This window comes from Paenibacillus sp. FSL F4-0087 (assembly GCF_038020215.1).
Lineage (GTDB): Bacteria > Bacillota > Bacilli > Paenibacillales > Paenibacillaceae > Paenibacillus > Paenibacillus taichungensis.
Genome location: NZ_JBBODJ010000001.1, coordinates 6,055,507 through 6,170,849, shown reverse-complemented (window position 1 = coordinate 6,170,849; position 115,343 = coordinate 6,055,507). Strand labels below are relative to the sequence as shown.

The following is a 115,343-nucleotide window of genomic DNA, read 5'->3' as shown; positions in this document are numbered from 1 at the left end:
AGGCGTTTCCGTCATTATACTGCCGGGTGATGTAGCGGCTTTGGAAGCGGCGGACCTACCTGTTCCGGAGCATGTATATCATGCGACACAGCCTGTTGTACACCCTTCCGAACCTGAACTGCGGAAACTGGCGGAATTCTTGAATCAAGGAAAAAAAATTACGTTGCTGTGTGGTGCAGGCTGCGCCGGTGCGCGTGAACCTCTGATGCAGCTCTGTGATCGCTTAAAATCTCCTATGGTTATTGCTTTGCGAGGCAAGGAATACCTGGAATACGATAACCCGTATTCGGTGGGCCTCACAGGATTAATCGGATATTCCTCCGGTTATCATGCCATGATGGACTGTGATGTGCTCCTGATGTTGGGAACTGATTTTCCGTACCGTCAATTCTTCCCGGAAGATGCGGTTGTACTTCAAGTGGATATTCAGTCTTCACACCTTGGTCGCCGTACAAAGCTCGATTATGGATTGTGCGGAGACATAAAGGCCACCATTGAAACATTATTACCTTATCTCACGGAAGAACATAGCGACAAACATTTGCATAAAAGTGTGGAACGTTACGAGAAAGTTCGCAAAGAATTGGATGAGCTTGCCGTAGGTAAACCCGGAAAAACACCAATTCATCCACAGTATCTAACCAAGGTTATCAGCGATGCTGCAGCAGAAAATGCAATCTTCACCTGCGATGTAGGTACACCTACGGTATGGGCGGCTCGCTATATTGAAATGAGCCGTAATCGCCGATTGTTAGGTTCATTCAGTCATGGCACCATGGCGAATGCTCTTCCACAGGCAATTGGAGCGCAGGTGTCTGATCCGGGAAGACAAGTGATTTCTTTGTCCGGTGATGGCGGCATTGCCATGCTGATGGGTGATCTTCTGACGCTTAAACAGCATAATCTCCCGATTAAAGTTGTCGTGTTTAACAATGGTGCACTCAGTTTTGTTGAACTGGAGATGAAAGCTGCCGGATTGCTTGAATCTGGTACCGAGCTCGTAAATCCCAACTTTGCCATGGTAGCTCAAGCGATGGGCCTGGAGGGGATACGGGTTGAAGATCCGGCTGATCTGGAAGGGGCTGTAGAGCGTGCATTGCAGCATGATGGCCCTGTTCTGATTGATGTTGTGGTGAACCGTCAGGAGCTGTCCCTGCCTCCGAAGATTAATATAAAACAGGCCGAAGGCTTCACCTTATGGATGATGAAGGCGGTGCTGAATGGGCGTGGCGATGAGCTGATTGAGCTGGCCAAAACCAATTTGCTAAGATAAGTAAAAGGTTTTCCTTAGCATTATCGCACCATGTTCAACCGTTCGATCTGACAATGTAAATACATGAAATTAAACTGTACATCTCACCAAAAAGAAGGGGAATGTTACACGCTTTTATTAAAGAGTTCTCCTTCTTGAGATGTGTGGAATGTGATGAATATTATAGTATGTGCTTATATTATATGGTTTGTTTTTAAATTGAAACTCCTTTAAAATAGGTAAAGTCAGGCAGGATTCAAAGCTTTTTACCCTACATATGTTGCATTCCAACGCAATACCGCTTCATATCGAATTAATCGATCCGATGACAGATGACGAACACACATGGAGGAGATCAAAATGAGTCACAAAGGAAAAGTAGCAATTATCACTGGAGCAGGAAGTGGATTAGGCCAAGCGACTGCACTGAAGCTGGCAGAAAAGGGCGCGTCTATAGTGGTCGTTGATCTCGTGGCTGAAACGGGTCAGGAAACTGTAAAACAGATTGAGAAGCTGGGCGGTAAAGCCATTTTTGTACAAACAGATGTAAGTAAGGCGAACGAGGTAGAGAATTATGTTAACAAAACGATCGAGGAATTCGGTCGAATCGACATGTTCTTCAATAATGCCGGGATCGCTGGTCCTGGTATTAAACTAATTGAGCATACTATCGAGCAGTTTGACCAAATCATTGATATTAACCTGAGAAGTGTATTTTACGGATTGAAGTATGTGATTACCGAAATGCTCAAAACAGGCGGTGGTTCCATCGTCAATACAGCATCTACAGCAGGTATTGTGGGTGTTCAAGCAGTTGCACCTTATGCAGCGACGAAGCATGGCGTAGTTGGACTAACACGTACAGCGGCCATTGAGTATGGCAAAGAAAACATTCGCGTGAATGCCATTGCCCCAGGTACGATTGAAACTCCAATGGTGGTTCAGTTCGGGAAGGATAATCCTGAAGTATTCAAAGCAACCCTTGACAGCATTCCATCCGGTCGTCTCGGTAAGCCTGATGAGATTGCCAATCTGGTATCCTTCTTACTGGGAGACGAAGCTCCTTATATTAATGGCGCTGTTTATCCCATTGATGGTGCTGTAACTGCACAATAAGGCACCAATCAGACTGGAATAAGAAAGAGAGGCTACTGTAATATCACAGTGCCTCTCTTTTTGCGTGTTATCATTTTTATTCTTGAGCATAAGCTCCATCATGCAACATTGGATGATTCGGTCTGAGCTGTTGTGGTAATTGCCGGACGGTAGGCAAGAATGATGATGATCATTGCAATTAGTACCCCTACAGCTCCAATCCAGGTGATGGATGACAATGATACTGAGCTGACAGCGATTCCCCCAATACCGGCACCAGCAGCCATGGCCAGTTGCATTACGGAACTGTTCAGACTCAACATAATTCCAGACGATTCTGGAGCCATTGTAACCAGATTATATTGCTGTGTTGGGCCGGAAGACCAAGCGGAGAAGGACCATAGGATCAACACAATGAAGATGGCCATACCTGAATGAGCCGTGATGTTTAGCACCAGCAAACTTATGACATGCAGGGCCATTCCCAGGATGAGTGTTCGCTTTACTCCCATACGATCGGCGCTGTATCCTCCAGATTTGGAACCAATCAGACTTGCGATCCCAAAAGCCAGCAAAGCGGAACTTAACAACGTTTCGCTCATGCCTGCAACAGATACCAAGTAGGGTGAAATGTAGGTATACGCAATAGAATAGCCTCCTAACCAGAAAAAGCTGACAAGTAGCGCAAATCCAATACGAGGTTGTTTGAGGAGCGCTAATTGTTTTTTCAAAGGAACGGGTGCTTCGCCTTCAGATGGCGGGATCGTAGATGCAATAACAATCATGGCAATCACACCCAAAATCGCTATACCTGCAAAAATAAGTTTCCAATCCCAAGCTGCAGCTACCATTCTTCCCAGTGGAACTCCCACGATTAGAGATGCGGTAAACCCCGTAATGACTGTTGCGATAGAGCTGGCCTGTTTGCCTGCGGGCGCTATTTTGGCAGCGACTGTCAGGGCTGTTACAACGACGACTCCAGCTCCCAGCGCCATAAGGACACGTGCAGCGATAAAGAGTCCATATCCAGGTAACAGGTAGGCCAGGACGTTGCCGACGACAAAAAGTCCCAGAAAGTAGAGCAGCAGCTTTCGTCGATCCATGCGGGATGTTAAGGCGATAATGATGGGCGTACCGAGCGCATAAATGAGTGAAAAAATTGTGATCAGCTGTCCCGCAGCAATCAACGATATATTCATGGTGTCCGAGATCCGATCCAGAATGCCCGCAATGACATATTCGGAGGTCCCTACAAGAAAGCTGACCAAGGCCAGGACATAGATTTTCCATGTGTTAGACATGAGTATATAACCTCTTTCTGATTATAATTATTATATTTTTAGAAATATAGAAATAAAGACGAGAGAACAGGATTAAGATAAGACTAATCTACCAATGAGGCAAAGCGAGTACTTAATCTATCAAATGTACCGCGTGCTATAGCAAAAGGGTATTTAAATGACAACCATTAGGCTCAGCGGACTAAGTAGCATTACCAATATAATGATTTTATGTTTCTAGTATTATGGAAATATAAAACAAAAATTTTACTTCTCTAACAGATAAGGAGCGAATCTCTGTAAAGTATCTGTATTCAGACTGTAGTAAATATACGTACCTTTCTTTTGTGAGGTCAACAAACCACAATCGGAAAGTTGCTTCAGGTGATGAGATAAAGTGGAGAGCGCTACAGTTACAAGCCGATTCTCCAAATCAGCTGGACACAGGTTACTTTCACCTGAAAGGATCTGAATGATTTTATATCGCGTTTGTTCACCTAGCGCTTTATGAATTTTGACAGCCTGTTCAGTATCAATCGGATTGGATTGCATCAAAATCGGTCCTTTCGTCTTTATTTCTTATTTCTATAAATATTGAAATAACTTTATCATGTCTTTAGAAAAAAGTAAACTCCCCGCGAAGATCGTTGTTTCCAGTCGAACACGAATCAACTGAAAGCAAAAACCTTTGCAGGGAGTTGAAAAGTCTATCTACATACTAATTACAGGCGTTCAAGAGACTCAACGTAATCTTTGGCATCTTTCAATGACAGGTTTCTGGCTTCACGGGCCTTTTTGATTGCAATTATTTTCTTGCCCTGTTTTGCAAGCTCCTGCAACTCTTTATCAAGTTCAGTGAGGTCAGCCTGTGCCGGTGGAGTTAGAGACACATTCGCTGCAGAATCGTTATAACTGAGAGGGGAATGTATGGTACGTCTTGAACCATTCTCCAGACGTTCAACATCCCTTTTCAATTCATTCAACTGGGTCTGCAAGCTGATGACGCGAACCAATAAGATAAGAATAAGAAACAAAAAAACAACTAGAACAATGGTGTTAATTTCCATGCAGTCAGGTGCCTCGCTTTCCTTGCTTCAAATACATAACTATTTAAGCTGTACCGGGATCTCCTTAACACCTCGAACAATCATGCCGTGTCTCCATTCAAGTTCATTAACATCCGTCTGAAGCTGCATATCGGGAAAGCGGCGAAGCAGTGTATTAATCGCAATCTCGCCTTCAAGTCGCGCGAGAGGGGCTCCCAGACAGAGATGAATGCCTTTGCCAAAAGCCAAATGTGGGCTCTTCTCACGAGTGATGTCAAAAACATCCGCATCTTTAAATTTCTCTTCATCCCGATTGGCTGAATCCAGTGCTACAATGACTAGTTCACCTTCAGCGATGTGATGTCCATGAAATTCTATGTCCTCGGATGCCCAGCGAGATGTGCTGAATTCAACCGGACCGTTATAACGCAGCATCTCTTCAACGGCATTATGGATTAACTCAGGCTGCTTGATCAGCAGGTCGCGTTGTTCCGGATGCTCCAAAAGGGCAAGTACACCATTACCGATCAGATTGACAGTTGTTTCGTGCCCGGCGATGATCAGCAGAGCGACAACACCAAGCAGTTCCTTTTCAGTGAGTTGTTCTCCTGATTCTTCTGCTACAACGAGCTGACTGATCAGATCGTCACCCGGCTGCTCACGTACTTTGGCAAACCAATTATTCAGGTAATCAATGAACTCCTGGGCATGCTTCTCAAACACTTCGGAATGTTCCGCACTTGTCGCATCGATAATGGAATTGGACCATAAACGGAATTTGTCCTGATCCTCAAGAGGTACACCCAGGATCTCGCTGATGACAATGATCGGTAATGGAAATGCAAACTCATCAATCAGATTCATCTTATCCTGGGAATTGAGATTATCCAGGAGATCGTCAGCAATATCTTGAATATGGCTTCTCATGCCCTCAATCAATCTTGGAGTAAAAGCCTTCTGTACGAGTCCACGTAACCGGCGATGATCAGGTGGATCGGAAAAAAGCATGTTATGCACGAATATATTTTGTTGATCGGGTCCATAACGTTTGACTACGTCCTTACTGAAACGGTTGTCTTTCAACACTTCCACTGCATCCTCATAGCGGCTAATAATCCAACCGAAATCACCATGAGGGAACAGGACTCTGTGAATAGGATCATTTTGTCTCAGCTTTTCGTATACGGGGTAAGGGTTCTGTGTAAATTCTTGAGTGAACAACTCAGACTGTGAAGTTTCATTAGTACTCAAATGGTTAATCTCCTCTCATCAAAAGCTCGTATTGTTACGCATCTTATCTAAGGGATCATATGTTAATTTCGGTGGCTTCATACGAAAAGCCTGCACCATCTATATATTCAATATTGGATAGATTGAAACCTTGTTTTTGACTAACAAATATGGTATGGAAAGCCTATTTAATTTTAGATAGAATAGCACATGGAATAAGGAATAAAATCAATAGAAATGAAGTAAAGACACAGACTACTGGGCTGTGCTTTTTTTGTGAGATTGGACTTATGCTGCTTGAACCATATTACGTGGTGTTTAATGAACTATAAGGACGTATGGCCTATAAATTGAAGTTGTCTACAACAACAACGAGGATTCAAATTCGTTTTGAATGCAACCTCCATGATGCAATGATATAAGTAATTCACAATTATGCTACGAACTATGTCCATTGGCTCAGGAAGAATGCCGATAAGAAGGACGTTTCAACCATTTTTGGCGTTTTCTAAGTCCGTTCAAAGGCTGCTGTGATAAGATAAAACTTAATAAGAACATACGATCTGTTTATGCGAGAGGAGAAACCTTGACGATGGAGATGCTTAAGCCACCCGCCGAGACACTATATGAAACAGAATTAAGGGCGTTACGAGAAGAAGATACGGGAAAACGTCCTCCAAACTGGCTGCTGTCCCCGGCCTATGTCAGAGATTTTATTATTGGTAGGAATAAACCTGCAATGTTGAATGGAGAGGAGGTTTCTATTACACGGAAATTTTATGGCAACGATGTTCTCATTGAACGTGCTGTAGTGACACTGGCAGGCAATCGTGGCTTAATGCTGGTGGGGGAACCCGGGACAGCCAAGACCATGCTCAGTGAACTGCTGACCGCCGCCATTTCTGGTACCAGTCTCAACACAATTCAGGGTACGGCAGGTACAACCGAAGACATGATCAAATATTCCTGGAATTATGCCATGCTGCTGGATAAAGGCCCGTCCGAAGCTGCACTTGTACCCTCGCCTTTGTATAACGGAATGAAGAAAGGAATTCTTACCCGTTTTGAGGAGATTACACGTTGCCCCGCTGAAGCACAGGATAGCCTGATCAGTATTCTTAGTGACAAGGTGATGAGTATACCTGAGCTGGATGGTGGTGTGCTGTTTGCCAAACCGGGGTTTAACGTGATCGCTACGGCGAACATTCGTGATAAGGGCGTCAATGAAATGAGTGGTGCGCTGAAGCGCCGTTTCAATTTTGAGACGATCAAACCGATTAGCAGTGTGAAAATGGAAGCCAAAATTATTGAATCCCAGGCGCGAAGCCTATTATTACATAGCGGAATAGACACCGAGATTAATTCGGATGTGGTTGAATTGCTGGCTACGACATTTATGGAGCTTCGCACAGGAATGACGCGGGAAGGTTACAAATTGGATACGCCCCAAGCGTCCATGAGTACGGCTGAAGCCGTATCTGTATATGTACAGAGTGCAATGACTTCCTATTATTACGAAGACAAGGGAATCGCATTGGATCGGCTGGTGCAAAACATGCTAGGGACGATAGCGAAAGAAAGCGACAAGGATCTGTCCATTCTCAAAACTTACTTCTCCAAGGTCGTGAAGGAGCGTTCGAGAGAAGAAGGGATTTGGAAGGATTACTATGAGGAAAAGAAATGGATCGGTTAACAAGAAATGCGGATTTGGATGTTGCACAGTTACAGACGCTGTTTGAGTCGCAAGTGTATAACCTGAACAACGGAACGTTTTATTTTCCTATACGCCATCATAGTCCAGCCTGTTCCTATCATTTGTTGCGATTGATTGAAGAATACAAGCCAGACATTATTCTAATCGAAGGACCTGAGAGCGGCAATCCTTTACTTCAAGTTCTGTCTGATGAGGCGACCGTACCTCCTGTCAGTCTTTACTACACCTATGAGAGTGAAGAGGAGAGAGCGGCCTGTTATTATCCGATGCTTCGTTATTCTCCTGAATATGTAGCGCTGAAAGAAGCAGCTCGGCTGAGCATCCCTGCAACTTTTATCGACCTGGATTATCATCATTTCTCCAAGCCCAACAAGGCAGAACAGCGGGAGATATCCATTCAAGACGAGACATTGCTTGCAGGGTCTGAGTTTATCCACCGTTTATGTCAGAAAACAAACTGTCGAAGTTTCGATGAGTTGTGGGAGAACGTATTTGAAATTGGTGGTCTGGAGAAGTCAACACAGGCATTTGTACAGGATGTATTCACGTACTGCACCTTATCCCGGATGTGTTATTCAGAAGAGCGCTTGCACAGTACAGGTGATTTGGCAAGAGAAGCTCATATGAGAAGTCGTATTAAGCAGGCTGGGCAGGAGCATGAACGTGTGCTTGTCATTACTGGCGGATTTCATTCGTATGGACTGCTGATGCCCGAGAATCATGAGACGGACTCAGAAGAGATGACGATGCAAGAGCTTGTGAAGGCTCAGAATTCGGTGCATCAGCAGATGTATCCCATGGTCTACACGTTTGCCGAAGCGGATCGGCTGAATGGGTATGCAAGCGGCATGCCTTACGTGAATTATTACGAACAGATATGGACTCAGCTGCTTCAGCAAAAGAACTCCGTGTACAATTTGACCGCTTTGGACTTGTTATCACGACTAACTCGCAAGCTGAGGGAAGGGCATGAACATGTATCAACCAGCGACGCTATTGAGGCATACAGCATGGTTCAAGGACTCGCAGGACTGAGAGGAAAAAGGGAAGGTGGAGTCTATGAGCTGATGGATGCAACACTTTCTTCCTTTGTAAAGGGTGAACTTACGTTAGCTTCAGACAAACCAATACAAGAACTGCACAGATTGCTAACCGGGGATGTCATCGGAAAAGTGGCTCCCAACCCATTCAGTATTCCGATCGTTGAGGATTTCAAAGAACGTTGTACAGAATCAAAACTTCAAATTCGTACTACAGGCCAACATAAGAAGATACTTGATTTATATGCCAAACCAGATCATCGTCGGCAAAGTCAATTGTTTCAATGTATGGTCTATCTCGTTCCGGATTTCGCGAAGCGACAATCAGGCCCGGATTGGATTGCACAGCGTGACATGAACCTTGTTCGGGAGACATGGGTATACTCCTATTCCTCCAGAATTGAGGCTCGATTAATCGAGAACTCGCTCTATGGAGGCACAATTCAGGAAGCCGCTACGCGCAAGATGGAAGAGGAAATGCAGGGAATACCGGATCATCACAGCGGTGACCTCGCCAAATCCATGCTGCAGGCTCTGCTCATGGGCCTGCAGGATAGCGCAATGAAGCTGTATGAACAAGTAAAGTCAGCGCTCCGGAAGGATGGGAATTTCTTGTCACTGTGCGGAAGTCTGCATATTTTGAATCGAATTCAGCAGCATCGCAGACTTCTTGGGTTGTCTGAGGAACAGCAGCTCCTCAACCTCGTTTCCGAAGCCTATAACAATGCCGTGGACAAACTGATGCAGCTCTCAAGAACGAATCCGGATGAACATGAAGCGATTGTCCAGGGACTGAAGCTGCTTGCCATGCTGGCAGAATCGTCCGAAGAGCATTTCCGGGATGAACCATTCAGGGCACATCTGGATGAACTTCTGTCAGACAGCCAGCTTCCGGCACAGCTGGAGGGGGTGTGTATTGCCATATCTTCAGGACTTGGCGATAGGCATAGAGAAGAGATCGTGGATCGAGCACGTGCATATATCCGGGGATCGCAGGAACAGACTCGCCAGACTGCACTTTATCTACAGGGTGTGTTCTCTGTAGCACGGGACGCTTTTCTGTATGAAGATCAGCTTTTATCAGAATTGAACTATATGATCGAGAAGCTTGATTATGAAGAGTTTATTCGTATGATCCCTGAACTTCGTTTGGCGTTTACTTACTTCACACCAATGGAGACAGGCCTAATTGCGGATCGGGTTGCGAACTTGCATCAGGTAGAGAACAAAGAGATGTCATGGCCTTCCGTTGACGAACGATTGCTGATCCAGACGAAAACATGGGATGAAGCCCTTCGGAAGGAGTTTGACGCATGGAAGCTGATCTGAATGAGCTCAATACAACCAGGGAAATGGTGAAAGACAATGCAGAGCTGAACCGGGCAGAGACCTTAAACCGTTGGCGCCTTATCCTGGGTGAATCCTCCGAAGAAGGACTGTCCAATGCAGATGACTACTCCCCTGATGATTTTAAATATACCGAAGTCGATGAGATTCTCGGATATCTGTATAATCGCGAATACGGTGAAGAGCAGGGTTATAGAAAAGGGGGAGGAAGGGGCCCCTCGGACCTTACCGTCCCCAAATGGTTGCATAAGGTCAGGGAACTGTTCCCGAAATCAACGGTAGAAATTTTGGAGAAACAGGCGCTTGACCGTTATGGCCTAACGGAATTGTTAACGGACAAAAAGCTGCTGGAATCCCTCGAACCAAATATGAACCTACTCAAGAACATTATGCAATTTAAAGGACGAATGAAAGGCGACGTATTAAAGAGCGCCAAGGAAATCGTACGAGTCGTGGTTGAAGAGCTGCGACGCAAACTCGAATCTCAGACCAAAGCGAGCATTATGGGGAAACGCAGCCGTTATGCATCCAGTTCAGTGCGTTCCTTGCGCAATTTGAATTTCAAGCAGACGATTACCAAGAACTTGAAGAACTATGACAAAAACAATCGAAGATTTGTAATTGATCGTCTATATTTTGATGGGAATATCCAGTCTCACAACAAGTGGGACATCATCATTGGTGTGGATGAGAGCGGAAGCATGTTGGATTCAGTGATATACAGTTCGGTGATGGCAAGCATTTTCTATCGCCTGAATGCACTGCGAACAAAATTGTTCATTTTTGACACACAGGTTGTCGATTTGAGTGACAGGCTGGAAGATCCGGTAGATGTGCTTATGAATGTGCAGCTTGGCGGGGGAACGCATATTACCAAGGCACTCCGTTATGGTGAGACGTTAATCGAAAATCCTGGGAAAACAATATACATTCTCGTTAGCGATTTGGAGGAGGGTTACCCGATCCAGCACATGTATAAGGCATGTAAGGATATTCTGGATACGGGCTGCAAATTGCTTGTGCTGACCGCACTCGATTTTAACGGAGATACCGTGTACAACAAACATGCTGCGCAAACGTTATCCAATATGGGTGCACATGTTGCTGCGATTACACCCAATGAGTTGGCAGATTGGATTGGCGAAATTATTACTTAATTGGTTATATATAAGATCATTTATAAACTCATATTCGAGGAGGAATGTGTAATGTTAACTGCAGATCGCGCAGTAGAAGCTCTGGTGGAGAAGTTTGCAGAGGTGTGTTCCAATGAATATTCGTTGAAAACGGATCGGAGTCCGGAAATCATAGATTATGTGATGGGAACGACGGATAAGTTTCCTGATATGATGGGAGGTTCCAGCCATTATGCGTACCAGACGATAGAAGTACTCATGAAAATTGCCAAAAAAGATGACGGAGACATCTTTTTTCGAGCGGGAGCCATTGTAATTCATATGGAATCCAATTATTCCAGAAGAAATTCGTGGAGAACCGATGGTTTTACGCTCTGCCTTGGAAACGACTCGGAAGCTTATGGACTGAGTGGAAAGAGCAAAACCAATGATCGGATGGGCGAATTGCTGTCCCGTTTGGAGAAAATCAATCGCTATGCTGGAGAGAAGGAAATTCTGGATGAATTAAAGAGCAGACTGAAGGGAAATTTCCATGATGTAATCAATGGAATGATACTCCTTCGACTCTATTCAGATCTCAATAATAGCCCTTCCCATCTTGCCCAGGTGCAACAGTTCACTCAATCTCTGCCTGCATTGTTTCAACATGTGATGACACATGATACAAGTAAGCTGCGGAAAGAATTGCATGCATTGATTGAGCCACTGGTGGTTTGCAATTTTCAAACGAAACATAACAAATCTGCATATGAATTAAATGATGAATTCCTCCGGGAGAAGCATAATCAGGTTATAGCTGAGAACTATTCGAACACTTCTCTTTCCAAAAAGGAGCAACTGTCTTACAGTGAGTTCGACAAGACGATGATCCTTTTGAGCAATGCTTTGTTTTATTTGGTTAACATCAGTGGCGGCAAACAACGTTTCCTTGAAGACAAAAGTGAGACCGGTCTTATTTTGCTCGAAGCCATAAACCAATTACATGAGATCTATCCACTTGAAGTTCGGCGCTATTTGTTAAGTATGGATACAAGAACGAAAAATGCCAACGAATTGCTGTCAGGGCTGGTGCCCTTGGACGAGCCATATCAGCTCATCGAAATGTTGCGTAATGAACTCGAATCGTACACCATACCATGGCAATTTCTGCAATCAACGATTGTGAATGATCCGCAACAAGCAATTCGTGCATACCACATATTAAAACCCCCATTCCTCAAATTGTGTATTCAAAAAGTGCTGGAGGATCATGGAATCGCAGTGCCAGATGTGGATGAAACGGTTGAACAAGCCGTATTCAGCGCTCTTCGACATCCATTAGATGGAGGCAGACAGGGACTTGCGATTGCACGATATTTGAACGGTGAAAGCTCCTTTGAAGAATACTGGGAAGATCCGAATAGTCGAGGACTGTTTAATAACCTGAATCGTGACAAAAGGCGTGTTCATAACTTGATCAGCATTAGTTTCCTGCCTTTGAATTCGGAGGCGATGCGTCGGTTCGTGATTCTAACCACGTATCCCGAGTGGACACTGGATATCGTTTCTGATATGTATCAATCTTACGCGTTTAGCGGTGAGAAGCTGTTGGAACTTTATGGCCAAGATCCAGAGGTAAAACAAGAGAAATTGCTGTCCAGTCTGATTTCTCTCAACGGTATGACCGATTATAAGTACAAATCGATGCCTCAGGATGAATATCGACGGATCATTCAGCAAAATCTGGACTTTGCTCTGGGACAGTACAAGAAACTACCCACGGACACGCGCATCTTAATTTTGGAAATCACCTTTGAACAACGTCAAGAGCTGTCGACTAAACAGGTAGCTGAAGCAATTCGTGCCGGATTGCAGGATTCATCCAAAAAGGCAAATGGCGTGGCATTATCTGAATTCAATCGGATTCCTGACCAGGACTTATACACGACAATATATCGTTCGGAGAAAAAAACGGGTGTGAAAGAAATGGCTCTGAGCGCCATCCGCAGTTTGGATAATAGCAAGGAGATATACCTTGAGCTTCTGAAGGGTGAGAAGTCTGCCGAATGGAAGAACCTGATTCAAATTCTGCTGGATACTGCGGATCAAAGTCCAGAGTATGCTCATGCGGCACTTGCAGATCAGGCAGATGCCAAAAAGCTGACCAGACTAAGTTGGTTTTCTTTGAACGATCTTCCTTCTCTGATACGTTCAGAGGACAATCAACCATTAGATGATCGAATCAAGCAATATATCTTGGTCCAATCAATAGATCATACATCTGCGCCGAACGAAAGACTGAATGAACTCCGTGAGTATGTAAGCGAGGAATCGCTCGCACGGTTTGCTAGCGAGCTGCTGCAGTTGTGGATTCAGGAGAGTGCTTCTGCGAAGGAGAAGTGGGTAATGTACCTCTCGGCACTCTTTGGCGATACTCAGATTGTGAATATATTGGCTCCCCAAATTAAGGAATGGACAGAAAACAGCCGAGGCGCCATTGCGGCTGATGCTGTAAAAGTACTGGCCTATCTTAAGGAACCTTCTGCTCTTATGGCGATTGACAAGATTAAACGCACTGTGAAGAACCGCCAGGTTAAGGGTGCGGCTGAAGAAGCGTTGCAGCTGGCAGCGGAAAATTTGGGACTCACCTCGGAACAACTGGAAGATCGACTCGTCACCACACTTGGTTTTGATAAGAATGGAACGATGCAGCTGAGCTACGGGGAGCGTTCATTCCTGATTAAAGTGAATGGAGATCTGCAGGTCGTTGTTGTAAATGAAGAAACGGGTAAATCTGTGAAGAGTCTACCTGCTCCTGCACAGAAAGATGATGCTGAACTTGCAGCACAATCTAAGGCGCGTTTCACACAATTGAAGAAGGATCTCAAAACAATGGTTAACATCCAGGCGCAACGTCTGGAAGAATCTTTGTCAAAACAACGGCTGTGGTCTGCTGATGAGTGGACAGCATTGTTTGTACAGAATGTAATCATGCAGAAATTTGCTGTAGGTCTGATATGGGGCACATATGAAGATGGTCAGTTGGTCACCACGTTCCGTTATATGGAGGATGGAACGTTTAATACCGTCGATGAGGATGAATACGAGCTGCCTTCGGGATCTCTAGTGGGATTGATTCATCCACTCGAACTTGACCAATCTACGCTCGAAGGATGGAAAACGCAGCTGGAAGATTATGAGATCAAGCAGCCGTTTGAGCAGCTGAATCGTCAAATTCATGTGCCTGAGGATGACGACAAAAATAAGGTTGAATATGACCGCTTGCCGGAGTCGGATTTCTCTCCCACCGCATTCCCCAAAGCACTGGAGAAATACGGATGGATCAAAGGTCCAGCACAGGATGGCGGCTGGTATCATGAATTTTACAAAGAGTATGGAGATCTTATCGCAGAACTGCGCTTCAGTGGTACCAGCATTTCATATTATGAAGGATTGGAAGATATCACGCTGGAATCTCTGCACTTCTTTAAACCTGGCAGTCAGAAACACTACTATTATAGCGATCACAAGTCCATTGCTTTGGGTGAAATTGCAGGTCGTGTGTTCAGTGAGACGATCTATGATATTTTAAGAGCGTCAGGACGTTGATCACGTGAGTGGATTTGAACTGAAATTTCGGATGTTTTCGAAGCTGTGTACGGAGGATTATTTGATTCGAAATGCCAACAAAGGGTTGTACAAACGGTCTCTGAAAGAGTTGGATAATGGCTTGACTGTGCAATACACTTGGAATGAAGCCTCTGTGAGTTGTCAGTTGAGTGATGGTACACATTGTTCGCTTGAAAATACGCTAGATCATTGGGAGTGCTCCTGTCCGGCAGACAACATTTGCAAACATATACTGATTTCGATTTTGTATTATCAGCGGGAACATCAGACAGAGGATACATTAAATCAGGGTGAAGCAGCGTCATCAGCACAGTTGGAACCTGAGTCTGGTCTGGTAACGGAGTCACGCTTCCGCTGGATGGTTGAATCCGATCTTGCTCCTTTGATTAAATCATATAGTTCTTCCTTGATTGAGGAGGTTCTGTTCCGATTAAGATATCCCGAGCAGATTGAAGTATTGGAAGATTCTCTTCTAACGGTGCGTCTGGTGAAACAAGAAATTGAGGTTTCGTTTACAGAGGAAGCTAGTCTGGCTAAGGCCCTGTGCAAAGTAAAACAAACTGCCGGTAATATGGCCAAACTTGAAGCATTATTGCGGTATCGGATGCAACAAGGTTTGGATGATACGGAAGCCATAAGTGGAAGAGTCCATGATACCAAGTTTTCACTTCAAACGGTGCGGGAATGCCGTTACATGCTGGCAGATCTGCTAAAGACGGGACTTGCTCGTCTACCGCAATCGTATATGGCTCAATTGGAGACACTGGCGATTGCGGCCCATAGTGGTCATCTTCCTGACGTTGAGCGGAGTTTACGCGGGATTCAGGGGGAACTGCAATTGTTTTTTAACCGACACGTACGGTTCTCCATGCAATCGATGCTTGATCGGGTAAGCAAGTTGTATCTTGCATTACAGGTGCTTGAACAAGAGAAGGTATCTGCATTCAAACAGAGTCAGCTCATTGGCAGTTTCCGAAGTAAATACTATACGGTTCCAGAGCTGCATCTGTATGGACTGGGTGCTGATGCATGGGAGACACGCTCCGGTTACCGTGGAATCACTTATTATTTCTATTGCTCTGATGATGCGGAAATCTATACGTACAGCGATGTGCGGGCTGTATACTATGAAGATAATCAATTCTCATATACAGAGCATTATGGTTCCTTCACTCCATGGCTGCCCAATCTGACTTTTCGTCAATTTGCCGGTGAAGAGATTCAGTTTCGCTCGGTGAAAGTAAATGAAGAGCATAGACTCTCCTCCGGGGAAGGCGCAAAGCTTACACTGTTGCCACGAACATCAGTGGAAGAGGTGAATCTGGGCAAGTACATGCAAGATATACCCTCCGTACTCGCTGAAGATGCACGCTCATTTGAGTTGTTTTCCGTTCCGAAAGAACGACTGGCGATGATCAAGGTTGCCCGGGTTGTAGAGCATCGCTTCGAGAAGCAATCGCAGGACCTTATTCTAACGATGGAGAGTGACCATGGGGAGACGTTGGATCTGACTCTTCCTTATTCAACGGAATGGGAGACCATGATCAAACGGCTAGAGTCTGGCTATGGAGCAGGAACACTCGAAGACTTCTATGCTTTTGTACGTATAGAGCAACAACGGATATACCCGATCAGCTTCCTGAAGGGTCCAACAGTGATCAGTCTGAAACTGGATACGGGTTATGGAAGGACGGGAAGAGTTGGAAGACTATAATCAGTTGATGCAGAAGATTAGCAGCTGGTCAGAAGAGCTGTTGCTTCGCGGATTATCCCAATTCACACTGAAAGATATGGAAGTATTGGAACAGCTAATCGCGGAGACCTCGAGGTTTCAAATGACTTTCCTTCGTGAAATACTGGAGCTCATGATCGAAGAGGGCCGAAAAACTGCTCTAGGGAGCGGTGATGAGGAGCTTATGTTGCTTCATTATTGCCGCCTCACACAGTATGTACAGCTCAGCATTCAGGAATCATCCTGAACCGATTGACACTTAAAGAATTGCAGAAGCGTGAGCCTCTGCAATTCTTTTTATTTCATTTGAGTAAATTAGGTTTTTGAATCTCCAAAGTTAACGGTTATATTCGCTCAGATGTCATATCCCCGCTTATGATGCATACCCATACCATTAGGCGAATGCTGTCTTAAGGAGGAAACAGGCATGTCCATGAGCGAACCTCTGTTAACGCAAATTGTCAATCAACATATCCCGGCTGACGCGACTGTCGTCACCATTGATAAACCGGTCAAACATCCGGCCATTTATGCTTCAGATTTAACCGGAGACGGAATGCCGGAGATTGCTGCTGTATATGAGCAGGGCGGAGAATTAATGCTGCTTGTCCTGAAATTTTACCAGGGTCACTGGATCAAGATGTCTTTGACGAAAGGCTTGGGTTATGGTGTTACCTTGCTGACAGCGGCATCTGTGACATCCACGGCGCGGAACAATCTCATTGTAGGCTGGCAGATCGGTGCGATCTGGTCGAAGCTTGCTGTATACGAATGGACGGAATCAGGACTGACAGATCAGGCGCCGGAAGATTTGTATTACAGCCATGCGGAAATCATCGATATGCCGGGTCACCACGGCAGAGATGGCAAAGTAGAGATTGCACTCTGGATTCATGATACAGGTGAAGCTTATCGGGTCGAGATCATCCGCTGGCAGAATGGGAAATGGGTTCCCGCAACAGATGTATATCCGTATTACTTTCCTAAAGTTGTGCAGTATTACGAACAATTGACTAAACACTATCCAGACTACACTTTCTATTGGTACTATCTCGCAGATGCCCAGTACAAGGCCGGATTATTTCCTGCCGCGCTCGTCTCGGTCCAAAAAGCGCTAAGTTTTAGTGACCCATACCCTTCACGGGAAGTTCTGCTTGAGCTGGAAAAGAAGATTAGGCAAGCCATAGGCACAGAGGGGCCGCGTGAAACGACGTGGTTATTTCCGATATCAGTCAGAACAACAACTGGAACCCGGTGGGGCTATATGGACGCCCAAGGTCGTATTCGTCTTGAACCGATACTTGACGATGCCCAAGACTTTCAACGAAATGGCCTGGCTGTCGTGGTGAAAGACGGGAAGACTGGTATCATTAATCTTAACGGGCAATTTGTCGTTCAACCTGTATACGATTCCATTAATCCTTTTTCAGAAGGTCGGGCCATTGTCATTGATTCCCAAGGGTTCAAGATGATTGATGAACAAGGTGCAGTATTGACCAAACGGGCATATCCGTTTATTGCCGATGTGAAGGACGGTCGAGCGCTATTTTACCTTTCAGATAGCAGTCAGGCAGGCGGGGAAGTCAGTCGTTACGGTTATTTGGACACCTCTGGAAATGAGGTCATTCGGGCTCAGTTCACTTCAGCGAACGATTTTCAGGATGGCAAGGCCGTTGTGCAGATCAAAGAAAATGAATATGCGTTAATTAACCGAAATGGTCAGCGGCTGGCGACGTATCCGTATGCCTACGTAGGACCTCTAGGTAACGGATTACTTCCTTTTCAGAAAGAGACATCGGGTAAATACGGTTATATCGACGAAAGTGGTCATATTCGAATTCAGCCGAGCTTCACTTCGGCATTTCCGTTCAGTGGTGGATACGCTATTGTGAATACAGCGGAGGATTACAACTACATCTATGGCGTTATTAACACACAGGGCACATTTACCATCCAACCCGCCTATAATGACATTCGAGATCTGGGAGAACATCGGCTAGCCCTGGGGCAAGCGATTGACCCCAAACAGTCTTTCTTAGGTTCGGTCTATGCAATTGCAGATGTCACTGGTAGAAAACTTTCCGATTTTGTATATACGGATGTATCGAATTACAAGGGAGGGCTGGTTTCAGTCACGAATGGAACACAAACGTTCTTTCTGGATCTAAAAGGGCGACCTGCATCGGGATACCCCCGTGTTGAAGGCTCGGGCACACTCGAATTGGTAGCTCCCGATCTAATCAAGGCGTATGTGGACCAGCGCGTATCCTATGTAAACCGGGCCGGGCAGGTCATTTGGCGACAAAATACAATTGTTCCACTTCACCCGCCATATCGTGTACGGGAAGAGAAATATAAGCCAAACCCCGATTATCTCGTGTATTATCCGCAGGTGGAAGGGTTAACCGATCAAGCCGTTCAGCTTGCAGTAAACGCCAAGTTAAAGGCACTATCCCAAGTGAAGCCAATCCCTGCGGATCAGAAGCTGGGTTACACATATACAGGGGATTTTGATATTACGTTCTATCAGCAGCAATTGCTTCAACTCAAGCTCACGGGTTATAACTACCCGGCGGGTGCAGCACATGGCATGCCGACGATGATCTATGCGATTATTAATCTGAGCAGCGGCCAGATGTATGAACTCAAGGATTTGTTTAAACCGAACAGTGATTATGTTAAGGTGCTCAGCAAAATTGTAGGTGATCAGATCAAAAATGATCCACAATACTCGTATGTTTTTCCAGACACGTATGAGGGAATCAGCCCGGATCAGCCTTTTTTTGTCACAGCGGATGCACTGCATCTATATTTCAGCCCTTATGAAATCGCTCCTTATGTCGCGGGATTTCCGACATTTACAATTCCTTTTGCCCAGATCAAGGATATCATTAATACAGAGGGTTCATTCTGGAAAGCTTTTCACGAGCAGACGTAACCAATCCATTTCACCCCGTAACCTAATGCCTACGAATGGTGTTTAGATATGGGAGGGGATTTGGATTGTTGCTGAATGCGGTTCAACGTTTTTTGGTTTTAGGAATTGAGTTTGTTATCGTGATGCTGAGTGCTGTGGTCGCAGTTGAAGTCCTGGAAGGATACAAAGTTACAACGACAGAATACTATGGCCTGCGGAATGTGGGTCACATCTTTTTTCTCCTGATCTTTATCACCTTTAGCCCACACGTATTCGCTTTTTATACTGTAGTTGTAAGTCCGATTTCATGGCTTCTGCGTAAATATGTCCCCTTTATTATCGCCAGGGTGATTGTATATAGTGTCGGTTGCGGGTTACTAGGGTCGTGGGTATTTGATCAGATGTTCAGAGACCATATCGTGGAGACATACCATTTGAACCGAACGACTTCCATCTGGCTATTTGCTCTTGCGGGGATGATCTACGCCATAGTAGAAAATAGAGTTATACAACGGTATAAGATGCGAGCAGAGAACTTGGGAATTTCCAATAAGGGTTGAGAACGAAAAGGGTGAAAGATCCCTCAAAAGGAATACTATTCTGCACCGGAGTATTTTTCACGATATCCATTCATCATTGGTAAGAGGCCATATGTCACATATGGTCTTTTTTTGTTTGCCTTAATTTTTAGATGAAATAAAACAAAATGATGCCATTTATTATCCGTATAGAGGTATTTTTGCTCCGTTTTGAGGTAGTAGCTGATCACTGTGATGTGAGATATTAATTGGGCGTATATAACACTGCGCTATGTTGAGAATGATTATTAATGTCAGGAGGAGCGGGATGAACACCACATCTGAAGTATCCGGTTTAATGGAAGTAACCAAGGAGCGGAAAGGTTTGCTGATTACAGCAAGTATCTTCTCGATTTTATCGAGTCTGCTGCAAATGGTTCCATTTATCGGAGTGTATAAAATCGTCGAAGAACTGTTAATCCATGCCCGAGAGCCATCTGGCCTGGACAGGGATTTGCTGATGTATTGGGGATTCGTCTCTTTTGGAGCGCTAATCGCGGGTCTTATCGCGCTCTATATTGGAGGAATGTGCTCGCATATCGCTGCATTCAACATCCTGTACCAGCTCAGAGTAAAGCTTGCCGATCATGTGGCAAAAGTGCCGATGGGGTATCACACTCGAACTGCGACAGGTGAGCTGAAAAAAATCATTGAAGTTAGCGTTGAGAAAATAGAGAAGTTCATCGCGCATCAGCTTCCCGATCTGGTGAGTGCGATCGTCATTCCACTAGTGCTACTATGCTATTTGTTCTGGCTAGATTACCGTATGGCACTGGTCTTGCTAGTTCCCATGATTATCGGGTTCTGGCTGCAAAGCAGCATCTTCCGAAGTGAACGGGGACGTCAGGCATATCGTGATTTTCAGTATGCGATTGAAGAAATGAACTCAACAGGGGTTGAATACGTAAGAGGAATGCCGGCGGTAAAAGCATTCGGTATTACAGCGGACTCGTTTCTCACCTTTAAACAGGCAGTAACGAGATATCGGGATATCTCGTTGAGAATAACCGATTTATGCAAGACGTCGTATGGCATGTTTTTCATCATCATTATTTCGCTGGTGACCTTTATTGTTCCGATCGGCATTTTACTTTCAAGCGAAAACGCAGGCAATCAGTCTTTCGCGATCACCTTTATTCTATTTCTAATCATTACACCAAGTTTGTCCGCACCACTCTTGAAACTGATGTATCTGGGTAGTGGCATGCGTGAGATCGTGGAAGGTCAGAATCGGATCAAGGCTGTATTTGCTGAGTCGGTTGTACAGGAACCTCTCACTCCGCTAGTGCCCGATACATATGATGTGGCTTTTCGGCAGGTATCCTTTGCGTATGAACAAAAGGATAGCAAAGCGTTCAAACCTGTGCTTCAAGAAGTTGATTTTGTAGCTAAAGCAGGAGAAATGACGGCATTGGTTGGACCTTCGGGTGGCGGAAAATCTACCATTGCCAATCTGCTTCTGCGTTTCTGGGACGTGCAGCAAGGCGAAATTACGATTGGTGGGGTTCCCATTCAGGAAATGGGGACAGAGAAGCTGATGGAGACGGTTTCGTTTGTATTCCAGGAAGTACATCTGTTCTACGATACGATTGAGGAAAATATCCGCATGGGCAATACAGCTGCATCGCGGGATGATGTCATTGCTGCGGCTCGAACAGCTTGTTGTCATGAGTTTATTGAGAAGCTGGATGAGGGATATGACACCAAAATTGGAGAAGGTGGTACGTACCTGTCCGGTGGTGAAGCTCAACGGATTGCCATTGCGAGAGCTTTACTCAAGGATGCTCCAATTCTCGTTTTAGATGAAGCGACAGCATATGCGGATGCAGAGAATGAACATAAGATCCAGCAAGGACTGGCCCAACTCGTTCAAGGTAAAACGGTACTGATTATTGCTCATCGTCTAACAACGATTCGGGCAGCTGAACAGATCCTGGTCATTCGTCAGGGTACCATTGTTGAGCGAGGTACACATGATCAATTACGTGAGGCAGACGGTTTGTATGAGAAGATGTGGCAGGCCCATATTCATGCTGCTTCCTGGAAGCTTGGAGGTGCGAAGCAATGAGGAACTATTTATACAACATATCGGGTGGTAACCCCCGCAGTCTGCTTCCATCCATCATAGCCGCCATTCTGGACGGGATTGCCAAGATCATTCCGGCTGCGCTGCTCGTTGATATTTTCAATACGATATACAAATCCTTCGCTGAACCGGATAAGGGACTGGACATCCAGCGAATGTGGATGGTGTGCTGCATTCTGTTTGCATGGCTGTTGGTGGAGTATGCGGCTTACTCTTCTCTCTATGATAAAACCTATCGGGCAGCATACAGCCTCGCCGCAACGGGACGCTTGAAGCTGGCTGAACATATTCGTCATCTATCATTGGGTTTCTTCGGTAAAAGGGACCCGGGAGATCTGACCAATCTGATTCTGAGTGATTACGGACAGGTAGAGCATACGATCTCTCACAATCTGTCACAGCTCATCAGCGCAATTGTGCTGCCGGTGCTGGCTTTTGTTGGACTGCTGTTTGTAGATTGGCGAATGGCAGTTGCGATGTTCGTCGCTGTTCCACTGGGGGTGGCCTTGTTATGGGTGACAGACTCCATTCAGGCTCGCTTAAGCGAGAATCATGTGAGAGCCAAGAACGAAGCGGCCAGTCGTCTGCAAGAGTACTTAACCGGTATTCGTGAGATCAAAGCCCACAATATGGGCGGAGAACGATTTGAACGACTGCGTCGTTCTTTTGACGAGTTGAAGTCGGCATCCATTCGGTTGGAAGGCATTATGGGTCCGATGATTATGGGCGCGATGCTGCTTGCGCGTTCCGGAATGACGTGGATGATTTTGGCAGGGAGTTATTTGCTTGCTGGCGGGGAATTGACATTGCCGATATTTTTGCTGTTTTTGCTGGTCGGTACGAAAGTGTTTGAACCTCTGACCGTTGCGCTGATGAGTTATGGCGAGATGCGGTACTCCGCATATAGCGCACGGCGCATTATGGAAGTGCAGCAGGAGGCGCCGATGAAAGGAACAGGAAGCGTACAACCTAATCAAGCCATCTCGTTTGACCGCGTAACCTTTGGTTATGATGATGAGCTGCCTGTGCTGAAGAATTTGTCGTTTACCATTCCTCCGCACACCATTACTGCACTTGTAGGGCCATCCGGCAGTGGTAAAAGTACAGTTACCCGTCTCATTGCGCGTTTCTGGGATGTGCAGTCAGGTTCCATTACCATTGGCGGGCAGCCAATTAACCGTATGGACCCGGAGAAACTGTTGGAGGATATCTCTGTTGTCTTCCAGGACGTCTATCTGTTCCAGGATACGATTGGTAACAACATACGTGTAGGGAAGAAAGAGGCTACCCAGGCAGAGATCGAAGAAGCAGCCCGCCGGGCTTGCTGTCATGAGTTTATCGCAAGTCTGCCTCAAGGATATGACACGTTAGTGGGAGAAGGAGGCTCGACGTTATCTGGTGGGGAAAAGCAGCGTATATCGATTGCACGTGCGTTGTTGAAAAATGCATCCATCGTTTTGCTGGACGAAGCTACGGCGTCACTCGACCCGGAAAATGAAGCTGCAGTACAGCAAGCGATTAATGAGCTGGTCACGAACAAAACGGTAATTCTAATCGCCCATCGTTTGAAAACGATCCAAAATGCGGATCAGATCCTTGTCCTGGATCAGGGCCAGCTTGTGGAACAAGGAACGCATGAGCAATTATTGCTAGGCTCGGGGATCTACTCGCGTCTGTGGCAATTACAGCATGATGCCGAGGGATGGCAGGTAAAGGTATAGCGATGAACGCAGTCGTCCAAACCAGATAGATGAATTGACTCAAAAGGAGAATAATTTAAATGTTAAAACGAGTTCATATATGGATTGCATTATGCTCCATGCTGATGCTTGCGGCTTGCGGAACTGAACAGACAAGCAGTCAGGAGGTTAGTTCGTCAGAGGGAACGGCGCAAGCGACAACGAAAGTCATCACCAATCCAAATGGAGAGGAAGTTACAATCCCCCTTAATCCGCAGCGGATTGTGGATCTGTCCGGCTCAACAGAGGAATTACTCATCGTTGGCAAAACGCCTGTCGCTACGACCAGCGCCGATTATGGGCAGCAGGATCAGATCACTCCACCCCTTAAAGACAAGTTGGATGCAAATACCGTGGTTCTGGGGTGGCTGGGCAGCAAATTCAGTATAGAAGCGGTGACTGCGTCGAACCCGGATCTGATCATTCTGGGAAAGGATTTTAATACAGATCAGTATGAAACCTTATCCTTAATTGCACCGACAATTGTTTTACCATACTCGTATTATGATTGGAGAGAACGTCTGACGTTCCTGGCAGATACGTTCGGAGAAGAAATCAAAAAGGATGAGTTCCTGGCTAAATATGATGCAAAGTCGGCTGAGTGGAAGCAAAAACTTGAATCGGCTGTGAACGGTGAATCTTTTGCGGTCATCGAAACCTATCCTAACAATCTGGTGATCTATTCGAATAAAGGTGCGGCAGAGATGTTGTACGGCGAGTGGGGACTAAAACGCACAGAAGGTATTCCTGAGCCCGAAGGCTGGGGAGGCAAACAGATCAGTATAGAGGCGTTGATCTCCGTCAATCCGGACCAGCTGGTGCTGATGGAGAATAGCGAGAACAAGATGGAAGACAGCAAGGTGTGGAATAACATGAATGCCGTCAAGGATGGGAAGATTTATAAAATCTCCAGCGTAGATAACTACAATTATTCTTATACGGCTATGGGACGGATGGAACTCATGGATCGTTTGGGTAACCTGATTTTGGAAGGACAGAAGTAACGCTGAATAGAAATATAACAAAAGATTTAAAAGTTAAAAGGTTCGCCATGAAAAGGCTTCTCAACAAAAGTTGAGGAGCCTTTCTCGATTCCTTGAATAGGATGATTAAGAACTTAATGGAATATTTTTCTGTTATACTACATGGATATGTGTCTACATACATTCAACTAAATCCATATGAAAGGAGGCATTCATTTGAGAGAAGCAGGTTTTTGGGTTAGATTAGGAGCAAACTTGTTAGATGGAATTATCGTTTCAATCCCTTTAGCCATTATTGTAGGTGTACTGACTGGAAATTATGATAATGACGAGCCTTTAGCTAAACTACTGAGTGGATTATATTCCATTTTATTACCTGTATTATGGAGTGGCCGAACGATAGGAAAACGTATTTGCGGAATTCGAATTCGAAAATACGATACACATGAGCCCCCTGGAATTGGAACCATGCTCATGCGAGTTGTTGTTGCAGGACTGGTATATGGAATCACATTTGGCATTGGTTTCATTGCGAGTGTCATCATGGTTGCTGTACGAGAAGACAAACGTGCAATCCATGATTTTATCGCAGGTACCGAAGTTGTTTGGGACTAAAAATGCGAAGGTAATCCCCGGCACAAATATTGTTTATGTTCCAATCCACTCATATTCACCCACGTTACAGACGATGAACCTTGTTCATGGTCTGTTTTTTTGTGCTGCCATAAGTACAGTCACAAACCCGCGCCAACACTGCAAAATCAAGGCATTGCAGATGATTATATAGAGAATTCGTCTATCGTTTTGGCTAAATGATCATTTGGTTCTGACGAAATCAACATGTCATTTCATCTTTTGCGAATATCGCTACAATGCGCTCTCCCTTACTCTGAGGTAGAGCACAGACATTCCCAAAAGGTGGAGGATAAGGTCCATGAGAAGAAAAGTGTTATCTACGAGTTTGATGATCCTGTTATTAGGTACAACGATCCTGGGGTGTTCGTCCGAAGACAGTAAAACGGGCGATGCTGAAAAAGGCACACCAAGCGGATCAACGGAAGCAACAACCTATCCAATTCAAACGGATAAGACGCTTACGTACTGGGGTGAAATTAACGGAAACTTGATCGGGGTCAAAAATTCGCACAGCGAAATTCCATTCTTTCAAAAATGGCAGGAAAAAACCGGCGTGCCACTCAAATTCACGGCACCACCGACAGGTCAGGTCAGAGAATCTTTTAACGTGATGCTAGCATCTGGAGATTTGCCTGACATGCTGGAGTACAATTTTATCGGAGATTTCCCTGGTGGACCGGAAAAAGCCATCAATGATGGTTATATCCTCAAGCTGAACGATCTGATTGACCAGTATGCTCCGAATCTGAAGAAATACCTGCAGGACAATCCGGACATCGACAAGATGGTCAAAACGGACAGTGGCAGCTACTATGTATTCCCGTTCATTCGGGGAGATGAGTACCTGCGTGTCTTCCAGGGACCAATCATTCGTAAGGATTGGCTGGATGAGCTGGGACTGCCTGTTCCGGAAACGATTGATGAGTGGACAACAACTCTGAGAGCTTTTAAAGAGAAGAAAGGCGCAGCCGCTCCGTTCTCCGTTGTAAGTAAGCCACGATTCTTTAACGATTCCGGTAACGGTGCTTTCCTGGGCGCCTTCGGTGTAAACCGTGGATTCTATCAGGAAGACGGACAGGTCAAATTTGGTCCTGCGGAAGAAGGTTTCAAAGAATACTTGACGTTATTCCAGGAATGGTACAAAGAAGGTCTGATTGATAAAAACATCTCAACAGCCGATACCAAATCCGTTGACGGTAACCTCGCTTCGGGTGCTACTGGCGCTAGTGTCGGTAACGCAGGCGGAGGTATCGGCAAATGGCAACCGCTCGTAGAAGCAAATGATCCGGATGCCGTTCTGGTCGCCGCACCATATCCGGTGCTTAAAAAAGGGGATATTCCTAAATTCGGCCAACTTAACCAGGGTTATGCCTCGGAAGGAACGGTTGCCATCACAACAGCAGCCAAGGACCCGGAACTTGCCGTTCGCATGCTGGATTACGGCTACAGTGAGGAAGGGCACATGTTCTTCAACTTCGGTGAAGAAGGTGTCAGCTATAACTTGGAGGGTGATTATCCGAAATTTACGGACTTGCTGCTAAAGAATCCGGATAAACTCGCTCCTGCACAAGCGATTTCACTATATGCCCGCAGCAGCTATAACGGTCCATTCGTTCAAGACAAACGTTATGCCGAGCAGTTCTTTGCATTACAGACTCAGCGTGATGCCATTGATGTATGGAAGAATACACAGGCCGCCAAATATAATCTGCCTTCAATCACACCTACACCTGAAGAGAGCTCCGAATACGCGACCATCATGAATGATATCAACACACTCGTCGATGAGATGACCATCAAGATCATTCTGGGTAACGAACCAGTGGATCAATTTGAGAGCTATGTCGCGAAAATGAAATCGTTACATCTGGATCGAGCGATTGAAATCCAAACAGCAGCACTCGAACGCTACAACAACCGGTAATTGTAAAAGGGGAGGGCTCTAGCCCTCCCGATTGAAAAGAGGTGAAAAGGTACATCATGAGCAATCGTCAATCCTTTAGAAGCCGGTTCGTGCGGGACTTCATGATGAACAAGTATTTGTACATCATGATGATTCCCGTTATTGGATATTATTTAATATTTCATTACGGTCCGATGTACGGCGCAATTATTGCCTTTAAAGATTATTCTCCGATGAAGGGTATTTTGGGGAGTGATTGGGTTGGGCTGAAGCACTTTGAAGAGTTTTTCAACAGTTATTATTTCTTGCGTGTTCTGAAGAACACCCTTCTTATCAGTTTGTACACACTGGTCTTTGAATTCCCCGCACCGATTATTCTGGCGCTGCTAATTAACGAAGTACGCAAGCGCACGTTCAAGCGGGTCGTTCAGACGATAACGTATATGCCTTATTTCATCTCTCTCGTCGTCATATGCGGTATTATTACAGACTTCACGAACGCGGATGGTTTAATCAACCGTCTGATCATAATGCTTGGATATGACGGTCAGGCGATGCTGCAAAAGCCGGAGCTGTTCCGTCCGATCTATGTTCTGTCTGAAATATGGCAGCGGATCGGTTGGGAATCCATTATCTATATTGCTGCGTTAATGAGCATCGACCTGGAGCAGTATGAAGCGGCTAAGATAGACGGAGCGAGCCGTCTCAAGCAAATGTTTCACATTACGCTACCCGGATTGCTGCCTATTATTACGATCATGTTCATTCTCCGGATGGGTAATATGCTGAATGTCGGGTTCGAGAAAATCATTCTCCTTTATAATCCGGTGACCTATGAAACAGCTGACGTAATCTCCTCCTTCGTATATCGAAAGGGATTGTTGGAGTTCGGATGGAGTTACAGCTCGGCAGTTGGTCTATTTAACTCGGTGATCAATCTCGTTCTTCTGATTTCGGCGAACTATATCAGCCGCAGAGTGAGTCAAAACAGCTTATGGTGAGGTGATAACTTTGATTAAGGAAAGCGGTTGGTTTGACCGAATCTTTACGATCTTCAATTATACGTTTCTAATCCTGCTCGTCATCGTCACATTGTATCCACTGCTCTACGTGTTATTTGCGTCCTTAAGTGATTCGGCGCAGCTGTTAGCAAACAAAGGTCTCCTGTGGAAGCCGGTCGGCTTTAGTCTGGAAGCATACAAGAGTGTACTTGCCAATCCAGGTATAGCCACAGGTTTCCGCAATACATTGTTTATTCTTGTGTTCGGCGTTATCGTCAACCTGTTCATGACTGCGCTTGGTGCATATGTGCTATCCCGTAAAAACGTGATGTGGAACAAGGTGTTCATGTTCTTTATCGTGTTCACGATGTTCTTTGGCGGCGGGTTGATTCCACTGTACCTGGTCGTAAAAGGTGTTGGCCTGTTAGATACATTGTGGTCGACCATTCTGCCTTTTGCCATCAGCACGTTTAACCTGATCATCATGCGAACGTCATTTATGGGCATTCCGGACAGCCTGGAAGAGTCGGCCAAGATTGATGGAGCGAATCACTTCACCATTTTGTTCCGTATCATTATTCCGTTGTCCATGCCAGTCATTGCCGTGATGATTCTGTATTACGCGGTCGATAAGTGGAACGGGTGGTTCTATGCATCAGTATTTATCAAAAGCCGAGAACTGTTCCCATTGCAATTGGTGCTGCGTGAGATTCTGATCGCCAATTCTACAGAGAGCATGTCGGCCGGTGCATCGGCTGGGGATCGCTTCCAGATCGGGGAAACCATCAAGTATGCGACGATTATGGTAGCGACGATACCCATCCTGTGCATCTATCCGTTTTTGCAGCGCTTTTTCGTAAAAGGTGTCATGGTTGGTTCATTGAAAGGTTAAATCAGAGTATTGAAGAACGGTAAGGAGGTATGAGGTTACATGAGCGTATTAAATGAAGTGAACAAGGACGTGTGGGATCAGATTAAAAGTAAAGCCGATCAGATGCTTGCAGCCATAGGTGAAAAGTCTCCGCATGTCGCAGGAGCAAATGGCATCTATGACGACATGAGAATCGATTGGTGGACCTCGGGATTCTGGCCGGGCATATTATGGATTGTGTACGATATGACGGGTGATGAGAAATATAAAGAGGCTGCATGGAATTGGGGTGAGCGACTATCGGAACGTTTTCTAGAAAACAACTACTTTGATCACGACGTGGGCTTTCATTTCCTGCCTACGGCTGTCATCAAATACAAGCTCACCGGAGATACCGATGCCGCAAGGCGTGCCTTATTTGCCGCCAACTTTCTGGCTGGCCGCTTCAATACCAAAGGCGGCTTCATCCGGGCTTGGAATGGAGACATGCTGGGCTGGTCGATCATCGATACCATGATGAACCTGTCATTGCTCTTCTGGGCGTCTGAGGAAAGTGGAGATCCTCGTTTCAGCCATATCGCCAAAGCTCATGCGGATATGGTCATGAAGCAATTTGTGCGGGAAGATGGTTCTGTGCATCATATCATTCGATTTGATCCCGAGACAGGTGAACGGGCAGAAGCGATAGGTGGACAGGGAGCGGCGCCGGATTCGGCATGGAGTCGGGGAGCGGCGTGGGCTTTATATGGATTAACGAATACGTATCGTTATACAGAGGACCCGTCATATCTGGATGCTGCACAGCGTGTGGCGAACTTCTTCATTTCCAGCCTGCCCGAGGATAGCGTTCCGCATTGGGATTTCCGTGCTGAGCCCGAAGAAGGGGAGGAGATCCCACGAGACAGCTCCGCTGGTGCCATTGCTGCTTCCGGATTGCTTGAGCTTGCAGATGTTCTTCCTGATCCAGAAGGCAGACTCTATGCCACCGTTGCCAAACGTATCCTGAGTTCCCTGCGGGATCATTATGGAACCTGGGATCTTCCTGAGCACGAAGGTATGCTTCTCGAGGGAACCGGTCATAAACCGGCAGGTCAGAACGTAAACGTCTCGCTCATTTACGGTGACTATTTCTACGTCGAGGCGAGTGCCAAATTAAACGGGTGGAAGCATCGCATTTTCTAAAAAAATACTAAGAATATTTAAAAAACATTCTCAACTTGATACCGAATTGATACCGAATGCCCGATAGACGAAATTAGTCTATTCGGGCTATTTGTGCTTGATTTGACGGGGGAAATCGGTGGTGGCTACCCTTTTTGTCAATCGAATTGAACTTTTTATCTATATCCCAATCGCGCTCTTACCGTTATAATAAATTCCTGATCCAAACATAGATAATCTACGAAGAGTTGGGTGATGAGTTGTTGCTAAACATTCGATATTTGTGGCAAAAACGAGAAAGCATAATTGTAACCTGGCTTGTCTCTTACAGTGCTGTTTTGATTGTGCCGATTCTGATCAGTTTGGTTATTTACATGCAAGCAAATGAGACTTTGAAGAGTGAAATACATCGAGCCAACGATTCTTTATTGAAGCAGATGCGATATACAATCGATACACAAGTTGATCTGATGAAGCGGTTAAACATGGAGATGACGTGGAGCCCAAATCTGCAAACGTTGATGTATTCCAATCAGCCGGCCAAAGAGGCGCCGTATACGGCATACCAACTGGTAAAGGAACTCCGTCTCTATAAAACATCCTACGCATCCATCGATGAATTCTACGTCGTGTGGAAAAAAGATCAATCCATTCTCCGTTCAGGTAATATTCGGGATATGCGAACGGCATTTCATACCATACATAACACAGGTGCAATGTCTTTCGAAGCGTGGCGGGATCAGATTCTGGGTACAGAGACGAATCAATTCGTTATACTACCACATCAGAATGCAGCTCCGGCGGAGTCTTCCATTGCGTACATTACACGTCTGCCTGATGATTTGAATGGTCAGGAGACCGGTACGGTTGTCGTCATGGCGGATACGCGAAGATTCCAGGAAGCAATTGAGAGCATTTCAGGTTTTAGTGATGCCACGCTGCTGATTCTGAACCAGAATAACGAGATTCTGATGAGCAATCATCCGGGGTCAGAGGAATTGAAGCCATTCATGAATGGCAATCAGGTTCAATTGGATAACGCCAAGGTAGGCAAGTCGGAGATGTTCTACATGGATTCTGCGGTATCCGATCTCAAGTACGCATTGATTATTCCCAGCAGCCTATATTGGGAAAAGGCAGTGTATGTCCGCAATTTTACGTATATCAGCATCGTAGTGAGTCTCATTAGCGCGGGTGTACTGACCTGGTTCTTCATGCGCCGGAATTACTCCCCAATCCAACAGCTCGTGGAATCACTAAAAGACAAAAATAGTCAGAACGAACCTGCTGATCGGAACGAACTTCGGTTTATACAGAAGGTCATCATGAACACACGTTCAGAAAAGAATGAGATTGCCCAACAGTTGCAGAAACATCAGCAGGTGCTGCGCTCCAATATGATTAATCGGCTTCTCAAAGGCAAACAGGATACGCTTGTGCCTTATGAAGATGCATTCCGTTCATTCCATATGCCGCTGTATTCAAGTGAATTTGCTGTTATCCTATTTGTTATCGAGAATGAAGAGAATCTCTATGGAAAGCTGCCAGGTATTGATATCAACGAACGAAACAAGCTAATCCATCTCATTATTTCCAATGTGGTTGAAGAACTGGCTTCAGAGCGTCAGCACGTCGGATATGTGGCTGAAGTTGATGATATGATGGTCTGCCTTGTAAATATGAAAGCGGATTCTTCGGATTGGAACCAGGATCTTCATCACATTGCGGCAGAAGCGCAGCGATTCCTGGAACGTTATGATATGGAATTGACGATCTCCATCAGTGGACGCCATACGTCGTGGATTGGTATCGCCGAAGCATACCAGGAAGCTGTAGACGCGATGGAATACAAAATGGTGCTTGGCAAAAAAGGTATCATTACCTATGGCGATGTCCGCAGCGATGCGATGGCGGATGACCCGTTTGGCTACTACTATCCGCTTCAGGTGGAACAGCAGCTTCTTAATTTCATCAAAGCGGGAGATACCGACCAAGCCAGCGCTTATATGAACGAGATTACAGAGCGAAATTTTGATAAACCGATTATGTCGCTCACACTTGCACGTTGCCTGATTTTTAACCTGGTAGGTACAATGATCAAGGCTATCAATGATCTGGGGGACAGGGATAACCATACGCTAACCCAATACCCGCATCGGATTGAGGACATTATTGCTGGGGATACCATTCAGGAGATGCAGGAGGCATTGCAGAACTTGCTTGAGGAGGTATGTTCCTATGCCGCTGACAAACGCGCAACGAATGTATCACAAGAACGTGAGGATTCCCTGCGTCATCTCAGTACCCAAGTCACGCAGTATATTGAGAATAACTATACAGACGTGAATTTGAACGTCAACGCCATTGGTGAACATTTTGAGCTGAAGGGCAGTTACTTGTCCAAACTCTTCAAGAATCAGACTGGTGAGGGTCTGCTGGACTGCATTCATAAGTGCCGAATCCGACAGGCTAAAGAAATGATTGAACATAAACAAGAATCCATTACAGAAATATCCCGAATGGTCGGGTATAACGATGCAGCAACTTTCATCCGGGTATTCAAGAAATACGAAGGCATTACGCCAGGTAAATATAAAGAAATCAGTTGATTGATTTGAAAGGAGACCGGAACATGAACGTAAAGAGGAAGTTGGCATTCATAGCAAAGTTGACAGGATTCATCCTACTGCTTGGCATGCTGACTGCTTGCGATCAGAACGGGACAGATTCGGATGCCAAGCTGGATGAACGTTCCGGCTCATCAGAGTACCAGACCGTCTCAATTGCTTCACCCAATGACGATGGAAAATTAACCTACTGGGCAGAATTGAATGGCAATGCAGCAAGCATTAAGTCCAGCTTCAATGAAGTTCCTTTTTTTCAGGAGTGGCAGCGGAGAACCGGAGTCAACCTTCAATTCATCCGGCCTCCAGCCAATCAGGCCAAAGAAGCGATTAATGTGCTGCTTACGTCCGGAGAACTGCCGGATATGATTGAATACGAGTGGAGCAATTATCCCGGTGGGCCGGAGAAAGCGATCAAAGACGGATATATTCTGAGATTAAACGATGTTATTGATCAATACGCACCTCATCTGAAGCAGTACCTGACGGAGCATCCAGACATTGATATGCAGATTCGCACAGCGAACGGAAGTTATTACGCGTTTCCTTTTATTCAGGGAGATGATAAGCTGCGAACCTATCAAGGGCCGATTATCCGAAAGGACTGGCTGGATGAACTTGGACTTGATGTGCCAACAACGATTGACGAATGGCATACGATGCTTCAGGCATTTAAGGACAAAAAGGGAGCTGACGCCCCGCTTACTTTCCTAGGTGTTCCGAATCCGTTGTTTGGTATAGAAGGCGGCGCTTTTATTGGCGCTTTTGGGATTAAAAAGGGGTTCTACGTGGAAGATGGCCACATTAAGTTTGGGGCACAAGAACCTGAATATAAGGCGTTTCTATCCTTATTTCGTGAATGGTATGCGGAGGGACTCATTGACAAGAATCTAGCTGCCGTTGATTCGGAGACTCAGGATACAAACATGACCACAGGACGCAGCGGCGCGAGTATCTGGAATGCAGGGGCGGGGATTGGTACATGGTTACCCATCTTGCAGGAGACGGATCCCCATGCAAAGCTTGTGCCAGCGCCATATCCTGTCATGAACAAAGGAGATCGCCCGAAATTTGGTCAACTTGCTCCCGCGATCGGTTCCAGTGGAGTCGCCATATCCAGCAACAGTCATCATGTAGAAGAAGCAGCACGGATGTTGGACTACGGGTATGGGCCTGAGGGACATTTACTGTTCAACTTTGGTATTGAAGGTGTTAGTTTTAAGATGAAGGACGGGTATCCGACGTATACCGAGACTATTTTGAAAAACCCTGATAAGTGGTCGCCGGCGCAAGCGCTTGCGATGTACACGAGAGCGAGTTATTTCGGTCCATTTGTACAGGATACGCGATATATGGAACAATATTATATTTTGCCGGAACAGAAAGAGGCGGTGCAGTTATGGTCCAGTACAGATGCTGTTCTGCATCAGGTACCTACTCTGCCCAAAACCGAGAAAGAAAGCACGGAGATGTCAGTCATCATGCAGGAAGTGAACAAAGTAGTGGACGAGATGTCGCTTAAAATCATTTTTGGCATTGAGCCGTTGGATGCATTCGATACGTATGTCGAGCAAATCAAGTCATTACAGATTGATCGTGCGATTGAGATTCAACAACAGGCGTTAGAGCGATATAATCGCGCTGTATCCTCTAAATAAATCCTTATATTGTATAAAATGGGCATTGAAGTGTCGTTTTTGTTGATGTAATTTCGTTCCCTCGTGCTCTACAATCGGTTATGACATGCTGAGTTGGCATGCACATGACTCTTGCTTGAGCAGGATCGGAGGTGACTATAGGGTTTCTTGAAACCGCTCACATACTCTGAAATCCAAAAGGAGGAGAACGAAAGCATGCGTAGAAAGTGGCCTTTTTTATTGTTGGCATTTACGTTGACCGTTGGATTGTCTGTACCCGGAACCCAGGAGGTTCGAGCGTCAGAGGAGCCATCTATTGATCTTGCGGGTGAGAATCTATCTCTGGGTACGGATGGCAGAAGCAGACTCTATCCAAACGATTGGTATCCAGGATTTAAAGATGAACAGGGAAGGTTTCTGCATGACTTTTCGTATGCCGGTTATAAGCGCGGGGAAACAGAGCTACCTAAAACGCCTAAAAACAAACGTATCGACGTTACCAAATCACCTTATTTTGCCGATCCTTCAGGGGGCCGTGACGCAACACAGGCTATTCAAAAGGCAATTGATGCTGCTGTTGCGTTAGGCGGGGGTGTCGTGTATCTTCCCAAGGGTACATATCAGGTTAACCCTCAGGATGGCAAGGATTATTCACTAAACATTCCTGCAAGTCGTGTGGTCCTGAAAGGTGACGGGATGAACAAGACTCATATCTATAATGCACAGCAAAATATGAAAAACAAGGATATTATCCGAATCGGTAACGGAGATTGGAAGAAAACCGGAATTTCTACGAAACTTCGCAAGTCGGTTACTGATCCAACCGTCCTGCTACCCGTTGAGGACACAAGCGGGTTTGCGGTGAATGATTACGTGGTCATTTCATTCGAAACGACGCCGGGTTTCTTACGTGAACTTGGCATGCAAAACAAGTGGTCGTCCCGTCTCGGGAAAGTAGAACCGTTATTCTATCGCCAAATCTTGGGCGTAGATTCAGAGAACAAAACGATTACGCTAGACATTCCAACGCGTTATCCAATGAAGCTCCGCGATGATATTACGATTAGTCAGACCGCAGATCCGATTGTCGAAGTAGGTTTGGAGGATTTCTCGATTGCAAACATTCAAAATGCAAAGTCAGGGCTTGGTGAAGACGACTTCAAAGTCGTTGGGACAGCTGGGTATGAAGCCGATAATGCCAAAGCGGTCAATGTGATTGCAGTGGCGAACAGCTGGATTCGAAATATTAACACCTATAAGCCAGCTGGCAATACAGATTACCATCTGCTATCCAAAGGGATTATTCTGGATCGTACAAAGAACGTCACAGTGGATCATGTAACCATGCAGTACCCGCAGTATCGTGGGGCAAATGGGAACGGTTATTTATATCAATTTATTGGCAATGATAATCTCATTAAGAATAGTAAGGCAATAGGAGCTAGACATAGCTTCACATATGCCAACTTCTCTGCGAACGGGAATGTCCTGCAAGGTTCGTATTCTGAGAAACCTTCATTATTAACTGATTTTCATATGTATTTAAGCATGGCAAACCTGATCGACAACCTGGTAGTTAACGGAGACGGGATCTCTGCCATTACACGTGATTATGGATCATCCGAAACGAATCGTCATGGGGTGGTAACCACTGAAAGTGTGTTCTGGAATACGACAGGTCAGGCGGCACACCCTAGTAAATCCGGTGTTATTGTAGAATCAGAACAATTCGGGAATGGATATGTCATTGGAACCAAAGGAAAGGACACCGGCGTGAACGTCAACATTGTCGGTTCCATTCCGGATGCGAATACGCAGCCATTTGATATGGCGGAAGGCATTGGTGAGGGCGATCGTTTATCCCCGCAAAGTTTATATCAGGATCAGAGCAAGAAACGAATCAAAGATCTTCATCTGGGGCTTCAATCCCTGTTGGTGAATAGCGAAGCTATAGGGGGTATGCAGTTCTTAAGAACGGATTACGTTCATACTTTGCCTTATGGCACAACCGAAACGCCGATCATCTCTGCAAAAGCTTATGCCAAGGATGCAAAGGTTAAAATTAAGCAACCGCAAGGGACTAATGGAACCGGAGAGATCACTGTATCGTATCGGGGTCACAACCAGAACATAAGAGTGAAGTTTAAGGTAGCTGATACACCCGTACTTCCAGAGAATATCTCCATAAGTCCCAATAAAGCAGTACCCGGCTGGAGAGTCGCAGGTAATGCAATCAGCGCAGGCGGAAGCGGAGAATTATCCTCGTTTCTAACATTAGATAATGGAGAGATCGTAAACATTGCAGAATTGAATGTTCCTGTAACGTACACATCAAGTGATGATACGATAGGATATACTGAAGGAACTACATTCCATGCGGTAAAAGCAGGAAAGGTCGACATCGTCGTGAGCTGCGTCTTTAATGGCGTAACGGTCGAGGCACAGGAGAAATTTGAGGTCAAAGAACCTATGGTCGAACCGGAAGGACCGTTCGCCGTTGTAACCAAAGTTACGGCAAGTGCAGATGATGGCAATCTGCCGATCCATACGATTGATCGTGATCCAGACTCCAGATGGTCTGCAGATGGAAAGGGACAATACCTGCAGTTGGAGCTTGAGCAACAGACTCAAGTAGGGCAGGTAAGCATTCAATTCTATAATGGGCATACGCGATCCAATTATTTTGATTTGGAGATATCAACTGATGGTATTAATTACCAAAAAGTATTAAGTAATGTGGCCAGTAAAAAACAGGCTGCCTATGAAACATTTGAATTTGAACCGATTCAGGCCAAATTCATTCGTTATATCGGGCAAGGCAACGAATCCAATACCTGGAACAGCATTATTGAATTTTGGGTACACGAGAATTAAAAATGACGTAGGATAAAATTAAAGAAATTTAGAGAGTCAAATATAATATGCGCTCATTATAAAGCTGGAATGAGTGCATATTATATTTAAGATAACTGAGTTGTGTGATACGACAATTATAATATGTGGGATCACATATTTATCCATACGAAATTAAAAATATCTCGGGGGTTATAAAAAGAAAAAGGCACATTTATCCATGGGATGTAAGTGTAAGTGAGTTGATTATGGAATCATCAGTTAACTGATGATAATTGATTGGGTGCAATGTTAGGTTCGTTTGAATTATAACAACTGTTTCACAAAACTCGTATTTTGTACATATGTCTATTAAGTCGTTTTTACATTCGATGTCGAGCCACCTGATGTCGGATATTCTCAATTTCCTTCCAAATAGGAACACTAATTTCTTTACTTCTCTTCCCTGCGATCTCCATCCAAGCACAAAAGAAATTTTCACAGAACTGTAAGACTAGTTTTTCAAGAATCCAGGAAAGCCCCCTATATCAATACTTCTACGGATTTTCATTTGATAATTGACGACCTGATCAGAGAAATACTCCAAAAGCTCCCTGATTAGAAGTGGCGCTACATCAGAAATCAAGCTTGTTCTTAAACAATTAAAGCCGTAGAAATTCTCCTCCTTTAAAAGAGATTTCCTCCAAAAAACATAAGCATATGCATAGGGACAAATTTCAGGGAATCCAAACGTTTCATTCGGCTTTCTAAGGTCCATCAATTGAGTTATGCAATGTTGATGAGACTTAAGTGAACTCTGAAATAATCGGTCTATAACTTGTTGAACAGCATTAGAAGTGATTTGCAGTAGATCTTTTTGGAAGCGGATTCTTCTGAAATCAAAACTTTTATCTCTTCAGAGGTTCATCCTTAACTAAACGCTTTAAATTGCAATGTTGTGCATGAATAAACCATTTGGAATGCATATTTGATATCTTCATGTTTGCCTGGTTTGATTGAACCCAACGAAGGACAGCCGGATTCATTTGGTCAGGCCCTCTCCATTCGTTCCAGCTGGATATATGAAAAGTAGCAAAGGCATTCCCCCCTTGTTTTGCGCTAATTTCTTTCGATTCATTATTACTACTCCTGCCAACATTGCTCTTACCACTTGAAATAATTCCTCTTAATATTTCTTTCTCTACGGCTCCGATTTCAGCTTGCTTATCGAATTGTAGATGCCTATAGCTGTTGTGCCATACTTGTAATATATCTATTATGTGAGAATCAGAATGTTCTCCGTTCTCAGTCATTACGGTAAAGCCTTCTACTCTACATACATATGGTGCTAAGCGGTTGGCCTTTTCACTTTAAGCTTTTAAGGAACCTCTCTTGCTACCATATAATTAGCAATTTGCCTAATCAGTAATAGCACAATGTTATTGATTCTTTTCGGCAATTCGTGCAAATTGTTGTCATCAACTCGGGACAAGAACTTGTACTGATAAAACAATAAAAGCCGCTAAACTAGCGACTTTCAAAGGGATCATTCTGTTGTCCCCCGTTTTGAGCATTCTACAGAATTCAACGTGTTCATTTCTTATTATACACAATAAATTAAAAAATCTTTTTTCTCCATAGTGTTAATCCGATCCAGATAACAAAAATTAAGGCTATTATAAGCGTAACAATCCAAGAGAGGGGATCCTGATCAGCAATAGGTAAGGTAACATTCATTCCAAAGAAACTAAATACAAGCGTAGGTAGAGTTAAAAAAACTGTAAAAAGCGTAAGAGTTTTCATCGTATTATTCAATTCATTAGATATTAGCGAAGAATATGACCCCGTTATACTATCCAAAATTCTTGTGTATAATTCTGTAGTTTCTATTCCCTGATTAATTTCAATTCTTACATCTTCCAGAAGATCGATATCATCTTCGTATAATTTTATGGAATGGGTACGAAATAGTTTGGTAATAACACCTGAATTCGCTTTTAATGATGTGAGGAAATAAACTAAACTTTTTTCAATATCCATTAAGTCATAAAGTTGCTTATTCGTTAATGAATTACGCAATTGACTCTCTATTTTAAGACGTTGTTTATTGAGCAGTTTTAATTTTTCTATATACTGAGTTGAAATTAATAATAATACCTCTAATGCAAAACGATTCTTCATCGATGTGTTAACGTTTTTTTTAATGATATGTTCTAAAAAATTATTCGATTGATTACAAACCGTAACAATGTAATCCTTTCCTATAATTATGCCAATAGGAATAGTAATATAAGAATCAAATTGATCGTTATTAACATCAATAGTTGGAAAATCATTGATAATTAATGTACAATTCGTATCTTCATCATATTGAATCCGGGCACTTTCTTCTAAGTCCAATGAATCTTCTAAAAACTCCATTGGGATATTATATAGTTGAGATACTTCTTTAAGTTCTGTTTTTGAAGGTGAAGTAATATTAATCCAGCTGTTCTTTTCGAAGTTATCTCTTACTTCCAGAAGTCCATCACGAGAGGATTTATAGGTAATCAGCATTATAAATCACTCCTTTCAATTCTCAATCTAAATTTACGTTAACCTAATGCCACATCGAGGATCATCATCAATACAAAACCAACTATTACATTCATAGTTGCCAAATCCTCATTCCCTTTTTCTTGTGAGCTTGGTATCACTTCTTCAGCTACAACAATTATCATTGCTCCAGCTACAAAGCTCAATGCATAAGGTAATAATGGTTCAATGATTCCAATGGCAACTGCACCAATGACTTCAGCTATAGGTTTGACCATACCTGAAAATTGACTGTAGAAAAAGGTTTTTTCTGCGAGACATCCTTTCACCTCTTAAAGGCAGGTACCTGCTAGAGAAGCTTCGTTTCTGCCATTTGCAAGTGCACCGAAAGTAATCCCGACTGCAAACCCCTCTGTGATATTATGAAGGGTGATAGCGAGGACTAACAATGTACTTCTTTTTCTTTCTTTAGGACGAAACTCTTCCGCTTCTCCATCAATGCTTGTGTTATAGGATTAAAATTCCGAAAAAAATTAATCACAAGCAAGGTATATATTGGGCATATTATATCCAGGTAATAGGCCATTCATTCTCCAAGAGGCACTGGTCGTCGTTCGGAACCCAAAACCTGGTCTGGCGATTCTTTAACAGAAAATTCAGATATCGGGATAGTGCGTGAGCTCTTCACTTACTTCTAAATACCTGCCGATATGAAGCACCTTTTCTATTCTAGTATTTACCATTTCGTCAACTGGAATTTCATTTAAATGAATGAGTTGTTTATGAATATATTTCTTAATGATATCAGCTTGGCCTTCAAAATCTTTATGAGCCCCGCCTCTTGGTTCGGGAATAATCTCATCAATTATTCCGTACTCCATTAGATCGTTTGAAGTGATTTTTAAAGCTTCAGTGACTTCTGAAACCCTCCCAGCATCCTTCAATAATATGGACGCAGCAGCATTTGGAGACGCCACAGCATACACTGCATTTTCCAGCATTAACAATCTATCTCCAACACCTAAGGCTAAAGCACCTCCGCTTCCTCCCTCTCCAATGACAATACATATGATTGGAACCTTTAATTTCGACATTTCCAGAAGATTTATTGCTATTGCACCAGATTGCCCTCTCTCTTCAGCAGCCATCCCAGGATACGCACCAGGCGTATCAATAAACGTAATAATAGGTCGTTTGAATTTCTCAGCTTGTTTCATTAATCTTAAAGCTTTTCGGTATCCTTCCGGATGGGGCATACCAAAATTCCGTTTTAAATTATCTTTCATATCTTTACCTTTTTGATGACCAACTACGGTAACTGTAGTTCCATTAAATCTAGCCAAACCGCCAACAATAGCATCATCATCACCATATAATCGATCACCATGTAATTCAATAAATTTATCAAATATTTGATCAAAATAATCTAAAGCCGCTGGTCTCATTGGATGTCTAGCCATCTGCAACTTTTCATAGGCCGATAAACCAGTGTACATCTCTTCTTCAATCTGGTTATAACGTTCTTCTAACCTTTGAACTTCTTCCGTTAAATCATAATTTATATCTAAAGCAAATGATTTAAGTTCATTAATCTGTCTTTTTAATTCGTTTAATGACCCTTCAAAGGGCAGTTCATATGACATAATTAAACACCTCGTATGATCTTGGCTGTTGGATAAATTAAGGTTTTGTTGTGTCGTTTGAATTTAGATGCAAATCGATGATATCTATTATCATATTTCTTAGATTTTTCCGATTAATAACACCATCGATTTGACCATGATTGAGATAAAATTCAGCGGATTGGAAGTTTGCTGGAAGTTTCTGTTGGATGGTTTGCTCAATTACGATCCGTCCTGCAAACCCAAATGTAGCCCCAGTTTCAGCAAAGATATAATCACCCAGCATCGCAAAACTAGCAGAAACCCCACCAAACGTTTGATCTGTAATAATGGAAATGTATAGTCCACCTGAATCGCTAAACCGACCAATTGCTGCGCTTGTTTTTGCCATTTGCATTAAACTGAAAATGCTTTCCTGCATTCGAGCTCCACCCGAAGTGGAAAAAATAATTAATGGAACATTTAACTCCATGGCTCTATTTATAGCTCTAACAATTTTTTCTCCTACTACAGAACCCATCGTGCCTGTAAAAAAGTCATAACTTAGCAAAGCGATAACCACAGGGAAACTTCCAAGTTCCCCTTCGCCCGTTATAATTGCTTCGTTCAACCCAGAAGATTGTTTTGCTTTAATAAGTTTCTCCTTATACCCCACAAAATTAAGCGGATCATCAGAGGTCAAACCACTATCAAATTCACGTAATGTACCATCATCCAAAAAAAGTGATATTCTTTCTCGGGCAGTTAAACGAAAATGATAGCTGCAAGAGCTGCACACATTTAAATTCTTCTCCAAATCCTTGGTATAAAGAATAGCATTACATTTCGGACACTTTTTCATTAGCCCCTTAGGAATACCACTCTCTATTTCTCTTTTACTCTCTTGACGTTGTGGTACAACAGCATAATTTTTTTTATTAGTTATAAAATTTCTGAATGAAATGATACTCACCTCACTAGTTGGACTTCTTATTTCGTCAGCTTCGTTTCTTATATGTGATGTAGAATTTTATTAGTTTATGTTTTATTAATATGTTCTCTGTACTCGCCATTAATGTGAACTCATGATAACAGACACCCTGTTGTTTATTTTACTTCAAAAGTATAATTTAAGATTAGGTTCTCTTCAATGATCAAAAATGTCCGATGTGTTGCTAATGGAACACCTTTAATAAAGTACTATACCTGCAATAAACGTACATTTTCATTCCATAATTGAATAACGGTTTTTTTATGTGACCCCATTAATCAAATTTTACAAATCAATAAAGTCGATTCCTTTACACACTAGGAATCGACTTTTTATTAGCTTTTAAAGGGTCTTTAACGGCTGTAGGAAGGTAAATCTATAGCACTTTTACTTACGACCAAGTGCAATACCATAGGTGTTTCGTTTAATCCCAGTGAGTCCGGTCAGCGGAATTCACCGAAGGGACTTAGGGTTTTAACTACTCTTTCGAAGGAATCACCGGTACCAAAAGGAAAGAATCGTACTTCCCACCGACATGGATAGAATGAGCTCCTTGGTTCACTGTATCGGTGTGCCCATAACCTCTTGAACCTGTGGGATTGTCATCGATAATGATGTCGCTGCCTTTGATAACCAGCACCACACTCTCTCCACTTTTGAGGAAGACACTTGAAGGCAATATTTCAATTTCTACCGGCACGATTTCACCTTTCGTAAGCTTCAATAATCTCTTGTGCTTCAGTACAGGTTGATAAGGCGTAGATTTCACAGGATCCAGCTCTCTATGGGAAACCCTTAGCCATCCGCTAGCCACCTGACCATTTTCAAGGTGGTTAAAGTCAGGTAAGAATACTTCATTACCCCGTCTGTCGAATTTCTTAATGCCGACAAAAAGATCCATATCATCTGTATCATCGGTGGAGACCCAGAGCTTGAGCTTCATATTTCCGGTGAGCTCCATGTCCTTGTTGGCGGTAAATGTAAACCGTAAATCACTGTTTGCAGTCTGACCAGGCTCGGCATTATAGGTAAGTGTGGCTTCATTTTGAACAGGAGCCTGCTGCAGGGACATTTCTTCCCCATTCAGATAATATTCGGAATATACGGTTTGAGGGATCGGCCATTCATTCGCAGTGCGAATGTGTCCATTATAAAATTTCTCTCTGACCTCATAGCGCACCCGAGGCGTATCCATCCAATCATTCTCCATGCCTTTCAGGAAATAATCGAAGAACTCCTTCTGCTGTTCCAGCGATTCGCGCAAATAGTAGGTTTCCCATTCCTTGCGGCCATGAACCAGCAGCCACTTATCTTTGGATGAAGACTGTTTAAAGCCTTCAAAGGTTCCGCGGTTATGCAAACCTTGAGTGGACCAGCTGGCGCAAACAAACATGGGTACCTTGATATCGGACAATTTGACTTCTCTTTCCTCCCAGTGCTCATCGAGTAATGGATGCGCTTTTTGCTCCGCTACCATTGCTTCTATGTTATTATTTGGCCACCGGGTATGCTGCAACTTCTCGAAATCAGCTGAGAATACCGTCTCCGGTATGCCACCGTGGAAGTACCATTCCCGGTACAGATCAGAAGTCCCTTCCCACGGAATGATTGCTTTCAGATGAGGTGGATTCATAGCCGCTACCCGCCATTGAGTCATGGCCAGATAGGACACCCCGTTTAGTCCCACATTGCCATCGCTCCACTCCTGAACGCCAGCCCATTCGATGACTTCATAATAATCTTGAGTTTCCGTTTTCGTCCAAGGATAGAGATCGCCTTCCGAATTGGAACTGCCTCGCGTTGCGATTTTAATCAAAATATAATCGTTTGGCACCCAAAAACCAGGATCAGGTGACTCAAATGGCGCATAGAGAGAAGTCACGATCGTACCAACTGTCGGCCAGACTTGACGAAAAGTTTCATACGGAGGCAAACCGTCCTTATTATATGGATCCATGCTCATGACCACTGGAAACTTACCAGGTTTATTCGGACGGAAAACATTGACGTATATTGTGACCCCATCCCGCATTTTGATGGGAACATCTTTTTCCATGATTACCTCTTGATTTCCAAAATGCGCAGTAGTCATCACTATTTTGTTCAAACCTGGTTTAGTCTCACTAGGATGCGTCGGTTTCAGATCAGGACGGCCCAGAAATTTATTCATATCGATTACTTCCTTCCATAACAAATGATTTATTGTAAGGTCTACTAGCTCATTATCAGTATCTCCGACTTTGTGTTTAATACGACTTATTTGAAGCCTTATTTTAATGCGTACTTCACATTAAAATGTTTTTGTATCGCCTCCTCAATTTTAAGTTATAATAAATAAAGGACAACCTGTTGTTTATTACAATTCAAAGTATAAAATAGGACTAGATTCTGTTCAATAATCAAAAACGAACAATGTGTTGGTAATGGAACACCTTTAATCAATGTGTTGGATAAAATTATGGAGGGATTTACTTGCGTAATATGAATGCTGATTTACGTGTCATTCGGACAAAAGAATCTATTCGACAAGCACTAGTCGAATTAATAAATGAAAAAGGTTTTAAAGCAATTACGGTTAAAGACATAACAACGAAGGCGAACATCAATAGAGGTACGTTTTATGCTCATTATCAAGACAAATTTGATTTAATGACAAAATGCGAAGAGGAAATTATGCTTGATTTGTCCAGACTTACGAAAGAAAGCTATTCAAGTGTTATTTCCGCACTTGAAACTGACTCAGAAACGTTAATGCCATTTACCTTTACCATTTCATTATTTGAGTATTTAAATATAAATAGCGGATTTATGAAAGCCGTGTTAGGCCCAAATGGGGATTTATCATTTCAAACCAGATTAAAAGAATTCATGTGGGAAACACTCTATGGAAATAATCCAAATGCTTTTTTAAAGGAAGAAGATTTCATTGTTCCGGCACCATATTTAGCTTCTTATATGGGAAGTGCAATTATAGGGGTATTTCAACAATGGTTGGAAAGTGGCACGAAAGAATCTCCTCTTGAAATGGCTCGCATCCTTACGACCATTTCGGTTAATGGTCCCTTCTTTGCAGCCGGTTTAAAAAAATAATAAAATAAAGAGACACTCTTTAAAAAGAACAAGGAGTGTCCTTTATTTTAATTAATCGTCGCTTCAACTGAAGTAAGTGTTAGGAAATAGAAACAACCTTTTTCGAAGCCTGCGATTCGAATGCAGCGAGAATGACCGTAAGCGACTTCAGACCTTCTTCGCCAGAAATGGTCGGTTGTGTATTTGTTACAATACTTTTTATAAAAGCGTCCATAATGCCGCTGGGCACTTGCTTCTCGTTCGTTGCCATCGCTCCGACCTGATACTTTTCGATGGAGCCGTCACGAAATTCGACAATGACTTGATCAACTGGATGCGTACCGATGTGCATCACGCCATTCTCGCACCACAATACCGTGCTGTTGTCACCGCCTTTATAATACGTCCAGCTGGCAACTAACGTACCGACCGCTCCACTCTTCATGCGCAATATGCAGGTCGCGTTATCATCTACATCGGTACCTTCTTTGTGCAGTGTGTTTACGAAAGCAGCGACTTCAGCCACTTCATCGCCAAGAAGCCAGCGGATCAAATCGGCTTTGTGAACGCCGAGGTCGCCCATCGCGCCCATAATGGCTTCTTCCTTGCGGAAGAACCAGCTGTCACGGCCATCAATACTCCAGCGCTCGGGTCCTGGATGACCAAAGGACGTGCGGAAGGAAATGACTTTACCCAGTCTACCTGTTTGCAAGATCTCTTTGGCCTTTTGGTGAGGCGGCATCAGACGTTGGTTTTGTCCTGCCATCAAGAAGACACCGTTCTTTTTTGCCGCTTCAATCATAGCTAGAGCGTCCTCTGCAGTTGTTGCCATTGGCTTCTCCACAAGCACATGAGCACCTGCATTCGCTGCTGCAATCGCATATGGAGCGTGCAGCACGTTTGGCGTACATACACTGACTGCATCAGGCTTCTCCGTTTTTAACATTTCTTCATAACTTGTATAAGCTCTACCCCCGTACTGTTGAGCATAACCTTCGGCTCTTTCAAGAATCACATCACAAAATCCTACGAGTTCAGCATTCGGATTCGCAGCGTATTCCGGAATATGTCTTTTCTTAGAAATGGTACCACAGCCCACAATTGCTACCTTAATTTTGCTCATGACTGATTCGACTCCTTTTATGATGTTATTTAAATTAAAATTCAGATAAATAATTCCGCTTCAGCCAGTTATAGCTGGCAGCGACACTTTCAAGCGGCGGGTTCGCGCAACGATCCTGCTCAACGATGATCCATTCTACACCTGCGTCTGAGCCGGCTTGGATTACAGATTGCAGGTCGATTTCGCCTTCACCTAACTCGACCGTATTGATATGTCCGTCCACGACACCTTTAAAATCTTTCAGATGAAGCAGTGGCAAGCGGCCTGCATAATTCGCAATGTATTGCAGTGAGTCCAAACCTGCAAATTGTATCCAGCCTGCATCCAGCTCCACTTGCAGTGCCTCCGGAGGAGTGGATGCATAAATGGCGTCGAAAACGTATTGATTGTTTACTTTCATTTCAAATTCAAATGCATGGTTATGATAAGCGAATTGGAGTCCTTTCTCCTTCACCTGTTGGCCTGCTTCCGTAAAATAAGCAAACAAGCTTCGCCATGCTTGTGGTGTTAAGCGATCCTCAGCAGCAATATGCGGGCAAATGAGATAAGAAGCGTCAATCGCACGCAAATATTCGATTTCTTTATTTAAATCTGCCTTCATTTTAGTAATACTTACATGAGCGCCGATTGCTTTCAGGTTCAATTCTTGCAGCAGATCCTTCAGCGCTTCCGCAGTCAAACCGCCGTAACCTGCAAATTCTACCCCTTCATAGCCTAGTTCAGCCACACGGCGAAGTGTACCGGTAAAATCTTTTGCTAAATTCTCACGTACAGTAAACAACTGCAAACCAATACCCATTCTTCTCATTGCTATTATCCTCCATAAAATGATGTATTTGATGTCTCATTTATATAAAAGATCTTCACTCAGCTACCTTACAAACACCATGATAGGCCAGCTCATGATAATATTTTTGCATATCGCAGCTCAGCCGCCATTTGATGTCGGAAATCAAAGCATACGCATGCTTGGCCTGCACTTCATCATGAAGTCGGAGCCCTGCCACTTCCTCTTCACATCTTCTCATGCAATCCAAAAGAAGCTTATACCTGTCTTCCCGCTTTGTCATCATGAGTTGTCGATATCTAAAGAACATTTCGGTATGAACTTTAAACACTTTAACAACCTGAATTTGATAATCCAAACATTTCCTCAATGCAGTATAGTCCTCTTCCACGAGTTCCTGTTTACAATGCTCCAGGATTTCACTCATTCTTAGAACGTTGTGAATGGCCTGTTCCTTTTCATCTATAATGAGTGATAAATTTTCTTCACTCGGCTCTAATATCCACTTTCGTTCCATACCGGCCGTATTATACATGTGATCCACATAGTTCAGCTGCCACTCATATCTTTCGATTGAGCCAATAAAAGAAGAATGGAAGTTATTTACGATGGATTCATTGGTATAGAGCGCTTGTTCCGCCACCTTTTCCGACAATTGAAAGAACTCCAACATCTGATCGGGAAAGGCTCTTCTCTTGCATATACGCCATACATCAGCCAGCGAGATATTCATGTCCCAAAGAGTTTGGAAATAAATGTCATACTTTATAGACTGCAATCCTTTTAAAACAGTATAATCGCCAATAAAGGCGGGGTTCGGACCCATGGCATATCCGCGTATCCTGCACATGAAACCGCTTACACCTTTGTTATAGTAATACCTCATACGATTGGGTATGAATGCAAGCGCACAAGTAATCCATCCAGCCCAATCCCCCCGATACTCGCCCCCGAGATCAAACTCGACCCATTCCCTACCGGGAGACAGTCTGCCTGGAAGTGTCGCGGGAGAATGAAAACGATAAAAATCCTCCACCTGCATTTTACTGCGAGAGTCACAACGCTCCGGTAATTTACCTAAGATATCTTCATAGATTTTTTCGCAATCCGGATGATGGGTAAAGCTGGAACAGATGACGCGTCCATCACTTCGACCAACCTCGTCCATCGCATCAAGCGCCTGATCATACATCGCAAGGAAAAGCTCCCCAATGGATCTTGTATCCGAAGCAGAACGATAGCATTGGTATATCTCCATCGCCTCCCCTGTCCATAATTCAATCCCGGAAAGGGAAGGAAAGTCCTCCATGACTTCTTTGATTTTGGCTTTATAGAAAAGCCAAGTATCTTCACTGTCTAGACGCAGCATACGTAACCCCGTTTGCGGATTCTGATAAAACATCTCAGGACATCGCTGCAAGAGGTCTTCGGGAATATTGAACTCTGTACAGGAGAGGTAAAAATCCATCCCCCAATTTTTCGCTTCATTAATAATAGTACGTAGGCACTCTTTCGCGAGCCTAATCTTGCCTTGCTCATCCCTTTTTTGAAGCGCTGGGAAATATCTCAGCTCAAGAAATGGATACCAGCTTAGATTAATCCAATTATCAATCCACATGAGATGATTGACTCTTTTTCTAGCTAAAAGCTTGATCAGGTTGAGGTTCTCTTGAAGACCTTCCGGTGATGTCATAGACGGGCCCCAATGTCGCTCCACTCCCCGCTTTTTTATATCCGGTGAACTTGTTAAATTTAATTGGGGAATCCGCACATCTTGATTCAGGATATAGGTCTGATCAAGAATTTCGCATATACCATACAGAATCGCCTTTTCACTTGTACCTGATAGGTTCATATGAAAGTATCCATCTACCATGTTTGTAGAAATAACAAAAGTCTGATCATCCTTATCCTCTATAGCATATGGCTCAAGTATACGAATGCGATCCCCTTTAACAGGATCCGAATGTAGCTGGAGATTGCTAATCTGAAACTCGTTCCTCCATTCATCCTGCAACATCTCCACAGCATTGTTCGTTATAGTGCCACTGTTGTAACATACTTCAATACTAATTTGACGTTTGCCATTGTTCGTCACATATAAATCCATAAATTCAACTGACCTCCCTTTACGAACGAAGTTCAAAGTTATTAGTGCATTTTGCCTGTAGGTTCGATAATAGGTAGCCTGACGGTGACTTTCGTTCCCTTACCATCTTCACTCAAGATATCCAAACCATACGGTGATCCAAATCTTAACCTGATTCGCTTATTAATATTGCTAAGTCCAATGCTTTGTTTGTCCGTAGCGAACAGATCAATATTTTTGTCATCTCGAATCCCTTTACGTAATTCAGATAGCTGATTTTCCGTCATCCCTACCCCATCATCTTCAATATCGATTTGCATATAGCCTTCTTCAGAGATAAAACCCTGAATCAACAACCGTCCGACCCCTGTTTTCATCTCCAAACCATGATACATCGCATTCTCCACAATGGGTTGAAGAATCATTTTTAACGATTTGAATTCTAGAAAAGACTCTTCCATTTCGATAACGATCTCAAATTTACCCTTGTACCGAATATCCATAATTAACAAATAATCTTTTATGCAGCTCATTTCATCCTTAATACTCACTAAATCTTGACCTTTTATGCTATATCGAAATATGCGCGACATTGCGGACGATATACTGACGACTTCATCTACATCATAAGCTAAACCAATGCTGCTCAAGCAATTCAACGTATTATAAAGAAAGTGAGGATTAATTTGGCTTTGCAATGCCGATAATTCTGCTTGTTTTTTGGATAACTCGGCTTCATACAAGGACGTTTTATTCTCAACAATATTTCGGGTCATTTCTTCAACATTCTCTAGCATTTGATTGATATGCGTGGCAATGATGCCTACTTCATTTGTGGATGGAATTTTCAATCTATAACTATAGTTTAAGTTCCGTTCACCAACTCTGGACAGAAATCTCACGATCAGTCTGACCGGACGAATTGTATTGTACAGAAATACACTGCCTATAACCGTCAGCAAGATAATCATGATAATGCTCAACCAGATCCCTAAGGTGACGATAGGCTTCATATCATTCGTTAGTTCTGCAATAGGAAGAACACTGACGATTTTCCAGTCCGTACTCTCAATTTTCTTATATTGGACCAGAGATTTTTTGCCTTCGTACACAATTTCATCTTTGGCGGTACTGCTTATTCCTTCCTGCCAAAAAACATCTTCGTAGATTTCCCCAGCCTTTAGCCCTTTATTGCTGACAATCACTCGATTGTTGGAATCAAGAATGAGAAAGAGTGAATTCTTTGTTAATTCCGTTGTATTCACTAACTTCTCAAGTTCTCTCGTATCCAAAAGAAAAATGCAGTTTCCAATTTTGGAGTTGTCCAAAGAAGAAAAGATAGGTGAAATATAGGAATAATAATAGAACGCATCACTGCGGTCCCTCACAATTGAAGAAAATACAGGCTTTCTAAACTGATCGCTTTTAAAATTGTATATTTCCTCTAATGTTTTCAAGATATCATTGTTGTAATGCAGTGAGTCTGAAGTTTGCTTATCATTATTACTTAAGAGAACAATACTATAAATATTTTGATTGGATGACCTTGTATGTGTAAATATTTCAGAGACAAAGTCGTTTAGTTCCATTTTGCGAATGATATTATTGGATACCATCAGTTCCTGAACATATTTGCTGTAACTAACCGTAATCGAATCTCTCTCCACACTCTTTGCAATTGTATCTATATTCAGCGCGACCTGGTCCATGAGATTACCTGCAAACTTAGCCGCACGTTCACGCGTAAGCGAATTAAAAAAAACGTTATACATGCTCTGCATTAAAATCATCATAATGAGCGCAATCAGAATCAACAGGGATATTTGGTGTATCAGCTTCAGATTTCTAATTAAGCGCATTCATTTCTCCACTCGCTTTACGATATTTGGAAGGCGTACACCCCATATTTCGTTTGAATACCTTATTAAAATAGAAATAATCACTATAACCAACACACTTACATACCTCTGCAATAGTCAGATTACTATTTTGAAGCAATTCAACAGCCTTTTTCATCCGCAAATCAGTTATATACTGGGAAAAAGTCATGCCCGTAACCTTTTTAAACAACTCACAACAGTAGCTCACATTAATAAAAAACTTTGTAGACAAATCCTTCAAAAACAGTTCTTCATGAAAATGCTTATCAGTGTAATGGAGCAGCTCTTTAAATTTTTTATTGGCATCACCAAGTTGATCTCGTTCCGTGTAGGACAACTGTTCAAAAACATATTCAGCGAGCATTTCCAGATTCATGAACTTCTCTTTCATTTCACTATAATCCAGAAACTCAAAGTCTATTATTCGACTACTATTTTCATTACCTTTGGATGTATGCAGTACAATTTCATTCCATAAAAACACGGCATCTTCAATCCCTAAATGGTTTTCAGTGAAGAAATCTAACATCCTAGATGTAAATTCCTTCATATTCTTGTATTGAGCCCTTTCGAGTTGATCAGTAAGTCGTTCCGCAAATTGTTTGACCTGGTTTTTTTTGTCCTTACTGTATTGTGAAATTCGATTTGTACGATCAACAAAACAATCATTACTTGCGATATCAGACGTTTTCAAAAGCATTGGAATATGATTGGCCACATCACTGGACAAACTAATTCCTGCCCTGTCCACGACATGTTCTTTGGAAGTGAGACTGCGATAGATCAACTCGCTTTGATCTGTATCACTATTAATAATAAACACACATTTTTTAGGGCCTAATTTCAAGGCTGTGTATTGCACTTTGCTTTCTAATTCTAATAAACCCACATCATCATATTCAGCGCTTTTAAAGTATACCGTTACAACCTGATATCTTTGATAGGGTTTATGACGCAATCGAGAGTTCAAAAGCAGCTGAATATCTTTGTATTCTTCAAGCAAAGAAATGTAAAAGCTTAGATCATTGGTGCTACGTTTGTTCTCTAACTTTTTATAAAGTTTATCCAGCATATCCTGAGCCTTTTCCGGATCCAAAGGCTTTAATTGATAGTCCAACGCACCTTCTTGCAGTGCTTGCTGCACATAAGAAAATTCTGCAAATCCGCTAATCACAACAAAATCAACTTCCTTCTCCTGTGCTCTAGTCCTTTGCATCAACTCAATTCCTGTCATGTCAGGCATTCGAATATCCGCAAAGACAACATCAGGGGATTCTTCATAAATCACCTCTAAAGCTTTCGACGGTTCTGTTGTTTCATAAATAATTTTAAATTGGTTCCCATTGCGCTCTATTAATTTTCGAATACCGATCAACGCCCAAGGTTCATCGTCCACAATGACTACACGATACATACAGGGTTCACCACATTTCTGCCGTTAGTATCTGAAAAGGGAAGTCTTTATCCCTTGGACAAAGAGTTCCCTTTCATGACCCTTACAATATATCATAATCACTCTTATTTAATTTTGGAATTTCCCTTTGCTGAAGGCAACAATTCTGGTTCCTGTTTTAGATTCTCAAAATCTTCAGGAGATAACATATCATCTTTATTTTTTTGATAATAGTCATTGTAGAAGGCATCTACATCTTCACCGCCAGATTTTTTCCAAAGCTCTTTCGCTTCTGCAATAACTTGCTCTGCAGAGACATTTGGTTCTGCAAGTGATTTGGAGAGCAAATCATCAACAGCTTTTAATCCGTTCGTTTCCTTCAAAAGAAAATCTGAGGCAAGTGGAGGCAACGTTTGTTGCCATTTTCTTGGATCTATGGAGCCGGGCTTATTTACAATTTGAGCCATCTTATAGTACAAATCTCCGAACTCTTGTAGAACGGGGTCACTCGATTTGAGATACGAGTTATAGTATTCATTTGCTAAAGGGCTAACCGAATCATCGGTTAAATCAAAAGTTCTAATGATACTGTAATCTGCTGCATAATCGTATTCAATTTTATTTTTCTCCGGATCTACAACAACGACGGTACCTTCAGCATCCCTCTTTTTATATACGCCATCAGGTCCATTCACCAAATAGTCGGAAACTTTGGGATCGGTTAACCAGTTAATGTACCTAGCGGCAGCTTCAGGATCTTTGGTTGCTGCATTAATGAAACCTACATGCGATGGACCGCCATTGACATAGCCGGAGAACGTTCCATACTTAGTCGCAGGCAAATCAAATGTATCTAGTTTGCCAGTTGGATTATTCTTTTTAAAATTTGCAAATGTCGGTGAATTTAGTTGACTTAATTTCCCTGTAAGGAAAATACCAACCTTGCCATTAGTGAAATCCGTAAGTGCTTTATCTCCTTTATCAAGCAAGAAGTCCGGATCTACTACCTTCGCATCCACAATTTGTTTCGAATACTGAAGCCAATCTTGAATACGATCCCATACATGTGTCAGCTTGCCATCCTCAATCGCGTATTTATCTGGATTACCATAGCCAAACATGTGAGAAAGCACTCTTCGGGAATCCGAGTTTAACGTTAATCCATAGGTATCGTTCTTTCCATTCCCATCGGGATCTTGATCTGCGAATGCCTTTGCAACAGCAAGTAAATCTTCTGGTGTCTTCGGTATAGATAGATTTAACTTTTCCAGCCAATCTGCCCGGATAATCGCAGCATGGTTGGGTGAGATTGGAGATATGGTTCCTACTGTGTAACGTTTCCCGTTTGTTGTAGTGAGCTTTTGGAGCGCTGGATTTTCATCTAATATCTTCTTATAATTAGGCATCTTAGCCAACAATTCATCTGTGATCTCTAATGCTTGGCCTTTAGAAATAAAGGGGGTAATATCTTCATAGTTAGCTACGACATCTGGTCCTTCTCCGGCTGCAAACAGCATGTTCATTTTCTGCACAGCTTCTGTTCGAGGTACTACGATAAACTTCACTTCTTCAAGCGGCGCATTTTCTTGAATCCATTTGGTCCAGCGGTTATTATCATACGTTCCTTCTGAGGCTGGAATAAGTCCTCGATCATAAACCATAACGGTGACTTTACCTTTTTTTTCTTGGCCGTCAGGGGTAAGTTCTACCTTGCCGTCCTTAGTAGATTCTTCTTTGGTAGAGCTGCATGCCGTGAGACCAACAGAAAGTGCCATCACCAGCGTTAATACAACCAGACCTAGCTTTCTCTTCATACACGTATTCCTCCCTTTTTATAGAAAAACTTCTATCGAAAATGAAACCGCTTTCGATATATATGTGAAGAATACGAAGTGATTATCGTACCCTTACAATCTCCAATATGGCATAAATACAGAGACTATCTTACTCACTAGCCTTTGACCGAGCCTAGCATAACACCTTTTACAAAATACTTTTGCAGAAATGGGTACACAATTAGCATGGGCAAAATCAGTACCACAACACCTGCGGACTTAACGGACTCCGAAATCACTTCACCTGAACCCGCTACTGCACCCACATCAACACTAGTACCAAGTTTTATTTGCTCTAATTGGAAAACCATCTGTTGAATGAGTACGGGTAATGTATAAGCATTTGAATCATTGATATACATGAGTACTTTCAGGAACATATTCCAATACGTTACCCCGTAAAAAAGACACAATGTAGCAATTACAGCTTTAGAAAGCGGAAGATACATCTGAAGTAGAATTCGCCACTCGGAACAACCGTCAATTCGAGCTGATTCTTCCAACTCTTCGGGAATGTTTTCAAAGAAAGACTTCATGATTAACATATTGTAGGGGCTTATCAGCGTCGTTAACCAAATGGACCAATAAGAATCCATCAATCCAAGTGATTTCACTAGTAGGTACGTCGGGATCATGCCACCGCCAAACAGCATGGTGAAAACGATGAAAAAGGTGACCTTTTTCCTAGCAAACAGTTTCTTTTTGGATAAGGGATAAGCACAAAGTATCGTAAAAACCATGCTAAGTATAGTCCCAACCCCAGTTACAACGATACTATTCCATAGATATTTAAATAAATCCGTGGATACAGTCAATACTTTATACGCAGCAGGTGTGAAATCAACCGGCCATAAATATACTTTTCCAGATTCAATAGCTGAACCACTACTGAAAGAAGTAGCAAGTATATACAAGAGCGGCATGAGACACGTAAGCGATACTATGAAAATCACGATGTTGTTAATGGTATAAAATGCTTTCTCTCCAGTGGAAATTTTCAAAGGCCTTTCCTCTCTTTCATGTCTAGCTTGCTTATTGATTAAAACAAAGCATTATCTGATTTCTTGGCTATTTGATTGGCCAAAAGAACAAGGATCAAGCCGATGACTGAATCAAATAATCCCATTGCCGTAGTTAAACTGAAATCTCCCGAACGAATACCAACATCATAAATAAATGTGGACACGACCTCCGAGATGTCCCTGACCATTGGATTTTGGAGCACATAGATACGATCAAATCCGACTTCCATGATCTTTCCAGTAGCTAATATAAACTGTAGAACGATCACTGGGATCAAACTCGGAATCGTGATTTTCGTAATTTGCTTCCACTTGTTAGCGCCATCCACAACCGCAGCCTCGTAATAGGTCGGATCTATACTCGATAGTGCAGCCAAATAGATAATGGTATTGAATCCTGTGTCCTTCCAAACCCCGGCTCCTAGATAGATAGACATCCATGCCGTATGATCAAACATGAACTGGAAGGGTGTCCCGCCAAGGGCTTCAATAATAAAATTGATTGGTCCATGATTAATGGAGAATACGTTAATAATGATGCCACCTACGATGATCCAGGAGAAAAAGTGTGGCAAATAGAGAATCGTTTGTGATGCTTTTTTAAACCATTTGATTCTGATTTCATTTAGAAGAACGGCCAAAATAATCGGGAACGGAAACGATACCACCAGGGTAAGTAAACTTATCACAAAAGTATTTCGAATGACTTCTAAGGTCCCTGGCTGTGAAAATATCATTTTAAAATTGCGAAGTCCCACCCAGTCGCTACCCATAATGCCATCAATAAATCTGTAATCTTTAAAAGCAATCACAATGCCAAACATTGGCACATAGCAAAAGATAATAAAGAACAAAAGTGGTAATACCAACATGGTATATAAGGGGACATTATCTCTAATTCTAATTCTTCTGCGAAGTTTTTCACTATTTGTCAATTTGCTTTCCTCCTGCAGCGATAAATTCATGCGATGTAAACGCTTTATTAAATGTGCACCCCCTAATGTCTTATGATGGTTTTATTCTATGGCATAAGTTCATGAAGAAAAATGTAATAATTTCGTTTCTTTTATGGAATATATTCTTTATAGGATGGGGCTTGAGGGTGTCCTGCTTACAAAAAATAAACGGACTCCGCAAAACGCGAGGTTCCGTTTATTCATTTCTGTATATTTTTTATTGGGGTGATAAACTGCCGCTGTTAGTGTGCTTTTGGTATACGTTTAGCAAGTTGAGCAGGAGAATTCGACCCCGAAGTCAGCGGCGTAAGACGGATCCGGAAGTGGAAGTTCTCCGCCTTCAGCACATACTGCGGGAGTACGCCGGGACCACAGCTGGCACTGCCAAGCCCGTTCTGTGCAAGATCAAGATGCAGGTAGACCCGCTCCCGTTCATTCAGTTCAACCGTATGCCGAGCCCTCTCCAGATCCTCGCTCGTAAGGCGCCTCGCCGTAAAATCGAACTGCGGCAAACCTGCTGCAAGCAAACCCGCTCCCTGCTTATTCGTCATCGCAAGCCAGCGTGTATCCACACGGTTGCCGTTTTCCTGAGGTACGATGTACGAAGTGAACAGTTCGCGCACGGTTTTCCGGTAGATGCCGAACTTCGCCGCCTGCTTCGAATCCGCGTACGCTTCGCCTGGACCGCGGCCGTACCATTCCGCACGGTCACAATCGTTGGGCAGCGCCATTTGCAGCCCGATTCGCGGGAGCGTTTCCGGAGCGCCGCTGCCATCGATCAATCCGTTCACGTCAACAATCACGTCCCCATTTGCGTAAATCGTGTACGTATATACGGTGTCAACAGACCATTTCAGAATAGGGGGAGCCACACGTACCCGGCAGGTGACCGTCACGTTCGTTCCACTGGCGTTACTGCTCCAGTCCACGCACATGACGCGGTGCTGCAGCCAGTGCAATCCGCTCTTCTTCCATACGACCGTTGCTCGTTGGTCATTATCGATGGAAGTCCTCCAGTCACCGATCGGACGCATATCATTGTCCGTTGGAGCACGCCACAGATCTAGCTTTGGTCCTTCCTCCAGAAGGCGGACCCCGGTATGCTTCCATTCAGCGATAACACCATAAACCCGGTCAAACTGTAGTTCAAAATCACTTCCCTGCACCTCTATCACCAAGTCATTATCTTTGACGGACAACGGTGTGAAGCTGGATAAGTCTACTGCAGGTCTTAACACCGATTTATTCGGCAGTTCAAATTGGGCCCAGGCTACTTCGAAGCCTGATTCGGCCCAAATCGTATCTGTAGCAAGCATCACATTGACGTTCAACCAGTAATCCGTTACCGGTTGCAATCGATCTGGCAACACATAATTAATGTTTATGGTGCCCGTACAGCCTGGTGCAATATCAGGTAGTTTGCTTTTGCCCGAGCATAAGACTCTTCCGTCTGCCACTACATGCCAAACAAGCTGCAGATGATTCAAGTGCAGGAAATCGTATCGATTCGTAAGCTTTAACTCCCCAGCCTGAATATCCAGCCCTTCGATCAGTATCGGCTCCATCACTTTCTTCAGTTCCAACAGTCCCGCCGATGGCACACGATCCGGGTTTACGAGACCGTCGATGACGAAGTTTGAATCGTTCGGGTGGTCATGGAAATCGCCGCCATAGACAAAATATTCTTGACCCTCAGTCGTTCGCTGCCGAATGCCTTGATCGACCCACTCCCACACAAACCCCCCTTGCAGCCGTTTATAGGTATAGAAGACGTCCCAATATTCCTTTAAGCCGCCCGGACCGTTGCCCATGGCATGCGCATATTCACAAACAATGTGAGGCTTGCCCAGATCTTCACGCTGGCCAAGCTCGTGCAGCTGCCAAATCCTGTTGTACATCGTGCTGAATACATCAGCTGTCAAGGCTTCTCTATCTTCCGCATAGTGAACTAAACGTGTTGGGTCATGCTCTTTAGCCCATCGGTACATCGCTGCGTGATTACAACCGTAGTAGGATTCATTGCCAAGCGACCAAAGGATGATGGAGGGATGATTCTTGTCACGCTGGATCATCCGTTCGATCCTGTCTAGAAACGCAGGTTCCCAATCCGGGTCATCACTCAATTGGTTGGAGTTATCTGTCCTATGAAAGCCGTGACATTCCAGATCAGCTTCATCAATAACATAAAGTCCGTATTCGTCACACAGATCATAGAAGCGCGGATCGTTCGGGTAATGTGCGGTGCGAACAGCGTTAACATTGTGCTGCTTCATCAGAAGGACGTCTTGTTGCATCCAATCCAGCGGTACGGTTCGCCCAAGGTCGGGATGATGATCGTGTCGGTTAACGCCTTTGAACTTTATTGCTTTCCCATTTACCAGCAGCAGGCCTTCCTTCAGCTCTATGGAACGGAAACCGACACGCGCTGATATGACCTGCGTAGTTTGGCCGATTACCCTGATCAATAGCTTATATAAGTACGGGTCTTCCGCTGACCATTTCCGCGGATTGACAAGCGGAAGCGTAAACACCATCTCGTGATCTTGCATCAGTTCAACTTCAGTTATGGTTCGCTCTGCGCTGCCGCCATTTACAGCTTCCCCGCATGTATCGAGCAATTGCAGTTCAACCCGCATGCCTTGAGCTGCTTCATTTGCACTGCGCAAGCGCAATCTGATCTCAAGCGCTGCATCACGGTAGTCGCGCTCTAACAGTGTCCGAACGGTATAATCGTATAAATGAATTTGTGGCGCAGCTGTCAAATAAACATCACGGAAAATACCGCTCAGCCACCACATATCCTGATCTTCGATATAAGAGCCATCCGACCACTGCATGACGCGAACTGCAAGGACATTCCTCCCTTCTCGAACAAGATCGGTAATATCAAACTGCGAAGGGATACGGCTTCCTTTGCTGAAGCCTGCTTCTTGTCCATTGACCCAGACGTAGAATGCACTGTCAACGCCTTCAAAATTCAGCATTATTCGCTGCCTTGTCCAGCCGTCCGGAACCATAAATTCCCGCCGATAGGAACCCGTTGGATTTTCGGTCGGTACGAGTGGCGGTACAACCGGGAACGGATAGACAACATTGGAATAATGAGGTTTTCCGTAGCCGTGCATCTGCCAGCAGGACGGCACAGGCAGGTCATCCCAGCCACTTGCATCGAATGCTTCCAGATGGAAGTTCACTGGGGCGTGCCCCGGCGTAGGGCTATAATCAAATTTCCAATTTCCATTTAACGATACAAAGTAGGGAGAGTGCTCCCTTTCATTGCATAGTGCACCTTCGTCATCTGCGAATGGTATGAATGCAGCTCTGGCAGGAAGTCGGTTCCACTGCAACAGTCTGTGATTTTCCCAATCGTTCTTCATAGCCAATTCAACACCTCCAGACAAAATTTTATATACAATGACCCATTTTATTTTCTGAAGTTGTTAGAAATATTTGGAGGCATCCTGTATACACAAGTGGGCGAAGAACGTATCGTCCGTCCTTCGCCCACGCTCTATACATCAATCATTGGCATTAGTGGAAAGTAATATTGGACGTGTTCGAACCGATATTAATTAACCCCTGGGAAGCGCTGGTGATCTTCTGACCATTCATCATTAAATCAGTGATGGTTACATTGGACACTTTGCTTGAGCTGTCATAACCTTGAATGTAGGATTGAAAATTTCTGGTGTTCTCAAAGCTGACGCGGGTCAGTTCTATATTGCTGACCGGACCAACCTCGTCACTGCCATATTTAGCCGTCCAGATGAGGATCGGAGCTGTCCTGAATTGGCCGGAGGTTCCATTATTAAAGATCCTTTCCGTTCGGATGTCGATAAAATGAATATCATCCCATACGCCATTCCCTTGGTCATGATCCACACTCACGCCCCGATAGCCCTGGATCACGTCTATATTCTGAAACCATATATCGCTGACCGATGCCTGTCCTTGCATGCCGACCTTGGTACCCGCAGATTCGGTAAAGGCAACCGAATTTTTGTATACGACATCCGTCATCGGTTCTTCCGATGATGATTTCGCATCAAATACATCATCGCCGGTATAACCGAAGCATTGATCCACAACAGCGTGAGAAGTATTGACGAGATCAAAGCCATCTCCATGAATCCAGTTCACGTTATTAATAATTTTTACATTTTTGATTTTGACGTTTGTAGCGTCTTGAATCCTGAAGTTCCACGTTGTTCCATCTCTAAGCGTAATTCCCTCAAAGGTTAAATTGTTCGGTTTTGTTCCTCCCCCGCTTTTGTTAGAACGGATAATGTTCTCACGATTCGGCCCACTATCGCCCGTTGTAAGTGTAGTCCCATTGGAGTCGATCATACCTCTTCCTTTAATCGCTACGTTTGATTTCCCTACAATACGGATGTTGGCCGCGGGAAAAACCTCCCCGGAGAAATCATAATCGTTTACATCCGATGACCCGCGAAGTACGGCACCGGCAGCTAAATAGAGCGTAACATTACTTTTCATCTCCAGTTGCGAGAACTTATAAATACCCGATGGGAAATAAACAGTGCCGCCGCCGGAACGAGCGTTTGCATCATTGATGGCTTGTTGGATGATGGACGTCATTAATTTGCCGCCCGATTTGTCCACGCCCGGGTAATCATTGATGCTCTTTACGCTGCCGCCATTTGGTGATGGTCTGTCTGTTTCTATAGGATCAGCCATAATGACCAGGTTCTCCAGCTTGTTGATCGAGATGACCAAGTACCGTGATTCGGCTTGGGGAAGGGAGAAAGTCAGCTCCTTACCATTTACCGTTGCTTCGATGCCGTAACTGTGAGGACTAATGTTGTAAGAAGTGATGTTTTCTGAGGCTGTTACTTTAAAAGTCGCTGTACCGGAATAAGCAAACTGGGCAAAGGAATAATCAAACTGCCTGGCAACTCTGACCGTAGTCGAATCCACTTTCAACGTGTAGGTCGAGCTTGTACCGAAGTAAGAGGGATACGTCACTACGGTCGCAGCCGAAGCAGGTTGCGCCAAGCTAACCGTGAAACTAAACATGAGAGCAACAACAAGGATCATTTTCGTGAATACATTTCCGATTCGCCAGTTCACTTTACTGAAATACATAATCATTTCGCCTCCAGTATACTTTTAATTGCACCTCATTCTTCTCGTAACAACACGCTACAAACTAATTATTTATGATCGATAAAATAGAAAAACCCTCCTCTCCGGTAAGCGTTTTCATTCGTTCATATTGTATGATATAAGTTCATCAATAAAAATGTATTAATATCGTTTCTTTTTTGCAAAATATTCGGTAATTGTCTTCAATTTACAGCAAAAAGAGCCCGCAATTTGCGAGACTCTGTAAGTGCCTTATATTTATAATCCTTTGTTAGACATGAATGTCACCTTTACACCAGCTGCATGGTTGCCCTCAATGATTTGTCCATCCGAAGTGTTTGTTATAATATCTCCACACATGGTTAGATTCGCAAACGTGACATTCTTTACTGCATTCATGTCATTTGATCCGTAGATGTGTACAGGGTTAAATGCTGCATTCTCAAACAAAGCATCCTCGATATATATATTCGTAATGGGTGCTGTTTGCGCCTCAATTTCTACAGGTATACTTTTACCCATGGAGGTGAATACAAAGCTTTCCACCCTAGTATTTACAAAATGGATATCATTCATCAATTGATTCCCCGAGGTTGCTTCTACCACTATTCCACGCCGTGCCTGAACGACGTCATTATCTTCAAACCATACATCATACATAGGGCTTAATGACTGTAAACCTGCTTTGAGACCAGCACAGGATGAGAATACAATATTATTCTTAAAGCGCACATTATACATGGCAAAGTCATTTATCGTTGATTTCGCACATAGGGCATCATCGACAGTCATGACAAAGTTTTTTTCCGCGACGACATTTCTTGTTCCGCATAGATCTATACCGTCATTCATGATTTTATATTGATCTGCATTTTTGTGATTAATAATTTTAACATGTCTTACCGTAAATCCGTCGCCGCCTTGGATACCGTTAATCGTCCATGTAGTTGAGTCCTTTATCACGATGCCTTCTATCGTTACATCATTAGAAAAGTTACCTACAATAACATTTCTTCTATATCCGAGATAGGTTGATGATGAACGATCCGTATCCATAATCGCAATGCCACTAGCGTCTAGTACACCTCGTCCCATTATTTTTGCATTTGGTGCATGGTCAATCCTTATCATAGGATCAATAAATATTTTCCCTTCCCTGCTAGTCGTATAGTCATATAGAGTTCGGTCCGGATTTGACTTGATGACTGCCCCGCCATGCAAGTACAGGGTTACATTACTCTTGATGTAAAGAATATCCTTCACTCTATATACGCCTGCGGGTACATAGACGACTCCTCCGCCTGCGCCAGATGCATCATCAATGGCCTGTTGTATGATGCTGGTAACATCGGTCGTCCACGTGTTGTCTGCACAATAAGGCGATTTCGTTATATTATAAATACTTGTTCCGTAGGATCGCGGAGCATTGGTTTCCAAAGGGTCAGCCAAAACGACCAATTTCTCCAGGTTATTAATCTGAATAACCAAATACGAAGGTTTCTCGGCATTACTGTCAATCGAAAATGTCAGCTGATTCCCGCTCACTGTTCCCGTGATCCCCAAACGATGAGGGCTTATATCATAGCTTTTGATTAGCTCGTTTGCTGTGACTGTTACTATATATGTTCCCGAGCAAGAAAAATGAGCATAATGATAGTCTAAAAACTTTTCAACAAAGACAGGAGTGTCGTCTGCATGTAAACCAAAAAACGAGCTTGTTATCGTATAAGCGGGTTTTATATATGTAATTACGATGACTACACACCACCTTTCAAGATTTAAATACTTTTTCCACTAACACCTCATTCATTCCCCTGCACATTCTCTTATCTGGCAGATGAGGTCTGAAAGGTTTAGTAATACATCGCCGTCATACCACCCCTTCCATATACCTCTCTCAGCGTGCGCGCGGATGATGGATGCCTGCTGAAGTTCCGCTGCGGCTTCCAAGATTCGAACACGTATATGCCTCTCTTCCTTTTTAGAGCCGGCGAGTACAGACTCCGTTGCAATAGAGAGCTGATAAACTGCCCGGTATAACGAGCGGATGATGGACAGCTGGACAACAAGGTTAGTAATAAAGAACTCTTTACGATCCTCATCAATTTCCTGCATAGCCAGATAAGCCTCGTTCAGAGCGATGTCCCACTTCGGAAGTGCCTCTTTAGTGGCATTTTTGTAATACAATACGAAGTCTGCTGTTTGATTGAATGCCAATAACGTTTGATTCTGGATCTCTTCCTTTCTGAACGGCTGCCCATTCAAAATCGCCGTCAGTTTGACAATCAATCTTCGGCACATGCCATCCATCAGAAGCATACGACCTGCGTATCCCCGATTGTCCAGCGAATGGAAAGCATCGAAATATGCTTGATAAGCGTGGCCCGCCGCCACACTGCCTTGCTGCCCGTAATGTTCTACTGCCCATTCTCGCATGAACGGTTCCGGCTGACTAGTTTCAAGGTTCCAGCCTATTGCAGCAGTATATTGGGTTCCAAGCAGCATCTCTCTGATGTTTGTTACGTTAACGACAAGGTAGGCGGTATTCCCCTCCTGAACAGCCGCTTGCAGATTGTAATGAATTTTCTGTGGTAAAGTTCCTTGGACTAAATGAGGTCCGCAACTCCAAAAAGCGACGTGATAATACACGCCATATTGCCTTCCCAGCTCCCGGTTCACCTCATAAAAGCTGTCACCTAACATCTGGGTCGGACCGAAATCCGCCTGGATAATCATCGTTTCCTTCGGAAATGACAAATGTCCCCCCTTCAGAAGCTCCATTCCTTCCATCCACAAAGTTGCCGTCGAGGCAAAGGTGTTGTGGCCTACTGCTTCCGTAATAATTTCAAGTTGCTTAGCAATGGCACCAGCAATTAACTGACCTCTCTCACGATCTGTAACTGGCGCATACGGATCATCTGCCCATACTGGTTTGTCCCCCATGCCGCGTAATCCAAGTTGCCAAACCACATTGTCATACCTCGCCCAACGACTTGCATAAAGCCGCCAAACCTCTTCATACTTCTCAGGGTTGTTCGTATAGGATAGGGGCTCACGATCTCCTCGTTCCTGCCAGTAGCGCAAAACCCGCTTGGGGAATACCCCTAATGGCTCGATATGATGCTGGGAAATAAGCAGTCCGCGCTCCGCCACACCCCGAACCAATTCTTCATCTAATGGATCGAGGATATCTAATAAGGAACACGGAATTAACAGATTCTGTTTGAGCCGCAGCGCAGTCTCCATAATCGGTTCCAAGGCATTCACATAACCCGCATGCTTCGTGAATGCATTGTTTTCAAAATTCGTATCAAATTTGCCGGTCCATCCCAGCAACAGATCCTCATCATTAATGAACCAACCACGGTAGCTGAAGGTATGCGGTCCATCCGTCAACGAGATATTGCTGAAATCGAGACTTTCTTTGGCTGCAGCTGTATGACCGGTCCATAGATACAAGGGGTTGATCCCCAGAATTACCCGACTAAACTCATAGATGCCATAGATTGCACCTCTGGTATCACTGCCCACGATAACGACATGACACCCCTCTTCCCCAGCGCTCTGGATGAGATAATGTTCTTTTTTACCATCCATATTTCTGGAATCGATTCCTTTATTATTGAGGAAATTAGAAAATACAGCGTTGCTTAAGGTTCCCACTGTAATAGAAAATCCTTCTATATCTGAAATCTCTTGTTGGCAGAATCCAAGAACATCCATTACAATGTTCAAATCATTAATTAAATCATTTATTGCTAACCTGATGCCCTGATGTTCTTGAGCATCAATCTGTATTTCTACTATATCCTTGGCCAATAACCTCACCTTACCACCCCTATGCTTTTCTTTGACGCAAACCCGCTTGTCGTCAATTTATCCAAATCTTAAACAAGCCTTCGGTAATCCCTAAGTTGTACATATAAAAAAGGCCGAATAAGAAACTCAAGGATGATTACGTTCACCCGTATACCTTGTTCTGCGAATTCATGGGCAAGAAATTGGGTTACGCTGTTTAAGCCAGCTTTAGAAACGGAATAAGTAAATACTTTAGACAGCGGTGTAGTCGAGGATACGGAAGAGATATTAATAATGCTCCCCGTGCGTTTCTGCTCTATCATGCGCTTAGCGAAGATTTGGCAAGTAACGACAATTCCTTTTAAGTTAATATCCATAATGCCGTCCCATTCTTCCATCTCCAACTCAAAAAAAGGAGTCGCGCTGTTTTTGCCTGGGGCATTCAGCAGGATGTCGCATCCACCTGTCCATGCTTCGATGTCATTTGCCACTTGAATAATGGATTCCTTCGAGCTGACATCGGCTTGAAAGGCTTTGGCACTGCCTCCGCTCATCACAATAACATCCGCGACCTCCTATGCTTTCCGGGCATTGCGTCCGACAATAACAACATGTGCCCCATGAGCTGCCAAACCAGCTGCCATGGAGGAGCCGAGAACACTATTTCCTCCAATTGCAACTGCTGTTTTCCCCGTCAAATCAAATAAATTGGTCATTAGTCTGACTCACTCCCTATTTCCCAAAATAAGTTATCCTTGTTATCAAAAGGTAGTTCGTATGAATCTTGCACAACATTCATCTTAGGATCTTGTTTCACATATTCAAGCAGAGCTTCTGACACTTCGATCTCGCCCAGCTCCAGCGTATTCTTGATACGTACCATTTTCACTTGCTCGAAATGTAAAATGTTGCATGTCTTAATCGAAGCCTGTATCGTTTCTTTGTCATTCGGCAGGGTTGTGGAAATCTTTGTTGGAGCGACTACCGTAGAAGTCAGGCCGTTGGCATACGTTTTTCCAAATCCATTTTGTCTACCAGCCGCTGTGTTGTGAAATCGGCAGTACCGACGCCGTTCGCATTCCCTTCAGTTTGATGAGTTAAATCGAAGACAGCCATTTTATTGACATCTGGCCCTAATCCCTGTATGCCCGAATGGATTCGAATCCTCTTGTACCACCTCGAGCTGAAGTCTCCTAAACCAACCAGTGCTGCCTGCATTTTGTCCCGATCTTCACTCACTTTTTTTGGGAGATGAGCCGGCATGGACCCTTACGGAGACGATAGGATCTCCCACGCTGGAAATGAGATGATGGCAATCCCTCGGCTTAATAATAACCACAGTCACGTCTTTACCAGTTAAAAGTGTTCTTTGTTGATCTCACCTCGCATTTTCCAAGCAGGATAAGAAATGCTTCACAATCTTCGTGCGTATGATAGTCGATGCCTTCCGATCAGTCGTTCGTATGGGCGCGTGCGCCCCGTTTCTCAAAGGCAAGACCTCCTATGAGATGTAATGCTCTGGCATAATGTCTTTAAAAATATGTATTTCCGTAACATCCACAAACTGTTGTAAACGATAGGTCCTCATTTTAAACCAGGCCTTACTTTACAGATTTGTGGCAGAGGATGGAATATTCTCATAAATGCGCTTACAATATATTCACTTTCAAATTCCTTCTTATGTCGATACAATACAGGATAAAAATAATAAGAAAAATGTACTATCTACGTCTCTTTTATGTAAAATAATTGGCCGCGCCTTACAAAACGGCTCTATCGAGTCAATTTCACAATAAGAAACCCCTCAGCCGATGGAAAACCGAACTAAGGGGCTTGTTAGCTTTTTGTAATATTCAAGGGTTTGTAAAGCTACTGTAGATCCGCCATTTGTGTTAAAGGGTAGGGTAGCGTTTCATTACCCTCTTGACATTTCAATCCAACTTAATATTTCTCAAAATGAGAAATATTTACGGTTAGTGAGTTCATGTTTTTTGACTCACCAACACTTCCTTTAGTCGTGCAATGCTTAAAGCAATATTGATTAAGTTATTCATTGGATTTGATCGTCGTATTAGCATGTTTAGGTTAATAAAAGGGCGTCTACCTCCGTCGTTGAAATCATATCGGAAATGTAATTATGTTCATGTCAATGTATTTTGACAATAACTTTTAAATAAACCAAAAAAAAGCCGCTTATAGCGACTTTCAATAGGACCATGTTCTTGTCCTCTAACAGTCCTTCTTTCGGGATATCGTGCAACGTTTTGCTTCACGTTGTCACATTGGCTTTGACCAAGCTTATTCCGATCTACAAGCTATGTCTAGCACCATCTTCCACAAGACAAGGTTATTTTATTCACACCTAATTCTTGACGCTACCGATATTAATGGATTTCCCTTAAACGTCTGTTTAAAACTTGATAAAAAAAGTATATAGAACAAATTTCTATATACTAGCCTAAAATGATATTTGTCAAATGTTTAACCGCCGTATGCAAAGATTCTTTTCCCTCTACACATGCCATTGCAACCCCATAAATGCCCCAACTCCAAAATGTAGCAAGTAAATAATGTTCTTCCTTCACACCATGCTCTTTATCTAATAAAGCTTGCAGAGTTTCCGTCAATCGTTCTTTAATTTCATAGTCCATTTTTGATTTAAATTCTTCAAGAGCATGTTGACATTGTAAGGATAAATTTATTTGAGAACCCATAATAGCTTGGAGGGACTTAATAATCGTTTGTTCATCGATGACTTGTTGTGATGCTACTTCATTAAAAATTTCTTTAGTGAGAACCTCTTTTTGGATCACATCGATTAAATCGTATTTATCCACAAAATGATAGTAAAACGTTGAACGGTTAATCTCTGCTTCTTGTGTAATATCAGCAATGGTAATATCACTAAAATCTTTTTCTCTGATCAGTCTCATAAAACCATTCATGATATTTTGTCTTGTCCGTTGAATCCGTGGATCTTGTTTTTTCATTCGTACTTACCTTCTCCAAAAGCTATTATTTTCAACACTTGTTAGATTAAATGAATGACTTAATTATAACAGAAGATTTTCAAAAAAATAAGCAATTCATGATCCATTTTGTATGGACCACGAATTGCAACATAAAGATAATAAACGATTAAAAGTTTCGTGCTAATTGCTTTGCACGCTCGATGCCTGCTGCTTTAATTTCCTCAGTTTTATTTCGCATTTTAGCGTGACCTTCAATAAATAAACCTTCATATTCAGTAATACCCATGAAATTCATAATATGTTTTAAATACCGATCGCCTAGCTCTTCATCTGCTAAATGACCTTCTGAATAAAAATCACCGCGCGCTTGAATGTGAAGCACTTTCTTACCATGAAGTAAGCCTACAGCACCAGTCTCCGTATATCTGAATGTCTTTCCAGGTACCGCTACGGCATCTATATATGCTTTCACAACGGAAGGGAATGAGAAGTTCCACATCGGTGTTACAAATATCATTTTATCCGTTGACATAAATTGATCGAGAATTTCGTTAAGGCGTCCAACCTTCGCTGACTCTTCAGTTGAAAGAGCGTCCATGGGCTGTCCTGCACGAAGTTTTCCCCAACCACTGAAAACATCTGCATCTAAATCCGGAATATTTTCCTTGAATAAATCCAAGGCTACGATTTCATCCGTAGGATTTGTTTCTTTATATGTTTCAATAAATGCCTTTCCTGCTGCCATACTATACGAACGATTTACGTCATTTGGATTTGCTGTAATAAATAATACCTTAGCCATAGTAATTTCTCCTCTATACTTTTAAATTTACAACAACTGTTGTTAAAGTTAGTATAAAATGATTCATTTGCTAAACAAACCATCAATTTTATCGAATTGTTGCAAATCCAACATTATACTGGAATTGACTATAAAATGAATAATCAGAATAATGTTCAATCCGGTCTCTTGTCATAAAAATACAGATTAGAAATAATCCCTGACACGCAAGCCCGTTTCATATTGACTAAGTGCAGCAACGATTTGAATGTATGAATTGTTAAGTTAACCTGCTCCGTTAGTTTAATGAATTAGAGCAGCAAAATGTTGTATTGAATGAAGAGTAATGTGATTTTTGTAATTATTCTGCTCGTAAGCTTAATTTATTTAAGAGGAAAAGGAGCGTGTAGTTATATGTCTAATCGGTAATCGGACCATATTCTTGTCCTTTCCGGCAATCGGTAAAAATTCTTGTCCTTGGCTCGGGACACGATCTTGGTTCCTTAGAACAAAAAAGCCGCTATAATAGCGACTTTGAATGGAACAATGTTCTTGTCTCGCGACATTTTGAAAAAAATTCGAATATACCTACCAATTGTATCTTTAATATTTCCTGCTCTTGATCTGTGTAGACGTGGTTCCAATTCCATATCGTCCCCACTTCCCCTATAGAGGGGGAGGTATATAATGACTAACGGCTGGCTAATTTTAGTTGGACCTCATTGAATCACTTCAGTTGCTCATTATGATCAGCATCGTAAATTAATGATTCTCTTAAAAACCATTTTAAAGTTTCATACATTTTGTTCCAGTCGATATCAATCTTGTATTGATCAAGAAATTGTGGAATATTACCAATCAACAAATGCCAATCACCAATGTATTCTCTACCTGATACTCTAGCAAACATTGCATTATGCAGTATCTTTAAGTGGTACATTCTGATTTCAACCAAATCAAAAAGAGAATAGATATCCAAAAGGTAAACAGGAATACCATCCATCTGAGTATCTTGATACTTCAAGAAATCCGATCTGATTATCTCGAATATACCCGATTTCTTCTTCATGAATACATCCATGTTTAGATGGAATAAACTCCCCCTCTTCTTCTTTTACATGTTTTAAAGTCTCTATTCCTTTTTCAGTGATCATTTCCTCGATTTTTTCATCAACAATCAGTCCTGATATTTTGTAACCATAGTCATCTATAGCATCAAGAACTTGTCTACAGTACTTGCTTTGCAACGGATTTGTTATATCTGTGTATTCATTCGTCCTTCCATAACTATGATATGAAAGCATTTCATGTATTCTATAATCAATGTGCTTAACATCAAGGCAATTTATTTTCTCAGGTATTGAATCGAATATATCTACCGAAAAATCACTATCATCAAAGTTTCCATTTATAATTGTTTCCGATTCAATCTTTTTGATTTTTCTTTCAACGTCCATCTTTGCTAAAAACAGCGTAAATATCTAGAGCTGAAATGTGTAACCTTTAAGTGCATTTTGTGCAACTTGTCCCATAACATCACCCCTATAAACTTTTTAGTTTCTTTATTTTTATCTCTACTATCGCGTAAATAACAAAATCCCCTATACTAAAAATCACATTTATTTGTGGTACGGTTCATCGTATCAACTATAGAGCGAAGTTTAAAGGCACCCGAATCGAGTGCCTTCATGCGTTCTTCCTCTGCAATTATCACGTCAATGAGACTCATTTTCTTTTCCAACAAGGAATAATGCGAGCAGTTCAATTAATTCTATTCGTTGTTTGGCAGAAAATTTCTGAAGCAACTTTTCCGATATTTGCTCTTGGACTAATTTAAAGCGATGAACATGGCTAAGTGCTTCTTCGGTAAGCCGCAACAGCGTGGCACGACGGTCATTCGGATCGGCAGTTCGTTTAATAAAGCCATCACGTTCCAGGGAATCCACATGTTCCGTAATTGTTCTTGCTTTTAGTCCTAATTTAATGGCTAATTCGTTCATTCGAATCGTCTCTGCTTCCCACACGGTCAGAAGTAGGCGACCTCGTGGTCCGGAAAGTTGGACCGATTGATTGGACGATGCAAGCTCAATCTCAAAATCCTGATGTACTTGGTGGGATGCGCGCATAAGCAGTTGCACAACTTCTGTTGCATCCGGATAACTAATTGTTTTATTGGACATAAATGAGCACTCCCTTGACAAAGATAAAAGGATGTAATAGATTAATAATCAGTTATTGAGGTACCTCAATATATAGTACCACAATATGAATGAGTTCTTATTTAGTTTACAACTTTCTATTCAAGATGCAAATCATTTAATGTCCAATAACTATTGAGAAAGTGGTGATCCTCAAGTCAGAGCGTTAAAACAGCGAATTTTTAATAATACAGATATCATACTTCATGAATCGGAAATCCGTGCGAGCCAGTAACTGCTGCATACCGTTCTTAGGCAGATTGAGAAACGAACAGAGTTTGGGCAAGAGATGGATAACATTTTCCGGATATAATCTCACAGCGCTTGGAGCATAATTAATAGTGTTACAAGTGTTAAACTACAAAGCAAAATATATTTGTAATAAGATGGGGGATATTTATGTCAAAAGATTTTAGTAAAGAAAAAAATGCTAAGAATCTATACAAGAATCAGCCGGGAGTCGTACTACGGATGGTTGCAAAACCAGGGAAGGGAGATGAGCTATTTGAACTCACCACCAATCTTCATAACAATGGCGATTCAGATGGTCCAGTAGACTGGGCTATCTGCCGTTCCGATGAGGAACCTGATACCTTATGGGCATTTGAGTTCTATAGGGATGACGAATCATTCACACGTCATCACTCTAACTCTGCATTGGATAAGGGACATGAAAAGGTAATGAACCTCTTAGTTGATATGCCATTGAGAGCTGATGTACACATCATTTCCTCCAACTATACAATTGACACAGCTACAAATGCTGTTAACGAGAAGACCCTATATAAGAATCAACCAGGTATGGTATTAAAAACGTATGCAAAGCCTGGTAAGGGCGCGGATTTATTTGAGCTATGTACCGAGCTTCATTATAAAGATGACCCTGATGGCCCAGTAGATTGGGTTCTTTGCCAGCCTAATGATGAACCAGATACCATGTGGGCATTTGAATTCTATAGGGATGACGAATCATTCACACGTCATTACTCTAACCCTGCAATGGATGAGGGACACCAAAAGGTATTTGACCTCTGCGATGTCGACACGAATATAGGCGTAAGAGAAGAAATTCATATTGTATCCTCTAGCAGTGTGTCTGGTTCTTAGTTTCTCAACTTTCGCAGCTTGAAATCGGGAGGTACACCATGATGTAGTTGGGCAAAGCAGAGAATCAGTGCTGTATTGACTTTTAATAAGGGCTGATAATTTTTTGCCGACTTGATTGGTGATTTCGTTCATCAATTCCACCAGTTGTTGTATCCTCAATCGGGTTTAAATTGGGATAAATGGTACAATAAACCCAACGATGAACATGTTCATTGGCTTTTATATACAATAGTAGACAGATTCCTATGAGGACAATTGGAACGAATTACCATTTAATCATTCTCCAAAAAGTTCAACTAACCTGCCCGTTAATTGAACAAAAGCAACTGATCACTTTGATCAGCTGCTTTATTATTTTTATTAAGCTAATGTAACCCGTTAGATTAATGAATTAAAAAAACGATTAGGTATACGCCTAATCGGCAATCGGACTATGTTCTTGTCCATTCCGGCAATCGGTACAAGTTCTTGTCCTTGGCTCGGGACAAGAACTTGTACCGATAACATAAAAAAGCCGCTAAAATAGCGAATTTAATGGGACCATGTTCTTGTCCCTCGACAGTGGTTTAATTGTCCTTAAAAGACAATATGCTTCAACTGATTTTTGTAAGACTTCATAGTATAAATATTACGTTTGGCGCTTTCATGTTGATATGGGCAAACGTATTTGTAAGCCAACACTTCTTCATTTTCTAAATAGTGATATTCAATGGAACTTGATGAGCTGTTCTCAACAAAGTTGTATTTCAAAGCTACGTTTGGAAAAGATCGATCTCTCATTTTATTTACTTCGTTCCAAGAAGGTGTGCTAATTTCCTTACTCCTCTTCCCTGCTATCTCCAGCCAGGCATTAAAAAAATTTCCGCTGAATTGGATAACTATTTTTTTAATAATCCAAAAAAGAATTCTTGTATCAATACAATGTTGGTTCTTCATTTGAAGACTTACAATTTGTTCGGAGAAATAATCTAAGTGATCCTCGATTATCAAAGAAGCTTCCTCAGATATATTGATTTTCCTTAGAGAGTTTTCGTCATAAAAATGTTCCTTATTTATAAGAGATTTTCTCCAAAAAACATATGCGTATGCATAAGGGCATATCTCAGGGAATTTGGCCATATCATCTGTTTTTCTAAGTTCTATCAATTGCGTAATGCAATGTTGATGGTTCCCAAGAAGATTCTGGAATAACCTGTCTTCGACTTGTCTACATGCCTGTGAGTAATTTCTAAATAATTTTGTTCGGAACCGTTTTGAATAGTAATCATTTGGATGGATGGGTTCTATTGAATCAAAATGATTAGTTTCCTTGGGCTTTCCTTTAGTAATAATAACTTCAGGTTGCAATGTTGCTCATGAACGATCCATTTTGGTTGTACATCTAATTGATGCATGTTCGATTTAATCCATTCTAAAACAGCTTGATTTAATTGCTCTGGCCCTTTCCATTCATTCCAACTAGATATATGAAAGGATCCAATAGGAAACCCGCACTTACATCGGAAAGCATAACCCAACTGTTTATTGGAAAATAAAAAAGGTATTGTCTCATTACAATCAGGGCAGCTCTTGATCAAATTAAGATTATGAAATGCACACTTGTCTGCAGGCTTAAACTGGTGAAGCCAAGAATGGAAACCTCCTTCCGCCGCAGATTTTAAATCCTCAAATTTTGCTTGAACCTCTTCACTATCTCCATCTGGATACGCTACCTATTTTGTCTTTATAGACATCGTAGTTTGATAATTAAACAATTCTCTCATGTAGTCAAAAAAAACATAATTACTTGTATTATGATCAAAAACACTTTTATACTTAATAGCATGTATGTTTTCAATTTGGCAACATTGGCTCAGGAAATTTGGTAGAAGATACTCTTTTTTGACTCTGGTGTCACCAGCCCGGAACATACAAAATTTAAACAAGTTTACCTCCAAATCTGTAATGTCGATCACTTTAATGTCCATTTTAGGCTCACACTTAATATTCATAATATCAATTATCGTTCCGGAAGGCTGCTTCATTTCCATAATAGCTATTTCCTTGTCTCGAGAAAAATATAAAAAACCGTTTCCCTCAATATTAAAACGCCCCTGCGAGCTTATTCCTGATGGAGCCTCCCACATTTCCATTTCTGTCCATGGCATTATTTCATCAGATTTACGCGTTCGACATCGATAAAATTCTCCACTTAATCGAACATTTTTTGCAAGACCCTTAACTGAATTTCGAATGAGTTTACCGACCTTATGTTCTAAACCTAACATTGGAAATCGCTGGAGATGGCCCGTAAATGCAACCATCTCTTCTGTGGTAATTTTCCCAATAAGTTGCATTACTCCTATTGCGTTTCTGACCTCATCAACTGGTATTATTGAACCATTGGGCTTTTTTGAAACCAGAAGTAACTGAGATTCATCATCTTCATTGTCCAATCTCGAATAGGAATAGTCCTCTTGTGGGAGTTCGGTTAATCTATTGGTAAAATTGATATTTGCCGCTTGATAATTTAAACGACCTTCAATGATCCGCTGTTCTGTGACAGTTGATCCTGGATTTTTGTATGGTTCATCAAAAGCCCCCCCTCTTATAGCCTTTTCAACTGGATTTAGAGTATCCCACGAAATTCCTTCAATACCTTTCATGGCTCTTTTAACCGTATCTGTCGCTGCTATACTATTAAGAGAAAGATTATTCGATGGATATTTTATCCTCATTTGATCTGCTATCTTAAAATGATTTACATTATATCCCACGATATCTGTCACTGCTTGACTAATGGGGGTAAAGATTTCCGATGGATATTTTATCCTCATTTGATCTGCTATCTTAAAATGATTTACATTATATCCCACGATATCTGTCACTGCTTGACTAATGGGGGTAAAGATTTCCGATGGATATTTTATCCTCATTTGATCTGCTATCTTAAAATGATTTACATTATATCCCACGATATCTGTCACTGCTTGACTAATGGGGGTAAAGATCTCCGATGGATATTTTATCCTCATTTGATCTGCTATCTTGAAATGATTCGCATTATATCCCACGATATCTGTCACTGCTTGACTAATGGGGGGAAAGTTCCCTGATTGATTTTTCCTCTTTAATTGCGTTGCTTGTTCTTCTAGTTTGAATGAACTCTGGTACTTACCATCTTGATTAGTTAATTTTTTCTTACTCATAAACTAGTCGCTCCGTTCAATCAATTAGTATATATTCCTTAGTACTGATTAAAACTAGACTGAAAAATTAAAATCCGCGATTTCTTTATCGTATTTTCCGTTCAGTAACGAACTATTAACTATAAAAAACTCATTCATTACTGTTGCAAATGAACTTAGAAACTCTTTATTAAAGCTGGAGAGTAGAAAAAAGCTTGACTCAAAGTTAAATTGTGATACGCCAACTATCTCACCTAGATAGTTGTATCCGAATACTTCATTAGCAACATCTTTTATTTCAGTTGTGACACCATTCATAGGAAGTAAACCATTTACTTTATCACTTGTATTTGCAAAACTATGAATTATAGAATTTCTCAATGTAGCGCAATTTTTCATAAATGTCCATTCTGGCAACTGTTTTGGAAAATGAATATTTGCAACACTCACAATAAAATTACTAGCTTTCTCAATAGTAGGTCCGAAATTGTTTTTATCGTTTATGAAAGATTTAACACTTCTAGTAATACCACTATTTAACTCCAAATTTTTGCATATCTTCATAAGAATATGTTCTAAAAATCCATAAAGTGTAACAAATACTGAATTTCTTAAAGTTATAGGAAACCAGTAAGATTCATTTTTCAAACTATAAAAATCGTAAGATTCGCCTTCATGAATTACTGTATAATGTGATTTTCTGACCATTTCTTTTATTTCGAATTCAATAGACTCTATGTAACTAGATGTCTGACTTAGGAAATCCCTTATTTCAAGTTTGAGCTTACAAAATTCACTTATTTTATTATTCAAACAGTTCCATTCCTTTCATCCATTATGTCCATGGATTTGTTTATCACAGATAGGGAAGCTTTACCAGCCTCTTCACGAGTGCAAGTTCCTCAGAAGTCTGTCTCGCTGTTTTTTTGTATCTATCAAACTAGGAGGACTTGCTAAGATAAGTTTTGAGGAGCCTCATGACAGTACTTCCAAACGAAAACTATTTCACAATCGTTCGGTATAACTTAAAAATAAAGTATTCAAGAAAACTTATTAGCATTAACGAATCCATAAGATTCAAGCCTGTCTCTTTCTTCATCCTTCAACACTGGAACAGCCCATACTAAAGAATATTTTGCTCTGGTGTTAGCAACATAACCTATCCTTCCAGCTTCAAGCTCTTTATCAATCCACTTTTTCCAATGTCCACTTCCTGAATTATGACTGCTTGAGACTACCATAACACTTTCAAAATCTTTACCTTTAACCGAGTGGATCGTATTTATTGATATCAAATTTAAATTATCCTTTTTGTTATATTTCAAAATTTTGCTTTTAGCAGTACCTCGGGGAGCATTTAATTTAGGTAGTGTGCTGAAATCTCTGTTTTCTTTATCATATTTTTTTAACTTTTGATAAGCTTTATCTAGTATCTTATAGGAATTTTTATTGAAATTTTTATACCAAGTAGTATACTCAACATTGTCAAATTTCGTTAAATCATCATATGCTAAGCAACCTTCTAGAAAGTCTTTAATAAAAATTCTCCATCTAAAAACAGAATCGATTGAATTTGGACAATAAAAACTGTGTTTTGCTCTAGCACCACCAAACCATTTTTGTATATGCTTGCTTGCAAGTTCAAGAGCAATTAGTCTTGAACTTGGTGTATTTTGAATCCAAAGTTGTAAAGAATCCAAAATTGGATGTTTACTCATTCGAGAATCATTTTCTAAATCTTGTTTCATTGTCAGTTGTCTTACCAAGATAGCTGATTTTTCAAAAGGAATATCTACATTTTTTAGAAACTCAAGATATTGATTGATTATTAAAGATCGATCAGTGTATTCCAAGTAGCAGACACTTCTCTCCCCTAACTTATCTATTTCATGACCACGGATAGATAATGTGATGCCTAACAATTGGTTCGATGTTTGTACTATTGAATTGCAGCTTCTAAAGTTATCTGTCAGGAAATACTTTTTGAAGTCAGACAAAAATTGCTTAGTGGTGTTAGGATTCGCATTTTTGAATTCGTAAATTGATTGATTTAGATCTCCAATAAAATGTAGAATGACACCACATGCCTTTAATTGATTGAGAATTTTTATTTCAACCAATGATAAGTCCTGACATTCATCTATAAAAATGTAAGGAAATCGTGTTCCTATTAGTTTTGCAATCTTGGGATTTTTTGTTAAGACGTTGAACGCCATATTGTTGATGTCCTCAAAGTTCGCGAAACCATCTTTTAAAAAATTTTGTTTTACTTTGATTATCTCATCTCGTATATATTTGATTCCTAAGGCTTGATTATTGCCAGTTTTTTCTCTATAATTTCGAATAAACTTTTGGAATTCGGCAGACTCATAATATTCTTTCAATGTGAACTTGTTACTTTCAGAATTATAAATAATTATATCTTTGTTTTCATGATCATAGTAAATTTGGTTAGCATAAGAATACTGATGAGTTGTATTACGATTTGTATAAGGAAGCTCATATTTTTTTAACCAGTGATTATCAAATATCTCCATATTTTTATCTATTAACGTATATGAAGTATCACCAGATCTATTTTTATGTTTCGAATATTTGTATCCAAAACGTTGTGCAATAAACCCATGTATAAATCCCGATAAAGTTCCAATATGGTGAGGATATAAGGAAGTTAGATCAGAAAACATTCCCACTCGTTTTTTTATAGTGTCCATAGCTTCATTAGTAAAGGTGAGCACCGCAATTCCTTGGTTCCTATAGTCCCATTTACTTATTTCATAAGCAGTTTTCATGCCAACAACTTCGGTCTTTCCGCTGCCAGCACAAGCTTCCAAATAAATGTTTTCAGTTAAAGGAGAAAGAACATATTCTAACTGCTGTTCGGTTTTCTCCTTTACTTTAGTTTCAATAAGTGAAATATATGCATCATTAATTTCATGTTTATTTCCACATAAAGTTCTTATTACTTCTTGTTCCATCCTATATTTATTATCCATTTATTTATTCACCGCCACATGACCAGAGAATAGCCTTTTCTATGTAACTTGGAACTTTTATTACATCACCTATATTTGAATAAACGCTTTTGATATTGGATTTGGTATCATCAACACGGTCCCATTCTTTATTTATTTGTAACTCTAAGTAATCTGTCAATTTCTGTGCGTAAACGCCTTTCCCAACCTCTTCAACATCTATATGCTTAAAAATGTATTTAGCATCCTCTGCTAATAATTGATCGTTTTCATCGTACACATTGTTTTTCAATAAAATTTTTTCGCAACGCGTTTTTACTTTTCCGGGTTTTGGCCATAAATTAAAAAGCACTTCAGCCATCTGACTAGTGTTTTTTTCAATAGCTAAGTCATATTCAAACGTCTTTAAAGGTGAGTGAAACAATCTTCCCCAAATGCTGTTATTAACTTCCTCAATTAGTAGTAATGCGCTATTTGCACCTAAAGGTTCTTCTCCAGGTAAAGGAAAAATGTCTACGAGTGTGAATAACGGTTCTTGGTCTTCATCTAACTTTAATACACCATTTTTATCATAAATATTTTCTTTGGTTTTAGGAGGATCATTATCTGTAATTCCAGAGCAGTAGATTGGTAATTGATTCGAATTTGTGGAACTGTCGAAATTTACAAAGAGCTTCATGAAATGTTTAAAGTTGATACCATTGATGTTGATTATAGATACACCTGCTTCTTCTAAAGAGTTGGGCAACATTCTCGTTGTCCCAGTCAAGTCTTTATTATGTCTTGCCAATACTATCTTTGCTAAAGAGGGAATAAGCATTGCTTCACTTATACCTTCCACCAAAATGATTCCTTTAGAAAAAAGCAATGTAGACTTTGTAACATCAAGCCACCGATTAATATAGTTTTTACTTTCACCCAAATTGATTTCTTTCAATGAGGTCGCAATAATTTTTTCTTCCTTTTGAGCAATATGAATTAAATTGTCCGTATTTATTGAAGAAGCAAGCACTGGTGAATGGGTTGTAATAACAACTTGTGTGTGTTCAAGTTTACGTGTTATCTCTTCTAAATATTTTATGAATTTCACCTGAAGTTGAGGATGAAGGTGTGCTTCTGGTTCTTCAATTAACAACACGGTCATCATATTGTTATCTTTTAATAATTCGAGTTCAGCAAAAACAGTAGCTATGTACAAAAGATTATTATATCCCAAACTATTTGTAGCAATATCTCTGTACTTATCTGGATCATTCTGCTGGATGCCAGGGAAAAAGACCATTTTGATACTTTCTACTATTTTATTAAAAGTCGTTTCTGCGAATTGCAGATTGATACTCTGACCTAACCGTTGTCCTAGTGTTTCCTCAAGTTTTGTATTTATTTTTTTCTTTGCTGATTCAATCTCATTGTATTTATCTTCAGAATTATTTGTAATTTGTTTATTAAATTCGCTTACGCTCTGCACGAGTGTATCTTTATTGTCACCATATTGCTTTTTTAAAAGTTGTGCTAATCGGGATCTCTTACCATTAACGAGTTTTTCCTCTGCATCTCGAAGAGGCGGTAGATATATACAATCAATGCATTCAAATGTTTCTTCTTCAAAAATACTAGATTTGGCAGCACCACCCCATATTTCTTTCTTGTAGTAGCCTTTTCGATTAGGATTGGCGTTAATCTCTAGATGCAACTGTGCTTTAAAATCTGCATCACACCATGATATAAAAGTTACTTGTTCATCTGAATTAAGAGACTCAAATAAAAGATCGATTCTAATTTCAGGAGCGGAGTATTTATTATCAATAGAACGATAAAAGTCATCCTCATCTATACTCATATATGAGAATTCATTTTCTCGTAAAGCAAGTCTCAATGCATTAATAATAGTGGTTTTGCCTGAGCCGTTTTCCCCAACAAGTACATTAAGTCCTTTGTTAAGTTTGATTTCAGATTTCTCTTTAGTATTCTTATACCCTGAGATACTCAACCTAGATATATGCATTTGAATGCCTCCATTAATGTGCTTTATTCTCGTCATATGAGTTCCGTCATGATACTATTCAGATAACTAAAATTTATTAGATAAATAAAGCTAATACCGCAACTCTTAAAAAAGTCTCTAAACAATAATTTTTGATTTCCATCGTCTGTGATCAGGCTGATAAATCACCATTGTCAATATTGAGTAGAACCAAGTTCTCGGTTAACCCAAACTATGGTACCTCGCTTATTATCATGATCGAGTTGACAGTCGAAACCATGCTTTCTGTAGAAATGTTCCGACCTGTCGATGTGATCCCAGTCTACTGAGGAAATCCATCCGGTAATAACTTTGATTTGCATCTCATGGACTATTTTTATTAGCCCTTCCATCATGATCGACCCGTAACCCCTATTGACCCGCTCTCCTTCAATCTTTATATCTGCAATATCCATATGTCTGTTCTCAACATGTACGTGGACGTTCGAATCAGGCACTTTTACCCCATCTTTGGAAATGACCTTCACCCTAAGATGAATGTTTACATCATCCATCCCGTCACCATACATTAAGCGGTAAATCATCACACTTTCCCCAAATCGGTTCTGGGCTACATGAATGATCTTATGTCCATCCTTTTCGAGGTCAGTCGTGTGCCACCTGATATCATACTCAATATCGCCCTTTTTCTCCAAGGGGAGCGGTTTGCATTCTCTATTCAAAATAAGAAACGGATCGCTGTCCCCAAATAAATCCTTTAGTATATCGGTAAGCTGCTTTGAGCTTTTCTCATCAAGCGGATTATTTTTCTTTGCCACATTATCACTCTTTTCTTCGTAGCTATTCATTGATTCTATAATAGTAAATATTCCCCACTTCCCATTCGAACTCCTTCCTCATTTCGACTGAATTCTACATCATGGATGAGCGACTTTCAACTTTTACCCTAACTTGAAAGATGCAATGTTTATTCGAAATTTTATTAAAATGCACTCGGCAATGCTAAACAGATCAACGGATTATTAATTTTCTATTTGGATTTCATAAATCACTCATATTCCCTAATAAATTATTTCTGTTAGGAGAATATAAAATACTCAAGACTAGTTAAAGCCCCAAACCACATTTGATATCACAAAACAATTTCATTACGATAGTCATCGTACCCTGAGGAGGCATTAATAATATCTTCCTCTTAGACTAACCTTACACACCTACCGCCATCATATTGAAAGAAGCAGCAAGTGATGCAACCGTCTCTCGCTCTCCAGTGACAATATATATGATCTTTATCCTCTGGGCGCTGCGAAGTTTAACTAGCCTGCCCGTTAGGTTATTGAAACAGATAAAGCTTCTTATCAACAGTACTACCATGTCTTTTCAACAACGAACTATTTCTTGCCTTTGGTCGGAAAAAACCTAGTTCTTGATACCAAAAATCGATGTCCTATTGCTCCTGTGCTTTTATCTCGGCAGATGGTCTACATCATGATACTATTTAGATAATCACCTAATCCGAAATGACACAATGTTCTTGTCCTTTTCGGCAAAGGAACCAAGTTCTTGTCCTCAGCTTGGGACAAGAACTTGGTTTCTTAAAACAAAAAAGCCGCTATAATAGCGACTTTGAATGGAACAATGTTCTTGTCTCGCGACATTAATTGAGCTATCGTTCCCGTTAGCTTAATGGAAAACCACATGAAATCTACAAAGTTCCCGGGTTTTCAAACTCATATACACAATATGCAGCACATGTTGCTGTTTTTATGCCGTCAACAACAAGCTTCGCTAGCGCAGCGCCCATCTCCTTAGAACCATCTCCAAACATCCAAGCAGCAGGAACTTCTAAATTCAGGTTTTCTTTTTGAGCATACAACTTCCAATATTGTTCAATTACGTTTTTGTTCTCTGTTCTTGTCCCTCGACATCATTATGAACCACCTTCTTGATCATCATCGGCTAAGGACATGAGTTTGTATTATCAAAATTTGCTCTTAAAAAAGCTGTAAAGAACGTTTCCCAAGAATATATTGAAAAACGGTCTTTACATAAGCTCTCATGTTCTGACTTAATAAGAAAGATTATTAATGGATTTTATAAAATCTTCTTTCATCTTTGTATCATAAGATTTAGGCAGGTTATTCAGCAATTCATCCACCTGCTTTTTGAATTGATTGATTTGTTGTAAATCATATTCTCCTCGTACATACGAAGAAAGTACCTTAAACATGGATTCATTAACCATCGCCACTTTGTCATCAAGGATTGAGGATTCGAGATGCGTTGAAGCCATAGAATTCTCAAATTTAATATAAGAATTCATTGCAAGGTTTAACCGCTCTTTTGCATTAATAAGAATATTCGTATTTTCAGATTTAGAATTTTCAGCTTTTAAAGTACCTATCGATTCACTAAAATAAGTCAATCCATGAATAAAGGTTCTATAGGCTGAAGGATCTCCAGATGCATAATCACGTTGTTTGTTTAAATGATTGTTATACGAGAGAATAACGAGCAATACATTCAGAAAAATGGATGCAATCAGAACGAGTTTATAGGAGTTTTTTCTCATTTCTACAGTCCAATCAAATATATTTAATTTATAGTGTGATTAAAGTAAGCTGTATTACTTGAAGCATAAATTGTTGGAAAGTATGAACCTCCAAAAGGAACAGGATGTATGGAGTATTTTATTTTTGTTTGGGGGGTCACAATAACTCTCTTACTGCTGCTAAACATATCATATGAGAAAGTTCATAACATTATGGATTAACTGCTCTTTTGCCAGTTCACCTTCACTATATTCAAAAAAACCAATCACCAGCGGCATCTCTACAAAACGTATCTTCATGGAAAATATCCTTCTGGATCACCATGTAACTTGCACATTTCAACTGTATTATCTCTAGGCATACCTACAGAATCTAAGAATTGTCCTTCCACCGACAGCGTGCTGTCCGCGTGGAATTCGGTGATCAACGTCTTGCTGCCGAGCGCTGGTTTGATATACACTTCCGGAAACAGACGTTTAGGTAACTTTTTCTCGGACGTGACCGACTTCGGTGCGCCGACGAATTGCTTCATGCTGGAATGCAATTGCATCAATATCACTGCCGCCTGCGCCCGAGTAACGATATCGTTGGAACCGAACATCCCGCGCTTAATGACTTCTTTCCATGGAGGAACACTGATTTCTTCACATCCCTTCCCTGCTATATCAAACCATGCATGGAAGAAATCTTCGGTAATATGACTATGTTCTTGTCCATTCCGGCAATCGTTACAAGTTCTTTTCACTCATCTACCACCACTTACGGTAATGGTTTCCCCCAAAATATAATTTGCTGCATCTGATGCGAGGAAGCAGATGATTTCTGCTATTTCAAGTGGAGTTGCAGCACGTTTCATTGGGACGGATGCTACTAATCGTTCGAGGCGGTTATCTTCAGGGGCAAACTTATCATGAAATGGTGTTTCAACAATTCCGGGGGCGACTCCATTTACAATAATCCCATATTCAATAAACTCCCTAGACATTCCAACTGTCATCGTGTTTACTGCGCCTTTTGTTGAGGCGTAGTGGATACTTTCGCCCGAACCTCCAATACGAGCCGCTGCCGAAGAAAGATTAATAATTTTACCACTTTTTCGTGAAAGCATGTCTTTTAATACCGCCTGTGAACATAGGAGGATACTTTTTACATTCAACGCATAGGTATCGTCCCAAAGTTCCTCGGTCATATCCATGAATGTGCTCTGTTTAATGCCTCCACCAGCGTTATTTACCAATACATGAACGGCTCCATAAATCGAAACAACCTCTTGAACCATTACCTCAACTTGGTCTTTCTTAGTAACATCTGCTTGGACAGCTATACATTCACCACCCAATTCTCGAATCGCAGTAACTGTTTCTGTTGCTCCCTTTTCGTTTTTATTGTAGTTGATGACAACGTTTGCCCCTCTAGAAGCCATTAATTGCGCCGTCGCCCGACCAATTCCAGAACTGGCTCCCGTAATGAGAACAATTTTCCCTTGTAAATCTTGCACAATCTCTACCTCCCGACTGTATTCTTTTTAATATTTTTGGATATTATTATGCATCAAGCGTGGGATGGAACATTTACCTTGCCTTTATTTCAAGATTACTGCCCTTCAGTTTAACAAAAAAATGGAGCAACATCCGCCCGCAGAATCCTCCATTTTTTGTTACGCTATAGTTTCCTGATTGCGTTACATTGTTTAATGACAACCTTAACAACTATTTAATCGGTAAAAAATCAGTACATAATTTTTTACTCTTGTTTATCTAACTATAGAAAATGAAATGGGAATATAAAATTTTCTATCCATTATAGTTCTTCGTTGTATAGAGCTTTACTCCGTGCTGCACAACTCTAAGTCTAATTCACTTGCTCATCCAAAGATCTGACTCGTAGTACCTCCATCAAGGAAAACCAAATTTTTTAACCGTTAGTTCTACGATCTACAACAGCTATTTTCAGTCCCAAATTGTTATTCTTTAATACCTAGCCGCCAGCGTTTAACCTCTCATCATATGTTTAAGTGGTTAAGGTCATTTTATATAGATTATAACGTTTACCATTGTTACGCTAACTTGCCAGTTAGCTTAGTTAAACAGATAAAGATTCTCATTAACATTGACCAAGTTCTTAACCGTTTCAACCATTATAGCCCATTTAGAAATAATCATGCTGGCACGCTAACATGGGTTAATAATAATACTCTTATTGAAATGAGTAGTTCTCATTTTAACAAAAATACCATGATGCAATAAGCCTCTACTATCAAGTAAAAAACAAAGGATGCCAAACGCGAAATTAACGTATTGGCATCCTTTTGATTTTATTGATATTCGTAACCGTCTAAAAAAACGCAATGTTCTCCATGAATATGAAAATACCGCTCAAGCGTTATTCAACAACGCTTAGACGGTATCCAGTAATTGTTCTTGATTTCGATATCGGGGTGGTCGGCTGAGACAGCATGACCAATCAAATCATCGTTGGCTTTTCGTTTACGCCCTTTATTAGTGCCTGTGCTCCCTCTACTCTCGCTAATTTTATTCCTCTATGGCGATGCCGGCAGCTCTTAAGTGCCCATAGGCAACAATTTTACTAAACTGAGATGAAACTTCATATGCAGGAAGGGGTTTATCGTTTTTAATCCACCAAATTACAATCCCCATGAAAGCCGATCCGAGGTACTCGATCAGCAATTCCTTGGATATCGCTAGTGTGGAGTTTTCCTTAGCAGGTTTCCACCCCTCAATTAATTTATTATTAATGATATTCTCCATTTTCGCTTGAAACTGATAGATTCGATTCTCTTCAATTAACATGGAACGGTAAAAGGTCATATTTAGGGAAATATGCTCCAGTACAGTTTGCATGACTGTCTCGAGTAGAGAAATGCTGAAAAGATTCATGCTGATCGGACAAAGAACGACTGCATCCTTTAAATCGCTTAACAATTCATTCATGCATGTATCTAATAAATCAGGCTTGTTTTGGTAGTGGAGATAAAAAGTATTTCGATTGATCATAGCCCGATCGGCAATATCCTGGATCGTAATCGCCTCGTATCCTTTTTCCTGAATAAGCTCATAAAACGCCTTTCGAATCGATTGTTTCGTGCGCAGTATTCTTAGGTCGATTTTTTTATTCATTGTATTCGTTCCCCCTAAATTTATTTAGGTCGTTAAGCGACAAAGTTTTATGAAGTTGTCTGTTATCCATCATAGCTAAAAATATTGAATATTGAGCGTTATATGAACCACTATTATAATAAGCATCAGATAAATAAACAACGTTCTGTTCATTATTTATCTAATGACCAAAAAAATTCAAAGGAGGATTTACCAATGACATTCAACCATCAAAATGAGTTTGTTCGTAAGACAATCGCCGTGTTGGAAAGTTTTGAGAGCGGCAATCCCGAAGCGATTACGGCTTACGTTCATCCAGATCAATATATTCAGCACAACCAGGCCTTACTCGATGGTCGTGAAACCATGCTTGGTGCTCTTGATCATTTAAAGGGAATTGGTACTAAGGTAAGCATTAAGCGGGCTTTAGTTGACGGAAATTATGTGGCTCTTCATTCTGTATATCATTTTCACGGCCCTAAAATCGTATTTGATATCTTCCGTTTTGAGAATGGGCTAATCATTGAACATTGGGACAATTTGCAAGAGATGGTGGAAAAGACACCAAGTAATCATACAATGATTGACGGACCGGTTACGATTAAGGATATCGACAAGACGGAGGCCAACAAAGCATTTGTCAAAAGCTATGTTGAAAACATCTTGCTCGGAAAGAACCCTGATCTGCTTGCCTCTTACTTTGATGGAGATACCTACATTCAGCATAGTCCTCATATTGCAGACGGCCTTTCTGGTCTTCACGCTGCTTTGCAGGCTCTGAAGGAGAAAAAAGTTGAGTTTCAATATACTCATGTCCATCAAGTTATCGGGCAAGGCGATTTTGTTCTTACCGTGAGCGAAGGTCAATTTGATGGTCAACATACTGCTTTCTACGATTTGTTCCGCGTACAGGATGGAAAGATCGCTGAGCATTGGGACGTTATCGAGGCCATTCTACCGGAAGAAAAACGAAAAAATACGAACAGTAGATTTTGAAGTTTGTGTAGCTGAATCGCAAGAAAGACATCGCCAAATTTATTTACGGTGATGTCTTTCGCTTCACGAATGTACTTTAATGGAAAATTTTAAAGTCCAATGGATACAGGAGCGTTGCTTCAGCAACGCTATTTTTGTTCAATGCAATGAAGTGACGAGGGGAAGAGAATCATGAAAATATTGACACAAAAAATGATGGACAGTAAGTGCGCTGCAAGCTATCGTGGGACTTGCGACCGTTGGTATAGCGTCAGGCTTCACCGTATGGATGGCTTTGTCGTGGTACGGCATGGAACTAGCGAACGCGAGGGAGACTTGGTTCTTCTTATGGTTCGCTGGATCGGCGTTCTTCTTGTTGCAATCTTCATTACTCAATTGGATCGGATTTCCGGCTCTGCCTCTGCTCGTACTGCTGATGTTCTTCTCCATGCCGCTGCTGAACATGGCTCCGGAGTTCTTGTCCCAGACAACGCGAGATTGGATCTATTCGTGGACGCCACTGCGGTTCACGGCAGAAGGGCTGCGGGAAGTGATGTACTTCGGAGGACTGGACGCGGTCGGCTCAAACGCCTTCGTTTTGTGGGGCGTCGCCGTGGGATTTTTGGTCCTGCTGCTCTCTTCAGGGTTTAAGGCCGGTCGAACGACAGATGCGCCCCCTACTTCTGTTACAGGAGATTAAAATATGGTAAGAACAAACAAAGTTGTGTTGTCGGTATTTGGTTCGGTTAGTGTGGTTCGATATTCTCCCTCATGATACTATTTAGATAATTACCTAATCCGAAATGACACCAAGTTTTTGTCCCTCGACCGTTTCCTACCCTTTGTGGTGTGTACGATATCATCGATTGAATTTCTCCTTTAGCACTATCATGCTGATAACGACATACGCATTTATTAAGTATCGATTCATTTTTACTTAAATGGTAATGCTCAATGCTGCTGGAAGAACTGCTGTAATCAATGAGCCTGTGTGAGGAAATTGTATCATTTCGAGGGAGCTTAACAAAAGCAGCCGATCACGATGATCAGCTGCTTTATCTTATTGAGCTATCGTTTCCCGTTAATTGAATACTGGCCTTAATACGACTTCTTTACCCTAAAAGAGTCTCATGGACTCCATGAAGCTAACTGATTCAGCAAAGCATATCCTTTTCCTATTTCTTCAATTGCTTGAGCATGGTTACCCAGATCCTTAAACCTGTCACCCACAACGTCAAAGCAGAACCGAAACCGATAAAAATAGACCTCGCAATCAGAGATACATCGCCCAAAGTGGTATTCAGTGGTATAAACAAAGAAATGATGCCTAGAATACTGAGCACTATACCTGTACCATAATAAAAATTCTCTCGAAACAATCGCGCTAAAGGAAAAAAATGGACTCCGACAATGATAGCCATGATCGGGAAAAAGACTTCAAAGCGATCAAATAAGTTACAAAGCACACTTGCAATCAAGATTGCCAGACCTTCTAAACCACAGATCATACCAAATTTCCGGTTAATTTTATTCCTCATTTCCCTCTCTTTCGGTGTAGTGACATGGTTCACGTTACGTGCTTTCCCAATTAGCGAAATAGCTCCGATTAGCAACGTTAATGTCACAATACCTGAAAGAATAAGCAGCCAAGGAGCTCCCAGTTTATTTGAACCAATAATACCAATTGCAGACCAAAGCGCTCCAAAAAAAGTCATGAATATTACTCCATTTGCAGCTCCAAAGACAGCAGCTTTCGGCAGTTTTACTACATATCCCATCCTAACCATGTCTCCTACAATTCAAATTTTAACCACTTTTAATGTACCATAAATTCTCTTTTTGAAAATGCAATGTTAAATTGCTTCTCCACACTTAGTGAAGATTAATCTATGGTTCTATACATGGCTAACGTATTAAATTGGAACTATCCTGTACGTTTAGGATGCAAATACTAAGCGTACAACCCCTTTACAGTTGCATGCTCTATTTTTTATGTCTTTGCAAACCCTAAATATCCATATACTCCTCAACCTGGATAAATACTGATTTCCAACTACAAGTCGGAAACTGTACTTGTTGATACTCGAAATATTATTACATTGAGACCATATGAAGCTAAGGTTAATTTAAACACAGTGTAATCAAATTTTTTAAAGGTCTTCCACACCATACTGTTCAGCGAGCCGAAGGCCAGTCTGGGGACAAAGCTTGCCGTTCGTGCGATTTCTGAGGGCCTGCTTCAAGATGCCAGCAACAAGCTTCGAGTAACGATCGTTTCACCTTGGATCCACACAATTGGATTCCCTGGACGCCATAAATGACTCAGAGATGAAAGCCAAACTCGAAGCTTATCAGAACATTGGGTTCTCCCCCTACTCTATCGCTAAAGCTATTGCGTTCGCAGTTGAGCAACCAAATGGCGTGGATGTAAGTGAAATAGTGGTCCGCCCCACAGCGCAAATGTCCAGGGACATCCTCATTAATGATCAATAAGGATCAGGTACCACCTCATTACGAAGTTTCTTGATCTCCGCAAAAATCTTAAAATGCACCTCCAATTGTTAGTAGTGGTTAACAATTGGAGGTGCATTTCATATCCTTTAGCTTCTTTTATATTACATAAATGATTAATATCAATCCTTAGGCAATTCATTAAAGAAAGCGACATCTTCTATCGGTAATCTTACCGTCCGGTGTCCGGGCTTCACCGCCTTGCCGATGGCGATAAGCATAACAGGAGCGTATCTCGCCGGAGTATCAAACTCTTCTACAAATTTTACTTGGTCAAAGCCGCCCATCGGGACCGTATCATAGCCTTTTGCACGAGCGACAAGCATTAGCTGCATGGATACCAGTCCACTATCAATAAATACTTTTCGGAGTACATTTTCTGGAGGCATACTCGCGAACAGTCTTTGGTATCGCTCCACGAATGAATTAGCTGTCTCTTCAGGCATGTACCCCGCATCGACCGCCATCCCGTATACTTTCTCGGCCAATTTATAGCCTTCCAAATCTCCGAGTATCGCAATGACAGCTGAAGCCTCAATCACTTGCTGCTGGCTGTTGGCGATCAGAAGCAGTTTTTGTTTTAGCTCCTGCGAGTCGATGACGAGAAATCTCCACGGCTGGAGATTGGCGCCAGAAGGAGCCAGTGTAGCTAGCTGCAATATATCCTTCATTTCGTCCCGTGAGATCTTTACTTCGGAATCATAGTACCTTACAGATCTCCGATCTTGAATAACATCAAAAAACTGCGCCTCCACCTTCTGTGACGATTGTTCAACGGACATGCTTCTCTCCTCCTCATAATTTCCTTGCCCCAAGTTGGCACAAGATGTTCTAAATAATTTGTAGTCGACCTTCAAAACAAATTCAACCATTGCAGTTAAATGAGCTTAATTGTTACTATAAATTATTTAGTGTATACTTTAAAGTAGACACATTATTTTTATATAGCTCTATAAATTAGACTAACTATACTATAGTAAGGGATGATTTTGTGGATATAAGCAAAGAGGACGAACAATGTCTCATCTCCATTCGCGAGGCGTTGGAAGTTGTTCGCGGAAAATGGGCTATTTTGGTACTCACCTTACTTAGTCTGGGTCCGCAGCGATTTAATCAGATGCGAAGATATTTAGACAATGTCAGCATCAAGTCTTTAACGGATGTCCTGCGTCATTTTGAGCGGCATGAAGTCATCAACCGTCAGGTGTTCCCTACCTCACCTGTTACTGTTGAGTATTCGCTAACAGATAAAGGAAAGGCGTACATACCTGTACTTCGGGAGATGCGCATATGGGGTGAAACCTGGGGAGGAACATCGGAAGGCGTTAATGATGACGAAACCCCGCTTGGGTAAAGTCATAGTTTAGACTGGCTCTTAAAAATGAAACGGCAACAGCTAGGGAACCAGAAAATAAAGTCTTTGTTATGGTCTTAATACAGTATTAAGTTCATGTGATTAATGTTTAGATGTGCATCTAATTTGCAATCGGACTATGTTCTTGTCCCTCGACAATTTTCTATCTATATCCCCTTTATACCTTTATTTGATTAATACGAATAATATATTACAACCAAAATAATTCTTTCAACTTAAATCCTATAAGCCGACGAAATCCATTAGTATGGAGATTAACTTGGTGGGTTTGAATTTATTGTTCAGAAAAATGCTGATCCAATCAGTAAATCCCAATAAGGCAATCACTAAGAAAACTACAATTTCCTTTTTTGCGTTACGTTTATTAATCATGATAAACAGACAAATCCCCAGCACTGTTATAAAAAACACAATAAACCAGATCATGAGGTCGTCTCCCTCATGGATTTTTTTCTGCTCCTACGTATCCAAGTGACAATTAAAAGCAATAGTGGAATGAATACGCTATAGATTAACGTATATTCAAAATCATATTTTTTGCTGAATTCGATATTCTCCACTACATTATCATATCCCAGAGCCAGACCTGAAATAAGCAAAATGAGCGCAAGCGTTATCCAAGATCTATTTTTAATCTGGAAGAGTTGGCATATGCCGAGAACTGAGCAATAATAAGCGATCGATAATTTTATGAAGATAGCTACTAACAAGATCAATGCAATCGTAGATTCCATATGTTCGAAAAAGGACCCAATATGAATCTCCTGCGCAATGACAAACAACGGATAGGTATCATGGGAAGCACGCGTGACACCAAGCACCCCTATCGTAAAAAACGTTGAAAAGCTTAGCATAATTGTTGCAATTACAATTGCCAAGATAAAGCTACTCTTCAATTTACTTTTAACGAAAGGAAACAGCATTAGGAAAAGCAACGATTCTAGGAATGGGAAGCCAAAGATTGAACGGGTCTCCTTCATCGTCTTCCATAGATCCATTCTAAACATTCCCTGAAATCGCCCTGAATCCCATTGAGTCAATCCCAAACAGACTATGAAGATAAACGTTACCCCCATAATGATAAATAATAACTCTGAAGATCGAGCTATGGTGTCGATGCCTTTGTATACGGCATATCCACTTATAACGAGAAACATGAGATGAAACACGGTTATAGGTGACATGGGCATCATTGCTTGTTTCATGAAATCACCCATATTACGAGTAACAAATACTGCTAATTGAATAAAGTAGGAGATATACATCAATGCTAGCAGACTTCCCAGCTTCTTTCCCGCTACTTTAATACAAATCTGGATAATCGATAGACCTTGATATTGCTTGGAGAGTTCTAACCAGATTAGGGACACTAAAATAGTGGAAGTTCCCGCCCAAAGCGGAACGATCCAAGCATCTTGCTTGGCAACATTAATTAACCCACCAGGGGTAAAAAAAAATGACGTTCCGATTAAAAAAGTTAAAGTCAGAACAAAAAATTGCCAAACCGTAATTTTACTCTGTCCCATTCCCTTCACCCTCCTTAAACGGATCGATGATTTCGCCAACATCATTAATTGTACTCCTGACGGTTAATTGCAGCTTGGTTTGAGTCCAAGCCTCACTTTGCTTCTGAAGAAAATTCCATGCTCGCCCCCGTTTATATTTGATCATATCTCCGAGTCCGAACATATCCCATTTGTTTCTGATCGCTTTCTTATAAAGATTATGGGAATTCTCAATAATCTGTTGATTAAATTGGTTTGAAATTTGAGAGACATTGTCCCAATCAAGTTTTTCTCTCTGATTATTATTCCGAATGGCAAGTTGGGCGGTAACCTCAATATTCAATACAGGTTCCCCGTTAACTAGCGACAAATGCTGCTTAGTCTTGACTTTATTTGCATACAAATCTACAAAACTGCCTTTTAAGTCGATGGACTGAAAAAAAGTATCCGTCTCACCTTTCAACATATTGTAATAACCATTTTCCCACAAGGTAATTTTCCCCACCATTCGGTCTTTATTAAACAGCGCAGCACCGGTAAGGATCAGGTTGCTCTCGCTAACATCAATGTTTTCGAAACTGCCCGTGGTATGGTCAGGTGGTTTTGCTCCTTTTAAACTGACGATAGGCAAAACCGTTACTTTAGAAGAATCCAAGTTCTCGACCAAATCCTTTACACGGGATTTCAAGCTAATTTGACCGGTAGCCTTATGTGTATTGCTAATCAGAGATCGTAAAAGCCGCCCGGGAAGTTTCTCAAGCGGAGTATATGTCTTCATAACCTCAGATAGGGGAGAATCAGTGATGAACAGATATAGGCTGGATCGCCTGTTGAACTGACGCTCATAATAGTTAAGAAAAGAGCGCATACCTTCTTTGGCATAGGCTTCAGTGACGATGTGAGACTGATAATGATCCGTAAAAAGTTTTCGAGGCAGCATATAACTTGACTTTTGACCAATTGCTCCTTTGGTCTGACTACGAAATGTATAAGTGAATACAGGAGATCCACCACTTGCTGAGCTTGAAGAAAAGGCTTCGGGATTAACAATCTGGTAGTAGACAATTTGCTCGTGAGTCTTTTTGTCCATCTCTGATCCTACCAGCCCAACAACGGCCAGTTCATTAATCTCAACACGGTCCCAGCAGCCAGTGAGACAGCTTATAGTGAGTCCACCAACTATAAGCTTCAGAAAGACAGATTTCATAGGCCCCTCCTTCTTTTCCTTCTTTTAGTCCCTTTCATTTTTGGATATTCCCTCATCCAAGGTCGTGGCACACGGATTAAAATGTCTTTCCAGTCGGATAGAGTGGTGGGAGCAACTGGAGACAAATAAGGGACGTTGAAAGAATTCATGGAAGCAAGATGCACGACGGTAAGCAACACTGCACATAAAACGCCGAAAAGGCCCATTGCTCCCGCAAGAATTAGATAGAAAAATTGTAAAATCCGCTGAGTAATCCCGAAACTGTAAGAAGGCGCTACAAAGTTGGAGATGGCTGTAATCGATACTACAATTACCATTGCCGTAGAGACAAGGCCCGCTGTAACCGCGGCCTGACCAAGTACCAATGCACCAACGATTGAAATCGCTTGTCCGGCTATACGTGGCATACGCAAGCCCGCCTCCCGTAGCACCTCAAATGTGATCATCATTAGCATAGCCTCTACAAAGGCTGGAAAAGGGACGCCTTCCCTTTGCCCTGCTATGCTGATTAACAAAGAATGGGGGAGTAGTTCTTGCTGATAGGATACGACGGCCACGTAAAGGGCTGGGACGAATATTGACAACATAAAAGAAAGAAATCGGATCCATCGAAGCATTGTTGCAATGTCTGGACTCTGATAGTAATCTTCAGGTGCGATAAAAAATTGGAAGAACGTAATAGGACCCACCAATGCAATTGGACTCCCGTCTACAAGTACACCTACACCCCCTTCCAGAAGGTGTGAAGTTATAATATCGGGCCTCTCTGTACTGAGCAGTGTTGAGAATGGAGAATAGCTCTTCTCTTTCAACCACTCCTCTACATAGGCGCTGTCCAGAATACTGTCTGTATGAATTGCGTCAAGACGCTTGCGAAACTCCTCTATCACTTCATTCGAAGCCAAATTATTCATATAAATAATTGAAATTTTTGTATCAGTCTCTGTTCCAGCTGTAACTTCCTGAATGCAAAGATGTTCATTTCGGACTCGCTTGCGGATCAGAGAGAGATTAATTGCCATTTCCTCTGTAAACCCAACTTGTGGTCCCCGTACAGTTGATTCCGTCATAGGCTCTGCAACACTGCGCTGACTGGTCTGAGAGACGTTAATCCATAACACTTCTGGAGCACCTGACACTATAATGAGGCAGGCACCTTTTAAGAGGCTGTCGATACACACTCTAAAATCACTTGTGGATGATACTGAGCTGAAAGGAATACGTCCCTTTAGGACCGCGATAATTTCATCTGTACTGAAGGATTCTTGGAATTCCTTTTTCTCAGCTAAAAATGAGAGCAGCTCATGCTCAATTTTATTCTTATCTGTTAGCGTCTCAAAGAATACACATTGGCAAGGAATATCTGAAGATATAACCATTGAATGGATAATAAGATCGGGAGGGCTATGCAGGTATTCCTGTATAGTATGAACAAACGATGCTGTATCCTCGCAGTTAAAACTTGAATCTTTGAACGATTCTGATGATTGCTGGTTCGAGTAGGAATCTTGAGTAGTCATGCTAGGTGCTCCTTAGGTGTCATCTGGAATGTTTTTTTAAATATGTCCAACAATGGGTAAATTTATACGAGAAGTCCAATGCCTAACCTAACTGAAAGAAAACACTAAACGGCGAGATTAACGTATTGGAACATTAGCCGATTAAAAAAAATGTTTTCTTCCAACAATTCAATCAGCGGCGGAGAGGTCTCTACGGCGGTTACACGGGCCCCTCGCTCCGCAAATGGTACCGAGAACACTCCCGATGCCGCGCCAATCTCCAGCCCACGAATAAATTTGTTAATCAGGGTCAATCCGGTATAGAAACCGGCAGCGACTAATCCATAGCCGATACCGAGAAGATGATGCCCATTTGTCTGCATCCTTTCGTTTTGCAAAATGAGAAACAGTCCCAGCAGAGCAATGACTATACAAATTGTCTTTTTATACCGAGCTTATAGAAGCAGGTATCATATTATAATTACCTATTTGTGTAATCGACTATGACACGATGTCCTAGTCCTCAGTTTGGAAATAAGCTTGGTTCCTTAAACAAAAACGCTATTTACGCGACATTTTATGTTATTTTCTTTAGTCACTCTACATGAATTCCAGCTATGAAACTATTTAGATAATTATCTAATCGGAAATGACACAATGTTCTTGTCCTTTTCGGCAATGGTACAATGTTCTTTTCCTCAGCAAGGGACAAGAATCTAGTTCCTTAAAACAAAAAGGCCGCTAAATAAGCGACTTTGAATGGAACAATGTTCTTGTCCCGCGACACATTTTGACAAGAACTTGTACCTATTGCCGTAGCTGGACAAGAACGGCATCAGAGAAGGCGGATCGTACCTTATCGCTGCCTTTAAACGACAAAATGGTGCCGATAGCCATAGCCCCATAGCCGCAACGAAATAATGAGCCTAATCCGACAGTGCCCGCATGATGTTGGATTTTGCCTCTGCCGCAATCGCTTCATTCCCGTCATCAACCGCTTGCATTAAGATCAGTATGGGGATGTATACCGCGATCAGCCGCGCCAGCAGCTTCGTTTCCTCGTCCGCTCCTCCGTACGTTTCGAAAAACACGCCGCGAGCGTAAGGTGGTAAAAAGCTATAAGCAACGCTTAAATCGCAAGCCGGATGGCCTACGCTCAGATCGCCCCAATCAATGATGCCGGAAACGATCCCGTTCTCATTCACAAGCATATTTTTGAAATGAAGATCCCCATGTAGCAGTGCATTCACCGCCTCGACACGGTCCTTTTGCAGCCTGCTAATATATGCTTCGATCACACCGGACTCCTCCCACGACAAGTGTTCAACCACCTTCGATAGAAAGCCCTCCAATTTCACTTTGCGCGATGCTATGTCCGTCAAGTTTCGATGATCTTGTTGAACTCCGCATTTCAGCGCCGCCTGCACCGGAAACTCATGCAATCTCCGCAAAAATTTCGCCAGCGTCTCTGCCGATAAAGCCCGGCGTTCTTCCGTCAAACCGATTGGGAAATCTCCTGGCACGTAGGCATAGCCAAGAAATGGTGCCGGGTATTCGTCACTTGCTTCGCCATAAAACAACGGTTTCGGATAGGGGATGGTCATATATGCCTCCAGCTTCGGCAGCAGCTTCCCTTCCATACGAATAGAGCCAACTGCAATCGATCTTCTTGGAAACCGGAACACGTACTCGTCACCAATGAGAAAAACCGTATTGTCCCAGCCCCAGCCCAATCGCTTCACTTGCTTCGATGACAGCTGAGGGAATTGTCTGCCGATCAGCGTCCTCGCCTGCTCTTCGTTAACCTCCCACTCCGCATCCCATACATTCGTTCCTCCCATGAATTGTCTGCCTCCTCGTTCCTTACGTTATTTAGATGTTTACAGTCCCTGGAAGTTACGCATAACTGTCCGTTAGTTGAGTAAAGGCAGCCATTCACAATGATAAGCTGCTTTCTTGTTGTTATTGAGCTAACGTATCCCGTTAGCTTAGTGGATTACAGTAAAAATAGAGCCAGCAACAACTCCAGTAAGTAAAAGCGATACTAATTTCATGGATTGAAACCTCCTTTTCAATGCTTTTCCTAAAGTGTTGGCAATGCTGATCTTATTTTCTTTAGGTCTACTGATATAACGCAGTAGATTGCTGGAAGGTTGTGAGATTTCTGATAATATCTTTAATCTATAAGTTAGGTTTACTAACTTACTTGAAGTTTTCAAGAAAGCTAGTGAATATTCTTTTTGACTGTCTATAAAAGTATACAAAAAAGGATCGTCAGCAAGCCCTATTGTCAGTACGTTAGTTAAAAACAGCAGCCAGAGTACCGGCTGCTGTTGATTACATTTCTTTTATGCAAAAGTTTCTCGTTATCTTAATCTGCTTCTAAAAAGCAATAACATTAATATCATCTACCCTATAGCCAATAAGACCATCTCGGCAAAACGTCAGCTGAATTAACGAACATTGAGTTGTGTCTGTTACTGGCACTCTCGAATATACTATTTTAGCATAGGTTCGGAATCGAATTGGGATGAAATGCATTATTCAGACCCTAAAGCCACATTGGCGACTCTTGAGCTTGAAACCTTCTCCATCCATTCCTATGAAAAATCCAATCTGTTATTCTGTTTTTTTGGGCACAGCATGGCGGTAATATCGTATTACCTTGCGATACATCTTCTTGTCCTTTAATTGATTGAATATAAATGGGTCCGGTTTGACATTCACCTCTATAATCCAGGGTTTCAGACTGTGGTCAAGGCCGATATCCACACCGATTTGCATTAGATAAGGGTACTTTTTTTTCATATGACGAGCTATGCGCAGGCTAAGCTCATTCATCTCCTGAACCAGTTCATTCCTGCGTTTTGTGGATGCATGCGATTGTAGCAGCTTGTGAATATCCATCGGGGTTCCACCACTATGATAATTGGTTACGATTTTCTTTGGATGACCCAGTCGGCCGATGATTCCGGTAGCTTCCCAATGTTTGGTAGGGCTTAGCTGTATCATGACTCGGATGTCAAAACGTCTGTTATTGTGCTTAAGCAGATGGATTCCTCTCTGAATCAGATAACTTCTTTTATGCACCAAACGAGTCAGACTGCTATAAAACGATTCAAAGCTGTCAAACGTCAGGCGTTTTTGCTCTATCTGATAGACAAAATGTTGATGACTGTCCATCTCGGCCTTAATAACACCCATCCCGAAAGTACCTCTCTCGGGTTTGACATAGACCATTCCATATTTGCTGATCATGGATTTCAGATTCGTTTTGTTATATTTCTGTGTGTCGGGGATATACGGTTTAATTGATTCATTATTAATGATCAATTTTGTTTTTAACCACTTGCTTCTTAACGGCTGCAATTTATCAACTCCCATGTCGTAAACTCTCCCTTCAGCAACCGCATCAAAGCTCGCTGTTTGATCAAGATCCTGCATGCATTATATGTAATACCGATAAAGGAACCCTGAACAAAAGCCCCTATTCGTAAAAATGTATATTTGCACATGCCCTGACCAAAACACTTTTGCACACATACCATATAATAAGTCATCACGATTTGTGCAAGGAGTTGAGAAGATGTCCGTCCAGCGTGGAATCCGGTTGAATAATGCGCCTAAGATTGATGTTCTTATACCAGCGATCGAAAAAGATTTGACTACCCTTCCCCTCGTCATCGATAACATTCGCCGTTATGTAAAACATCCCATTGGAAGCATATATATTGTTTCTCCGGTCAGCACCAAAATCAGAAAACTTTGTTCCCGTAAAAACTGCATTTTTGTTAATGAGCGATCCGTCCTGCCTATAACCAAAAACGAGATACACTACCAGTCCTCCCGGTGGAATCGGTCAGGCTGGTTATATCAGCAGTTGCTCAAAATGAACGGAGATTCCATTGTGAAGGCAAAATACTTTCTAGTCATGGATGCGGATACCGTACTGATTAAACCTCATTCATTTCTTGTAGAAGGCAAAACAGTATTTTACTGCCGTGACTGGAGCCAGCCGGAATATTTCAATACCTACAGCAAGTTGTTAGGCATGAAAGCTCCGCGTCCCCGCTCTTTTGTCACCCATTATATGCTTTTCGATAAATCTAAACTCTCTGCCTTGAAACAGAAAATTGAAGCGGTTCATAAACTGCCATGGTACAAAGCGATCATCTCCAATATCAATAAGAAAAAGCAGTTTGGTTTCTCCGAGTATGAAACGTATGCCAATTTTATGTACACGAAGAACCCAGGCAGCATGGTCCTTAAAAGTTCCATGAATAAAAGTCTGAATGTGAACGCTTCTTCGTTAAAAGAGCAACAAATCCGTAATCTGGCCCTTAAATACCGTTCTCTTTCCTTTCATAAACGGAAAATCTATAGTAAAGCTCCCTGAGCTTAAGGAGGAAGCCCATGCATATCGTACTGCTGTGCGGTGGCTCTGGCAAAAGGCTCTGGCCGTTATCCAATGAGCTTCGCTCCAAGCTGTTCATAGATATACTTCCATCACCCGCTGGAGGTAGGGAATCCATGATCCGCAGAGTATGCCGCCAGCTTGACAGTTCATCCCTGACGGATTCAACGCTCATTATTTCACATCAGGATCAGGCTAATATTACGGCTCGACATACTCAAGGCAAAATACCAGTCATCGGGGAACCCTATAAACGAGGCACTTTTACTGCGGCGGCCTTAGCGACGTTATATCTGCAATCCTTCCGAATGGCCAAAGATGACGATGTGATCTGTATCGCGCCAGCTGATGTGTTCGCAGGTGAAGATTTTTTCAGCAACTTCCAATTACTACCGGACATCTTGAAACATTCTCAAGCCGATATTGCTTTAATTGGGACAAGGCCTACACATGCTTCAGAACAGTATGGATACATCCTGCCGGGTGAGGAAGAACATGCTTATGCGCCCATAACACAATTTATAGAAAAACCCGAAGCCACCATTGCTGAAACTCTGATACAACGTGGGGCACTATGGAACTGCGGTGTGTACGCGTTCACCGTCGAGTTTATGATATCCCATATTAAAAAAATGGGGCTTCCGGTTCATTATGATCAATTGTCATCCCTGTATGAAGCGTTGCCTGAACGCAGTTTTGACAAGCATGTTGCAGAAAAGGCTCAGCGGGCCGTAGTCCTGCCTTATAAGGGAGTATGGCAGGATATCGGAAGCTGGGATACGCTGTGCGCACAGTTAGATTCCCATGTAATCGGACACGGTGGAATCTCGGGCTCTTCCTCCGACTCCTATATTATTAACGAGCTTCCTTACCCCATCCAAGTCATTGGCGTGCCAGGTATTATCGCTGCCGCAAGTCCGGACGGCATACTCATTGCCAACAAAAATAATTCAAATGAAATTAAAGCGCAATTAGGCAACTTGCCATTAAAACCGATGTATGGTGAAGCAACCTGGGGCAGTTATCGTGTCATCGAGAGTTCGGTAGAAGATGAGAGTACAACTGTAACCATATTAAACATAACGGTTCTACCGGGCAAACATATCGGGTTGAACTGGCACCGGGCAGGATGTAGAGCGTGGATGGTACTTGCAGGCAGCGGTCAATTGCTTATCAACGGACAGGTCACACAGATGACTCTGGGCACTCAGTTCGCGATGATCTCGGAGAGCGTCTATTCTATTTTCGCTGAAACCAGGTTGGTCTTCCTTGAAGTACAGATCGGCGAACCCGAGGATGAGAACAATATTCTTTTTGAAGAAGAAGACTGGAATATAATCGTAGAACGTGCAGGATCGTATAACTATGGAGTGTAAATTGAACCGTTCAAATCTTAGCCCCGTCCATTCGTGGGGGCTATTTGCTTTGCCTATCAAACGAAACATGGGGTAAAACCAAATATCAGTGTGCTAGGGAATATGTTCTTGTCCCTCGACAATACTACTATATTGAATGGGTACTTTTCGACATTGAAGAGTTTATCACTCACGCGCCAGAGCAAACTCTATTTGTCATCATTATAAGGTTTACCAGATCAAATGCTAAAAACATTGCCTGCCCCGTATTTCATCTCATAATTGGTAAGATCAATTTGCATACCATTACTATCTAAGTAACGCTTTAAAGACGTATCTTCACTCACTGCTCTTTGAAGATTTATTAGGGATTTGGAAAATAGTCGAATTGAGGACAAAAACTTGTACCGATTCCCGTTTACTTTCCCATTTCTTGAAATCGCTGACTTATGGGATAGTTATAAAAAGTAGTTAAGTTAATTGAGTAGTGATAGTAAAGTAAATGAGACGTTTATTTTCGGGATAAGTTAATCCCCCCTAGACCACAATTCAGCAGATCGTAGGCAAAGTTTTTATCTATGTTCCTCCTCATTAACTATGAGACACTTGTAGCCGTCACTGTAGGCGTTCCTGAAGAGATAATTCAAAAATAGGAATCTAACAATGATACTATTTCCCACCTCAAATTTGCATTTCATCAGCCTCATGCATGAAGAGTTGGCGCAATGGACTAGGAATTTGTATTGGTAAAATTTACTCATTAAACTGTGTTCTCATCTTTGTTAAAGTGGATAAGCATTATGAAGACAAAGACGGGAGTTTTAATTGACATGAACGTTCTTACCAAATCCATCATCGGCCTGCTTTGCGTGACGACATTAGCAGGCGCGTATTTCAGTTATACCGAGCATCAGGATAATCGACAATGGAAGCAGCAACAACAGCGCAATACGCAATACTGGTCGCATATGCAAGCGATCTACCTGCGCGATTTCGACTATGCGCTTGCGGAGGCTCTTGCGGCATCTACGATTGCAGATCGGCAAGCAGCACTTCAATCTGCAATTGAACATGCCAATTTTATCTTGGAATATGTAAGGATCGGATCCGTTACAATGAACTTTCCATCTTGGTCCTCGTATGAGTCATTTATCACGGACGGCAGCCGCTACTTGGCCTATCCTGCCAGCGAGAAGGTAATGTCGCTCAACCCAGATCAATTAGAACAAATTCAACGCTTGAGAACGTTCGCGAGGATCGCTCTACCGTATCTAGAGCAGATGAGGAAGAAAGCTGTTGATTCCTCTTTATCAGATATACAACAGATTTCGACCGAAATGGAAGAGGCTTTGTCTCAACTCGACTCGGTCTTTACGTCCGGCAATAAAGCCTTTAACGAGTTCCTGTACAACCAGAATCCTTACATACCTCTGAAGCCAGGAACCGTGTTTGTCGGGGAAACCACGTATAAGGCTACGGAGCTTGCGGCCAAAGCGAAAATTTTCATGGGCGAGGCTTGGAATAAAGGAGTAGGTAAGCAAATCGTCCACATGTCCTCCGGCGGAATCGGCCCCGAGTTCGGAGAAGTCATGGATTTCAATTTATCGGACACCGATGGGAAACCAACCAGCTCCTATATTGCAACACTGAGTAAAAGCGGACACGTGCTCCAAGTGAGACGCAAGGGCTTGATCTCCGAAAAAGGAGATGTAGAGCAATCTATGGACTTAAAGCAGGTTGTCGCGGTTGCGGATACCTGGATGGCTCGCTGGTCTGGCGAACGTCTGACATTAGTAGCGAAAGAGATAAAAGAAACCTCCATTTATCTCACGTATATTCCGGTCCGGGAGCAAGTTTCCATTCCACAGATGAAAGTCGTATGGCAATTTGATCGCCGTACCGGTGCGTTAGAGCGCTTTGATGCGTCTAAGTATTTTACCTATTACAATAAAACCTTCCCCATTCACCCGAAGCTAACAGCGGAGCAAGCCTCAGCGAAGCTTGGTCCAAAAGTTAACGTTTCGGGTAAGCCAAAGCTGGAGCTCCGCAACTACAAGCTCGTATATGCATTTCCCGTCACTGGGATTGAAGGCGTTTCTCATGTATACATAAATGCCCGCACAGGCGCTGGCGAAGGCATTAATTACAACTTTTAATCACAATTGAAAAGGCAGCCCCACGAATACCTTTGCTGCGGGCTGCTTTAATTTTGCGTGTCAATCTTGGCTCACCTTCATTGTTACTTACTTATGTCACCGAGAGCCCAACAAAAAATGAGAATCGGTTACCTTCTTAGAGTAGGCAAGTCATAATCCCTAATGTGCTTATACTCAAGAACCACTACTGATCCGGAGTTATCTATACTAAACCTCATCGAGTCGACTCCAACATCCAAATGAGGTCCTACGTACGGGATTGTTTTAACCTGAACATCAATATGCGAAGAATGATATTTAACGTCTACATCAGTTCCATTCAAAAAAGGCGCAAACGTAGGTGATACAGTTAATTTACTTGTATAGTATTGGTTAATCTGTTCCTGTATTTTTGGAGCTAACAAAGTAAGTACAAGCCGTTTCAATGGTTCATCGTTTGGCTTTGCACAAACGGGCTGTATTGTCACAAAGAAAATGACTTTAATGGGAATATATTCTTGTCCCTCGACACTTGTACATTGACATCTCCCTCCAAATTATTTATCCCATATTGTTTACAGCGCTTCTCATTTGATCATCTGTTAAGTGCGTATAAATCATTGTAGTTTGTATTGAAGATTATTTTCCCTTCAATACGATTCGCGATCGTTTCCTGACTTTCTTTTACTGCATTCAAGTCCATTTTAGCCATAACATTTCGTTGTATATAAGGCTTTAAATCAATTGTTTCGGCTTTATTCTGTAAGTAATCAAATAAGGACTTAAGAGAAGAAAGCTTACGGTTTATTGTTAGCTTATTATTTCCAAGTTGATACTCCAAAAAAGACAAAAAACTTTCTGTTTCACGTATCGTTAATGTTTCTAGCGTGGATAATTCCATTTCTGTTCTTTTTTGAACACCTTGTGGTACAGTTCTCCCCGCTGTCTGTAACGGCAAGTTTAAAGACCATCCTTTGTGGGATGGCCATTCCTTTTCTGGCTTTGTTAACGTATCGTACCCGTTAACACAAAAAGTCCATATCAATATAGGGAGTGTTATTTAGCAAATTTTCATAGTAGAAGCGTCGGGCTTGCTCATCCCATTCGCTCCAATCAGGAGCGTTAAAATCTCTGCTTCTATAGAACGCGGCTAATACTCTAGCTTGCCTTAAATTAATAAATAATGGGATTTGGTTTAACCAACCTTGACTCACCGTATTTTCCTTACAATAGCCGTTTAAGAAGTTGCAATAGAAACGCTTTGCAATCTCCTTTCTTACATCTCCAGACACAACCCACGGAATAGGGATTTCATAGAATAATGGAGTAGCTATATCAGAAACAAACCAGCTATATTCCGCATCGTCATAATCAATAATAAAGGCATTGTCCCCATCATTAAGATAATTGCCAGGGCTGATATCCCCATGAAGAAGACCGTACGTATCTTTCTCCTTGGCTAGAGCGCTAACTTCAGTAATTAAACGATCAAAGTTATCGTGTAATTCTAACGGACAATACTTCTTAAATGAGGCTAATAGGGCATTATCATTCCATTCATAGCGTGAATGTTGGGACGAATAATGAAGTGAAAACTTATGTATTGTACCGACCATTTGACCGATATTCTCATAAAACGTATTGCTCTCCTCGGCTATTACTGCATTTTTGCCGGGTGCTTTCTCAAAAGCTGTCACAACAAAGGACTCGTCAATGATATGAATAAGATCCCCTGATAAAGACTGAATGGGCCTTGCTACTTTCATTCCGCAATCAGCCAGGAACATGATAAAATCTAGTTCCGCTCTTATTAATAATTCATTTCGATGTGTGACATGGGCAATTCTTAAAATAACTTTTCGATCTCCAACTACCCCGGAATAAACGAAATTTTGAAATCCATTTAATTCGAAAATGGAGTCTTCACGTATTCCAAAACATTGTGCAGACTGTCTCAATATATCTTGTGTGTATAGTAGTTTAATCTTTTTATCCATATTACCTCTCCCCTTCATTTTCATGGTAACAAAAGGTGCTGCTTGAAAATATACTGAATTTGATTCAGAATCAAATTCTACACAAAAAGCCACATCAGAAAGCTCGATGTGACTTACAAGTGAATCTATTTTCTAGAGTAAATGATTTTCTTAATGCTTTCGTAGGAAAGACTGAATTCATTTGAGAGTTCATCGATCGACTTTCCATTGAAATATGTTTGACGGATCGTTTCGTTTCTTAGACTCAGCTGTTCTCTACTCCCCGATTTTTCTCCCCATTTTTTGTGCAATTTTTCAGGGGTCGGGACATACACCATGCGGCCGTGAATGTACTTCTGAATTTCTTTTAGCAACTCTTCCGGAAAGATATTGTCTGCATTTACATATTTCATGATAGCTCTGCTCCTTAAAATTTTTTTTGAAATTTAAGGGAGCAAAGTCATTCTATAAACAGTAAACATCATGCCAGAGATGATTCAGCGGTCAAATTTCTTAGTTCTCGCTCCACACAAACAACCGCCGTTGTTTATAGAATAGACTTTGCATGGAGCAGATTGTGGATTTTCTCATCAGTTGAAACCCTCCCTCCTAAAATTATAAATGTAACGCATTCCCAAATATTCGTAAATACTAGTTCTCGACTATTTCCTGCACCGCACAAATACCCCGATAACTCAAAATCGGTTCAGGGGAACTTTGGGACATTTATTATATTCGTGACCTAGGACTACGACCCCCTTTTTCGAGGTTTTTTTTCTTTTTAAGGAGGTAGGTAGATTGAGAATCATCAAAACGAAGCAGTCCATTGTCATTTTGCATCATGCGGATCTGTCCTTTTCCAACACGCCCAGCGATTAGTTGGCTGTAAGAAATGTCTGGTTTCCACAACTGCCATATCCCGATGAGCAGCCCTAACAACGCAATCGCTCGTGGCACCTTTTCGATAATATCATAAGTCGCGAAATGATTTTTCGCCCCAAAATAGACGTTGTAGCCACTTGTGGCTATGAGTTTTAATAATTCATCCTTATTCAACCTATCGATCCCTCCTCCCATTTATCTTTTATTTTTCTTTTCAAAATGAAAGGCACAGGAAAGTCTCAACTTCTTACATATGATCTTACGATAACTAGTAGAAATCCCCGATACATTCTCTACCATTAATTGATTTTGACTTCAGTGATTAAGCTGGTTGCTGTGTCAAAGAGAAAATGGCTTTTTTGGTTTATCGAGTCCGTGTATGCGAAAGGCTACATCGAGCAAAAAGGAAAATAAGCGTTTGCGCAGCCCTTTTATAAGTGCATGTGCTCAATGTTTAGACATACATCAAATCGGCAATCTGACTATGTTCTTGTCTATTATGGTAATCGGTATAAGTTCTTGTCGTTTGCTTGGGACAAGAACTTGTACCGATAAAATAAAAAAGCCGCTAAAATAGCGACTTTAATTTATCCTCGACAATCCTTATGCAAGTGTGACGCGACCTCCGAAGCTGTCAGCGGCATCGTTTATTAATAGAGAAAATTACTAAAGAATCTCTGCATGCTCTAGCAGACGAACGATCATTGCAGCAACCTGCTCTCTCGTAATTTGATCTTTTACGGCTAACTTTCCGTTAATACCCATAATAATTCCTTCTTGTACTGAGGAGGCAATATCATTTCTAGACCAGATGCTAATTTGAGCTTGATCGCTATATTCGCCAAGGACCCTATCTATTTCCGAGTCAGATAATACCTTTTTTGAATCAAGATGATGTAACACTCTCGCTACAATAACCATAGCCTCTTCTCTCGTAATTTTCTGAGTTGGACGATAAGTAGTATCTGGATAACCATTCATAAAACCAAGTTCCGCAACTGTAGCTACAGCATCCGAATACCATGCACCTGTAACAACATCAGTATAATTTAGGCTACCTGATGTCTCCACCAGCCCGAGAGCCTTGCTGATAATAGTAGCAAATTCAGCTCTTGTTATAGCACGTTTCGGTTCAAACGTTGTTTCATTCACGCCACTCAGTATAAGTTTGGAAGATAATGTATCAATTGCTTTAAGCGACCAGCCGGAGACGTCTGTAAATCTAGGCTGCTTGCGAATCAGCATGTAAGTGCCTGATCCGTAGCTTGTTACCTTAGCATAATAGCTTTGGTTATTTACTGAAATTGCCGCTGTCACTGGGCTTTGTACTCCGTTATCTAGAAGCTTTAACACGGCTGACGGCAATTCCCCCGTACCCGTCGAGCGAAGCACGATAGTTCCAAGCTCTTGTAAATGTAGTGAGTTATCCTCATTCTGTGCCATTAGATCAATTGTAATCGGAACTCCAATTAACTGATAAGCACCCTTTTGAGCTTGTTCCTTAGCTTGAGCAAACATTCCTTCAGATTCATGCTTTATGCTAATTACATAGCTGCTGTGATTGGTCGCTAGCATTTGCTTTAATTCCTGGCTGCTTAGTAAAAATTGTTGGCCCGTTGTTTTAAATAACAGACTATTGCTGTTAGCAGCAAGCTTATCTAGCGCTTCATTGGACACGATTAGCTGAGACTTTGAGTATGTCCCCATTAAGCTCACTTCTATCGTCTGGTTTTCATGTGTTTTGCTTAAGTGAGTAAGCTGCGCCTTGCTTAACAGAATCTCAATAGAGCTTCCTTGAACATGGACTTGACCTGTAAACGCACCCTCAAGCTCATCTTCACCAAACTTTATCATCACATCTGCTGACACTGGATTTTCGGTAGAAGCAACCTCAGATGTATGTCCTGTACTATGACTCGGCTCAGGAATGGTACGATAAATAATGGAAGCACTTGTGGCTTCTGAAACATTGCCTGCGCGATCGATGAATCGGACATAAACCGTCTTGCTGCCTTCTCCTGCTGACAGGTTGTAACTCATGCTTGGGCTGTAGGCTTCTTCTGTTGACCATGTCACATTGTCATCCGAAAATTGTACACCCACGACATCCGTCACACCTGCCCCTAAAGTAAATTTAAGGGTTACCCCTTGAGATGTTGCAGAAGCAGCTCCTCCATTAATCGAAACTGTTCCTGTCGGTGCTACGGTATCAAGTGTAATCTTTGAGGTATACGCTGGTGAACCATTTCCTGCTTTATCTATTAGCTCCACTGTTATCTCTTTCTCTTCATTCGTACTTCCTACGTCAATGACGAAGCTGTCGGTGTAAGCAATTGTCTTTGGTGTGCCATTAACGGTGTACCTAATGTCTACAATGTCAGTAACACCGGTTGCTGGCGTCACTTCCACGGTCACATCAGCATCATTGGTATACAGCTCGCCATCGTTGACAACTACTGTGCCTGATGGAACCGTTTGATCCAATGTCACGTCTGCTGTAAGCACCGTTGTATTTCCTGCCTGGTCTGACAAACGTACTTGAATGGTTTTCACGCCATCTTCTTCAGCATCCTGTAGAGTGTATTTTTGGATGCTACCGTTATAAGCTACTTGTGCTTCATACGGCTGACCTGTCTCACCAAGCTCCATATAATCTGCATCACTGCTTGTAACTTCGAGAGTTATGCTTGTAGCATTTGTAATCATCGGAGATGTAATATTTAACGTGCCTGTTGGCGCTATCGTGTCTAGTGTAATGCTATCCTGTGCTGTACCTATATTACCTGCACGATCAATGAATCGTACATACACGGTCTTGTTGCCTTCACCTGCCGACAAGATGTAACTCATGCTTGGGCTGTACACTTGCTTCGTTGACCATGTCAAATTGTCATTCGAGAACTGTACACCCTCGACATCCGCCACGTCTGCTCCTAATGTAAATGTAAGAGTTACTCCTGTCGATGCTGCATAGGCAGCTCCTCCATTAATCGCAACTGTTCCTGTTGGTTCTAAGGTATCAAGAATAATTGTTGATGAATATATCGGAGAAATATTTCCTCCCCCACTAATTAGCGTAACCGTAATCTCTTTCTCTTCATTCGTATTTCCTACATTAATAACAAAGCTGTCGATATATGGGATCGTCGTTGGTGTTGAACTATTAATCATATATCTGATGAAAGCAATGTCGTTTACACCTACATCTGGAGTTATTGCAACGACTACATTCGCGTTATTCGTGTAGACGTTTCCATTATTAATAAGAACAGAAGCTGTTGGAGGCTTCGTATTCAACAAAATACTTCTCTGAATCACACCAATGTTGCCAAAGCGATCAATAAGTCTTACAAAAACGGTTTTATCTCCGTCTCCCGTTGGCAATGTATATCTTTTGCTTGGGCTGTAACCTTCTACTGAAGACCAATTATTATTATCTGCTGAAAATTGCATACTCACAATTTCATTAGCACCTACATCTGGTGTAATAAGGAGATCAACCTCGCGCTCTGTTGTATAGGCAGCACCACTGTTAATCGTTAAAGTACCAGTAGGGATAGTAGTATTCATTGAGAAATTCCAAAAATAAAGCGGAGATATATTGCCCGCTGCATCTATTAATTCAACTCTTACCGATTTATCACCGTTATCCGATCCTACCCCAATTGAAAATTGTGAATAGTATAGCTGAGTAGTTGATACTTGAGACGAATTAACAGAATACCGCATCCTAACGATATCATCCACGCCTGGATCTGGTGTAATTGTAACATCTACAAATTGATGATTCGTGAAGTAGCTTCCATTATTTATAAGAACGGTTGCAGTCGGAGGCGTTTTATCTATTTCGAATTGTAATGTTTTTGAGAGGCTTCCATCAGTAACGACAAGTGTATAAGAACCCTCAACAGTAATTGTTGTTCCACTTGAAAAGGAAGCTCCATTTAGTGTAGCTGTACCTATGTTAAATTGCGGCGTTACATTTGTATTATATATACCGTCATTAACAACACCCGTTATTTCGATATCCTCAATTTCAGTGTATGTAATATCAGTCGTTTGTATATAATGTTCCTTCGTTGGTATATCGGCACTGCGTGCTTCTTCGGCAGAAAGTACAGAAAGGATAAATGTTGCAGTAGGATTTGTTTTTAGGTTTTCCTCTGATATGTGGCTTGTAAAGTCAAAGGGAACAAGGGTGGGCTTAGGGTGAATTTCTGGGATAGTATGATTTAATAATTTAGTCAGTTTGGATTGAACCTCTATTGGAGAACCATATCCCCCCTGATAACCTATATTAAGATATCCAAGGCCCTCATCTTCGTACATTATCTTTCCTGAATCTATTCCTTCATAAACAATTGTTGTATCCTCTAATGCATAGATAGCTGACGAAACGATATTAGCAGATGCTGCAGTTTGATGATTAAAAAAAACGATGAATACCATACTAACGATTGCAACGAATAAACTTCCGGTTGAAACCACTCTCTTTCTCACCACATACACTTCCTTTCTCAGATCTAGTTACTGTTTAAAAATGGTGAACCGATTGCTAAAATTACCTCCTGTCATTCATTCCAATCTAAATATCATAGTCTGAGCATAAGAAATTTAAATCCTACTAAAGTTGTACTCAATAAAAAAATTTGATCTGATCTTAAATCATGACGCTTTTTATACTCATTCCAAAAAAAAGAAAGAAGCGACTTTTACAGCTCGCTTCCCGTTTGTCACTCTATCCATTGCAGCTCTCTGGCACGTACGACAGCTTGACCCCGCCGCTTTACACCCAGCTTGCCATAGATTCTAGACGTGTGTGTTTTAACCGTTGTCTCTGCGATACCAAACCGGTCGGCAATCTCCCTGTTCGACAAACCTTCCGCAATCGCGGTTATAATTTCCGTTTCACGTTCGGTCAGCGGTTCGGTCAGCCCTGGTTGACCAAGACCAGACGTCGCAGACGATACGTTAGTACTCGGGATTGTAACATCCGCAGCTTCGTCTTCCAGTAGCTTGAGATAAATGATCCGTGTCGCAATAAGCTCCAACACCTGGACGTCCTTCTTTGTGAATACGCCTGGCATCTGTCGATTTTCCAAGTAAAGCAGATAGGAGGCCTGTTCTCCCGGAACATCAATTGGCATGCACAGGATCGATCTTTGTGTGCTTGCTGCAATATAGGCATCTTTCACCCAAAAACTCTCAATCGCATCATACAGAACCAGCGGTTTGCCTGTTATCGCTGTATGACGTAAGACGCTCTCTGAATACAATCCGTTCCCCTCTTGCTTCTCCTTCCAGTCCGAACCGTTAATTTCAATAAAGAACTCGTTATTTCCACGCTTCAATAATAGGCCCCGCTCTGCTCCGGCTTGTTGAAGAGCCGTTTTCAAGAGATTCACCTTCCAGTCGGCCTTATTCGGCATAGCAAACCCTTTCATAAGTCGCTGTACAAGCTCGAATTCCTCTTCGCTCCTTGAACCTTCACCCTTCTTGGTGCCGTTCTGCCGAAGTAACTCAGTGCCAGTATGATTCACTTGGACTCGCTCCTGCAAAACCGGACCCTCATAGCGTTTGTAAACCGGGTCCAGCAATTCAGCGTGTCTGCTTCTAATCTGTGTTACTTTGGAAGTTATGCCCCATTCGGCGTATGCCGCACATGCATCCATCATTGTAATTGCCGCTCCAGATCGGCTGAGCAGATCGTCTTGATAACACACCGCAAGCCGTTCGCAAGCAATGGCTTCCAGCAACACGTATTTCTCCATTCTCGCCTGCCTGATTGCAGCCGTATACTGTTGCAGCGCACCCATCGAATTCCCAGCGATCCGTTCACTCTCTGCTTTGATCAGAAAATAGGCGGAGGACTTACTGTCCAAAAATCCTCGCCAACTCCTCATCAATCGTAATTGTGCGCGTATCGCCTTCCGGATTCGCTTGCGTTCCTCCCGGTTCGTCTCGAAGTATAATCCAGCTAGTGCCAAGCTCTCATATAGGCGATGTTTACGAATTCGCATCCAATCCAAAGGCAATTCGTTTGCCCTTCCTCGTTGTGACCAGTACAGCGCTTCCCTGTACCTTCCCGACAAGTAAGCGGCCTCCAGCCGGCAACAGCAGCTATAGTTGTCCTCGTCCCGTTGCTCCAACTGGCTGCTGGTTGGCACCTGTGGAATAGCCACAAAGCTGTCGGCCAACGACTCATCTTGCAGCACCGCTGCATAGCTGTTCGTCAGCCGTACCATTTCCAGTATCTTGTCGTCGGCAATCTGTTGCATGTTCTGTTCAAAGTATCGAAGCAATTCATTTAAGGCATATACATTTCCAGGGTTACCCATAAAACAGAAAATTAAGGCCTGATTAGCAAAATCATGATCACCGGATTCAAGCCCTTGACGCATCCCCTTGAACAAAGCGATGGAAGATTCCAAAGGCCTGTCCATCTGCTTATACATTCCGCTCAAAAAAGTAATGACATGTTTTTTCCTGAATGTAGAGTCGTTCGCGATTTGCTGAAACACCCGTTCAGCAATCGAAGTCTCTCGAACCAAGCTCGGAAATACCCTTTGTACAATCAGCTCATATCCACCAATCATCGCAGCCAGCGACTCGTTTACTCCTTTTTGCAACCCATAACGAATAAATCGGGCATATAATTCCAGAAGTAATCGCGCATCGTGTGTAAGCAACGGAAGAAACATCAGCTCCATTAAATGGCATAGCTCCTCATATTCCTCGTCGAGTGGGTTGGACAGTAGAAGGCGCTTCTCCCGTTTTCGATGTAAAAGGACCCCGGTCCGGATCACCTCCTTGGCGATGGACAATAGGGAACTCTTCTTCCCAAGCTTCCAACCGTAGGAGCCTAGTGCCTCCATCCCAAATTGAATCGCAATCTCATTGTCAGCGAATGCATGGAATTGAATCAAAGGCGCCCAGATCTTGAGCCGTTCCGATCGGCTCAGCTGATCGCTGTCTTGGTTCAAGTCAACCAGCAGCTCCTTCGCTCGTTCGCTATTGCCATCCATATATTCCGTCCATGCCAATATCAGTTGCAACCCGATATCACTTGTACCTGATCCTCCCACCTCTCTTGTTGCCAGCAGATGAAGCCCGTTCTCGGCATAATTCTTTCCTTTCGCATAGCGCCCGGATGCCAACGCCTCTTGTCCCGCTTGCAGATTGAGCTCGATCAGTTCCCTCGTCTCTTGCTCCGATAATAGTAAAGCAGCCAAGTTCAAATGATCAATCACTGTCCATGACAGGTCATCGCGTGGCTCAGGAACGTGATCCTGTAACGACCGCCCGATTGCTCTGTGTCGGTGCATATTGCGTCCTGGATCAAAAGCATATGCCATCCGGTGTATGAATTCATGCACAAATACATAGATTGATTCCGATATATCTTCTTGCTTCGCTTCATCTTGCCGATAAATAAATCCTTCAGCTTCAGACTCTTGAAGCCAGTGAAATGCAATATCCATTGGTATAGTACACACTTCAGCCAAGAGAGATAATTGAAATGTCGGACCAATTGTGGCTGCCACAGCTAAAAATTCCTTCCGATCTTCCTTGAGCTTGGAGAAGCCCGTCTCCAGGAGACGTATATGGCCTTCTGAACTGCTTAGTAGCCGAATTATTTCTGAGTCCCACACCCACTGACGTCTTTTCTCGTCAAAGCTTAGTCTGTGCTCCTGTAACCAGTCTTTTAGCAAGAGACGAATCGAGCCGGGATTACCACCTGTTTGATCGTAGACAGATCGCGCCAGAGGATGAATACGCGCGGATTTCTCATGTAAAGCATCAGAGAGTAGCTGCCTCACATCTTCATAAACCAGCGGAGGCAGAGCTACTTGTTCCTCTGGATTCACACGGCATCTTTCGAACAACCAAGTCAGTAATGTCTCTTGCTTGAAATTCGGTTCATCCCGAACGGAAGTGAGAACTTCCTCCGCCCGAACAGCTCCGATTAAGAATAATCCATGTGCCTTTTGTGCTAGTGCAAGCGTACGAATTACGGTTTGCGTACCACAGTCAACCCACTGCAAATTGTCCATAAACAGAACAAGCGGTGGCTTGCATTCAGCCATGCAGCAAATCAGGTCCGGCAGCAATTCTTCAAACCGATCCCAGACCTTCGGATCGTTCGTGATATGAGATACCTCCGTATTGCTGTTTAACAACGGATTAGCCTCAGGCCAGCAGGAGACGATTACTTGCGTTTCTCGCCCAAACTCCGCTTGTATCCTAGCCTTCAGTTGTGTAATGATATCAACTGGCTCACTCCACAGCTGGTGAATCCATTGCCGCATCGCCTGAAGGATCAGTCCACACCGTACAGTTTGTTGGGAAGGCTCCGCTTGCACTGTGATCATCCGGCCTCCATGTCGAACGACATTTTGTTGAAGCCTATGGACAAACGTCGTTTTACCTGTCCCCTCTTTGCCTATCACCCAACGAATTGCATTCATTCCTTGTAGAGCCTGCTCCAGCCCTGTCTCCATTTGCATCACTTCAGCACTACGCCCATACCATGATTCGGATAGGGAAAGCGTATGGATCTTATCCCAACGTCCGACTTCCATTGGCGTAAACGTTCCGTCGTTATCCATCATGTTCTGGTACAACTTCAGATCTTCAAGTACTCCATATGTACTCTGGTAACGGTCTACCTCTGATTTGGCAAGTAATTTCATTAGTATCGCTTGTATTGTTTCGTCTAATCCCAACCGAATATCGGATACAGGTGGAGGCACCCTGCGGATATGCACGGTGCTCCAGTCTTCTTCATTGTCAGCTTGAAAAGGCAATTGCCCGGTTAACAACTCGTAGAAAATAATACCTAATGCGTAAAGATCACTTCGCCCACTCGGCACAAGATCGAATCGGCCAAATTGCTCGGGAGAATGGTAGGCAGCATGACTTTCCGTATGCCAGGATATCTTCGCAGCCTTCCCCTCCCACTGAACGATGATATGATCAGGGCTAAGGTGCCCTATCACTGTATTTTGCTGATGTTCACGGTG

79 protein-coding genes and 5 pseudogenes (2 of these 84 only partly in view) are annotated in these 115,343 nt (G+C 42.1%); 29 read left to right on the top strand and 55 right to left on the bottom strand.

Annotated elements, in window-relative coordinates:
- Both poxB and MHB84_RS28040 read left to right on the top strand, forming a co-directional pair.
- On the top strand, positions 1 to 1,273 hold the 3' portion of the coding sequence (gene poxB, locus MHB84_RS28045) for a ubiquinone-dependent pyruvate dehydrogenase (protein WP_076288691.1). 455 nt of this gene lie to the left of the window's left edge; only the last 1,273 of its 1,728 coding nucleotides appear in the window; the start codon falls outside the window, past its left edge; it ends in the stop codon at positions 1,271 to 1,273.
- A gap of 339 nt (positions 1,274 to 1,612) precedes the next feature.
- Positions 1,613 to 2,368: an SDR family NAD(P)-dependent oxidoreductase gene (locus tag MHB84_RS28040; RefSeq protein ID WP_076288692.1), complete on the top strand. Its 756-nt coding sequence runs from the start codon at positions 1,613 to 1,615 to the stop codon at positions 2,366 to 2,368.
- 98 nt (positions 2,369 to 2,466) lie between these two features.
- Here MHB84_RS28040 and MHB84_RS28035 read toward each other — a convergent pair whose 3' ends face one another.
- The 4 genes from MHB84_RS28035 to MHB84_RS28020 form a co-directional block, all read right to left on the bottom strand.
- Complete coding sequence (locus tag MHB84_RS28035) at positions 2,467 to 3,648, bottom strand: MFS transporter (RefSeq protein ID WP_076288693.1); 1,182 nt, start codon at positions 3,646 to 3,648, stop codon at positions 2,467 to 2,469.
- A 246-nt stretch (positions 3,649 to 3,894) separates the two neighbouring features.
- The gene (locus MHB84_RS28030; RefSeq protein WP_076288694.1) at positions 3,895 to 4,179 is read right to left on the bottom strand and encodes an ArsR/SmtB family transcription factor; all 285 of its coding nucleotides are present in this window, start codon (positions 4,177 to 4,179) and stop codon (positions 3,895 to 3,897) included.
- Positions 4,180 to 4,349: 170 nt separating this feature from the next.
- On the bottom strand, positions 4,350 to 4,694 hold the full coding sequence (locus MHB84_RS28025) for a hypothetical protein (RefSeq protein WP_076288695.1): 345 nt from the start codon (positions 4,692 to 4,694) through the stop codon (positions 4,350 to 4,352).
- A gap of 39 nt (positions 4,695 to 4,733) precedes the next feature.
- Entirely contained in the window at positions 4,734 to 5,924 is a 1,191-nt protein-coding gene (locus tag MHB84_RS28020; protein WP_076288696.1) for a cytochrome P450 family protein, read from the bottom strand.
- A 571-nt stretch (positions 5,925 to 6,495) separates the two neighbouring features.
- On the opposite strand from MHB84_RS28020, the gene MHB84_RS28015 reads away from it, so the two are divergent.
- The 19 genes from MHB84_RS28015 (at position 6,496) to MHB84_RS27925 (ending at position 37,491) form a co-directional block, all read left to right on the top strand.
- Positions 6,496 to 7,596, top strand: coding sequence for an ATP-binding protein (locus MHB84_RS28015; RefSeq protein WP_076288697.1), 1,101 nt, complete (start codon positions 6,496 to 6,498; stop codon positions 7,594 to 7,596).
- The gene (locus tag MHB84_RS28010; protein WP_076288698.1) at positions 7,584 to 9,986 is read left to right on the top strand and encodes a DUF5682 family protein; all 2,403 of its coding nucleotides are present in this window, start codon (positions 7,584 to 7,586) and stop codon (positions 9,984 to 9,986) included. The genes MHB84_RS28015 and MHB84_RS28010 overlap by 13 nt, the downstream gene beginning before the upstream one ends.
- 23 nt (positions 9,987 to 10,009) lie before the next feature.
- The gene (locus MHB84_RS28005; protein ID WP_064640846.1) at positions 10,010 to 11,161 is read left to right on the top strand and encodes a VWA domain-containing protein; all 1,152 of its coding nucleotides are present in this window, start codon (positions 10,010 to 10,012) and stop codon (positions 11,159 to 11,161) included.
- Positions 11,162 to 11,212: 51 nt separating this feature from the next.
- Complete coding sequence (locus tag MHB84_RS28000; protein ID WP_076288699.1) at positions 11,213 to 14,728, top strand: DUF4132 domain-containing protein; 3,516 nt, start codon at positions 11,213 to 11,215, stop codon at positions 14,726 to 14,728.
- Between the two features lie 4 nt (positions 14,729 to 14,732).
- Entirely contained in the window at positions 14,733 to 16,463 is a 1,731-nt protein-coding gene (locus MHB84_RS27995; RefSeq protein WP_076288700.1) for a hypothetical protein, read from the top strand.
- The gene (locus MHB84_RS27990) at positions 16,450 to 16,728 is read left to right on the top strand and encodes a hypothetical protein (protein ID WP_179087147.1); all 279 of its coding nucleotides are present in this window, start codon (positions 16,450 to 16,452) and stop codon (positions 16,726 to 16,728) included. The genes MHB84_RS27995 and MHB84_RS27990 overlap by 14 nt, the downstream gene beginning before the upstream one ends.
- A gap of 180 nt (positions 16,729 to 16,908) precedes the next feature.
- Complete coding sequence (locus MHB84_RS27985) at positions 16,909 to 19,419, top strand: WG repeat-containing protein (protein ID WP_076288702.1); 2,511 nt, start codon at positions 16,909 to 16,911, stop codon at positions 19,417 to 19,419.
- Positions 19,420 to 19,484: 65 nt separating this feature from the next.
- Positions 19,485 to 19,958: a hypothetical protein gene (locus MHB84_RS27980; RefSeq protein WP_076288703.1), complete on the top strand. Its 474-nt coding sequence runs from the start codon at positions 19,485 to 19,487 to the stop codon at positions 19,956 to 19,958.
- A gap of 286 nt (positions 19,959 to 20,244) precedes the next feature.
- Positions 20,245 to 22,044, top strand: a complete 1,800-nt coding sequence (locus MHB84_RS27975) for an ABC transporter ATP-binding protein (protein ID WP_076288704.1) — start codon at positions 20,245 to 20,247, stop codon at positions 22,042 to 22,044.
- Positions 22,041 to 23,783, top strand: coding sequence for an ABC transporter ATP-binding protein (locus MHB84_RS27970; protein WP_076288705.1), 1,743 nt, complete (start codon positions 22,041 to 22,043; stop codon positions 23,781 to 23,783). Before MHB84_RS27975 ends, MHB84_RS27970 begins: the two co-directional genes overlap by 4 nt.
- 59 nt (positions 23,784 to 23,842) lie before the next feature.
- Positions 23,843 to 24,805 (top strand): ABC transporter substrate-binding protein, encoded by a 963-nt coding sequence (locus MHB84_RS27965; protein WP_256716783.1) that lies wholly within the window; start codon positions 23,843 to 23,845, stop codon positions 24,803 to 24,805.
- 195 nt (positions 24,806 to 25,000) lie between these two features.
- On the top strand, positions 25,001 to 25,399 hold the full coding sequence (locus tag MHB84_RS27960; RefSeq protein WP_445322115.1) for an RDD family protein: 399 nt from the start codon (positions 25,001 to 25,003) through the stop codon (positions 25,397 to 25,399).
- 319 nt (positions 25,400 to 25,718) lie between these two features.
- Positions 25,719 to 27,344, top strand: a complete 1,626-nt coding sequence (locus MHB84_RS27955) for an extracellular solute-binding protein (RefSeq protein ID WP_076288707.1) — start codon at positions 25,719 to 25,721, stop codon at positions 27,342 to 27,344.
- 56 nt (positions 27,345 to 27,400) lie between these two features.
- The gene (locus tag MHB84_RS27950; RefSeq protein WP_076288708.1) at positions 27,401 to 28,324 is read left to right on the top strand and encodes an ABC transporter permease; all 924 of its coding nucleotides are present in this window, start codon (positions 27,401 to 27,403) and stop codon (positions 28,322 to 28,324) included.
- 10 nt (positions 28,325 to 28,334) lie between these two features.
- Complete coding sequence (locus MHB84_RS27945; RefSeq protein WP_063563855.1) at positions 28,335 to 29,216, top strand: carbohydrate ABC transporter permease; 882 nt, start codon at positions 28,335 to 28,337, stop codon at positions 29,214 to 29,216.
- Between the two features lie 102 nt (positions 29,217 to 29,318).
- Positions 29,319 to 30,377 carry a glycoside hydrolase family 88 protein gene (locus MHB84_RS27940; protein ID WP_445322141.1) on the top strand — a complete coding sequence of 353 codons (1,059 nt, stop codon included), beginning with the start codon at positions 29,319 to 29,321 and terminating at the stop codon, positions 30,375 to 30,377.
- Positions 30,378 to 30,637: 260 nt separating this feature from the next.
- Entirely contained in the window at positions 30,638 to 32,965 is a 2,328-nt protein-coding gene (locus MHB84_RS27935) for a helix-turn-helix domain-containing protein (RefSeq protein WP_246318162.1), read from the top strand.
- 23 nt (positions 32,966 to 32,988) lie between these two features.
- A complete protein-coding gene (locus MHB84_RS27930; RefSeq protein WP_076288710.1) occupies positions 32,989 to 34,638 on the top strand; it encodes an extracellular solute-binding protein in 1,650 nt (549 codons plus the stop codon).
- A gap of 195 nt (positions 34,639 to 34,833) precedes the next feature.
- On the top strand, positions 34,834 to 37,491 hold the full coding sequence (locus MHB84_RS27925) for a discoidin domain-containing protein (protein WP_076288711.1): 2,658 nt from the start codon (positions 34,834 to 34,836) through the stop codon (positions 37,489 to 37,491).
- Positions 37,492 to 38,357: 866 nt separating this feature from the next.
- Here the strand turns inward: MHB84_RS27925 and MHB84_RS27920 are convergent.
- The 6 genes and pseudogenes from MHB84_RS27920 to MHB84_RS27895 all read right to left on the bottom strand — a co-directional run bounded on the left by MHB84_RS27920 (position 38,358) and on the right by MHB84_RS27895 (position 44,746).
- Complete coding sequence (locus MHB84_RS27920; protein ID WP_076288712.1) at positions 38,358 to 38,762, bottom strand: hypothetical protein; 405 nt, start codon at positions 38,760 to 38,762, stop codon at positions 38,358 to 38,360.
- Between the two features lie 304 nt (positions 38,763 to 39,066).
- Complete coding sequence (locus MHB84_RS27915) at positions 39,067 to 40,005, bottom strand: magnesium transporter CorA family protein (protein ID WP_076288713.1); 939 nt, start codon at positions 40,003 to 40,005, stop codon at positions 39,067 to 39,069.
- A gap of 38 nt (positions 40,006 to 40,043) precedes the next feature.
- Positions 40,044 to 40,478, bottom strand: a pseudogene (locus MHB84_RS31465) (ZIP family metal transporter); the annotation flags it as partial.
- 162 nt (positions 40,479 to 40,640) lie between these two features.
- A complete protein-coding gene (locus MHB84_RS27905; RefSeq protein WP_076288715.1) occupies positions 40,641 to 41,627 on the bottom strand; it encodes an acetyl-CoA carboxylase carboxyltransferase subunit alpha in 987 nt (328 codons plus the stop codon).
- Between the two features lie 37 nt (positions 41,628 to 41,664).
- Positions 41,665 to 42,558, bottom strand: coding sequence for an acetyl-CoA carboxylase, carboxyltransferase subunit beta (gene accD, locus MHB84_RS27900; RefSeq protein WP_256716785.1), 894 nt, complete (start codon positions 42,556 to 42,558; stop codon positions 41,665 to 41,667).
- A 496-nt stretch (positions 42,559 to 43,054) separates the two neighbouring features.
- Positions 43,055 to 44,746, bottom strand: coding sequence for a CocE/NonD family hydrolase (locus MHB84_RS27895; protein ID WP_076288716.1), 1,692 nt, complete (start codon positions 44,744 to 44,746; stop codon positions 43,055 to 43,057).
- Positions 44,747 to 45,048: 302 nt separating this feature from the next.
- Here MHB84_RS27895 and MHB84_RS27890 point away from each other — a divergent pair, with 302 nt between their 5' ends.
- On the top strand, positions 45,049 to 45,666 hold the full coding sequence (locus tag MHB84_RS27890; protein ID WP_076288717.1) for a TetR/AcrR family transcriptional regulator: 618 nt from the start codon (positions 45,049 to 45,051) through the stop codon (positions 45,664 to 45,666).
- 79 nt (positions 45,667 to 45,745) lie between these two features.
- On the opposite strand, the gene MHB84_RS27885 is transcribed toward MHB84_RS27890, so the two are convergent.
- The 19 genes and pseudogenes from MHB84_RS27885 to MHB84_RS27795 all read right to left on the bottom strand — a co-directional run bounded on the left by MHB84_RS27885 (position 45,746) and on the right by MHB84_RS27795 (position 71,567).
- On the bottom strand, positions 45,746 to 46,768 hold the full coding sequence (locus MHB84_RS27885; RefSeq protein WP_076288718.1) for a Gfo/Idh/MocA family protein: 1,023 nt from the start codon (positions 46,766 to 46,768) through the stop codon (positions 45,746 to 45,748).
- Positions 46,769 to 46,802: 34 nt separating this feature from the next.
- A complete protein-coding gene (locus MHB84_RS27880; protein WP_076288719.1) occupies positions 46,803 to 47,576 on the bottom strand; it encodes a sugar phosphate isomerase/epimerase family protein in 774 nt (257 codons plus the stop codon).
- A 55-nt stretch (positions 47,577 to 47,631) separates the two neighbouring features.
- A complete protein-coding gene (locus MHB84_RS27875) occupies positions 47,632 to 49,665 on the bottom strand; it encodes a hypothetical protein (RefSeq protein WP_076288720.1) in 2,034 nt (677 codons plus the stop codon).
- A gap of 41 nt (positions 49,666 to 49,706) precedes the next feature.
- Positions 49,707 to 51,503 (bottom strand): histidine kinase, encoded by a 1,797-nt coding sequence (locus tag MHB84_RS27870; RefSeq protein WP_083678851.1) that lies wholly within the window; start codon positions 51,501 to 51,503, stop codon positions 49,707 to 49,709.
- Positions 51,490 to 52,938 carry a response regulator transcription factor gene (locus MHB84_RS27865; protein ID WP_076288721.1) on the bottom strand — a complete coding sequence of 483 codons (1,449 nt, stop codon included), beginning with the start codon at positions 52,936 to 52,938 and terminating at the stop codon, positions 51,490 to 51,492. Before MHB84_RS27865 ends, MHB84_RS27870 begins: the two co-directional genes overlap by 14 nt.
- 104 nt (positions 52,939 to 53,042) lie before the next feature.
- Positions 53,043 to 54,731 carry an extracellular solute-binding protein gene (locus MHB84_RS27860; RefSeq protein ID WP_076288722.1) on the bottom strand — a complete coding sequence of 563 codons (1,689 nt, stop codon included), beginning with the start codon at positions 54,729 to 54,731 and terminating at the stop codon, positions 53,043 to 53,045.
- Positions 54,732 to 54,868: 137 nt separating this feature from the next.
- A complete protein-coding gene (locus MHB84_RS27855; RefSeq protein WP_076288723.1) occupies positions 54,869 to 55,753 on the bottom strand; it encodes a carbohydrate ABC transporter permease in 885 nt (294 codons plus the stop codon).
- Positions 55,754 to 55,791: 38 nt separating this feature from the next.
- Entirely contained in the window at positions 55,792 to 56,709 is a 918-nt protein-coding gene (locus MHB84_RS27850; protein WP_256716786.1) for an ABC transporter permease, read from the bottom strand.
- A 263-nt stretch (positions 56,710 to 56,972) separates the two neighbouring features.
- The gene (locus MHB84_RS27845) at positions 56,973 to 60,107 is read right to left on the bottom strand and encodes a glycoside hydrolase family 2 TIM barrel-domain containing protein (protein WP_076288906.1); all 3,135 of its coding nucleotides are present in this window, start codon (positions 60,105 to 60,107) and stop codon (positions 56,973 to 56,975) included.
- A gap of 154 nt (positions 60,108 to 60,261) precedes the next feature.
- On the bottom strand, positions 60,262 to 61,836 hold the full coding sequence (locus MHB84_RS27840) for a glycosyl hydrolase family 28 protein (RefSeq protein WP_076288725.1): 1,575 nt from the start codon (positions 61,834 to 61,836) through the stop codon (positions 60,262 to 60,264).
- A gap of 258 nt (positions 61,837 to 62,094) precedes the next feature.
- Complete coding sequence (locus MHB84_RS27835) at positions 62,095 to 63,381, bottom strand: glycoside hydrolase family 28 protein (RefSeq protein WP_076288726.1); 1,287 nt, start codon at positions 63,379 to 63,381, stop codon at positions 62,095 to 62,097.
- Positions 63,382 to 63,642: 261 nt separating this feature from the next.
- Positions 63,643 to 65,655 carry a glycosyl hydrolase 115 family protein gene (locus MHB84_RS27830; protein ID WP_076288727.1) on the bottom strand — a complete coding sequence of 671 codons (2,013 nt, stop codon included), beginning with the start codon at positions 65,653 to 65,655 and terminating at the stop codon, positions 63,643 to 63,645.
- Between the two features lie 122 nt (positions 65,656 to 65,777).
- Positions 65,778 to 66,350: pseudogene (locus MHB84_RS27825) on the bottom strand (SDR family NAD(P)-dependent oxidoreductase); the annotation flags it as partial.
- Positions 66,350 to 66,768, bottom strand: a pseudogene (locus tag MHB84_RS27820) (hypothetical protein); the annotation flags it as partial. The pseudogenes MHB84_RS27820 and MHB84_RS27825, both read right to left, overlap by 1 nt.
- Before the next feature lie 1,319 nt (positions 66,769 to 68,087).
- A complete protein-coding gene (locus tag MHB84_RS27815) occupies positions 68,088 to 68,624 on the bottom strand; it encodes a TetR/AcrR family transcriptional regulator (RefSeq protein ID WP_076288728.1) in 537 nt (178 codons plus the stop codon).
- A 148-nt stretch (positions 68,625 to 68,772) separates the two neighbouring features.
- Positions 68,773 to 69,408, bottom strand: coding sequence for an FMN-dependent NADH-azoreductase (locus MHB84_RS27810; RefSeq protein ID WP_076288729.1), 636 nt, complete (start codon positions 69,406 to 69,408; stop codon positions 68,773 to 68,775).
- 706 nt (positions 69,409 to 70,114) lie between these two features.
- Positions 70,115 to 70,297 carry a hypothetical protein gene (locus MHB84_RS27805; protein ID WP_341143087.1) on the bottom strand — a complete coding sequence of 61 codons (183 nt, stop codon included), beginning with the start codon at positions 70,295 to 70,297 and terminating at the stop codon, positions 70,115 to 70,117.
- Positions 70,298 to 70,343: 46 nt separating this feature from the next.
- Entirely contained in the window at positions 70,344 to 70,844 is a 501-nt protein-coding gene (locus MHB84_RS27800; protein WP_143764636.1) for a hypothetical protein, read from the bottom strand.
- 258 nt (positions 70,845 to 71,102) lie between these two features.
- Positions 71,103 to 71,567 carry a MarR family winged helix-turn-helix transcriptional regulator gene (locus MHB84_RS27795; protein WP_076288731.1) on the bottom strand — a complete coding sequence of 155 codons (465 nt, stop codon included), beginning with the start codon at positions 71,565 to 71,567 and terminating at the stop codon, positions 71,103 to 71,105.
- 417 nt (positions 71,568 to 71,984) lie between these two features.
- Between MHB84_RS27795 and MHB84_RS27790 the strand changes: the two genes are divergently transcribed.
- Entirely contained in the window at positions 71,985 to 72,692 is a 708-nt protein-coding gene (locus MHB84_RS27790; RefSeq protein WP_076288732.1) for an antibiotic biosynthesis monooxygenase, read from the top strand.
- Between the two features lie 576 nt (positions 72,693 to 73,268).
- Here MHB84_RS27790 and MHB84_RS27785 read toward each other — a convergent pair.
- The 11 genes and pseudogenes from MHB84_RS27785 to MHB84_RS27740 form a co-directional block, all read right to left on the bottom strand.
- Positions 73,269 to 73,811, bottom strand: coding sequence for a hypothetical protein (locus tag MHB84_RS27785; protein ID WP_341143086.1), 543 nt, complete (start codon positions 73,809 to 73,811; stop codon positions 73,269 to 73,271).
- A 593-nt stretch (positions 73,812 to 74,404) separates the two neighbouring features.
- Complete coding sequence (locus tag MHB84_RS27780) at positions 74,405 to 75,880, bottom strand: RES family NAD+ phosphorylase (RefSeq protein ID WP_341143085.1); 1,476 nt, start codon at positions 75,878 to 75,880, stop codon at positions 74,405 to 74,407.
- A gap of 54 nt (positions 75,881 to 75,934) precedes the next feature.
- A complete protein-coding gene (locus MHB84_RS27775) occupies positions 75,935 to 76,672 on the bottom strand; it encodes a hypothetical protein (RefSeq protein WP_076288735.1) in 738 nt (245 codons plus the stop codon).
- Between the two features lie 227 nt (positions 76,673 to 76,899).
- Positions 76,900 to 78,855, bottom strand: a complete 1,956-nt coding sequence (locus MHB84_RS27770) for a UvrD-helicase domain-containing protein (protein ID WP_076288736.1) — start codon at positions 78,853 to 78,855, stop codon at positions 76,900 to 76,902.
- A gap of 4 nt (positions 78,856 to 78,859) precedes the next feature.
- Complete coding sequence (locus MHB84_RS27765; RefSeq protein WP_076288737.1) at positions 78,860 to 80,839, bottom strand: ATP-dependent nuclease; 1,980 nt, start codon at positions 80,837 to 80,839, stop codon at positions 78,860 to 78,862.
- A gap of 173 nt (positions 80,840 to 81,012) precedes the next feature.
- Entirely contained in the window at positions 81,013 to 81,666 is a 654-nt protein-coding gene (locus MHB84_RS27760; protein WP_076288738.1) for an N-acetyltransferase, read from the bottom strand.
- A gap of 875 nt (positions 81,667 to 82,541) precedes the next feature.
- Positions 82,542 to 82,712, bottom strand: a pseudogene (locus tag MHB84_RS31460) (ASCH domain-containing protein); the annotation flags it as partial.
- 174 nt (positions 82,713 to 82,886) lie between these two features.
- The gene (locus MHB84_RS27755; protein WP_076288739.1) at positions 82,887 to 83,390 is read right to left on the bottom strand and encodes a hypothetical protein; all 504 of its coding nucleotides are present in this window, start codon (positions 83,388 to 83,390) and stop codon (positions 82,887 to 82,889) included.
- 275 nt (positions 83,391 to 83,665) lie between these two features.
- The gene (locus MHB84_RS27750; RefSeq protein WP_076288740.1) at positions 83,666 to 84,115 is read right to left on the bottom strand and encodes a hypothetical protein; all 450 of its coding nucleotides are present in this window, start codon (positions 84,113 to 84,115) and stop codon (positions 83,666 to 83,668) included.
- The gene (locus MHB84_RS27745; RefSeq protein ID WP_076288741.1) at positions 84,116 to 84,868 is read right to left on the bottom strand and encodes an SDR family NAD(P)-dependent oxidoreductase; all 753 of its coding nucleotides are present in this window, start codon (positions 84,866 to 84,868) and stop codon (positions 84,116 to 84,118) included.
- Between the two features lie 1,033 nt (positions 84,869 to 85,901).
- On the bottom strand, positions 85,902 to 86,507 hold the full coding sequence (locus tag MHB84_RS27740; protein WP_076288742.1) for a TetR/AcrR family transcriptional regulator: 606 nt from the start codon (positions 86,505 to 86,507) through the stop codon (positions 85,902 to 85,904).
- 84 nt (positions 86,508 to 86,591) lie between these two features.
- Between MHB84_RS27740 and MHB84_RS27735 the strand changes: the two genes are divergently transcribed.
- Entirely contained in the window at positions 86,592 to 87,482 is an 891-nt protein-coding gene (locus MHB84_RS27735; protein WP_341143084.1) for a nuclear transport factor 2 family protein, read from the top strand.
- A gap of 171 nt (positions 87,483 to 87,653) precedes the next feature.
- Positions 87,654 to 88,112 (top strand): hypothetical protein, encoded by a 459-nt coding sequence (locus MHB84_RS27730; RefSeq protein ID WP_179087149.1) that lies wholly within the window; start codon positions 87,654 to 87,656, stop codon positions 88,110 to 88,112.
- Between the two features lie 524 nt (positions 88,113 to 88,636).
- Here MHB84_RS27730 and MHB84_RS27725 read toward each other — a convergent pair.
- Positions 88,637 to 89,239 carry a DUF7010 family protein gene (locus tag MHB84_RS27725; protein ID WP_083678854.1) on the bottom strand — a complete coding sequence of 201 codons (603 nt, stop codon included), beginning with the start codon at positions 89,237 to 89,239 and terminating at the stop codon, positions 88,637 to 88,639.
- Positions 89,240 to 90,094: 855 nt separating this feature from the next.
- Positions 90,095 to 90,754, bottom strand: coding sequence for a nitroreductase family protein (locus MHB84_RS27720; protein ID WP_076288746.1), 660 nt, complete (start codon positions 90,752 to 90,754; stop codon positions 90,095 to 90,097).
- A gap of 209 nt (positions 90,755 to 90,963) precedes the next feature.
- Here MHB84_RS27720 and MHB84_RS27715 point away from each other — a divergent pair, with 209 nt between their 5' ends.
- Positions 90,964 to 91,326 (top strand): winged helix-turn-helix transcriptional regulator, encoded by a 363-nt coding sequence (locus tag MHB84_RS27715; RefSeq protein ID WP_076288747.1) that lies wholly within the window; start codon positions 90,964 to 90,966, stop codon positions 91,324 to 91,326.
- A 443-nt stretch (positions 91,327 to 91,769) separates the two neighbouring features.
- Here the strand turns inward: MHB84_RS27715 and MHB84_RS27710 are convergent, their stop codons facing one another.
- The 6 genes and pseudogenes from MHB84_RS27710 to MHB84_RS27685 all read right to left on the bottom strand — a co-directional run bounded on the left by MHB84_RS27710 (position 91,770) and on the right by MHB84_RS27685 (position 98,942).
- Entirely contained in the window at positions 91,770 to 92,873 is a 1,104-nt protein-coding gene (locus tag MHB84_RS27710) for a GerAB/ArcD/ProY family transporter (protein ID WP_076288749.1), read from the bottom strand.
- Positions 92,860 to 94,059 carry a Ger(x)C family spore germination protein gene (locus MHB84_RS27705; RefSeq protein ID WP_076288750.1) on the bottom strand — a complete coding sequence of 400 codons (1,200 nt, stop codon included), beginning with the start codon at positions 94,057 to 94,059 and terminating at the stop codon, positions 92,860 to 92,862. The genes MHB84_RS27710 and MHB84_RS27705 overlap by 14 nt, the downstream gene beginning before the upstream one ends.
- Positions 94,056 to 95,579, bottom strand: coding sequence for a spore germination protein (locus MHB84_RS27700; protein ID WP_083678855.1), 1,524 nt, complete (start codon positions 95,577 to 95,579; stop codon positions 94,056 to 94,058). The genes MHB84_RS27705 and MHB84_RS27700 overlap by 4 nt, the downstream gene beginning before the upstream one ends.
- A 149-nt stretch (positions 95,580 to 95,728) precedes the next feature.
- Positions 95,729 to 95,995: pseudogene (locus MHB84_RS27695) on the bottom strand (hypothetical protein); the annotation flags it as partial.
- Between the two features lie 489 nt (positions 95,996 to 96,484).
- Entirely contained in the window at positions 96,485 to 97,399 is a 915-nt protein-coding gene (locus MHB84_RS27690; RefSeq protein WP_076288752.1) for a phosphotransferase, read from the bottom strand.
- 778 nt (positions 97,400 to 98,177) lie between these two features.
- Positions 98,178 to 98,942 (bottom strand): YheC/YheD family protein, encoded by a 765-nt coding sequence (locus tag MHB84_RS27685; protein WP_076288753.1) that lies wholly within the window; start codon positions 98,940 to 98,942, stop codon positions 98,178 to 98,180.
- Between the two features lie 202 nt (positions 98,943 to 99,144).
- On the opposite strand from MHB84_RS27685, the gene MHB84_RS27680 reads away from it, so the two are divergent.
- The 3 genes from MHB84_RS27680 to MHB84_RS27670 all read left to right on the top strand — a co-directional run bounded on the left by MHB84_RS27680 (position 99,145) and on the right by MHB84_RS27670 (position 103,483).
- Positions 99,145 to 99,954 (top strand): DUF6492 family protein, encoded by an 810-nt coding sequence (locus MHB84_RS27680; protein WP_076288754.1) that lies wholly within the window; start codon positions 99,145 to 99,147, stop codon positions 99,952 to 99,954.
- Positions 99,955 to 99,971: 17 nt separating this feature from the next.
- Positions 99,972 to 101,348 carry a sugar phosphate nucleotidyltransferase gene (locus MHB84_RS27675; RefSeq protein ID WP_076288755.1) on the top strand — a complete coding sequence of 459 codons (1,377 nt, stop codon included), beginning with the start codon at positions 99,972 to 99,974 and terminating at the stop codon, positions 101,346 to 101,348.
- Between the two features lie 779 nt (positions 101,349 to 102,127).
- Positions 102,128 to 103,483 carry a PepSY domain-containing protein gene (locus MHB84_RS27670; RefSeq protein WP_143764638.1) on the top strand — a complete coding sequence of 452 codons (1,356 nt, stop codon included), beginning with the start codon at positions 102,128 to 102,130 and terminating at the stop codon, positions 103,481 to 103,483.
- A gap of 128 nt (positions 103,484 to 103,611) precedes the next feature.
- Here the strand turns inward: MHB84_RS27670 and MHB84_RS27665 are convergent, their stop codons facing one another.
- The 7 genes from MHB84_RS27665 to MHB84_RS27635 form a co-directional block, all read right to left on the bottom strand.
- Positions 103,612 to 103,950 (bottom strand): DUF3888 domain-containing protein, encoded by a 339-nt coding sequence (locus tag MHB84_RS27665; RefSeq protein WP_256716787.1) that lies wholly within the window; start codon positions 103,948 to 103,950, stop codon positions 103,612 to 103,614.
- 107 nt (positions 103,951 to 104,057) lie between these two features.
- Entirely contained in the window at positions 104,058 to 104,420 is a 363-nt protein-coding gene (locus MHB84_RS27660) for a hypothetical protein (protein ID WP_445322114.1), read from the bottom strand.
- Positions 104,421 to 104,484: 64 nt separating this feature from the next.
- A complete protein-coding gene (locus tag MHB84_RS27655) occupies positions 104,485 to 105,459 on the bottom strand; it encodes a phosphotransferase enzyme family protein (RefSeq protein WP_076288758.1) in 975 nt (324 codons plus the stop codon).
- 125 nt (positions 105,460 to 105,584) lie between these two features.
- Entirely contained in the window at positions 105,585 to 105,851 is a 267-nt protein-coding gene (locus MHB84_RS27650; protein WP_076288759.1) for a CD3324 family protein, read from the bottom strand.
- Positions 105,852 to 106,167: 316 nt separating this feature from the next.
- Positions 106,168 to 106,494: a hypothetical protein gene (locus tag MHB84_RS27645; RefSeq protein ID WP_076288760.1), complete on the bottom strand. Its 327-nt coding sequence runs from the start codon at positions 106,492 to 106,494 to the stop codon at positions 106,168 to 106,170.
- A 492-nt stretch (positions 106,495 to 106,986) separates the two neighbouring features.
- Positions 106,987 to 110,820: an S-layer homology domain-containing protein gene (locus MHB84_RS27640; protein ID WP_076288761.1), complete on the bottom strand. Its 3,834-nt coding sequence runs from the start codon at positions 110,818 to 110,820 to the stop codon at positions 106,987 to 106,989.
- Positions 110,821 to 111,053: 233 nt separating this feature from the next.
- Positions 111,054 to 115,343: the 3' portion of a LuxR C-terminal-related transcriptional regulator gene (locus MHB84_RS27635; RefSeq protein WP_143764641.1), read on the bottom strand. The gene runs 15 nt beyond the window's last position; the window shows 4,290 of its 4,305 coding nt (coding positions 16–4,305); its start codon lies beyond the right edge, outside the window — the gene reads right to left on this strand; the stop codon is at positions 111,054 to 111,056.

Bases quoted from the DNA above. Each gene is read 5' to 3' on its own strand.
- MHB84_RS28040 (WP_076288692.1), top strand. From the start codon at position 1,613: ATGAGTCACAAAGGAAAAGTAGCAATTATCACTGGAGCAGGAAGTGGA.
- MHB84_RS28035 (WP_076288693.1), bottom strand. From the start codon at position 3,648: ATGTCTAACACATGGAAAATCTATGTCCTGGCCTTGGTCAGCTTTCTT.
- MHB84_RS28030 (WP_076288694.1), bottom strand. From the start codon at position 4,179: ATGCAATCCAATCCGATTGATACTGAACAGGCTGTCAAAATTCATAAA.
- MHB84_RS28025 (WP_076288695.1), bottom strand. From the start codon at position 4,694: ATGGAAATTAACACCATTGTTCTAGTTGTTTTTTTGTTTCTTATTCTT.
- MHB84_RS28015 (WP_076288697.1), top strand. From the start codon at position 6,496: ATGGAGATGCTTAAGCCACCCGCCGAGACACTATATGAAACAGAATTA.
- MHB84_RS28010 (WP_076288698.1), top strand. From the start codon at position 7,584: ATGGATCGGTTAACAAGAAATGCGGATTTGGATGTTGCACAGTTACAG.
- MHB84_RS28005 (WP_064640846.1), top strand. From the start codon at position 10,010: ATGGTGAAAGACAATGCAGAGCTGAACCGGGCAGAGACCTTAAACCGT.
- MHB84_RS28000 (WP_076288699.1), top strand. From the start codon at position 11,213: ATGTTAACTGCAGATCGCGCAGTAGAAGCTCTGGTGGAGAAGTTTGCA.
- MHB84_RS27985 (WP_076288702.1), top strand. From the start codon at position 16,909: ATGTCCATGAGCGAACCTCTGTTAACGCAAATTGTCAATCAACATATC.
- MHB84_RS27975 (WP_076288704.1), top strand. From the start codon at position 20,245: ATGAACACCACATCTGAAGTATCCGGTTTAATGGAAGTAACCAAGGAG.
- MHB84_RS27970 (WP_076288705.1), top strand. From the start codon at position 22,041: ATGAGGAACTATTTATACAACATATCGGGTGGTAACCCCCGCAGTCTG.
- MHB84_RS27965 (WP_256716783.1), top strand. From the start codon at position 23,843: ATGTTAAAACGAGTTCATATATGGATTGCATTATGCTCCATGCTGATG.
- MHB84_RS27955 (WP_076288707.1), top strand. From the start codon at position 25,719: ATGAGAAGAAAAGTGTTATCTACGAGTTTGATGATCCTGTTATTAGGT.
- MHB84_RS27950 (WP_076288708.1), top strand. From the start codon at position 27,401: ATGAGCAATCGTCAATCCTTTAGAAGCCGGTTCGTGCGGGACTTCATG.
- MHB84_RS27940 (WP_445322141.1), top strand. From the start codon at position 29,319: ATGCTTGCAGCCATAGGTGAAAAGTCTCCGCATGTCGCAGGAGCAAAT.
- MHB84_RS27930 (WP_076288710.1), top strand. From the start codon at position 32,989: ATGAACGTAAAGAGGAAGTTGGCATTCATAGCAAAGTTGACAGGATTC.
- MHB84_RS27925 (WP_076288711.1), top strand. From the start codon at position 34,834: ATGCGTAGAAAGTGGCCTTTTTTATTGTTGGCATTTACGTTGACCGTT.
- MHB84_RS27920 (WP_076288712.1), bottom strand. From the start codon at position 38,762: ATGACTGAGAACGGAGAACATTCTGATTCTCACATAATAGATATATTA.
- MHB84_RS27915 (WP_076288713.1), bottom strand. From the start codon at position 40,005: ATGCTGATTACCTATAAATCCTCTCGTGATGGACTTCTGGAAGTAAGA.
- MHB84_RS27905 (WP_076288715.1), bottom strand. From the start codon at position 41,627: ATGTCATATGAACTGCCCTTTGAAGGGTCATTAAACGAATTAAAAAGA.
- MHB84_RS27895 (WP_076288716.1), bottom strand. From the start codon at position 44,746: ATGAATAAATTTCTGGGCCGTCCTGATCTGAAACCGACGCATCCTAGT.
- MHB84_RS27885 (WP_076288718.1), bottom strand. From the start codon at position 46,768: ATGAGCAAAATTAAGGTAGCAATTGTGGGCTGTGGTACCATTTCTAAG.
- MHB84_RS27880 (WP_076288719.1), bottom strand. From the start codon at position 47,576: ATGAGAAGAATGGGTATTGGTTTGCAGTTGTTTACTGTACGTGAGAAT.
- MHB84_RS27875 (WP_076288720.1), bottom strand. From the start codon at position 49,665: ATGGATTTATATGTGACGAACAATGGCAAACGTCAAATTAGTATTGAA.
- MHB84_RS27870 (WP_083678851.1), bottom strand. From the start codon at position 51,503: ATGCGCTTAATTAGAAATCTGAAGCTGATACACCAAATATCCCTGTTG.
- MHB84_RS27865 (WP_076288721.1), bottom strand. From the start codon at position 52,938: ATGTATCGTGTAGTCATTGTGGACGATGAACCTTGGGCGTTGATCGGT.
- MHB84_RS27860 (WP_076288722.1), bottom strand. From the start codon at position 54,731: ATGAAGAGAAAGCTAGGTCTGGTTGTATTAACGCTGGTGATGGCACTT.
- MHB84_RS27845 (WP_076288906.1), bottom strand. From the start codon at position 60,107: ATGAAGAACGATTGGGAAAATCACAGACTGTTGCAGTGGAACCGACTT.
- MHB84_RS27840 (WP_076288725.1), bottom strand. From the start codon at position 61,836: ATGTATTTCAGTAAAGTGAACTGGCGAATCGGAAATGTATTCACGAAA.
- MHB84_RS27815 (WP_076288728.1), bottom strand. From the start codon at position 68,624: ATGAAAAAACAAGATCCACGGATTCAACGGACAAGACAAAATATCATG.
- MHB84_RS27810 (WP_076288729.1), bottom strand. From the start codon at position 69,408: ATGGCTAAGGTATTATTTATTACAGCAAATCCAAATGACGTAAATCGT.
- MHB84_RS27805 (WP_341143087.1), bottom strand. From the start codon at position 70,297: ATGTTTGCTAGAGTATCAGGTAGAGAATACATTGGTGATTGGCATTTG.
- MHB84_RS27800 (WP_143764636.1), bottom strand. From the start codon at position 70,844: ATGGACGTTGAAAGAAAAATCAAAAAGATTGAATCGGAAACAATTATA.
- MHB84_RS27795 (WP_076288731.1), bottom strand. From the start codon at position 71,567: ATGTCCAATAAAACAATTAGTTATCCGGATGCAACAGAAGTTGTGCAA.
- MHB84_RS27790 (WP_076288732.1), top strand. From the start codon at position 71,985: ATGTCAAAAGATTTTAGTAAAGAAAAAAATGCTAAGAATCTATACAAG.
- MHB84_RS27785 (WP_341143086.1), bottom strand. From the start codon at position 73,811: ATGGCCAAATTCCCTGAGATATGCCCTTATGCATACGCATATGTTTTT.
- MHB84_RS27780 (WP_341143085.1), bottom strand. From the start codon at position 75,880: ATGAGTAAGAAAAAATTAACTAATCAAGATGGTAAGTACCAGAGTTCA.
- MHB84_RS27770 (WP_076288736.1), bottom strand. From the start codon at position 78,855: ATGGATAATAAATATAGGATGGAACAAGAAGTAATAAGAACTTTATGT.
- MHB84_RS27765 (WP_076288737.1), bottom strand. From the start codon at position 80,839: ATGCATATATCTAGGTTGAGTATCTCAGGGTATAAGAATACTAAAGAG.
- MHB84_RS27760 (WP_076288738.1), bottom strand. From the start codon at position 81,666: ATGAATAGCTACGAAGAAAAGAGTGATAATGTGGCAAAGAAAAATAAT.
- MHB84_RS27755 (WP_076288739.1), bottom strand. From the start codon at position 83,390: ATGAGAAAAAACTCCTATAAACTCGTTCTGATTGCATCCATTTTTCTG.
- MHB84_RS27740 (WP_076288742.1), bottom strand. From the start codon at position 86,507: ATGAATAAAAAAATCGACCTAAGAATACTGCGCACGAAACAATCGATT.
- MHB84_RS27730 (WP_179087149.1), top strand. From the start codon at position 87,654: ATGAAAATATTGACACAAAAAATGATGGACAGTAAGTGCGCTGCAAGC.
- MHB84_RS27725 (WP_083678854.1), bottom strand. From the start codon at position 89,239: ATGGGATATGTAGTAAAACTGCCGAAAGCTGCTGTCTTTGGAGCTGCA.
- MHB84_RS27720 (WP_076288746.1), bottom strand. From the start codon at position 90,754: ATGTCCGTTGAACAATCGTCACAGAAGGTGGAGGCGCAGTTTTTTGAT.
- MHB84_RS27710 (WP_076288749.1), bottom strand. From the start codon at position 92,873: ATGGGACAGAGTAAAATTACGGTTTGGCAATTTTTTGTTCTGACTTTA.
- MHB84_RS27705 (WP_076288750.1), bottom strand. From the start codon at position 94,059: ATGAAATCTGTCTTTCTGAAGCTTATAGTTGGTGGACTCACTATAAGC.
- MHB84_RS27700 (WP_083678855.1), bottom strand. From the start codon at position 95,579: ATGACTACTCAAGATTCCTACTCGAACCAGCAATCATCAGAATCGTTC.
- MHB84_RS27690 (WP_076288752.1), bottom strand. From the start codon at position 97,399: ATGGGAGGAACGAATGTATGGGATGCGGAGTGGGAGGTTAACGAAGAG.
- MHB84_RS27685 (WP_076288753.1), bottom strand. From the start codon at position 98,942: ATGGGAGTTGATAAATTGCAGCCGTTAAGAAGCAAGTGGTTAAAAACA.
- MHB84_RS27680 (WP_076288754.1), top strand. From the start codon at position 99,145: ATGTCCGTCCAGCGTGGAATCCGGTTGAATAATGCGCCTAAGATTGAT.
- MHB84_RS27675 (WP_076288755.1), top strand. From the start codon at position 99,972: ATGCATATCGTACTGCTGTGCGGTGGCTCTGGCAAAAGGCTCTGGCCG.
- MHB84_RS27670 (WP_143764638.1), top strand. From the start codon at position 102,128: ATGAAGACAAAGACGGGAGTTTTAATTGACATGAACGTTCTTACCAAA.
- MHB84_RS27655 (WP_076288758.1), bottom strand. From the start codon at position 105,459: ATGGATAAAAAGATTAAACTACTATACACACAAGATATATTGAGACAG.
- MHB84_RS27650 (WP_076288759.1), bottom strand. From the start codon at position 105,851: ATGAAATATGTAAATGCAGACAATATCTTTCCGGAAGAGTTGCTAAAA.